At 60.9% G+C, this 111,901-nt stretch carries 107 protein-coding genes, 4 pseudogenes and 1 riboswitch; of the genes and pseudogenes, 56 read left to right on the top strand and 55 right to left on the bottom strand.

Going from position 1 to position 111,901, the window contains the following annotated elements; all coding sequences use genetic code 11:
* The first annotated feature begins 6 nt into the window (after positions 1–6).
* From mdtD to yccS, 4 genes are all read left to right on the top strand, one after another.
* Positions 7–1,434 (top strand): multidrug transporter subunit MdtD, encoded by a 1,428-nt coding sequence (gene mdtD, locus QF043_RS00555; protein WP_056857756.1) that lies wholly within the window; start codon positions 7–9, stop codon positions 1,432–1,434.
* Between the two features lie 130 nt (positions 1,435–1,564).
* Positions 1,565–2,902, top strand: coding sequence for an ATP-dependent RNA helicase DbpA (gene dbpA, locus QF043_RS00550; RefSeq protein ID WP_232626477.1), 1,338 nt, complete (start codon positions 1,565–1,567; stop codon positions 2,900–2,902).
* A 147-nt stretch (positions 2,903–3,049) separates the two neighbouring features.
* The gene (locus QF043_RS00545; RefSeq protein ID WP_307417180.1) at positions 3,050–4,228 is read left to right on the top strand and encodes an NAD(P)/FAD-dependent oxidoreductase; all 1,179 of its coding nucleotides are present in this window, start codon (positions 3,050–3,052) and stop codon (positions 4,226–4,228) included.
* Positions 4,229–4,500: 272 nt separating this feature from the next.
* Entirely contained in the window at positions 4,501–6,684 is a 2,184-nt protein-coding gene (yccS, locus tag QF043_RS00540; RefSeq protein ID WP_307417178.1) for a YccS family putative transporter, read from the top strand.
* Between the two features lie 94 nt (positions 6,685–6,778).
* Here the strand turns inward: yccS and QF043_RS00535 are convergent, their stop codons facing one another.
* Positions 6,779–7,516, bottom strand: a complete 738-nt coding sequence (locus QF043_RS00535; RefSeq protein ID WP_307417177.1) for an ABC transporter substrate-binding protein — start codon at positions 7,514–7,516, stop codon at positions 6,779–6,781.
* 202 nt (positions 7,517–7,718) lie between these two features.
* Between QF043_RS00535 and QF043_RS00530 the strand changes: the two genes are divergently transcribed.
* On the top strand, positions 7,719–8,171 hold the full coding sequence (locus QF043_RS00530; RefSeq protein WP_307417176.1) for a GNAT family N-acetyltransferase: 453 nt from the start codon (positions 7,719–7,721) through the stop codon (positions 8,169–8,171).
* 102 nt (positions 8,172–8,273) lie between these two features.
* On the opposite strand, the gene QF043_RS00525 is transcribed toward QF043_RS00530, so the two are convergent.
* Genes QF043_RS00525 through QF043_RS00515 form a run of 3 tightly spaced genes read right to left on the bottom strand, consistent with a single transcriptional unit; the run spans position 8,274 to position 11,239 of the window.
* Positions 8,274–8,570, bottom strand: coding sequence for a winged helix-turn-helix domain-containing protein (locus tag QF043_RS00525; RefSeq protein ID WP_307417175.1), 297 nt, complete (start codon positions 8,568–8,570; stop codon positions 8,274–8,276).
* A gap of 19 nt (positions 8,571–8,589) precedes the next feature.
* Positions 8,590–9,090 carry a M48 family metallopeptidase gene (locus tag QF043_RS00520; protein ID WP_307417174.1) on the bottom strand — a complete coding sequence of 167 codons (501 nt, stop codon included), beginning with the start codon at positions 9,088–9,090 and terminating at the stop codon, positions 8,590–8,592.
* Between the two features lie 43 nt (positions 9,091–9,133).
* Positions 9,134–11,239: a bifunctional diguanylate cyclase/phosphodiesterase gene (locus QF043_RS00515; protein ID WP_307417173.1), complete on the bottom strand. Its 2,106-nt coding sequence runs from the start codon at positions 11,237–11,239 to the stop codon at positions 9,134–9,136.
* 310 nt (positions 11,240–11,549) lie between these two features.
* Between QF043_RS00515 and QF043_RS00510 the strand changes: the two genes are divergently transcribed.
* Positions 11,550–12,215 (top strand): polysaccharide lyase family 7 protein, encoded by a 666-nt coding sequence (locus QF043_RS00510; RefSeq protein WP_099488490.1) that lies wholly within the window; start codon positions 11,550–11,552, stop codon positions 12,213–12,215.
* A gap of 43 nt (positions 12,216–12,258) precedes the next feature.
* On the opposite strand, the gene QF043_RS00505 is transcribed toward QF043_RS00510, so the two are convergent.
* Positions 12,259–12,654: a hypothetical protein gene (locus tag QF043_RS00505; RefSeq protein WP_307417172.1), complete on the bottom strand. Its 396-nt coding sequence runs from the start codon at positions 12,652–12,654 to the stop codon at positions 12,259–12,261.
* A gap of 651 nt (positions 12,655–13,305) precedes the next feature.
* On the opposite strand from QF043_RS00505, the gene QF043_RS00500 reads away from it, so the two are divergent.
* From QF043_RS00500 to QF043_RS00485, 4 genes are all read left to right on the top strand, one after another.
* The gene (locus QF043_RS00500) at positions 13,306–13,593 is read left to right on the top strand and encodes a fructose-bisphosphate aldolase (RefSeq protein ID WP_307417171.1); all 288 of its coding nucleotides are present in this window, start codon (positions 13,306–13,308) and stop codon (positions 13,591–13,593) included.
* Between the two features lie 256 nt (positions 13,594–13,849).
* Complete coding sequence (locus QF043_RS00495; RefSeq protein ID WP_307417170.1) at positions 13,850–14,722, top strand: hypothetical protein; 873 nt, start codon at positions 13,850–13,852, stop codon at positions 14,720–14,722.
* A gap of 83 nt (positions 14,723–14,805) precedes the next feature.
* Positions 14,806–15,642: a hypothetical protein gene (locus QF043_RS00490; protein WP_307417168.1), complete on the top strand. Its 837-nt coding sequence runs from the start codon at positions 14,806–14,808 to the stop codon at positions 15,640–15,642.
* A 302-nt stretch (positions 15,643–15,944) separates the two neighbouring features.
* On the top strand, positions 15,945–16,244 hold the full coding sequence (locus QF043_RS00485) for a hypothetical protein (protein ID WP_307417167.1): 300 nt from the start codon (positions 15,945–15,947) through the stop codon (positions 16,242–16,244).
* 137 nt (positions 16,245–16,381) lie between these two features.
* Here the strand turns inward: QF043_RS00485 and fba are convergent, their stop codons facing one another.
* From fba to tkt, 6 genes are all read right to left on the bottom strand, one after another.
* Entirely contained in the window at positions 16,382–17,446 is a 1,065-nt protein-coding gene (gene fba / locus QF043_RS00480; RefSeq protein WP_003177554.1) for a class II fructose-bisphosphate aldolase, read from the bottom strand.
* 292 nt (positions 17,447–17,738) lie between these two features.
* Entirely contained in the window at positions 17,739–18,074 is a 336-nt protein-coding gene (locus QF043_RS00475; RefSeq protein ID WP_305456302.1) for an MliC family protein, read from the bottom strand.
* A 62-nt stretch (positions 18,075–18,136) separates the two neighbouring features.
* Positions 18,137–18,364, bottom strand: coding sequence for a hypothetical protein (locus QF043_RS00470; RefSeq protein WP_307417166.1), 228 nt, complete (start codon positions 18,362–18,364; stop codon positions 18,137–18,139).
* A gap of 29 nt (positions 18,365–18,393) precedes the next feature.
* A complete protein-coding gene (locus tag QF043_RS00465; protein ID WP_307417165.1) occupies positions 18,394–19,557 on the bottom strand; it encodes a phosphoglycerate kinase in 1,164 nt (387 codons plus the stop codon).
* Positions 19,558–19,574: 17 nt separating this feature from the next.
* Positions 19,575–20,630, bottom strand: a complete 1,056-nt coding sequence (gene epd / locus QF043_RS00460; protein WP_307417164.1) for an erythrose-4-phosphate dehydrogenase — start codon at positions 20,628–20,630, stop codon at positions 19,575–19,577.
* 167 nt (positions 20,631–20,797) lie between these two features.
* A complete protein-coding gene (gene tkt, locus QF043_RS00455) occupies positions 20,798–22,795 on the bottom strand; it encodes a transketolase (RefSeq protein WP_065929476.1) in 1,998 nt (665 codons plus the stop codon).
* A 259-nt stretch (positions 22,796–23,054) separates the two neighbouring features.
* Between tkt and QF043_RS00450 the strand changes: the two genes are divergently transcribed.
* The 4 genes from QF043_RS00450 to QF043_RS00435 all read left to right on the top strand — a co-directional run bounded on the left by QF043_RS00450 (position 23,055) and on the right by QF043_RS00435 (position 27,727).
* Complete coding sequence (locus tag QF043_RS00450; RefSeq protein ID WP_307417163.1) at positions 23,055–24,050, top strand: metalloregulator ArsR/SmtB family transcription factor; 996 nt, start codon at positions 23,055–23,057, stop codon at positions 24,048–24,050.
* 19 nt (positions 24,051–24,069) lie between these two features.
* Positions 24,070–25,260: a methionine adenosyltransferase gene (gene metK, locus QF043_RS00445; RefSeq protein WP_056857738.1), complete on the top strand. Its 1,191-nt coding sequence runs from the start codon at positions 24,070–24,072 to the stop codon at positions 25,258–25,260.
* Positions 25,261–25,601: 341 nt separating this feature from the next.
* On the top strand, positions 25,602–27,263 hold the full coding sequence (gene ligB, locus QF043_RS00440) for an NAD-dependent DNA ligase LigB (RefSeq protein WP_307417162.1): 1,662 nt from the start codon (positions 25,602–25,604) through the stop codon (positions 27,261–27,263).
* 68 nt (positions 27,264–27,331) lie between these two features.
* Positions 27,332–27,727 (top strand): DUF1090 domain-containing protein, encoded by a 396-nt coding sequence (locus QF043_RS00435; RefSeq protein WP_307417161.1) that lies wholly within the window; start codon positions 27,332–27,334, stop codon positions 27,725–27,727.
* 6 nt (positions 27,728–27,733) lie between these two features.
* Here the strand turns inward: QF043_RS00435 and QF043_RS00430 are convergent, their stop codons facing one another.
* Positions 27,734–28,183, bottom strand: a complete 450-nt coding sequence (locus QF043_RS00430; RefSeq protein ID WP_307417160.1) for a cytochrome c — start codon at positions 28,181–28,183, stop codon at positions 27,734–27,736.
* Positions 28,184–28,312: 129 nt separating this feature from the next.
* Here QF043_RS00430 and QF043_RS00425 point away from each other — a divergent pair, with 129 nt between their 5' ends.
* On the top strand, positions 28,313–29,500 hold the full coding sequence (locus QF043_RS00425; protein ID WP_307417159.1) for a murein transglycosylase A: 1,188 nt from the start codon (positions 28,313–28,315) through the stop codon (positions 29,498–29,500).
* A gap of 139 nt (positions 29,501–29,639) precedes the next feature.
* Here QF043_RS00425 and QF043_RS00420 read toward each other — a convergent pair whose 3' ends face one another.
* Positions 29,640–30,026 carry an MAPEG family protein gene (locus tag QF043_RS00420; RefSeq protein ID WP_307417158.1) on the bottom strand — a complete coding sequence of 129 codons (387 nt, stop codon included), beginning with the start codon at positions 30,024–30,026 and terminating at the stop codon, positions 29,640–29,642.
* Between the two features lie 192 nt (positions 30,027–30,218).
* Here QF043_RS00420 and QF043_RS00415 point away from each other — a divergent pair, with 192 nt between their 5' ends.
* The gene (locus tag QF043_RS00415; protein WP_056857732.1) at positions 30,219–31,478 is read left to right on the top strand and encodes a sodium:proton antiporter; all 1,260 of its coding nucleotides are present in this window, start codon (positions 30,219–30,221) and stop codon (positions 31,476–31,478) included.
* Here the strand turns inward: QF043_RS00415 and QF043_RS00410 are convergent.
* Complete coding sequence (locus tag QF043_RS00410; protein WP_307417157.1) at positions 31,472–32,359, bottom strand: formate/nitrite transporter family protein; 888 nt, start codon at positions 32,357–32,359, stop codon at positions 31,472–31,474. The genes QF043_RS00415 and QF043_RS00410 overlap by 7 nt on opposite strands.
* Positions 32,360–32,445: 86 nt before the next feature.
* Positions 32,446–32,838, bottom strand: coding sequence for an acyl-CoA thioesterase (locus tag QF043_RS00405; protein ID WP_016977737.1), 393 nt, complete (start codon positions 32,836–32,838; stop codon positions 32,446–32,448).
* Positions 32,839–33,036: 198 nt separating this feature from the next.
* Positions 33,037–33,142: riboswitch (S-adenosyl-L-homocysteine riboswitch) on the top strand.
* Between the two features lie 21 nt (positions 33,143–33,163).
* On the opposite strand from QF043_RS00405, the gene ahcY reads away from it, so the two are divergent.
* From ahcY to QF043_RS00385, 4 genes are all read left to right on the top strand, one after another.
* Positions 33,164–34,573, top strand: a complete 1,410-nt coding sequence (gene ahcY / locus QF043_RS00400; protein ID WP_056857730.1) for an adenosylhomocysteinase — start codon at positions 33,164–33,166, stop codon at positions 34,571–34,573.
* Between the two features lie 131 nt (positions 34,574–34,704).
* On the top strand, positions 34,705–35,550 hold the full coding sequence (gene metF / locus QF043_RS00395) for a methylenetetrahydrofolate reductase [NAD(P)H] (RefSeq protein WP_307417156.1): 846 nt from the start codon (positions 34,705–34,707) through the stop codon (positions 35,548–35,550).
* A 129-nt stretch (positions 35,551–35,679) separates the two neighbouring features.
* On the top strand, positions 35,680–36,471 hold the full coding sequence (locus QF043_RS00390; RefSeq protein ID WP_307417155.1) for an ABC transporter substrate-binding protein: 792 nt from the start codon (positions 35,680–35,682) through the stop codon (positions 36,469–36,471).
* Between the two features lie 222 nt (positions 36,472–36,693).
* Positions 36,694–38,586: a DEAD/DEAH box helicase gene (locus tag QF043_RS00385; RefSeq protein WP_307417154.1), complete on the top strand. Its 1,893-nt coding sequence runs from the start codon at positions 36,694–36,696 to the stop codon at positions 38,584–38,586.
* A 61-nt stretch (positions 38,587–38,647) separates the two neighbouring features.
* Here QF043_RS00385 and QF043_RS00380 read toward each other — a convergent pair whose 3' ends face one another.
* A complete protein-coding gene (locus QF043_RS00380) occupies positions 38,648–39,022 on the bottom strand; it encodes a nuclear transport factor 2 family protein (RefSeq protein WP_056857726.1) in 375 nt (124 codons plus the stop codon).
* 127 nt (positions 39,023–39,149) lie between these two features.
* Here QF043_RS00380 and QF043_RS00375 point away from each other — a divergent pair, with 127 nt between their 5' ends.
* A complete protein-coding gene (locus QF043_RS00375; protein ID WP_056857725.1) occupies positions 39,150–40,034 on the top strand; it encodes a LysR substrate-binding domain-containing protein in 885 nt (294 codons plus the stop codon).
* A gap of 61 nt (positions 40,035–40,095) precedes the next feature.
* On the opposite strand, the gene QF043_RS00370 is transcribed toward QF043_RS00375, so the two are convergent.
* The gene (locus tag QF043_RS00370) at positions 40,096–40,692 is read right to left on the bottom strand and encodes a YceI family protein (RefSeq protein WP_307417153.1); all 597 of its coding nucleotides are present in this window, start codon (positions 40,690–40,692) and stop codon (positions 40,096–40,098) included.
* A gap of 32 nt (positions 40,693–40,724) precedes the next feature.
* Positions 40,725–41,276, bottom strand: coding sequence for a cytochrome b (locus QF043_RS00365; RefSeq protein ID WP_305456324.1), 552 nt, complete (start codon positions 41,274–41,276; stop codon positions 40,725–40,727).
* Between the two features lie 273 nt (positions 41,277–41,549).
* Between QF043_RS00365 and QF043_RS00360 the strand changes: the two genes are divergently transcribed.
* Together QF043_RS00360 and QF043_RS00355 are read left to right on the top strand one after the other, a co-directional pair.
* Positions 41,550–42,956, top strand: coding sequence for an adenosylmethionine--8-amino-7-oxononanoate transaminase (locus QF043_RS00360; protein WP_307417152.1), 1,407 nt, complete (start codon positions 41,550–41,552; stop codon positions 42,954–42,956).
* Positions 42,957–43,047: 91 nt separating this feature from the next.
* Positions 43,048–43,767 carry a 16S rRNA (uracil(1498)-N(3))-methyltransferase gene (locus QF043_RS00355; RefSeq protein WP_307417151.1) on the top strand — a complete coding sequence of 240 codons (720 nt, stop codon included), beginning with the start codon at positions 43,048–43,050 and terminating at the stop codon, positions 43,765–43,767.
* Positions 43,768–43,885: 118 nt separating this feature from the next.
* On the opposite strand, the gene QF043_RS00350 is transcribed toward QF043_RS00355, so the two are convergent.
* Genes QF043_RS00350 through QF043_RS00340 form a run of 3 tightly spaced genes read right to left on the bottom strand, consistent with a single transcriptional unit; the run spans position 43,886 to position 46,415 of the window.
* Positions 43,886–44,788, bottom strand: a complete 903-nt coding sequence (locus tag QF043_RS00350) for a transporter substrate-binding domain-containing protein (RefSeq protein ID WP_307417150.1) — start codon at positions 44,786–44,788, stop codon at positions 43,886–43,888.
* 24 nt (positions 44,789–44,812) lie between these two features.
* Complete coding sequence (locus QF043_RS00345; RefSeq protein ID WP_307417148.1) at positions 44,813–45,163, bottom strand: RidA family protein; 351 nt, start codon at positions 45,161–45,163, stop codon at positions 44,813–44,815.
* 10 nt (positions 45,164–45,173) lie between these two features.
* Complete coding sequence (locus QF043_RS00340; protein ID WP_307417147.1) at positions 45,174–46,415, bottom strand: D-amino acid dehydrogenase; 1,242 nt, start codon at positions 46,413–46,415, stop codon at positions 45,174–45,176.
* A gap of 108 nt (positions 46,416–46,523) precedes the next feature.
* On the opposite strand from QF043_RS00340, the gene QF043_RS00335 reads away from it, so the two are divergent.
* Positions 46,524–47,426 carry a LysR family transcriptional regulator gene (locus tag QF043_RS00335; RefSeq protein ID WP_307417146.1) on the top strand — a complete coding sequence of 301 codons (903 nt, stop codon included), beginning with the start codon at positions 46,524–46,526 and terminating at the stop codon, positions 47,424–47,426.
* A 124-nt stretch (positions 47,427–47,550) separates the two neighbouring features.
* Here QF043_RS00335 and QF043_RS00330 read toward each other — a convergent pair whose 3' ends face one another.
* Entirely contained in the window at positions 47,551–48,168 is a 618-nt protein-coding gene (locus QF043_RS00330) for a hemolysin III family protein (RefSeq protein ID WP_307417145.1), read from the bottom strand.
* 393 nt (positions 48,169–48,561) lie between these two features.
* On the opposite strand from QF043_RS00330, the gene QF043_RS00325 reads away from it, so the two are divergent.
* Entirely contained in the window at positions 48,562–49,476 is a 915-nt protein-coding gene (locus QF043_RS00325) for a LysR substrate-binding domain-containing protein (protein ID WP_017139426.1), read from the top strand.
* A gap of 102 nt (positions 49,477–49,578) precedes the next feature.
* Here the strand turns inward: QF043_RS00325 and madM are convergent, their stop codons facing one another.
* The 12 genes and pseudogenes from madM to QF043_RS00265 form a co-directional block, all read right to left on the bottom strand.
* Positions 49,579–50,343, bottom strand: a complete 765-nt coding sequence (madM, locus tag QF043_RS00320; RefSeq protein WP_307417144.1) for a malonate transporter subunit MadM — start codon at positions 50,341–50,343, stop codon at positions 49,579–49,581.
* A 1-nt stretch (position 50,344) separates the two neighbouring features.
* Positions 50,345–50,749 (bottom strand): malonate transporter subunit MadL, encoded by a 405-nt coding sequence (madL, locus tag QF043_RS00315; protein WP_024077881.1) that lies wholly within the window; start codon positions 50,747–50,749, stop codon positions 50,345–50,347.
* 67 nt (positions 50,750–50,816) lie between these two features.
* Positions 50,817–51,716 (bottom strand): malonate decarboxylase subunit epsilon, encoded by a 900-nt coding sequence (gene mdcH / locus QF043_RS00310; RefSeq protein ID WP_307417143.1) that lies wholly within the window; start codon positions 51,714–51,716, stop codon positions 50,817–50,819.
* Positions 51,713–52,309: a malonate decarboxylase holo-ACP synthase gene (locus QF043_RS00305; RefSeq protein WP_307417142.1), complete on the bottom strand. Its 597-nt coding sequence runs from the start codon at positions 52,307–52,309 to the stop codon at positions 51,713–51,715. The genes mdcH and QF043_RS00305 overlap by 4 nt, the downstream gene beginning before the upstream one ends.
* Entirely contained in the window at positions 52,303–53,073 is a 771-nt protein-coding gene (gene mdcE, locus QF043_RS00300) for a biotin-independent malonate decarboxylase subunit gamma (protein ID WP_307417141.1), read from the bottom strand. Before mdcE ends, QF043_RS00305 begins: the two co-directional genes overlap by 7 nt.
* A complete protein-coding gene (locus tag QF043_RS00295) occupies positions 53,070–53,912 on the bottom strand; it encodes a biotin-independent malonate decarboxylase subunit beta (RefSeq protein ID WP_307417140.1) in 843 nt (280 codons plus the stop codon). The genes mdcE and QF043_RS00295 overlap by 4 nt, the downstream gene beginning before the upstream one ends.
* Positions 53,905–54,204: a malonate decarboxylase subunit delta gene (locus QF043_RS00290; protein ID WP_056857713.1), complete on the bottom strand. Its 300-nt coding sequence runs from the start codon at positions 54,202–54,204 to the stop codon at positions 53,905–53,907. Before QF043_RS00290 ends, QF043_RS00295 begins: the two co-directional genes overlap by 8 nt.
* Entirely contained in the window at positions 54,204–55,037 is an 834-nt protein-coding gene (locus QF043_RS00285) for a triphosphoribosyl-dephospho-CoA synthase (protein ID WP_307417139.1), read from the bottom strand. The genes QF043_RS00290 and QF043_RS00285 overlap by 1 nt, the downstream gene beginning before the upstream one ends.
* Positions 55,038–56,708: a malonate decarboxylase subunit alpha gene (mdcA, locus tag QF043_RS00280; protein ID WP_307417138.1), complete on the bottom strand. Its 1,671-nt coding sequence runs from the start codon at positions 56,706–56,708 to the stop codon at positions 55,038–55,040.
* 260 nt (positions 56,709–56,968) lie between these two features.
* Positions 56,969–57,404: pseudogene (locus QF043_RS00275) on the bottom strand (hypothetical protein).
* Positions 57,367–57,996 (bottom strand): nucleotidyltransferase domain-containing protein, encoded by a 630-nt coding sequence (locus QF043_RS00270; protein WP_307417137.1) that lies wholly within the window; start codon positions 57,994–57,996, stop codon positions 57,367–57,369. Before QF043_RS00270 ends, QF043_RS00275 begins: the two are co-directional and overlap by 38 nt.
* A gap of 239 nt (positions 57,997–58,235) precedes the next feature.
* Entirely contained in the window at positions 58,236–58,466 is a 231-nt protein-coding gene (locus tag QF043_RS00265; RefSeq protein WP_307417136.1) for a DUF6124 family protein, read from the bottom strand.
* A gap of 600 nt (positions 58,467–59,066) precedes the next feature.
* On the opposite strand from QF043_RS00265, the gene QF043_RS00260 reads away from it, so the two are divergent.
* Positions 59,067–59,354 (top strand): HigA family addiction module antitoxin, encoded by a 288-nt coding sequence (locus tag QF043_RS00260; RefSeq protein WP_020301914.1) that lies wholly within the window; start codon positions 59,067–59,069, stop codon positions 59,352–59,354.
* Positions 59,355–59,489: 135 nt separating this feature from the next.
* Here QF043_RS00260 and QF043_RS00255 read toward each other — a convergent pair whose 3' ends face one another.
* The 6 genes from QF043_RS00255 to pilG all read right to left on the bottom strand — a co-directional run bounded on the left by QF043_RS00255 (position 59,490) and on the right by pilG (position 69,271).
* Positions 59,490–59,945, bottom strand: a complete 456-nt coding sequence (locus QF043_RS00255) for a chemotaxis protein CheW (RefSeq protein ID WP_307417135.1) — start codon at positions 59,943–59,945, stop codon at positions 59,490–59,492.
* Positions 59,938–65,775: an Hpt domain-containing protein gene (locus tag QF043_RS00250; protein WP_307417134.1), complete on the bottom strand. Its 5,838-nt coding sequence runs from the start codon at positions 65,773–65,775 to the stop codon at positions 59,938–59,940. Before QF043_RS00250 ends, QF043_RS00255 begins: the two co-directional genes overlap by 8 nt.
* 91 nt (positions 65,776–65,866) lie before the next feature.
* Positions 65,867–67,918 (bottom strand): methyl-accepting chemotaxis protein, encoded by a 2,052-nt coding sequence (locus QF043_RS00245; RefSeq protein ID WP_017139440.1) that lies wholly within the window; start codon positions 67,916–67,918, stop codon positions 65,867–65,869.
* Positions 67,915–68,439 carry a chemotaxis protein CheW gene (locus tag QF043_RS00240; protein ID WP_307417133.1) on the bottom strand — a complete coding sequence of 175 codons (525 nt, stop codon included), beginning with the start codon at positions 68,437–68,439 and terminating at the stop codon, positions 67,915–67,917. The genes QF043_RS00245 and QF043_RS00240 overlap by 4 nt, the downstream gene beginning before the upstream one ends.
* A gap of 12 nt (positions 68,440–68,451) precedes the next feature.
* Positions 68,452–68,817: a twitching motility response regulator PilH gene (pilH, locus tag QF043_RS00235; protein WP_017139442.1), complete on the bottom strand. Its 366-nt coding sequence runs from the start codon at positions 68,815–68,817 to the stop codon at positions 68,452–68,454.
* Positions 68,818–68,863: 46 nt separating this feature from the next.
* A complete protein-coding gene (gene pilG / locus QF043_RS00230) occupies positions 68,864–69,271 on the bottom strand; it encodes a twitching motility response regulator PilG (RefSeq protein WP_010564379.1) in 408 nt (135 codons plus the stop codon).
* A 239-nt stretch (positions 69,272–69,510) separates the two neighbouring features.
* Between pilG and gshB the strand changes: the two genes are divergently transcribed.
* From gshB to QF043_RS00195, 7 genes and pseudogenes are all read left to right on the top strand, one after another.
* The gene (gene gshB, locus QF043_RS00225) at positions 69,511–70,464 is read left to right on the top strand and encodes a glutathione synthase (RefSeq protein WP_056857702.1); all 954 of its coding nucleotides are present in this window, start codon (positions 69,511–69,513) and stop codon (positions 70,462–70,464) included.
* Positions 70,465–70,541: 77 nt separating this feature from the next.
* Positions 70,542–71,447, top strand: coding sequence for an energy transducer TonB (locus QF043_RS00220; RefSeq protein ID WP_307417132.1), 906 nt, complete (start codon positions 70,542–70,544; stop codon positions 71,445–71,447).
* Between the two features lie 213 nt (positions 71,448–71,660).
* Entirely contained in the window at positions 71,661–72,230 is a 570-nt protein-coding gene (locus QF043_RS00215; protein ID WP_017139445.1) for a YqgE/AlgH family protein, read from the top strand.
* Entirely contained in the window at positions 72,230–72,667 is a 438-nt protein-coding gene (ruvX, locus tag QF043_RS00210; RefSeq protein WP_003213744.1) for a Holliday junction resolvase RuvX, read from the top strand. The genes QF043_RS00215 and ruvX overlap by 1 nt, the downstream gene beginning before the upstream one ends.
* 82 nt (positions 72,668–72,749) lie before the next feature.
* Entirely contained in the window at positions 72,750–73,256 is a 507-nt protein-coding gene (pyrR, locus tag QF043_RS00205) for a bifunctional pyr operon transcriptional regulator/uracil phosphoribosyltransferase PyrR (RefSeq protein WP_056857700.1), read from the top strand.
* A gap of 24 nt (positions 73,257–73,280) precedes the next feature.
* Positions 73,281–74,286: pseudogene (locus QF043_RS00200) on the top strand (aspartate carbamoyltransferase catalytic subunit).
* Positions 74,283–75,554 (top strand): dihydroorotase, encoded by a 1,272-nt coding sequence (locus tag QF043_RS00195; protein ID WP_138813466.1) that lies wholly within the window; start codon positions 74,283–74,285, stop codon positions 75,552–75,554. The pseudogene QF043_RS00200 and the gene QF043_RS00195 overlap by 4 nt, the downstream one beginning before the upstream one ends.
* A 140-nt stretch (positions 75,555–75,694) precedes the next feature.
* On the opposite strand, the gene QF043_RS00190 is transcribed toward QF043_RS00195, so the two are convergent.
* Positions 75,695–76,123: a TM2 domain-containing protein gene (locus QF043_RS00190; protein WP_176991626.1), complete on the bottom strand. Its 429-nt coding sequence runs from the start codon at positions 76,121–76,123 to the stop codon at positions 75,695–75,697.
* 249 nt (positions 76,124–76,372) lie between these two features.
* Between QF043_RS00190 and QF043_RS00185 the strand changes: the two genes are divergently transcribed.
* The gene (locus QF043_RS00185; RefSeq protein ID WP_017139450.1) at positions 76,373–77,008 is read left to right on the top strand and encodes a C40 family peptidase; all 636 of its coding nucleotides are present in this window, start codon (positions 76,373–76,375) and stop codon (positions 77,006–77,008) included.
* Between the two features lie 184 nt (positions 77,009–77,192).
* Here the strand turns inward: QF043_RS00185 and QF043_RS00180 are convergent, their stop codons facing one another.
* Positions 77,193–78,233: a type IV pilus twitching motility protein PilT gene (locus tag QF043_RS00180; protein WP_307417130.1), complete on the bottom strand. Its 1,041-nt coding sequence runs from the start codon at positions 78,231–78,233 to the stop codon at positions 77,193–77,195.
* A 57-nt stretch (positions 78,234–78,290) separates the two neighbouring features.
* Here QF043_RS00180 and QF043_RS00175 point away from each other — a divergent pair, with 57 nt between their 5' ends.
* The 9 genes from QF043_RS00175 to QF043_RS00135 all read left to right on the top strand — a co-directional run bounded on the left by QF043_RS00175 (position 78,291) and on the right by QF043_RS00135 (position 84,993).
* Complete coding sequence (locus QF043_RS00175) at positions 78,291–78,977, top strand: YggS family pyridoxal phosphate-dependent enzyme (RefSeq protein ID WP_307417129.1); 687 nt, start codon at positions 78,291–78,293, stop codon at positions 78,975–78,977.
* Between the two features lie 33 nt (positions 78,978–79,010).
* Positions 79,011–79,829 carry a pyrroline-5-carboxylate reductase gene (gene proC / locus QF043_RS00170; protein ID WP_307417128.1) on the top strand — a complete coding sequence of 273 codons (819 nt, stop codon included), beginning with the start codon at positions 79,011–79,013 and terminating at the stop codon, positions 79,827–79,829.
* 25 nt (positions 79,830–79,854) lie between these two features.
* Positions 79,855–80,442, top strand: a complete 588-nt coding sequence (locus QF043_RS00165; protein ID WP_017139454.1) for a YggT family protein — start codon at positions 79,855–79,857, stop codon at positions 80,440–80,442.
* 193 nt (positions 80,443–80,635) lie between these two features.
* On the top strand, positions 80,636–81,775 hold the full coding sequence (locus QF043_RS00160; protein WP_307417127.1) for a homoserine O-acetyltransferase: 1,140 nt from the start codon (positions 80,636–80,638) through the stop codon (positions 81,773–81,775).
* 7 nt (positions 81,776–81,782) lie between these two features.
* On the top strand, positions 81,783–82,403 hold the full coding sequence (gene metW / locus QF043_RS00155) for a methionine biosynthesis protein MetW (protein WP_016972957.1): 621 nt from the start codon (positions 81,783–81,785) through the stop codon (positions 82,401–82,403).
* A gap of 21 nt (positions 82,404–82,424) precedes the next feature.
* The gene (locus QF043_RS00150) at positions 82,425–82,862 is read left to right on the top strand and encodes a DUF4426 domain-containing protein (protein ID WP_307417126.1); all 438 of its coding nucleotides are present in this window, start codon (positions 82,425–82,427) and stop codon (positions 82,860–82,862) included.
* Entirely contained in the window at positions 82,859–83,452 is a 594-nt protein-coding gene (gene rdgB, locus QF043_RS00145) for an RdgB/HAM1 family non-canonical purine NTP pyrophosphatase (protein WP_071490376.1), read from the top strand. Before QF043_RS00150 ends, rdgB begins: the two co-directional genes overlap by 4 nt.
* Complete coding sequence (gene hemW, locus QF043_RS00140) at positions 83,449–84,651, top strand: radical SAM family heme chaperone HemW (RefSeq protein WP_307417125.1); 1,203 nt, start codon at positions 83,449–83,451, stop codon at positions 84,649–84,651. Before rdgB ends, hemW begins: the two co-directional genes overlap by 4 nt.
* Before the next feature lie 18 nt (positions 84,652–84,669).
* Positions 84,670–84,993 carry a DUF3392 domain-containing protein gene (locus QF043_RS00135; protein WP_056857690.1) on the top strand — a complete coding sequence of 108 codons (324 nt, stop codon included), beginning with the start codon at positions 84,670–84,672 and terminating at the stop codon, positions 84,991–84,993.
* 143 nt (positions 84,994–85,136) lie between these two features.
* Here the strand turns inward: QF043_RS00135 and trmB are convergent, their stop codons facing one another.
* The 4 genes from trmB to QF043_RS00115 form a co-directional block, all read right to left on the bottom strand.
* Entirely contained in the window at positions 85,137–85,862 is a 726-nt protein-coding gene (gene trmB, locus QF043_RS00130; RefSeq protein ID WP_056857689.1) for a tRNA (guanosine(46)-N7)-methyltransferase TrmB, read from the bottom strand.
* 9 nt (positions 85,863–85,871) lie between these two features.
* Positions 85,872–86,666 carry a thiazole synthase gene (locus QF043_RS00125; RefSeq protein WP_105521099.1) on the bottom strand — a complete coding sequence of 265 codons (795 nt, stop codon included), beginning with the start codon at positions 86,664–86,666 and terminating at the stop codon, positions 85,872–85,874.
* A 65-nt stretch (positions 86,667–86,731) separates the two neighbouring features.
* On the bottom strand, positions 86,732–86,932 hold the full coding sequence (gene thiS, locus QF043_RS00120) for a sulfur carrier protein ThiS (RefSeq protein WP_307417124.1): 201 nt from the start codon (positions 86,930–86,932) through the stop codon (positions 86,732–86,734).
* A 71-nt stretch (positions 86,933–87,003) separates the two neighbouring features.
* Positions 87,004–87,381 carry a DUF423 domain-containing protein gene (locus QF043_RS00115; protein ID WP_056857688.1) on the bottom strand — a complete coding sequence of 126 codons (378 nt, stop codon included), beginning with the start codon at positions 87,379–87,381 and terminating at the stop codon, positions 87,004–87,006.
* A 74-nt stretch (positions 87,382–87,455) separates the two neighbouring features.
* On the opposite strand from QF043_RS00115, the gene mtgA reads away from it, so the two are divergent.
* On the top strand, positions 87,456–88,178 hold the full coding sequence (mtgA, locus tag QF043_RS00110; protein WP_307417123.1) for a monofunctional biosynthetic peptidoglycan transglycosylase: 723 nt from the start codon (positions 87,456–87,458) through the stop codon (positions 88,176–88,178).
* A gap of 137 nt (positions 88,179–88,315) precedes the next feature.
* On the opposite strand, the gene rpoH is transcribed toward mtgA, so the two are convergent.
* The 4 genes and pseudogenes from rpoH to ftsY all read right to left on the bottom strand — a co-directional run bounded on the left by rpoH (position 88,316) and on the right by ftsY (position 92,389).
* Positions 88,316–89,170, bottom strand: coding sequence for an RNA polymerase sigma factor RpoH (rpoH, locus tag QF043_RS00105; protein ID WP_017139465.1), 855 nt, complete (start codon positions 89,168–89,170; stop codon positions 88,316–88,318).
* 129 nt (positions 89,171–89,299) lie between these two features.
* Positions 89,300–90,323: pseudogene (gene ftsX / locus QF043_RS00100) on the bottom strand (permease-like cell division protein FtsX).
* On the bottom strand, positions 90,320–90,991 hold the full coding sequence (gene ftsE / locus QF043_RS00095; protein WP_003213784.1) for a cell division ATP-binding protein FtsE: 672 nt from the start codon (positions 90,989–90,991) through the stop codon (positions 90,320–90,322). The pseudogene ftsX and the gene ftsE overlap by 4 nt, the downstream one beginning before the upstream one ends.
* Positions 90,988–92,389: pseudogene (gene ftsY, locus QF043_RS00090) on the bottom strand (signal recognition particle-docking protein FtsY). Before ftsY ends, ftsE begins: the two are co-directional and overlap by 4 nt.
* 339 nt (positions 92,390–92,728) lie before the next feature.
* Here ftsY and QF043_RS00085 point away from each other — a divergent pair.
* From QF043_RS00085 to QF043_RS00070, 4 genes are all read left to right on the top strand, one after another.
* Complete coding sequence (locus tag QF043_RS00085) at positions 92,729–94,084, top strand: pitrilysin family protein (protein WP_065912227.1); 1,356 nt, start codon at positions 92,729–92,731, stop codon at positions 94,082–94,084.
* Positions 94,077–95,567 (top strand): pitrilysin family protein, encoded by a 1,491-nt coding sequence (locus QF043_RS00080; RefSeq protein WP_307417122.1) that lies wholly within the window; start codon positions 94,077–94,079, stop codon positions 95,565–95,567. Before QF043_RS00085 ends, QF043_RS00080 begins: the two co-directional genes overlap by 8 nt.
* On the top strand, positions 95,567–96,184 hold the full coding sequence (gene rsmD / locus QF043_RS00075; protein WP_138813451.1) for a 16S rRNA (guanine(966)-N(2))-methyltransferase RsmD: 618 nt from the start codon (positions 95,567–95,569) through the stop codon (positions 96,182–96,184). The genes QF043_RS00080 and rsmD overlap by 1 nt, the downstream gene beginning before the upstream one ends.
* A 170-nt stretch (positions 96,185–96,354) precedes the next feature.
* A complete protein-coding gene (locus QF043_RS00070) occupies positions 96,355–97,350 on the top strand; it encodes a hydrolase (RefSeq protein ID WP_307417120.1) in 996 nt (331 codons plus the stop codon).
* A gap of 136 nt (positions 97,351–97,486) precedes the next feature.
* Here QF043_RS00070 and QF043_RS00065 read toward each other — a convergent pair whose 3' ends face one another.
* Both QF043_RS00065 and QF043_RS00060 read right to left on the bottom strand, forming a co-directional pair.
* Positions 97,487–98,341, bottom strand: coding sequence for a sulfurtransferase (locus QF043_RS00065; RefSeq protein ID WP_307417119.1), 855 nt, complete (start codon positions 98,339–98,341; stop codon positions 97,487–97,489).
* A 33-nt stretch (positions 98,342–98,374) separates the two neighbouring features.
* Positions 98,375–99,046: a TetR/AcrR family transcriptional regulator gene (locus QF043_RS00060; RefSeq protein WP_025859550.1), complete on the bottom strand. Its 672-nt coding sequence runs from the start codon at positions 99,044–99,046 to the stop codon at positions 98,375–98,377.
* A 146-nt stretch (positions 99,047–99,192) separates the two neighbouring features.
* Between QF043_RS00060 and QF043_RS00055 the strand changes: the two genes are divergently transcribed.
* The 5 genes from QF043_RS00055 to QF043_RS00035 all read left to right on the top strand — a co-directional run bounded on the left by QF043_RS00055 (position 99,193) and on the right by QF043_RS00035 (position 103,999).
* The gene (locus QF043_RS00055; RefSeq protein WP_307417118.1) at positions 99,193–100,620 is read left to right on the top strand and encodes a coniferyl aldehyde dehydrogenase; all 1,428 of its coding nucleotides are present in this window, start codon (positions 99,193–99,195) and stop codon (positions 100,618–100,620) included.
* 28 nt (positions 100,621–100,648) lie between these two features.
* Entirely contained in the window at positions 100,649–101,194 is a 546-nt protein-coding gene (locus QF043_RS00050; protein WP_307417117.1) for a twin-arginine translocation pathway signal protein, read from the top strand.
* 148 nt (positions 101,195–101,342) lie between these two features.
* Positions 101,343–102,938, top strand: coding sequence for a GMC family oxidoreductase (locus QF043_RS00045; RefSeq protein WP_307417116.1), 1,596 nt, complete (start codon positions 101,343–101,345; stop codon positions 102,936–102,938).
* 103 nt (positions 102,939–103,041) lie between these two features.
* Positions 103,042–103,521: a pantetheine-phosphate adenylyltransferase gene (coaD, locus tag QF043_RS00040; protein ID WP_003195136.1), complete on the top strand. Its 480-nt coding sequence runs from the start codon at positions 103,042–103,044 to the stop codon at positions 103,519–103,521.
* Between the two features lie 226 nt (positions 103,522–103,747).
* Positions 103,748–103,999, top strand: coding sequence for a YfhL family 4Fe-4S dicluster ferredoxin (locus QF043_RS00035; RefSeq protein ID WP_038444187.1), 252 nt, complete (start codon positions 103,748–103,750; stop codon positions 103,997–103,999).
* Positions 104,000–104,122: 123 nt separating this feature from the next.
* Here QF043_RS00035 and mutM read toward each other — a convergent pair whose 3' ends face one another.
* Both mutM and QF043_RS00025 read right to left on the bottom strand, forming a co-directional pair.
* Positions 104,123–104,935, bottom strand: a complete 813-nt coding sequence (mutM, locus tag QF043_RS00030; protein WP_017139476.1) for a bifunctional DNA-formamidopyrimidine glycosylase/DNA-(apurinic or apyrimidinic site) lyase — start codon at positions 104,933–104,935, stop codon at positions 104,123–104,125.
* Positions 104,936–104,956: 21 nt separating this feature from the next.
* Positions 104,957–105,769: an HDOD domain-containing protein gene (locus tag QF043_RS00025; RefSeq protein ID WP_307421285.1), complete on the bottom strand. Its 813-nt coding sequence runs from the start codon at positions 105,767–105,769 to the stop codon at positions 104,957–104,959.
* Between the two features lie 278 nt (positions 105,770–106,047).
* Here QF043_RS00025 and QF043_RS00020 point away from each other — a divergent pair, with 278 nt between their 5' ends.
* The 3 genes from QF043_RS00020 to ilvD all read left to right on the top strand — a co-directional run bounded on the left by QF043_RS00020 (position 106,048) and on the right by ilvD (position 110,781).
* Positions 106,048–107,244, top strand: a complete 1,197-nt coding sequence (locus QF043_RS00020; RefSeq protein WP_003213799.1) for a class I SAM-dependent rRNA methyltransferase — start codon at positions 106,048–106,050, stop codon at positions 107,242–107,244.
* A gap of 203 nt (positions 107,245–107,447) precedes the next feature.
* Positions 107,448–108,608 carry an MFS transporter gene (locus tag QF043_RS00015; protein WP_307417114.1) on the top strand — a complete coding sequence of 387 codons (1,161 nt, stop codon included), beginning with the start codon at positions 107,448–107,450 and terminating at the stop codon, positions 108,606–108,608.
* A 331-nt stretch (positions 108,609–108,939) separates the two neighbouring features.
* The gene (ilvD, locus tag QF043_RS00010; protein WP_099488424.1) at positions 108,940–110,781 is read left to right on the top strand and encodes a dihydroxy-acid dehydratase; all 1,842 of its coding nucleotides are present in this window, start codon (positions 108,940–108,942) and stop codon (positions 110,779–110,781) included.
* 111 nt (positions 110,782–110,892) lie between these two features.
* Here ilvD and QF043_RS00005 read toward each other — a convergent pair.
* Positions 110,893–111,901: TonB-dependent siderophore receptor (locus QF043_RS00005; protein WP_307417112.1), on the bottom strand; the 1,009-nt coding region annotated here is incomplete at its 5' end.

Here is a 111,901-nt window from a genome sequence, read left to right as displayed (position 1 = left end):
GTTCATATGCCGAATCGCGCCCCTCTCGATGCCAAGACCGCCCGCTGGCTACCCTGGGTGGTAGCGATTGCCTTCTTCATGCAGTCGCTGGACGGGACGATTCTCAACACTGCCCTGCCGGCCATGGCGCGGGACTTGGCGGAAAACCCGCTGCGCATGCAAGGGGTGGTGATCGCCTACATGCTCACCGTCGCCTTGCTGATTCCGGCATCGGGTTGGGTGGCCGACCGCTTCGGCACCAAAAAAATCTTCTTCGGCGCGATCATGCTGTTCAGCATCGGCTCCTTGCTGTGCGCCTTGTCGAGCAGCTTGACCATGCTGGTCGGCGCGCGGGTCATCCAGGGCTTGGGCGGTGCGCTGATGCTGCCGGTCGGGCGGCTGGTGGTCTTGCGCGCCTATCCGCGTTCCGAACTCGTACGCATCATGGGTTTCATCACCATACCCGGCCTGCTCGGCCCCCTGCTCGGCCCGACCATGGGCGGCTGGATGGTGCAATACCTGACCTGGCACTGGATCTTCCTGATCAACCTGCCCGTGGGCATGGTCGGCTGCTACGCCGTGTGGAAACTCATCCCCGACTTGCGCGGCAGCGAACGCACGCGCTTTGACAGTGTGGGGTTTGTGCTGTTTGGCGCGGCGATGGTGCTGATCACCATCGCCATGGAAGGCCTGGGCGAACTGCACCTGCCGCACCTGCGGGTGATGTTGCTGCTGTTCGGCGGGCTCGCCTGCCTGGCCGCGTACTGGCTGCGTGCCGGGCATATCGACAACCCACTGTTCTCGCCGGTGCTGTTCAAGACCCGCACCTTTGCCGTGGGCATCCTCGGCAACCTGTTCGCCCGGCTGGGCAGCGGCGCACTGCCGTTTCTGGTGCCGTTGCTGCTGCAGGTGGCACTGGGTTATTCGCCCTCCGAAGCCGGGATGAGCATGCTGCCCCTGGCAGCGGCGGCAATGTTTGCCAAGTCCATCGCCCGGCCACTGATCGAGCGGCTGGGCTATCGCATTGTGCTCACCGGCAACACCCTCGCGCTGGGCATCATGCTAGCCAGCATGGGCCTGGTCAGCGAACACACACCCTACCCGCTGCTGCTGTGCATGCTGGCGGTGCTGGGTGCGATCAACTCGCTGCAATTTACCGCGATGAACACCGTCACCCTGATCGACCTCGACGACGCCCAGGCCAGCAGCGGCAACAGTTTGCTCTCGGTGGTGGCGCAATTGTCCTTGAGCCTGGGCGTGGCGTGTGCCGGTGCCTTGCTCGGCGGCTTTACTGGCGAAGCGGGCAATGACGGCGTGGAAAGCGTGCTGGGTGCGTTCCAACTGACCTTCCTTACCGTCGGCATCATGGCCATGCTGGCAGCGGCGATCTTCCTGCAACTGTCGCCAAAAGACGGCAAACGGGTGGTCAGCCGCGAGCACGACCTTGAGCATTAACAGGCTTCTCGTCTAGAACTTGCGGGGAAAATCCCACAGGGCTGGTACACTGCGCGACATTTTGTTTTGCAGAGCCAGTCCCGTGACTACCATCGCCACCGCTTTTAATACTTTGCCCCTGTCCGCCGCCATGCTGGCTAACCTCGACTCGCTGGGTTACGTCGAGATGACGCAGATCCAGGCGCAAAGCTTGCCGGTGATCCTCAAGGGGCTGGACCTGATCGCCCAAGCCAAGACCGGCAGCGGCAAGACCGCTGCCTTCGGCATCGGCCTGTTGAACCCGATCAACCCGCGTTACTTCGGCTGCCAGGCGCTGGTGATGTGCCCGACGCGTGAGCTGGCCGACCAGGTCGCCAAGGAAATCCGTCGCCTGGCGCGTGCCGAAGACAACATCAAGGTACTGACCCTGTGCGGCGGCGTGTCCCTCGGCCCGCAGATCGCCTCGCTGGAACACGGCGCCCACGTCATCGTCGGCACACCGGGCCGTATCCAGCAGCACCTGCGCAAAGGTTCGCTGGTGCTGGACGGCCTGAACACGCTGATCCTCGACGAAGCCGACCGCATGCTCGACATGGGCTTCTACGACGCCATCGAAGACATCATCAGCAAGACCCCCCCACGCCGCCAGACCCTGCTGTTCTCGGCCACCTACCCGGTGAGCATCAAGCAGCTGGCCTCCAAGTTCATGCGTGCGCCGCAGCAAGTGAAAGCCGAAGCCTTCCACTCCGACGACCAGATCGAGCAGCGTTTCTACGAGATCTCGCCGGAAGAGCGCATGGACGCGGTGACCAAGGTACTGGCGCACTTCCGCCCGGCGTCTTGCGTGGCGTTCTGCTTTACCAAGCAGCAAGTGCAGGAAACGGTGGATCACCTGACGGCCAAGGGCATTTCTGCCGTCGGCCTGCATGGCGACCTGGAACAGCGCGACCGTGACCAGGTACTGGCGATGTTCGCCAACCGCAGCACTTCGGTGCTGGTGGCAACCGACGTCGCCGCCCGTGGCCTGGACATTGACTCGCTGGACATGGTGATCAACGTCGAACTGGCCCGTGACTCGGAAATCCACATCCACCGCGTAGGCCGTACCGGTCGCGCCGGTGAGACGGGCATTGCCATCAGCCTGGTGGCGCCGTCCGAAGCGCACCGCGCCCAAGCCATCGAGCAACTGCAAAAGTCGCCGCTGAACTGGGACCAACTGGACAACCTCAAGCCGCAAAGCGGCGGCCCGTTGCTGCCACAGATGAGCACGCTGTGCATCGCCGCCGGCCGTAAAGACAAGGTTCGCCCAGGCGACATCCTTGGCGCACTGACCGGTGACGCCGGGATTCCGGGGGCCCAGGTCGGCAAGATCGCGATCTTTGATTTCCAGGCGTTCGTGGCCGTTGAGCGCGGGATCGCCAAGCAGGCGTTGCAGCGTTTGAATGACGGCAAGATCAAAGGCCGCTCGTTGCGCGTGCGGATCTTGTAACAACACGCATATTTACTGTGGAAACCGAATCAATGTGGGAGCTGGCTTGCCTGCGATGGCTGTAGTGAATTCACCACCGCTATCGCAGGCAAGCCAGCTCCCACATTTGACTGTATTCCACTTCAGAATTTGTAAGAGGACACCGTTTTGCGCTCGACCGAAGTTGTGATCATTGGCGCCGGCGCCGCAGGCTTGATGTGCGCACTGACCGCCGCCGGGCGTGGGCGCAAGGTGATGCTGATCGACCACGCCAACAAGGCCGGCAAAAAGATCCTGATGTCCGGCGGTGGCCGCTGCAATTTCACCAACATGTACACCGAGCCGGCCAACTTCCTCTCGCACAACGCGCACTTCTGCAAGTCGGCCCTGGCCCGCTACACCCAGTGGGATTTCATCGGGCTGGTGGCCAAGCACGGCGTGCCGTACCACGAGAAAAAACTCGGCCAGCTGTTTTGCGATAACAAGTCCAGCGACATCCTCGGCCTGCTGCTCGATGAATGCATCCAGACCGGCGTGAGCCTGCACCTGGACACCTCCATCGAGGAAATCGCCAAAGTCGACGGCGGCTATCAGTTGCAAACCACCTTGGGCGAACTGCGCTGCGAATCCCTGGTGATCGCCACGGGCGGTCTGTCGATCCCGACCCTGGGCGCCACCGGTTTTGGTTACCAGGTGGCCAAGCAGTTTGGCCACGAACTGCTGCCGACCCGCGCAGGTTTGGTGCCGTTTACCATCACCGACCAGCTCAAGGAACTGTGTGGCGAGCTGTCCGGCACATCCGTGGATTGCCTGGTGAGCTGCAACGACCAGAGCTTTCGCGAGAACATCCTGTTTACTCACCGTGGCCTCAGTGGCCCGGCGATTCTGCAGATTTCGTCGTACTGGGAAACCGGCGACACGGTGGAAATCAACCTGCTGCCCGATCACGACGCGCACACCTGGCTGCAACAGCAACAGGTCGAGCACCCCAACAGCGAGCTGAAAACCCTGCTGGGTGAGATCTTCACCAAGAAGATGGCCAACCTGTTGGCGCAAGTCTGGTTTGTGTCCAAGCCGATGAAGCAATACACCCACGCCGAAGTGGCCGACATTGCGCAAAAGCTGTCGAGCTGGCAGTTGGTGCCGGCGGGCACCGAAGGCTATCGCACGGCCGAGGTGACGCTGGGTGGCGTGGACACGCGGGAAGTGTCGTCCAAGACCATGGAATCGCTGAAAAGCCCGGGGCTGTACTTTATTGGTGAAGTGTTGGATGTGACCGGTCACCTGGGCGGGTTTAATTTCCAGTGGGCCTGGGCGTCGGGCTATGCTGCCGCGCAATACGCCTGACACAACGCGGTAAAAAATGTGGGAGCGGGCTTGTTGTGGCGAGCGAGCTTGCTCGCGCTGGAGTGCGGAGCGCTCCCAAGTTTTTGGGGCCGCTATGCAGCCCAGCGGGAGCAAGCTCCCTCGCCACACCAAGCCCGCTCCCACATTGATCGCATTCCACATTTAGATGCAGGCTCTGGAATAAATTTCGCTGTTACATGTGATCGCCACGCTTGCCGTGGCGTCATTACTGGCTCAATTTAGCGGCATCGTCCCGGAAGACTCCAGACTTCATGTCATCGACCTCGTTCAAGCAGTCCATGCGGCGCCTGTGGGCGCTGGATAAATTCAGTTACAGCGTTCGGGTATTCATCGCCCTCACCGGCAGCATGGCGCTGTGCTGGTATCAGAACGAAATGACATTGCTGATCCCGCTGTTCCTGGGGATTATCGCCAGCGCCCTGGCCGAGACCGATGACAGCTGGCAAGGCCGCCTGAATGCACTGGCCGTGACGCTGGTGTGTTTCAGCGTCGCCGCGCTGTCGGTTGAGCTGCTGTTTCCCTACCCCTGGATCTTCGCCATCGCCCTGGCCCTGGCCAGCTTCTGCCTGACCATGCTCGGCGCGTTGGGCGAACGTTATGGCGCGATTGCTTCAGCGACGTTGATTCTGTCGGTGTACACCATGATCGGCGTGGACCAGCGCGGTGGCGCCGTCACCGACTTCTGGCATGAGCCGTTACTGCTGGTGGCCGGTGCCGCGTGGTATGGCGTGCTGTCGGTGCTGTGGCAGGTGCTGTTTTCCAACCAGCCGGTGCAGCAAAGCCTGGCGCGGTTGTTTCGCGAGCTGGGGCGTTACCTCAAGCTCAAATCATCGCTGTTCGAGCCTGTCCGCCAACTGGATGTGGAAGCGCGCCGCCTGGAACTGGCCCAGCAAAACGGCCGGGTGGTGGCGGCGCTGAATGCCGCCAAAGAAATCATCCTGCACCGCGTAGGCAATGGCCGCCCCGGCTCGAAAGTCAGCCGTTACCTGAAGCTGTACTTTCTGGCCCAGGATATCCACGAACGCGCCAGCTCGTCCCACTACCCTTACAACGCCCTGGCCGAAGCCTTCTTCCACAGCGACGTGCTGTTCCGCTGCCAGCGCCTGTTGCGCCAGCAAGGCAAGGCCTGCCAGGCCCTGGCCGAATCGATCCAGCTGCGCCAGCCGTTCATTTATGACGACAGCTTTGCTGAAGCCCTGGGCGACCTGAACGCCTCCCTGGAGCACTTGCGCATCCAGAGCAACCCAGCCTGGCGCGGCCTGTTGCGCTCGTTGCGGGCGTTGGCCGCCAACCTGTCCACCCTTGACCGCCTGCTCGGCGATGCCAGCAACCCCGACTCCCTGGCCGACGCCACCGACAGCAGCCTGCTGGACCGTGCCCCGCGCAACCTCAAGGAAATGTGGACGCGCCTGCGTACGCAACTGACGCCGACGTCGCTGCTGTTCCGTCACGCCCTGCGCCTGCCGCTGGCACTGAGTATCGGCTATTGGATGGTGCACCTCATCCACCCCTCCCAGGGTTACTGGATCATCCTCACCACCCTGTTTGTGTGCCAGCCCAACTACGGCGCCACGCGGCGCAAGCTGGGCCAGCGGATCATCGGCACCGCCATCGGCCTGACCGTGGCCTGGGCGCTGTTCGACCTGTTCCCAAGCCCGCTGGTGCAGTCGATGTTCGCCATCGCCGCAGGCCTGGTGTTCTTTATCAACCGCACCACCCGCTACACCCTGGCCACGGCGGCGATCACCCTGATGGTGCTGTTCTGCTTCAATCAGGTGGGCGACGGTTACGGGCTGTTCCTGCCACGCCTGTTCGATACCTTGCTGGGCAGTTTGATTGCCGGCCTGGCGGTGTTCCTGTTCCTGCCGGACTGGCAAGGCCGGCGCCTGAACAAGGTGCTGGCCAACACCCTGACCTGCAACAGCATTTACCTGCGCCAGATCATGCAGCAATACGCCGCCGGCAAGCGCGACGACCTGGCCTACCGGCTGGCGCGGCGCAATGCGCATAACGCCGATGCGGCGCTGTCCACCACGCTGGCGAATATGCTCATGGAACCTGGGCATTTCCGTAAGGAGGCCGATGTGGGTTTCCGCTTTCTGGTGTTGTCGCACACCTTGCTCAGCTACCTTTCCGGGCTGGGGGCGCATCGGGAGACTCAATTACCGGCCGACGTGCGTGAACATCTGATCGACGGCGCCGGGAACAGCCTGGCGGCGAGTATCGACGAAATCGCCACGGGGCTGGCCAACAAGCAGCCGATCGCGATTCAGAGTGATGCCGAAGAAGCATTGGCGGCGGATCTGGAGCAGATGCCCGATGAGATTGATGAGGGGCAGCGGTTGGTGCAGACGCAACTGGCGTTGATTTGCCGGCAGTTGGGGCCGTTGCGCACATTGGCGGCACATCTGATCAAAGACACCAGCGCGGCGTAGACCGCCATCGCAGGCAAGCCAGCTCCCACATTTGACTGTGTTCACAAATCAAAATGTGGGAGCTGGCTTGCCTGCGATCGGGCCCACCAAAACACTACATCCCATGCGCCTTCATCAACCTTGCATAACTGCCATCTGCCTTCATCCGCGCAATCTCCCGATCAAAGCCGGCCACGATCTGCTCATGCTCCGGGTTCTTCAGGCTCACCAGAATATGCAGGCTGTTCTCGCTCAGCGGCTTGGGTAAAAACTCCACCGCATTGCGCACCCGGGGCGACTCCCGCGCCAGGTGATAACGGGCTACAAACTCATCTTCCAGCGTCAGCTTGACGCGTTTGGCCGCCAGCATACGCACCGCCATGGCGAAGTTATGCACCGGCACTTTCTGCAACTGCGCATCCTGGTCGAACGCCGCCGAGTAGGCGTAGCCGCGCACCACGGCGATGGGATCGTCGTGCAGTTGCTCCAGGTTCTGATAGTCGATGGGGTCGTCGCGGCGCTTGATAAACCGCACGCGATTCATCAGGTATTCGCCGGAAAACTGGCCCAGCTTGGTGCGGGCATCGTCGTACCAGGCGTTGATCAACACGTCATAACGGCCATCGCCCACCCCCATCAACGCCCGCGCCCAGGGCACCTGCTCAAAATCACTGGCATACCCTGCGCGCGCCAGCGCCGTACTGACAATGTCAGTGGCCAGGCCGCCGTTAATCAAGGTCGAATCGGTAAACGGTGGCCATACATCCGCTACCAGGCGCAAGCGCTGCGCCACCGCGGGCTGGGCCAGTAGCAACACTCCAATCAAAGCAACGGCACGAGAAAATCGCGGCATGCTCATAGTCCTTGGCGGGCAGGCAGGCAGTGGCCTGATAACAGTAGCTCATCAATGAGCCCGTATTGCAGATTACACAAAGAAGCCAGCAGCGATAGAACTGAATGATGGCAAATTGACGCCATTCACAAAAATGCTCGCTTTAGACAGGGCGGCCGGTGGCGCTTACTATCGGCAACAAACATTAATAAGGGAAAATGCCATGACGGTTGAATGGGTCTGCAAACATCACGAAGACCTCGGCAAAGAGCAGCTGTACGCCATTATGCGTCTGCGCAATGAGGTGTTCGTCGTCGAGCAAAAATGCCTGTATCAAGACCTCGACGGGCAGGACCTCGCCAGTGATACCCACCACTTGATGGCCTGGCAAGATGACGTGCTGGTGGCTTACCTGCGCCTGCTGGACCCGCAATCACAGGGCGGTGATGTGGTGATTGGCCGGGTGATCGTGGCACCGGTGGCACGCGGTACCGGGCTGGGGCACCAGATGATGGAAGAAGCGCTCAAGCGCATTGAAGACATCTGGCCGCAGACGCCGATCTATCTGTCAGCCCAGGCGCATTTGCAGGGGTATTACGGGCGGTATGGGTTTGAGGTGGCGGGTGAGGAATACCTGGAGGATGACATTCCCCATATTGGTATGCGGCGCCAGTAAGGACGCCATCGCAGGCAAGCCAGCTCCCACCCTTTGAATTGCGAATACTTCAAGTGTGGGAGCTGGCTTGCCTGCGATGAGGCCAGACCTGCCAGTACCCTGTCAGGGATAGCCCAACACCTGCTTGACCGCGGCAAGGTTCGCCTCGATCCAGCGCCGATCAATCGCGCCCCAGCTGCGAATCCGATAACACCCGGCATGATTGCGCGCCCCCTCCTCCTGCTCGAACTCGCACACAATATCCAGATCAGCCAACGCCGCAATCGTGTCCTGCGCCGTGCGCCGTGGCATGCCGGTGGCGTCGGTCAGTGCCGGCACGCTGCTGGCCTGGCCGCTGTCGATCAGGTAGGCCACATACAGGCGGCGGTAGAAACTGCTTTTGGTCTTGCTCACATCCATGCTCGAACGCCTTGTGAAGTTAGGGCTTGCCCTGCAAGTCGCGATACGTGAGGTACACCCGCAGGTCGAATTCCACCTGATGGTAGCCCGGCATCATGTACTCACAGAGTTTATAGAACGCCTTGTTATGGTCCGATTCCTTGAAGTGCGCCAGCTCGTGCACCACGATCATGCGCAGAAACTCCGGCGCGGCGTCCTTGAACAGCGCGGCAATGCGGATCTCTTTCTTGGCTTTGAGGTTGCCGCCCTGCACCCGTGAAATCGTGGTGTGCAGCCCCAGAGCGCGGTGGGTGAGGTCCAGGCGGTTGTCGAACAGCACTTTGTCGATGGCCGGCGCGTTGCGCAGGTGTTCCTGCTTCAACGCCAGGGCATAGCTGTATAGCGCCTTGTCGCTCTGCACGCCGTGGCGCTCGGGGTAGCGTTGCTCCAGGTAGGCGCCCAACTGGTCCTTGGCGATCAATTGGCGCACTTGCTCTTGAAGCGCTGCGGGGTAGGCCTGGAGGTATTTCAGCGCGGTCATGGGGTTCTGCAACAGGGTTCGAATGGCCGCCAGTGTAGCGAATTCACAGCAGACGAGGGTGGGACCAGGCAGCCATTTCCTCGGCCACCAACGGCTGCGCCGCCCACGGCCCCTGGATAAACATGCAGCCATTGGCCTTGAGCCACGTTGACTGCTCGAGGGTTTCTACACCCTCGGCGATCACCAACACATCAAAATGCGCGCACAACTGGATGATACTGCGCGCCATCGCCGCGTCCCGTACCGAGCCCGGCAGGCGCGCCACCAGTTGCGGGTCGAGCTTGAGCGTGTCGAACGCCAGGTCCCGCAGGTGGGCCAGGGAGCATTGGCCCAGGCCGAAATCATCCAGGGCAATGCGCACGCCGATCTGGCGCAGTAACTTGAGCTGCTTATGGGTCTCTTCAAGGTTACTCATCAGGCTGTCTTCACTGATTTCCACCTCCAGCTGGCGCCCCTGCAACCCATGTCGCTCAAGGACCTGCTGCAGTTGGCTGGCGAGGTTGGGCATGTTGAACTGGCTGGCACTCAAGCTCACGCTCAGCACCAGCGCTTCATCGAAGGTGGCTTGCCAGGCCTGGCGTTGGGCAGCGACTTGCTGGTAGATCCAGGCGCTCAACTGGCTGATCAGCCGCGCCTCTTCAAGCAGGGGCAAGAACAAGCCCGGCGGCACATCGCCGACGCTGGGGTGCTGCCAGCGCAACAGCGCCTCGACACCGCGCAAGCGCCCGTCTTCCAGCGACACCTGGGGCTGGTAGACCAGGGTGAAATCCTTGTTTTGAATCGCGGTGCGCACACTGTCTTCCAGCATCAGCCGCGAACGGGCGCGGCCGTTCATTTCCTGATCGTAATAGCGATATTGCTGACGCCCCGCGCGCTTGGCTTCGTACATGGCGATATCCGCCGCACGCAACAAGCCGCTCAGGTCGGCGCCACAGTCCGGGAACGTGGCGATGCCGATGCTGACGCCGAGCATCACCTCCAAACCGTCCACTTGCTGGCACACAGACACCCTTTCGATCAGTTTTTCCGCAATCTTGGCGGCCTGTTCCGGGAACTCCAGCTCCAGCAACGCGGTGAACTCATCCCCGCCCATGCGCCCAAGAATGTCGTAGGAGCGCAGACACGCCTGCATCTGCTCCGAGACCCAGCGCAGCACACGGTCGCCCGCGTCGTGGCCCAACGAGTCATTGACCCGCTTGAAACCGTCCAGGTCCAGGTAAAGCAACACCAGTGACTGTTCGTTACGCTCGCTGCGCAACAAGAGGTTCTCCACCGCCTGGTGAAAGCCACGCCGGTTCAACAGCCCCGTCAACGGGTCGGTCACGGCCTGGAACTCCAACTGCTGATGCAGATGGCGTACCTCGGACATATCCAGCACGGTCACCACCATGGCCTTCTGCTCGGCGGGCAGCGGTGCACAGGACAACGCCACGGGCACCTGCTGACCACGCCCGGTGCGCAAGATTGCGTCATGCTGGCGCCACGTTTCACCCCGCCGGTACGCCTCGTACATCGGGAAACTCAACCACGCGGGCACATGGGGCTTTTGCAGGAAGCTCAAAAAGCTTTCGCCCTGCAACTCGGCCATGGTGGCGTTCAGCAAGCGTGAAATGGCCGGGTTGGCGTACTCGATCACACTGCCCTCGCCCACCACCAGCAGGCCTTCGGCGGCGTTGTCGAGCACCGAGGCGTTAAAGGCACGCGCCAGCTCCAGGTCATGGCTCAGCCGCTGCAGGGCCCGGCGGTTGCGTTGGTGTTCCAGCAGGGCCTGGACCTTGGGCTTGAGGATATGGGGGTCAAAAGGTTTGAACAGATAGTCGATCGCACCGCTGGCGTAGCCTTCCTGCACGGCATCGGACGATTGGGCGTGGGCCGTCAGAAAGATAATGGGCGTCATGCGCGTACGCTGGCTGCCGCGCATCAGGCGTGCGACTTCAAAGCCGTCCATGCCGGGCATGCGCACATCCAGCAACACCAGGTCGACCTCGTGGGCGAGCAGCAATTCCAGGGCTTCCAGCCCGGAGGCGGCCGTGATCACATGCCAGTCTTCACGCTGCAAAAGCGCACGCATGCTGATGAGGTTCTCGGGGTAGTCATCAACTACCAGAAGAACCGAACTGCCATCGCCGGGGTGTGGAGCGCAATCCATGCTACGTCTCTTCCTTGAGGGGCTGCACCGGTCACTTCTGCTACAAAAACCGGACAAACACAGAGGGCTCACTCTAGCCCCGCTTTAAAAAAAGCAGAAGTGACGTGGGTGCCATCATTGCGCCAAAGCTCAGGAAGCCGACTAACGGTCAAGCCCTACAGCCCACGGTCTGTGGGAAACATGGCTTTTTGGCATTTAGCTGACGCCAATAATTTGCCAGCTATTAATTAACAATTTGGTTACTACCGCTTATAAAGAACCTGCGCAGCCCTCGGGCTAAAGCCTTCATTCTCTGTAAAAGGCCAACACCATGATCGACCTTTCCACCTGGAACCTGAGCATCCCGGTCGGCTCCCCGCCCACGACCATCGACACCCCCAAGCTGCTGAGCGGCTTCAAAGACCAGTACTTCCAGGCCGAAGGCAGCAACGTACAATTCTGGACACCCGTGACCGGCACCCGCACCGAAAACGCTATCTACCCACGCAGCGAGTTGCGCGAAACCTACGCCGATGGGCGCCTGCGCAACTGGACTTACAACGAGGCCAACAACTTCCTGCGCGCCACCGTTACGGTGAACCAAGTGCCCTCCAGCGGCAAAGTGGTCATCGGCCAGATCCACGCGTATGACAGCCAGAAACCGCTGATCAAGCTGGAGTATCAATTCAAGGAAAAAACCCAGACCGGCAACATCGTCGCCAAGGTGCGCATGCGCCCGGATGATGGTGAGGGGCGCGTGATCACCGTCGCCAGTAATGTGCCATTGGAGAAGAGCTTCACCTATGTGATCAACCTCAATAAGGCCGGCTTGCTCAGCGTATCTGCCGCAGACGGCCAATGGAACGAGCGCATTGGCGCCGCGTGGGGTGCCAAACCGCTGTACTTCAAGGCCGGCGTGTATGTGCAGGACAACAGCGGCGACAGCAAGGAAGGCGCGCGGGTAACGTTTGCCAAGCTGGATATTGATCACGAGTAGAGCGTGACAGAAGCCCCGTTAATCACGGGGCTTCTGAGTGGGGTTATTCAACGCACATCAGCATAAAGCCCATCGATGAATCACCGGCGGGTTTGTTATCGCCGACTTTGAGTGTCAATACGTTAATGTAATTGATCGCTGGCACACTGCCCAACTTGGCATGGCCATAGAAGATATGTTCGTTGGAGCTCACATCGGTGACCGAGACCGTGCAGAAACGGGGAGGTGCTTTAAATACGCCCGGTATGAACCTGACCTTATAGATTGAAAAATAATCAGGCTGCGCGGTCAACTTAACCTCTTTGAGCCACTCAGGCGATTGTGCAGTAACTTGCCCCTTTTCGTTAACAGATGCAGTGAATATTCGGCCCTCGGCGTAGGCAAAAGATCCTGCTCCCAACAATGCCATGATAACGCCGGTGGTTTTAATAAAGCCCATTATCCATTCTCCTTTATTGAATACATTTAAAGATCAACCTTAAATGATCAGAGACTGATAAAAGCGCACTTTGAGTGGCGTACACCTAAAACAGAAAACCTATAAAGACACCGGGAATTCTACTGACGGGTTTCAGGATACTTCCGATTGCAAAGCACTTTTGAGTCGATGATATTCGTAGGCAAACTCCGACAGATACAAAGACTATTCCTTGATTGCCCCGACCTCTTAAACACACCACCGAACCCTGTGGGAGCCAGGCTTGCCCGCGATGGCGGTGTGTCAGGCACTGCTGATGTTGGCTGATACACCGCCATCGCGGGCAAGCCCGGCTCCCACATTGGTTATGCTTCGGCTGCAGGTGACGTGCTCGTCCTACACGACCGTTGCGGGCAGACAGATCGCCGCTTATAGTTCGCCCCGTCGCTGAGAACAGCGATAGGGTTTCGCAGCCCTACCGAGTTAATACCGCACCCGTCACAAACGGCCCCGGCGCTCCGCCGACGGCCGTCCTTGTTATGGCGGCTGTGCGTGGGAGACCTTCGGGTCTGCCGGGTCTTAACTCCTCGGTCTGCGAACCCGCGTACAGCTGCCACCCAATTTGTTTCGCAGCAAACGGTGGTCATTCTTTTCTTGAGTTAAGGATTTACCATGACCGACCCATTACCACCCCGCCGCTTCTACCCCTGCACCGAGTCCGCCACCGACTCACCCGTGCTCTTGATCGACAGCACCGCCCCTCTGCCCGACCTCCACGCCTGCCTGCGCGAACGCCTCAACGCCGCCCTCGAACACCTCAACCTGATGGCCTGCTCCAGCCTCCCGGACTTCGCCGAGCGCGACCTGAATAACGTGGCCAATACCGCACGTATTCTGGTGCAGGACGTGAGCGACGTGTTCCGCGTCATTGAGCATCGAGGCTTCGATACCGCCGCCTGATCAAATCCCGGCCATAAAAAAGCCCGCGACGCTGCGGGCTTTTTTATGTCTCGCCTATGACAAATTGCTCGCGTCCGAACAAATGGAAATGTAATTAATAGACCTGCCACTCATAAGAAATTCGTATATCAACAATAGCCAAACACACTAAAAAACTGTCATTTTTCACAGGTGCATCGGCTACAAAAAACAATCAATGTCCCAACATCCTGAATAAAACGTCGTGACCTACTGAAGCTTAAAAAGGACTTTCATCATGCCCAGCCCTCTCGCCCCCACCATTACTGCCGCTAAAGACTCCGCGGGAAATAATCTCCCCAACAGTAAGGGCACCGTTACAGACGGCAGCATTACTCTCAGCGGCTTAGGCTTTCCAGGGATAACACTCAATATCAGCGTCACAACGGGCGGCACTGCGCAGACGCCTTCAACTGCCAGCGTCCTGGTAGGCGCCAATGCGACATGGACAGCCACTCTGACAGGTTTACCAGCCGGCATGACGGTCGTCGCATTTACCGAAGACCCCACAAACTCAGTCACCGCACCGCCGCCAGGAACAGTCTCATGGAGCTTTACAGTCACACGACCTGCACAATCGGCCGTGTTAGAAAACTTTGAAGGTTGGAACGGCATTTTTTTTGAAAATCATTCGAGAACGTGTACTGACCGTGATATCGGCATTCATTACCAAGGCGCCAACAAAGGCCGTTTTATGCCTTCAAGAATGGTGTGGGGCTACAGCATGCCCGCTGGCCAAGTTATCCAAAACGGCGTAGGAGAGCCAAAGGGAAATGTTTTTTGCATGAGCCACTACCCCGAGACGCCCATGGGCGGCGAGGCCATTCTAACCCTCTATTTACGTGACCCTAACAGCAACACCACTACGCCACTTTCCAACGCCACTTTTAAATATACATCGAGCGTCGATTGCACCGTGTATGCGAAAGATAACAACTCCAAGATACTGGATCAAAAAACGCTGCCCATTACCCATACATCGCCTGTTCCTGTCACGTTGACCGCACCTGGCATAGCCATAATAGAAATACATTCGGCACCCGTTAATGCTGCCACTACACTGGGGTGGTCTGCAATGATTGGAGAGGTCGAGTTAACTCCAGGGCCATAAAAACGCCCATCATAAATCAAGCTCGCCGCTTGCAACTATCCTTCGCTAGATACGGTTTTACTCATCCAATAAGGACCCGTATTATGCCCAGTTCTATCCCGCCAAAAATCACAACCATCAAAGATAGCGCGGGGAACAATATTCCAAAAAATGGAATTGTCGCAGGTGGCAGCACTGACTTAACTGGCACGGGTTTTCCCGGCGTCACACTCACTATCAGCGTAATGACTAACGGTGTCGTTCAGGTGCCCACAACGCCCACTGTACTCATAGACTCCGGAGGAAAATGGGCCACAACTTTAATTGGCTTGCCCGCAGGCACGACGGTTGTCACCTTTACCGAATCAGTCAACGATCCTGCCGTCACCCCACCGCCAGGAGCGACCTCATGGAATTTCAAAGTAGTGCCAGGGATAAAAGAACACTTTGGAGACCTTATTGGGCAAACGTTCGAGATGCACTGGCGACATATAACCAACAACAACATTCATATTTATTACAACAGTGCCAACACAGGAAGCATTAGAGCGGCCAGGGAGTTTTGGACGCCGACATCAGCGCAGTTCAAAGGAAAACTCGACGGCAACGTATTGTGTGTGGATTACCACCCCACGGCTGTCAGCCACGCTGATTCTCTGATTACGTTTACGCTAGCCAAATCGAAAGATGACAATACGGCCATCCCCTTTTCAAAGGTCAGCTTCTACTATCTCAGCCAGTTTCCTTGCACCGTTACCACCAAAGACCTCAACAACCGCTCACTGGAAGAAAAAACACTTAGTGTCAGCCCAGCAATTCCTTTGCCTGCTTCTTTCTCATCACCTAACTCGTTCTCGATTACTGTATGCATTCCCGCTTCCCAGAAAACCTACTCACCTAGCTGGTCGTTTATTGTTGGAAACCTGGAAATCACTCCTTAATTACAGATTGCACTTTACCATTTTCAATAAACCCAGCCCTTTTATCTCTTTGTCTCCCAACCACTACCACTGTGCCGCTACACCCCATGCACCGAAGCCGGCCTGCCGGACTTCGCCGAGTGCGGTATGAATAGTGTGGCGATACCGTGCGAATCCTCAACTGGCCTTATGTCATTTTCGCCGAATAATTAGTTCTAAATCCTCCCAATAACTGTCAATTGCCACAGGTTCCCTGAAGTGCAGCGCGCGTTATTTTGAGTTTTTATTACTCTTGCAGTCACCACCATACGAGTAACGAAGCCATGACAATGCCTAACCCAATGGGTAACTATATCGGAGGAAGCACCACGGGGCTCAAACAACTTACTATTACCACAGCTAACAGCAGCAGTGGAGCTATAACGGCTGACTTTCATGACGGCAAAGATGCTTATTCGCTGACAGGAACATATAAATTCGCCAACGCTGAAAAAGGCGGACCTGCGAGCTTCACCTTGGATGGCGCACCCGGAGCAAAGATAGCCTATAGGTTTTCACTGATTTCAAATGTAGTAACCGAGAGCACACCCTTTCCAAAAACTTACCGGAAATTTTTGGGTTAATAACTCTGCCGGGGCTATCGAGCTCACAAAATCCAACTAAGCTCTGGGCTTTTTAAACAATCGAAACCTACCTGCAGATCACTATGAAAAAACCCGCGTGGCAGCGGGTTTTTTCAATATAAGTAACATCCTAACGCTTAGTTCACCTTGGCGTTCAACTCACCTTTCAGGTAACGCTGGTACATCGCTTCCAACGAGATCGGTTTGATCTTCGAAGCATTACCGGCAGTACCAAAGGCTTCGTAGCGAGCGATACACACATCACGCATGGCCGTCACGGTGGCGCCGAAGAATTTACGTGGGTCAAATTCGCTCGGGTTGGTGGCCATCAGGCGACGCATTGCGCCGGTGGACGCCAAACGCAGGTCGGTGTCGATGTTGACCTTGCGCACGCCGTACTTGATGCCTTCGACGATTTCTTCAACCGGCACGCCGTAGGTTTCTTTGATGTCGCCGCCGTACTGGTTGATGATCGCCAGCCACTCTTGCGGGACCGAGGAAGAACCGTGCATCACCAGGTGGGTGTTAGGGATGCGCTTGTGGATTTCCTTGATGCGGTCGATGGCCAGCACGTCGCCGGTAGGTGGCTTGGTGAACTTGTAGGCGCCGTGGCTGGTGCCGATGGCGATGGCCAGGGCGTCAACTTGGGTCTTTTTCACGAAGTCAGCGGCTTCTTCCGGGTCGGTCAGCATCTGGCTGTGATCCAGCACGCCTTCGGCGCCGATGCCGTCTTCTTCGCCGGCCATACCGGTTTCCAGCGAACCCAGGCAGCCCAGCTCGCCTTCAACCGACACACCACAGGCGTGAGCCATGGCCACGGTTTGTTGGGTAACGCGTACGTTGTACTCGTAGTCGGTCGGGGTCTTGCCGTCTTCGCCCAGGGAGCCGTCCATCATTACCGAACTGAAGCCCAGTTGAATGGAGCGCTGGCACACGTCAGGGCTGGTGCCGTGGTCCTGGTGCATGCACACCGGGATGTGCGGGAATTCTTCGATCGCAGCGAGGATCAGGTGACGCAGGAACGGGGCGCCAGCGTATTTGCGCGCACCGGCCGAAGCCTGGACGATCACGGGGGAGTCGGTCTTGTCAGCGGCTTCCATGATGGCGCGCATCTGCTCAAGGTTGTTGACGTTAAAGGCTGGGACGCCGTAGCCGAACTCGGCTGCGTGGTCCAGCATTTGACGCATGCTGATAAGTGCCATTGTGTTGTCTCTCCCGGTCGAGGGTCGTTAATCGTGCAAGCCTGCCGTAGCAGCGGCTGCTATTCAAGTTATTGCAGATCAAGGGGTTAAGCTTGAGCTGCTGAATCGTTATTGCAGTGTCCGGTTTACACATAAGTGCCTTTGGAACCGGATCAATGTGGGAGCTGGCTTGATGTGGCGAGGGAGCTTGCTCCCGCTGGGCTGCGCAGCGGCCCCAAGTTTTCAGGAGCGCTTCGCACTCCAGCGGGAGCAAGCTCCCTCGCCACACAATCTGCTCTCCCATTCGATCTTCTTACTGGGCCTTACAGCCGCGCCCAATCAAATCATCGGTGGCAACCCAGTAAACCAGGCCTTCCTCACCTTTTGTGTGAAACGCCAGTTGGCCGTCGCTGTACAGCACGCCCGAGGCGGCAACCTCTTGTTTAAGGCGATAAACCTGGTCCGCACCGCCGAGGCGTACATCCACTTCGGAACGGGCCGGGTTGGCAAAGCGCCAGTTGACCTCGGCCTTGCTGTCGCAGGTCCAGGTGGTCCATTTGTCTGCCGGCTCAGCCGCCTTGTTGAACATGTTCATGCTGCTGCAACCGGCCAACAAGGCCAGGGCTGCCAGGGCGATAACGCCTTTCATTGCCACTCCTCGAACGACGGCCCCAAGGGCCGCCACTGCTGTCGGTTAGTTGATCAGACCCGTCATGGGCAACCCTGTTCCTGACCGTTGGGCGCGGCGTCGTATTGTTCCAGCCGTTCATTGCCGATGCGCTTGTTGATCACCGGCATGGTTTCGGCTTGCCAGTCGGCCTGGTAGCAGCTTTTTTTCGGCGCAGCCCCAGGCTTTTCGGCCTCGGGCGCAGCGCTTGGCGTGCTGCCGCAGCCGGCCAACAGGCCCGCTGCGATCACCAGTGCCAACGACTTGATCATGGGAATGCTCCTTTTCCGGATCACGAACCTTAACCTTTGGCTCGGGTTTCCAGCACTTCAACAGCCGGCAACACTTTGCCTTCGACGAATTCGAGGAATGCGCCGCCACCGGTAGAAATGTAGGAGATCTGGTCAGCAACGCCATATTTATCGATGGCGGCCAGGGTGTCACCACCGCCGGCGATGGAGAATGCCGAGCTTTCGGCAATCGCCTTGGCCAGCACCTTGGTGCCGTTGCCGAACTGGTCGAACTCGAACACGCCGACCGGGCCGTTCCACAGAATGGTCTGGGAGGCTTTCAGCAGTTGCGCGAAGTTAGCCGCCGTTTGTGGGCCGATATCCAGGATCATGTCGTCAGCCGCCACGTCAGCAATCAGCTTGACGGTGGCTTCGGCGCTTTCCGCGAATTCCTTGGCCACCACCACGTCCACCGGCAGCGGCACGCTGACTTTGGCGGCGATGGCGCGGGCGGTGTCGAGCAGGTCTGGCTCGTACAGCGATTTGCCCACCGGGTGCCCGGCTGCGGCCAGGAAGGTGTTGGCGATGCCGCCGCCGACGATCAGCTGATTGCAGATGGTGCTCAGGCTGTTGAGCACGTCCAGCTTGGTCGACACTTTGGAGCCGGCCACGATGGCAGCCATCGGCTGTGCCGGAGCACCCAGCGCCTTGCCCAATGCATCCAGCTCAGCAGCCAGCAATGGGCCAGCCGCGGCAACTTTAGCGAACTTGGCCACGCCGTGGGTCGAGCCTTCGGCGCGGTGCGCGGTGCCGAAAGCGTCCATCACGAACACGTCGCACAGGGCCGCGTATTGCTGGGCCAGCTCGTCGCTGTTCTTTTTCTCGCCTTTGTTAAAGCGCACGTTTTCGAACAGCACGATGTCGCCAGGCTTGAGGTCAACGCCACCCAGGTAGTCGGCTACCAGCGGCACGTCGCGGCCCAGGGCGTTGCTCAGGTAGTCGGCCACAGGCTTGAGGCTGTTTTCGGCGCTGAACTCACCTTCGGTCGGGCGACCCAGGTGGGAGCAGACCATCACGGCCGCGCCTTTTTCCAGGGCCAGCTTGATGGTCGGCAGCGAGGCCAGGATTCGCGCATCGCTGGTGACAACACCGTCCTTGACTGGGACGTTGAGGTCTTCGCGAATCAGTACGCGCTTACCTTGCAGATCGAGGTCGGTCATCTTCAACACGGTCATGGGTCGCAGTTCCTGAATTACTGTTGAGGTTGTTTAGTGGCGATGTGCAGATAGTGCCCTGCAACATCCAGCATGCGGTTGGCAAAGCCCCATTCGTTGTCGAACCACGCCAGGATGTTCACAAGCCTGGGGCCGGAAACGCGGGTCTGGCTGGCATCGACAATCGCCGAATGCGGGTCATGGTTGAAATCACAACTGGCGTGCGGCAATTCGGTGTAGGCCAACAGGCCTTTGAGCGGGCCGCTGGTGGCGGCGTCGCGCAAGATCCGGTTGACCTCCGTCGCGTCAGTGTCGCTGACGGTTTGCATGGTGATGTCCAGGCAAGACACGTTCACCGTCGGCACCCGTACGGCTTTGGCCTGGATTCGCCCGGCAAGTTCCGGCAACAGTCGCTCGATGCCACGGGCCAGGCCGGTAGACACCGGAATCACTGACTGGAACGCCGAGCGTGTGCGACGCAGGTCTTCATGATGATAGGCGTCGATCACCGGCTGGTCGTTCATCGCCGAGTGAATGGTGGTGATCGACACGTAATCCAGGCCAATCGCCTGATCCAGCAGGCGCAACAGCGGCACGCTGCAGTTGGTGGTGCAGGAGGCGTTGGACACCAGCAGCTCATCGCCGGTCAGGCAATCCTGGTTGATGCCGTAGACGATGGTGGCGTCGACATCCGCCTCGCTGGCCATCGGCTGGGAAAACAGCACACGCGGTGCGCCGGCATCGAGAAAACGCTGGCCGTCGGCACGGGTGTGATAGACACCGGAACATTCGAGCACCAGGTCAACACCCAGTGCTTTCCAGTCGATGCCTTCGGGGGTGGCACTGCGCAAGACCTGCACGCAGGTGCCATTAATATGCAGACAATCGCCCTCAACCCGCACTTCGCCGGGGAAGCGGCCGTGGGTGGAGTCAAAGCGTGTCAGGTATTCGATGCTGGCCATGTCGGCCAAATCGTTGATCGCCACAATTTCAAACCCGGCCGCCGCCCCTCGCTCGAACAGAGCACGCAAGACGCAACGACCAATGCGGCCGTAGCCGTTGAGTGCAACTTTGTAGGGACGCGGTTGAGGCATGGGGTTCTCGATTACCATTGGGTAATGGGGTGGCTGTTAGACCGCTTTCGCGAGCAAGCCCGCTCCCACACTTGAATGGGTTCACAATTGCAACTGTGTGAACCCGGTCAAATGTGGGAGCGGGCTTGCTCGCGAAGAGGCCGGCACAGCCACCTCAATCTACAGCCTTAGTCTTCCAGCAGCTCTTCAGCCTGACCCAGGATGTTTTCCAGGGTGAAGCCGAACTCTTCGAACAAGGCTGGCGCCGGCGCCGACTCACCGTAGGTGGTCATGCCGATCACGCGGCCTTCCAGGCCCACGTACTTGTACCAGTAGTCGGCGTGAGCCGCTTCGATGGCGATACGTGCGCTGACCTGCAACGGCAGAACCGATTGCTTGTAGTCCGCGTCCTGGGCTTCGAACAGGCTGGTGCACGGCATGGACACCACGCGAACGTTGCGGCCCTGGGCGGTCAGCTTGTCGTAGGCTTGAACAGTCAGGCCGACTTCGGAACCGGTGGAGATCAGGATCAGTTCCGGCTCGCCGATGCAGTCTTTGAGCACATAACCGCCACGGCTGATGTTGGCGATCTGCGCGTCGGTACGCACTTGGTGTTGCAGGTTCTGACGCGAGAAGATCAGCGCCGAAGGGCCGTCCTTGCGCTCGATCGCGTGCTTCCAGGCCACCGCGGATTCCACCGCGTCGGCTGGGCGCCAGCAATCCAGGTTCGGCGTGGTACGCAGGCTGGTCAGTTGCTCGACCGGCTGGTGCGTCGGGCCGTCTTCGCCCAGGCCGATGGAGTCGTGGGTGTACACATGGATCACACGCTTCTTCATCAGCGCGGCCATACGTACGGCGTTACGCGCGTATTCCATGAACATCAGGAAGGTCGCGCCGTAAGGCACCAGACCACCGTGCAGGGACACGCCGTTCATGATGGCGCTCATGCCGAACTCGCGCACGCCGTAGTACATGTAGTTGCCGCTGGCGTCTTCGGCCGAAACACCTTTGCAACCTTTCCACAGGGTCAGGTTGGAACCGGCCAGGTCAGCCGAACCGCCGAGGATCTCAGGCAGCAATGGGCCAAAGGCGTTCAGGGTGTTCTGGCTGGCTTTACGGCTGGCGATGGTTTCGCCCTTGGCCGCGACTTCGGCGATGTAGGCCGAGGCTTTTTCCGAGAAGTCGGCAGGCAGGTCACCGGCCAGGCGGCGTACCAGTTCGTTGGCCAATTCCGGGAATTCGGCGGAGTAGGCAGCAAAACGCTGGTCCCACTCGGCTTCGGCAGCCAGGCCTTTTTCCTTGGCGCTCCACTCGGCGTAGATGTCAGCCGGGATTTCGAACGGGCCGTGGTTCCACTTCAGCGCTTCGCGAGCCAAGGCGATTTCCGCGTCACCCAATGGGGCACCGTGGCAGTCTTCTTTACCTTGCTTGTTCGGCGAGCCGAAACCGATGATGGTCTTGCAGCAGATCAGGGTCGGCTGCTCGCTCTTGCGGGCGGTGTCGATGGCGGTCTTGATCTCTTCCGGATCGTGGCCGTCAACGTTGCGGATCACTTGCCAGTTGTAGGCTTCGAAACGCTTTGGCGTGTCGTCGGTGAACCAGCCTTCGACTTCGCCGTCGATGGAGATGCCGTTGTCATCGTAGAAGGCAATCAGCTTGCCCAGGCCCAGGGTGCCGGCCAGGGACGCGACTTCGTGGGAAATGCCTTCCATCATGCAGCCATCACCCAGGAACACATAGGTGTGGTGGTCGACGATGTCGTGGCCAGGGCGGTTGAACTGCGCGCCCAATACTTTTTCAGCCAGAGCGAAGCCCACGGCGTTGGCCAGGCCCTGACCCAGCGGGCCGGTGGTGGTTTCGACGCCCGGGGTGTAACCGAATTCCGGGTGGCCCGGCGTGCGGCTGTGCAGCTGGCGGAAGCTCTTGAGGTCATCGATGGTGACGTCGTAGCCGGTCAGGTGCAGCAGCGAATAGATCAGCATCGAGCCATGGCCGTTGGACAATACGAAGCGGTCACGGTCGGCAAACGACGGGTTGCTCGGGTTGTGTTTCAGGTAGTCACGCCAAAGTACCTCGGCGATATCCGCCATGCCCATCGGGGCACCGGGATGGCCGCTGTTGGCTTTTTGCACGGCATCCATGCTGAGGGCACGAATGGCGTTGGCACGCTCACGACGGCTGGGCATCGCTGATCTCCTGGGGTTTGAGTAGAAGAAACGGAAAAAAGGACCGGCATTTTCCCTCAGCCACCGCCTGCGGGCAATGACAGATAGTCACTTGAAGGTGTTTTTCCTGCGGTTTGCCCGGCATTGGCTTGCAGAAACAGCCCACCGCTTCGTCTAAAGGTTATAGCGGCTGCTTATAACTACCGATTATCGACCAATATCAAAACTTTTTGATATTGGCCTTGCGAGGATTTCCACCCGTCACTAGACTGCTGGCCTTATGAACCTACCCGTGCCTTCCTTGCGTCCCGACGACAGCGATGAGCTGGCTGCCTTATGCAAGGCCGCCGGTGATCCGTTGCGCCTGAACGTGTTGCGTGCACTGGCCAACGACTCTTTTGGCGTGCTGGAACTGGCGCAGATCTTTGCCATCGGCCAATCCGGCATGAGCCACCACCTCAAGGTGCTGGCCCAGGCCGAGCTGGTCGCCACGCGCCGCGAAGGCAATGCGATTTTTTATCGCCGCGCCCTGCCCCACACCGAGTTGCTCGGCGGCAAGTTGCACGCCGCCCTGCTCGACGAGGTAGACAGTTTGGGCCTGCCCAGCGACGTGCAGGCGCGCATCAGCCAGGTCCACGGGCAACGCGCCGCCGCCAGCCAGGACTTTTTCTCACGGGTAGCCGAGAAGTTTCGCGCTCAACAGGACCTGATCGCCGGTTTGCCCCAATACCGCGAAAGCGTACTGGCGCTGTTGGACAAGCTGAGCTTCAGTGAGGAGGCGACGGCGCTGGAAGTTGGCCCCGGCGACGGTGGCTTCTTGCCGGAACTGGCACGGCGCTTCAAGCAGGTGACGGCGCTGGACAACAGCCCGGCAATGCTTGAGCTGGCGCGCCAGCTGTGCGAGCGCGAAGCGCTGCGCAACGTCAGCCTGCAGCTGGCCGACGCGTTGAATGACACCAGCCTGCGGGCCGATTGCGTGGTGCTGAACATGGTCTTGCACCATTTCGCGGCCCCCGCCGAAGCCCTCAAGCAGATGGCGAATTTGCTGCAACCGGGCGGCAGCCTGCTGGTCACAGATTTATGCAGCCACAACCAGAATTGGGCCAAGGAGGCCTGCGGTGATCTCTGGTTGGGTTTTGAACAGGACGATCTGGCCCGTTGGGCCACCGCTGCGGGACTCGTTCCCGGGGAAAGCCTCTATGTAGGTTTACGTAATGGTTTCCAGATCCAGGTCCGCCACTTTCAGCGACCGACTGGCGACACTCACCATCGGTAAATATCAGGAAAACATCGAGATGAGCGAATACTCCCTTTTCACCTCCGAGTCCGTGTCTGAAGGGCATCCGGACAAAATCGCCGACCAGATTTCTGACGCGGTGCTGGACGCTATCATTGCTGAAGACAAGTTCGCCCGTGTGGCGTGCGAGACTCTGGTGAAAACGGGCGTGGCGATCATCGCCGGTGAAGTCACCACCACGGCTTGGGTCGACCTGGAGCAGATCGTTCGTGACGTGATCACCGACATTGGCTACAACAGCTCCGACGTCGGCTTCGACGGCGCGACTTGCGGCGTGATGAACATCATCGGCAAGCAGTCCCCAGACATCAACCAGGGCGTGGACCGCGCCAAGCCAGAAGATCAGGGCGCCGGCGACCAGGGCCTGATGTTCGGCTACGCCAGCAACGAAACCGACGTGCTGATGCCCGCTCCGATCACCTTCTCGCACCAGTTGGTACAGCGCCAGGCCGAAGCACGTAAATCCGGCGTGCTGCCGTGGCTGCGCCCGGACGCCAAGTCCCAGGTGACCTGCCGTTACGAAGGCGGCAAAGTGGTGGGTATCGACGCTGTTGTACTGTCGACCCAGCACAACCCGGACGTGTCCTACGCCGACCTGCGTGAAGGCGTGATGGAGCTGATCGTCAAGCACGTGCTGCCTGCCGAGCTGCTGACCAAAGACACCCAGTTCCACATCAACCCGACTGGCCAGTTCATCATCGGTGGCCCGGTGGGCGACTGTGGCCTGACCGGTCGCAAGATCATCGTCGACAGCTACGGCGGCATGGCCCGTCACGGCGGTGGCGCGTTCTCGGGTAAAGACCCATCCAAGGTTGACCGCTCGGCGGCCTACGCCGGTCGTTACGTGGCCAAGAACATCGTCGCGGCCGGACTGGCCGAGCGTTGCGAGATTCAGGTTTCCTACGCGATCGGTGTGGCCCAGCCTACGTCGATCTCGCTGAATACCTTCGGCACCGGCAAGATCAGCGATGACAAGATCGTCAAGCTGGTGCGTGAGATCTTCGACCTGCGCCCGTACGCCATCACCACCATGCTCGACCTGCTGCACCCGATGTACCAGGACACCGCAGCCTACGGCCACTTCGGCCGTACCCCTGCGCAGAAGACTGTCGGCGACGACACCTTCACCACCTTCACCTGGGAAAAAACCGACCGCGCCAACGACTTGCGCACGGCCGCCGGCCTGTAAGCACGCGTTGCACCAAAAGCCCCGCCGGGTTCGCCCGGCGGGGCTTTTTATGGCCTGCGCAATGACCTTGGCATGTTGACCCGCTGAGCATCCAGGCCCTTGAAAGCGGCACAGGCGCAGCTCAACAAAGGCTGTAACAAACTCGCGGAGCCCCCGGCCAAGGTCGATGCCAAGCAGCAAACACGGGAAGCCACGATGGAAAATTACCAAGCGGTGAAAGCATTGGGCGGCCTGTTCAGGTAACTGGAAACACCCGGTAAAAAGCCCCGCCCTGCCGGGGCTTTTTTGTGGCCGCCGGGATCACTTAGGCTGGGCGTCCCTTCCGAGCACGGATGCTCATCATGCGTTTACTGATTGCCCTTGTACTCAGCGCCCTGGCGTTTCTGGCCTGGGCCGAAGACTGCCCCGAAGAGGCGCGCTCACAGGTCGGCACCCTGGCTGAACAGATCAAGCTCTGGGATGACAGTTACCACCGGCTCGGTCAGTCTCCGGTCAGCGACGAGCTGTACGACCAGGCCCGCCAGCGCCTGGAGCGCTGGCGGGCGTGTTTTGCGCCAACGCAGTCGACGGCGGACAACCCGCTGGCAGGTGCACGCGGCACACGGCCGCATCCAGTCGCTCATACCGGCCTGGAAAAGCTGGTGGATGAAGAGGCCGTGAGTGAGTGGCTCAAGACACGCCAGGACGTCTGGGTGCAACCCAAGGTCGACGGCGTTGCGGTGACGCTGGTGTATCGCAAAGGCCGCCTGAGCCAGCTCATCAGCCGTGGCGACGGGCTGCTCGGTCAGGATTGGACCGCCGCCGCACGCAAGATCCAGGGCATTGTCCAGCAACTGCCCGAGCCCATCGACCTGGTGCTGCAAGGCGAACTCTATTGGCGCCTTGACGATCATGTGCAGTCCGAACACGGCGGGCTCGGCGCCCGCAGCAAAGTGGCCGGGCTGATGAATCGCCGACAGTTAAGTGAGGCCGAGGCTTCCAGGATCGGGCTATTCGTCTGGGCCTGGCCCGAAGGCCCGGCAGACTTCAGCACGCGGCTGGCCACCCTGGCGCGCTGGGGCTTCACCGATAGCCGTCGCTACAGCCACCCCGTGCAAAACCTCACTGAGGCCGCACATTGGCGCAGCTACTGGTACAACCATCCGCTGCCCTTTGCCAGCGATGGCGTGGTGTTGCACCAGGCCCTGCACGCACCCGCCAAGCGCTGGCAGGTCAGCGCGCCGTATTGGGCGGTCGCGTGGAAGTACCCGATAACCAGGGCTTTGGCGCTGGTGCGCAAGGTGCAGTTCAAGATCGGCCGCACGGGGCGTATCACGCCCATTCTGGAACTGGAGGCGGTGCGACTGGACGACCGGCAAATCCGCCGCGTCAGCGTTGGCTCCTTGAAGCACTGGCATGCGCTGGACATCCGCCCCGGCGATCAAGTCTCCATCAGCCTTGCCGGCCAAGTGATTCCGCGGTTGGAGCAGGTGATCCTGCGCAACGAGACCAGGGTGGCGGTGCAGGTGCCCGATGCGCGCGACTTCCACGCGTTGAGTTGCTGGCAACTGGATCCCGGTTGCGAGGAGCAATTACTCGCGCGCCTGACCTGGCTGAGCAGCAATCAGGGCCTGGCTTTGCCCTATATGGGCCGGGAAACCTGGAACGCATTGATTCAGGCCGGTCTAATCGCAGGCATTCTCGATTGGTTAACCCTGGATGCGGCAGAGCTTGCTAACATTGACGGCTTCGGTGATCGCCGCCGTGCCCGGGTGCTCGACAGCCTGCAAAGCGCGCGGCAACGGCCCTTTGCACAATGGCTAAAAGCCCTGGGCGTACCGCCTTCGGCGCGCAGCGATCTGGAGGGCGGCTGGCAGGCCCTGGCCGCCAAAGATACGCAAGCCTGGCTGGCCACCGACGGCATTGGCCCGGGCCGCGCGGCGCAACTGAGCGCTTTTTTTCGCGACCCACACGTACAAGCGTTAGCTGAAACATTACGCGTGGCAGGGATTGACGGGTTTTAAGCCCAGCCCAGCCACTTTTAACCCGGCAGAATTCACCCTGCCATCCAATTGCGACCTTGGAGCCCCACATGAAATTTCTAGCCCCACTTGCCTTGTTGACCACCGTAACCTTGGCGAGCATGCCGCTGCTGGCCGCCGAAGAAGTGCCGGAACTGACCGGCTGCGCCGCCAAGCGCCAGGCCATCAGCGCACAAATCGAACAAGCCAAGGCCCATGGCAACAGCGCACAACAGGCCGGTTTGGAAAAAGCCCTGAGCGAAGTCACCGCCCACTGCACCGATGCGTCCCTGCGCAAAGAACGCGAAAACAAGGTGCTCGACGCCAAGCACGAAGTCAGCCGCCGTCAGGCCGACCTCGACAAGGCGATGAAAAAAGGCGATGCCGACAAGATCAACAAACACAAAGACAAGCTGGCTGAGTCACGCAAAGAACTGCAAGAGGCCGTCGACGAACTCGACGAGTAAAACCGGTCAGTGGTCGCGAAACTGTTTATGGCAAGCCGTGCAAGCATCTTCGACTTTCTGCACCGCAGGCCCCAGGTTGCTGGCCTTGTAGGGCTGCACCTGGCTCGCGATCACCAATTCACCGGTGGCCGCTTCAAGGTTTCGGGCCAGCGCCTGAAAGCGTGCCTGCTGTTGCCACACAGTGTCCTTGGCGCTGGTGTGATCTTCCTCACGCACGCTCGGGAAATGCTTCCACGGTTCGTGGGACAACGCATCGAGCTTGACCGCGCCTTCGGCGAACTTCGCGCCGTCGAAAGGGATACGCCCACGCAGCATGCCGCCCAGGTCTTCGCCGGTCTTGAGCATCTGCTTGAAGATGGCTTTGCGTTGGCCCAGCGGCGAATTCGGGTCGACAGCGCCGCAGGCGGACAAGGTCAGGCAGGCCAGCAATACCACGGTCAGTTTTTTAAAAGTCATGATGGCTTCAGGGTCACGGGAAACGGCGGCCAGTATCCTCGCCCCGCCCGCAAAGACCAATAGCCCTATTAATAATAAGGGTTGCCCAAATGCGCTGCGGCGCAGGCAACCGCTTCAGGAATTACGTGTATGAATGTCATCTTGAAACGCTGGAGCCGCCGAATGGTGTGGGCTCTGCCGATGGTTGCGCTGCTGGCCGGTTGTGATGGTGGCAAAGACGCCGGCAAAAAAGATGAAGCGGCCAAGCCCCACGCCGTTGCCACTTATGTCAGTGCACCGTGGGAAGCGCTGCCGGCGGTGTCCGACAGCGACCTGCTGGCCGGGTTTGAATCCTGGCGCAGTGCCTGCCAGCGCCTCAAGGCTGATCCGGTATGGGGCGCGACCTGTGCCGCCGCCGCCACCGTACCGGGCGATGCCGTGGCCGTGCGCGGTTTTCTCAAGGAGCGCCTGGATGTGTTCGGCCTGCGCTCGGCCGACAACACACCCAATGGCCTGATCACCGGCTACTACGAGCCGGTCTACCCCGGCAGCCTGACCGAAACCGCCACTGCCCATGTGCCGGTGTACGGCGTGCCGGATGACTTGATCATCGTCAACCTGGAAAGCATCTACCCGGAACTCAAGGGCAAGCGCCTGCGCGGCCGCCTCGAGGGCCGCGTGCTCAAGCCGTATGACGATGCCAGCACCATCAACGGCCAGGGCTCCACCGCCAAACCGATTGCCTGGCTGACCAACCCGATGGACCTGCAGTTCCTGCAGATCCAGGGCTCGGGGCGTATTCAACTGGCCGGCGGGCGCCAACTGCGCGTCGGTTATGGTGACCAGAATGGCTACCCGTACCGCCCGATCGGCCGCTGGCTGGTGGAGCAAGGGGAGCTGAAAAAAGAGGACGTGACCATGGGCGCCATCAGCGCCTGGGCCAAGGCCAACCCGCAGCGTATTCCACAATTGTTGGCGAGCAACCCCAGCTACGTGTTTTTCAGCGCCCGCCCGGACAGCAACGAAGGTCCGCGTGGTTCACTGAATGTGCCGCTGACGGCGGGTTACAGCGTGGCGGTGGACCGCAAGGTAATTCCGCTGGGCAGCCTGTTGTGGCTGTCGACCACTAAGCCTGACGGTTCACCGATTGCACGACCCGTGGCAGCCCAAGACACGGGCGGCGCGATCACCGGCGAAGTGCGCGCAGACTTGTTCTGGGGCACCGGTGACGCGGCGGGTGAGCTGGCGGGGAATATGAAGCAGCAGGGGCAGATCTGGATGCTGTGGCCCAAGGGCGCGACGTTGCCCCACGTGCCGGATGCGCCTGCTGGTTCTTGAATAACGCAGAAGATCAAATGTGGGAGCTGGCTTGTGTGGGAGCTGGCTTGCCTGCGATAGCATCACCGCGGTGTAACTGACATACCGAGGTGCCTGAATCGCAGGCAAGCCAGCTCCCACAGGGGATTACGTCAAACCTCTAGATCGAGACAAAAAAGAAACTCGCAATCAACGCCATCCCTACCGCCCACACCAGCGAACGCAGCATCGCCCAGTCGGCCAGGTAGCAAATGATGTACAGCAGCCGACTGGTGATAAACAGCACCGCCAGCACATTGATGGTCACCAGCGACGCCGTACCGGCCAGGTGCGCGATGATCACCGCCGCGGCAAACGCAGGCGTCACTTCAAAGCTGTTGAGTTGGGCGTTGTGGGCGCGCTTGGCAAGGCCTTCGAGGGTGTCCAGGAAGGCGCGCGGGTCGTGGTTATGCCGCGGGCCGAACTTGCCGCCGCTGAACTTGGCCACCCCCGTGCACAGGTAAGGCAGGAATATTGCGATCAACACACACCAGAAAGCGGCCGTCATAATGGATTCCTTTTTTTGTTTTAAATAGAAATTAGAGTTTTAGCACTATCACTGCAAAACCGCACTCACCGGCTATGAACCGAAGCACGCCGAAAGGTTCTATCGCGCTTTTAGCCGGCGCCTTGAAACATCCCGCCGCTGTTGCGGTCCATCCCAGCAATAACGACCTTCCCTCACTTCCAAGGACCTCGGATGCTTGAACTTGTCGCCGCCTTTATTTGCCTCACCACGCTGCTCACCTATGTGAACTACCGGTTTATCGGGCTGCCGCCCACCATCGGCGTGATGGTCACGGCCCTGCTGTTTTCCCTGATTCTGCAAGGCTTGAGCCTTATCGGCTACCCAGGATTGGAAGAGCGTATCCAGCAGTTGATCGGCCAGATCGACTTCGGCGACTTGCTGATGAACTGGATGCTGTCGTTCCTGCTGTTCGCCGGCGCCTTGCACGTCAACCTCAACGACCTGCGCAGCTATCGCTGGCCCATCGGCCTGCTGGCGACCTTCGGCGTATTGATCGCCACCGTGGTCATCGGCAGCCTGGCGTATTACATCTTTGCCCTGTTCGGCTGGCACGTCAGCTTCCTCTACTGCCTGCTGTTCGGCGCGCTGATCTCACCTACCGACCCGATTGCGGTGCTGGGCGTACTGCGAACCGCCAACGCATCGAAGCCGCTTAAAACCACCATCGTCGGTGAATCGCTGTTCAACGACGGCACGGCGGTGGTGGTGTTTACCGTACTGCTGGGCATCGCACAGTTGGGCGAAACACCGACCGTCGGCGCCACGGCCATGCTGTTTGCCCATGAAGCGATCGGTGGCGTGGTGTTCGGCGGGCTGATCGGCTACCTGGTGTACCTGATGATCAAGAGCATCGAGCAGCACCAGATCGAAGTGATGCTGACCCTGGCGCTGGTGATCGGCGGTTCGGCAATGGCGACCGAGCTGCACGTCTCGGCGCCGATTGCGATGGTGGTGGCCGGGCTGATCATCGGCAACCTGGGCCGCAAGCTGGCGATGAACGACATGACCCGCCGCTACCTCGACGGTTTCTGGGAATTGCTCGATGACATGCTCAACGCCCTGCTGTTTGCCCTGATCGGCATGGAGCTGCTGCTGTTGCCGTTCAACTGGCTGCACGTACTGGCCGCCAGCTTGCTGGCCGTGGCGATCCTGGCCTCACGCCTGCTGACCGTGGCCCCGGCGATCCTGTTGCTGCGCCGCTGGCGCACGGTGCCACGCGGCACTATCCGCATTCTCACCTGGGGTGGTTTGCGCGGTGGCGTCTCGGTCGCACTGGCGCTGGCCCTGCCGCTTGGCCCGGAACGCGACTTGCTGCTGAGCATCACCTACATCGTGGTGCTGTCGTCGATCCTGTTGCAGGGCTTGAGCATCGGCAAGCTGGTCAAGCACGTGACCAAGGGGGAGCCCCAGGCCACGCCTGAGGCTCACTGATCCTTTTTGATCTGCTGCGGATGTCTGGGGTCCGCAGCAGCCTTGCCCGGCAAGCTGCTCTCACTGCGAATCTGCGCATGGCTGATCAACGCAAAGATAAAACTGCCGCCGATGATATTGCCCGCCAGGGTCGGCCCGGCGAACACCAGCCAGAAATCCTTCCACGGCAGCTCGCCGGCAAACACCAGGTACGACACTTCCGCCGAGCCGACGACGATGTGGGTGAAGTCGCCCAGCGCCATGAGGTAGGTGATCAGGATAATGATGAACATTTTCGCGCTTTCCATGGACGGGATCATCCACACCATGGTGGCGATCATCCAGCCGGAAATAATGCCCTTGGCGAACATCTGGCCGGAGTCGTTTTCCATGACCTTGCGGCCGATTTCCAGGAAGGCCATGTCGGTCTTGGTGTCGAAGATCGGCAGGTGCAGCATCACGTAGGCCACCAGCAAGGTGCCACACAGGTTGCCCACCAGCACCACCGTCCACAACCGCAACAGGCGGCCGGCATTGGCCAGCGTCGGCTTGCTCATCACCGGCAGCACGGCGGTCAGGGTGTTTTCGGTGAACAGTTGCTGGCGCGCGAGGATGACCGCAAGAAAGCCCGCACAATAACCAAAGCTGGCGATCACCTTGAAACCTTCGCCATCCGGCAAGCGCGAGTTGAGCAACCCCATGCCCATCAGCGACAGGCCCATGGTCAGGCCGGCCGCCAATGCCGACCACCACAACGCAGCAACATTGCGCTCCAGTTCCTGGTCGCCCTGGGTGCGGATGATTTCGTGCAGAACCGCCGCGCGGGGCGGTTGGTTCTTGTCGACGTCCTGTTGCTCTTCCTGCGACAAGTTGGGGGTTTTGCCGTCTGTTTGCGTGGCCATGGTGGTACCTGAACAAGGGGATGCTGTTCAGGTACGACCTGTCTTCATTCGCGAGCGTTCAATGCCCGCTGACGCAGGCCGTGCAGTTACTCATCCTGAAACTGGTCTTTCACATATTTGATTTCAGTACGCCCGTGCGGTGCCGGCAAACCGTCTTCGCCCAAGTTGACGAAGACCATTTTCTCCACAGTGAGGATGCTCTTGCGGGTGATCTTGTTGCGCACTTCACAGGTCAGGGTGATCGAGGTGCGGCCGAACTCGGTGGCGGTGATGCCCAATTCGATGATGTCGCCCTGACGCGAGGCGCTGACGAAGTTGATTTCGGAGATGTACTTGGTCACCACGCGCTGGTTGCCCAATTGAACAATCGCGTAGATGGCCGCTTCTTCGTCGATCCAGCGCAGCAGGCTGCCGCCGAAGAGGGTGCCGTTGGGGTTGAGGTCTTCGGGTTTTACCCATTTGCGGGTGTGGAAGTTCATGGTCACTCCAAAGCGTCTTGCGAAATGATGGGCAACATCATGGCAGAGCCCGCGCCCAAGCTCTATGCGCCATTGCCTATCACGCCCATGCACGATCTGCATGTGGCCGACAGAAAGGCTTGGGAAGTGCCGCGCACACGGCTATAATCGCCACCGCTTCAAAACGGTCATCTTCGATTGATACCGTTCTCCCGCCACCTGTCCGAGGGGCGCTGCAGCAGGTTCAACCTGTCAGGCTCGGATGGGGCGTTGTCCGGCCTGGTTAGCCAGCTGGATACTAAACGCACAACGGCGCCCATTCGCACACTACGAATGGAGGCTCTTCATGAGCGCTGTAATCACGCCTGCAGGTTTTACCGACTACAAAGTCGCCGACATGTCCCTTGCTGCCTGGGGCCGTCGCGAAACCTTTATCGCCGAATCCGAAATGCCAGCCCTGATGGGTCTGCGCCGCAAGTACGCTGCTGAGCAGCCGCTCAAAGGCGCGAAGATCCTCGGCTGCATCCACATGACCATTCAGACTGCCGTGCTGATCGAAACCCTGGTTGCCCTGGGTGCCGAAGTACGCTGGTCGTCCTGCAACATTTTCTCGACTCAAGACCAGGCCGCTGCTGCTATCGCGGCTGCCGGCATCGCGGTTTACGCCTGGAAAGGCGAAACCGAAGAAGAGTACGAGTGGTGCCTGGAGCAAACCATCCTCAAAGATGGCAAGCCATGGGACGCTAACATGATCCTCGACGACGGCGGCGACCTGACCGAGCTGCTGCACAAGAAATACCCGCAGATTCTTGACCGTGTTCACGGTGTGACCGAAGAAACCACCACCGGCGTGCACCGCCTGCTGGACATGCTGGCCAAGGGCGAGCTGAAAATCCCGGCCATCAACGTCAACGACTCGGTGACCAAGAGCAAGAACGACAACAAGTACGGCTGCCGTCACAGCCTCAACGATGCAATCAAGCGCGGCACCGACCACCTGCTGTCGGGCAAACAAGCCCTGGTGATCGGCTACGGCGACGTGGGCAAGGGTTCGTCCCAGTCCCTGCGTCAGGAAGGCATGATCGTTAAAGTCTCCGAAGTTGACCCGATCTGCGCCATGCAAGCCTGCATGGACGGCTTCGAAGTGGTTTCGCCGTTCATCAACGGCCAGAACGACGGCACCGAAGCGAGCATCGACAAAGCCCTGCTGGGCAAGATCGACCTGATCGTGACCACCACCGGTAACGTGAATGTTTGCGACGCAAACATGCTCAAAGCCCTGAAGAAGCGCGCCGTGGTCTGCAACATCGGGCACTTCGACAATGAAATCGACACCGCTTTCATGCGCAAGAACTGGGCATGGGAAGAAGTGAAGCCGCAGGTACACAAGGTTCACCGTACCGGCGCTGGCGATTTCGACCCGCAGAACGACGACTACCTGATCCTGCTGGCTGAAGGCCGCCTGGTTAACCTGGGCAACGCCACCGGCCACCCAAGCCGCATCATGGACGGCTCGTTCGCCAACCAGGTCCTGGCGCAGATCTTCCTGTTCGGCCAGAAGTACGCCGACCTGTCGCCAGCCCAGAAAGCCGAGCGCCTGACCGTGGAAGTATTGCCGAAGAAACTCGACGAAGAAGTGGCCCTGGAAATGGTCCGCGGCTTCGGCGGCGTGGTGACTCAACTGACCAAGACCCAGGCCGACTACATCGGCGTGACCGTTGAAGGTCCGTTCAAGCCGCACGCTTACCGTTACTGATATGCCTGCTGCCTGCTCTCTCTGCGAGAGCGGGCTTTTGTGGGAGCGGCGGTGCGACGATTCGACTTGCTCGCTCCCACATTAAATCGGTGCATGACTTGCGGTTTTATGAGTTTCCAAGGGTATTAACCATGTCCCAAGACCGTCGCTACAGCTTCGAGTTCTTCCCGACCAAGACCGATGCTGGGCATGAAAAACTGATGGCGACTGCCAAGCAGTTGGCCAGCTTCAACCCCGACTTCTTCTCCTGCACCTACGGCGCCGGCGGCTCGACCCGTGACCGCACGATCAACACCGTGCTGCAGCTCGAAAGCGAAGTCAAAGTTCCCGCCGCTCCGCACTTGTCGTGCGTGGGCGACAGCAAGGCCGACCTGCGCAGCCTGCTGACCCAATACAAACAAGCCGGCATCAAGCGCATCGTCGCCCTGCGTGGCGACCTGCCATCCGGCATGGGCATGGCCAGCGGTGAGCTGCGCTACGCCAATGACCTGGTGAGCTTCATCCGTGAAGAAAGCGGCGATCACTTCCATATCGAAGTGGCGGCTTACCCGGAGATGCACCCACAGGCGCGTAATTTCGAAGACGATCTGCAGAATTTCGTGCGCAAGGCCAATGCCGGTGCCGACAGTGCGATCACCCAGTACTTCTTCAACGCCGACAGCTACTTCTACTTTATCGAGCGTGTACGGGCCATGGGTGTGAATATCCCTATCGTGCCGGGCATCATGCCGATCACCAACTACAGCAAGCTGGCGCGTTTCTCCGACGCCTGCGGTGCTGAAATCCCCCGCTGGGTGCGCAAGCAACTGGAAGCTTATGGCGATGACGTCAAGAGCATCCAGGCGTTCGGCGAGCAGGTGATCACGCAGATGTGTGAACAATTGCTGCAAGGTGGCGCACCAGGGTTGCACTTCTACACCCTGAACCAGACTGAACCCAGCCTGGCCATCTGGAATAACCTCAAGCTGCCACGCTAAGGCTTGTTTGGTAATGCCAAGGCCCTCGTTTATACGAGGGCCTTTTGCTTTTAATGCGCCACATCAAGTTGCCCGCGAATGCGTGTGCCAGAGCTTCTCTTTAGGGCTGGGGCATCGTAACCTCAGGGTATGCCCGTCATTCTCAAGCTGTTGACCACTGTGCTTTTTACTTGCCTGAGCTTCACCGCTTACGGCGAGAAATTGCGCATTGTCACCGAGCCTTGGGCGCCTTATGTATACGAAGAGAACGGCAGCATGCGCGGCCTGGATTACGAAACCACGATGATCGTGTTCCAGCGCCTGGGGGTGGATGTAGAGTGGCAATTCCTGCCCTGGAAACGCTGCCTGGCCATGCTGGATCAAGGCCACGCCGATGGCGCGCTGGATATTTTCCACAGCCATGAGCGCGACGCCTTGCTGCTTTACCCCAGCGAACCGTTGTCGGCTGTCGAGTTCGTGCTGTTCTATGCCAACGACCGCCCTCATCCGGCCCAGACCCTGAATGAACTGCGCGGGCTGACGGTCGGCACGTCGCCGGGCTATCTGTATGGCGAGGCCTTCAGCGAATCCAGCCTGTTCGACCGCGAGCCGGCGCCCAGCCATGAGGCCAACTTCGGCAAACTGTCGCTGGGCCGCATTGACCTGGTGATTACCGACCGTCGCGTCGGCCAGCATGTGATCAAGGCCATGGGCCTGGAAGGCAAAGTCAGCCAGGCGCCGCTGGTGGTCAGCCGCCAACCGCAATTTCTGGCCGTGCGCCGGGGCGCGGGCATGGACCTGCTGGTGCAGCGCTTTGCCGCCGAGCTCAAGCGCTTCAAGCAAGAACCTGCCTACGCGGCCTTAAGCGCCAAATATGGGGGAATCCAAGCAATAACGGCCTCCGAACACACCGTTGAGCAGCAGGAAAGCGGCGCGCCGTGATTGCTCTGTTATACTCCGGCCTTTCCGCCAGGCTCACGCCCGGCCGCTGAGGTCTTGAAAAAGGCACCTAACCCAGCTACTGCGCAGCTTTGCAGCCCGCGCGAGCCGGTGGAGTGCCCGCCAGACGCAGCAGGACCGGACGGGGTTGCGCTCCCCTAAGCGCCATTCACGCCTGGCAAGATTATCCCTTTGGGCCAAGCCCTAACTAAAACAGGATTACTCATGTCCTTTGCTTCCCTCGGTCTCTCCGAGGCTTTAGTCCGCGCCATCGAGGCAGCGGGCTATACCGAGCCTACTCCGGTGCAACAGCGGGCCATTCCCGCCGTGTTGCAAGGTCGCGACCTGATGGTTGCGGCGCAGACAGGTACTGGTAAAACCGGTGGTTTCGCCCTCCCGATTCTGGAGCGGTTGTTCCCCAACGGTCACCCGGACAAATCCCAGCGTCACGGCCCGCGCCAACCGCGCGTACTGGTCCTGACCCCAACCCGCGAACTCGCAGCCCAGGTGCACGACAGCTTCAAGCTGTACGCCCGCGACTTGAAGTTCGTCAGCGCCTGCATCTTCGGCGGCGTCGGCATGAACCCACAGGTTCAGGCCATGTCCCGTGGTGTTGACGTGCTGGTCGCCTGCCCGGGTCGTTTGCTCGACCTGTGCGGCCAAGGCAGCGTCGACTTGTCCCACGTGGAAATCCTCGTGCTGGACGAAGCCGACCGCATGCTCGACATGGGCTTTGTCCATGACGTGAAAAAGGTCCTCGCCCGCCTGCCGGCCAAACGTCAGAACCTGCTGTTCTCGGCAACGTTCTCCCAGGACATCACTGCCCTTGCCGGCAAGCTGCTGCACAACCCGGAACGCATCGAAGTCACGCCGCCGAACACCACGGTCGAGCGTATCGAGCAACGCGTGTTCCGTCTGGCCGCCAGCCACAAGCGCTCGCTGCTCGCGCACCTGATCACCCACGGCGCGTGGGAACAGGTACTGGTGTTTACCCGCACCAAGCACGGCGCCAACCGTCTGGCCGAATACCTGGACAAGCACGGCCTCACCGCCGTCGCCATCCACGGTAACAAGAGCCAGAACGCGCGCACCAAAGCCCTGGCCGACTTCAAGGCCGGCACCGTACGCATCCTGGTCGCCACCGATATCGCCGCACGCGGCCTGGATATCGACCAATTGCCACACGTGGTCAACTTCGAGCTGCCGAACGTCGATGAAGATTACGTGCACCGTATCGGCCGTACCGGCCGTGCCGGTCGTTCGGGCGAGGCCATTTCCCTGGTCGCTCCGGACGAAGAAAAACTGCTGAAAAGCATCGAGCGCATGACCAAGCAGAAAATCGCCGACGGCGACCTGATGGGCTTCGACTCCAGCGCCGTGGAGGCCGAAAAGCCTGAAGCGCGCGAGCGTCCGGACGTGCGTAACCCACGCAACCCACGCGGTCCGAAGGGCGATGGCCCGAACGGCGGCGGTGGTGGCGGTGGCCGTCGCGACAAGGGCAAAGACAAAGGCGGCAAGGAAAAAGCGCCCACCAACGGCCGTGGCGAACGCCCAGCCCGTGAGCAGAAGCCCCGTGAAGGCACCCCGGCCCGCGAACAGCGCCAGCCGAGCCAGCCGCCACGCGCCGCCGCCGACCGCGCTCCGGACGAGTTCCTCGACGACGACGTGGATAACTTCGGTAACCGCGTTGACTACGTGCCCCAGGCCAAGCCGGCCCAAGGCCGTGGCCGCCGCCCAGGTGCCCCGGCACAAGGTGCGGGCACGGGCACGGGCGCTCCACGTGGCGGCCAGCCACAGGGCGGTCGTCAAAATGGCCCACGCAACAGCAGCGGCGGTACCACCGGTACCCCACCTGCCAAGCGCAACGGCCCGCGTAATGGCGCGCCACGTGACGGCCAAGCCCGTCGCGAAGACTCGCGCAGCAACAACCGCCGCCCGGCCCGTGACGACCAGCCACGCTTGTCGGAACCCGCCGTGCAGAACCCGCGCGGTGGCCCGGCGCCGAAAATCATCCACAAGGAGTCGAAAGCGGATCGCTTCCCGACACCTGAGCAGCTGGATCAACTGCCAGGCCGCCCTCGTGGTGAAAAACCTGCGTTGCTGACCCGCAACCGCTGAGTTTTCGACGCTAACAAAAACGCCCCGATTAATCGGGGCGTTTTTGCATCCAGGCAGAAGCTTATTGATCAGCCACTTCACCGGCCTTATGAAAAAGTTTGGCGAAGATCATCCAGCGACCGTCAACTTTCATCAGGTTCAAATAATCAACCATCACGTTATTGAACAAGCGCAAACGCACTTTGACGATGGCCATTTCCGGCGACATCACGTCGATCATCAACACCTCGTCAAGCTGCGGAAAACCGCCTTCCTGCGGCGACTTTCGGCCTTGAACCATAGTCCGGTATTCATCGAACGGCCGCACGACCACGGTCGAGTTCTGTGCGCTGTATAACACGCAGCCACGATGAAAGACTTGATCAAACGTATTCAAGTCCTGAGTTTGTAACACACTAAAGTAATCATTCAGAAACGCTTGGATCTCATCAATCATGGCGCACAACTCCCGACAGTTTCAGCACGGTGCTATTTGAACAAATAACTTGCCGCCATTATCGGTAGCCCGCTCATTTCACGTATAGCGGCTATTATTAGGCTTTTCTGTGAAAGGAATTCACACATTGAAACTGCCACCACTCGCCGCGCTGCGGGCCTTCGAGGCCTTGGCCCGATTAGGCAAGGTGAACCTGGCCGCCCTCGAACTGCACGTGACCCACAGTGCCGTCAGCCATCAGATTCGCGCCCTTGAAGATTACCTGGGCCTCGCGTTGGTCATGCGCAACAAGCGCACCCTGATGCTGACAGATGAAGGCCGCGTGTATGCCTACCAGATCAGGCAGGGGCTGGGCGAGATCGCCGGGATCACCGAGAAACTGATGGCTAAAACCCGGCACCCACAGCTGACCGCTTCGGTGCTGCCTTCCTACGCCATGCATTGGTTGTTGCCGCGCCTGCATGATTTCAGGGCGGCTCACCCCGAGCTGCACTTGCGGCTGGAGTCGAGCATGGAGTTCGCCAGCTTCGAGCAAGGCCCGCTCGATTGCGCGATTCGCTTCGGCCATGGCCAGTGGCCGGATGTGCATTGCGAAACGTTGATGGGCGACTCATTGCTGGTGGTCGCCGCGCGCGACTTCAACCACGGCGTGCTGCCGGACACGGCGCAAGCTGTCCTTGAGCAGCCATTGCTGCATGCCAGTGAGAGCTGGCCGATCTGGCTGGGCGCTGCCGGTATCGAAGGGCAACGTCCGCAAGCGCCACTGGAGTTCACCGATTCCACATTGATGCTCGAAGCCGTACGGCTCGGGCACGGCGTCGCATTGACCCGCCGCTCCATTGCCCATGCGCTGATTCAACGCGGGGAACTGGTCCGGCTCACCGACATTGAACCGGCGCACACTTCACGCTACTACCTGGTCTGGCCCGCCGGCAGCAAGCCTTCGGCGCAACTGACGTTGCTGCATAACTGGCTCAAGGACCAAGTGAAGACGTATCAAGAAAGCCTTTAAACACGGCACAGCAAAACGCCGACCCTGAGGTCGGCGATTGGCGTTTGAAGCAGCGAAATAATTACTTCGCTTTCACACCTTCAAAAGTCACGTACAGCTCAACAGTGTTGGACGCTGGGCCCAGGTCCATCTGCTTGCCGAAGTCCTGACGGTTGAAGCTGGTGGTGCCTTCAAAGCCGGCACGGTAGCCGCCCCACGGATCCTTGCCTTCGCCCAGGAACGTGGCCTTGACCACGATCGGCTTGGTCACGCCGTGAAAGGTCAGGTCGCCGGTCACATCGGCAGTGACTTGGCCTGCAGCATTTTTACCGGTGGTTTTGACACTGGTGGAGACGAACTTGGCATCGGCAAACTTGGCAACGTCCAGGAAGTCTTTGCTGGCGATGTGCTTGTCACGTTCGGCGTGGTTGGTGAATACGCTGGCGGTACGGACGTTGAACTCGATTTTGCTGTCTTCAGGCTTGGCGGCGTCAAAGCTGAACTTGCCGTCCAGGTCCTTGAACGTACCGGTGATGAAGCTGTAGCCCAGGTGGCTGATCTTGAAGTCGACGAAGGCGTGCTGGCCTTCCTTGTCGACAACATAGTCAGCGGCCATCGCCGAACCTGCGGACAGCAGAGCAGTACCGATTGCCAGAGCGGCGAGAGTCTTTTTCAACATGCTTTCTATTCCTTGTGAGTCGAGGTTGAACATCAGGCTTTGCGTCCCAGCATTCGCGTCAGGGTCGCATCACGATCGATAAAGTGGTGTTTAAACGCAGCCACGCCATGCAAACCGGCGAAGACCACCAACACCCAGGCCAGGTACAGGTGCACCAAGCCGGCGTTATCTGCCTGGTCCGGTAGCCCGGAAACCACGGCAGGAATCTCAAACAGGCCAAACACCGGGATACCGACACCGTCTGCGGTGGAAATCAGGTAACCGGCGATCATCACGGCAAACAGCCCGAGATACAGGAACGCGTGGCCAAACGCAGCGCCCATACGCGTCATTCGGCTGTAGCTGGCCAACGGTGGCGGCGGCGGGCTGACAATGCGCCAGACGATACGCACCAGCATGATGGCGAACAGCGTAATGCCAATGCTCTTGTGCAGGTCGGGCGCGTCTTTGCGCCAGGCACTGTAGTAGTCGAGGCCGACCATCCACAGGCCCAGCGCGAACAGACCGAACACCACCAGGGCTACGCCCCAGTGCAAAACAATGCTGACCCAACCATAACGGGCCGATGAATTACGTAGCTGCATGTCCCAAATCCCGTAAGAACTGTGCCCAAGACTAGCGATTTACCTATCGAATTAAAGCGGAAAATTTCGCTTTGAAATATCGAGAAATACGATCAAGAGAGTATGCACAGTACGTTAACAATGGATTAAGGACTATTCCCAAGAAACGTGACAGATCGTCCTGCCTTTACTGCCAATTCATCCGTAATGGGTTGTGACGCCGCCTGGCATTGCATAGGCTTGCGCGATTGTTTCGCCTGCGCCGGGCGCAGGGCCGCTTCGAGGAGATAACCGATGGGCTTGAATAACCAGTGGATGCAACGCGACCTCGCGGTGCTGTGGCATCCCTGCACCCAGATGAAAGACCACCAGCAACTGCCGCTGATCCCGATCAAGCGCGGCGAAGGCGTATGGCTGGAAGACTTCGAAGGCAAGCGCTACCTCGATGCCGTCAGTTCCTGGTGGGTGAATGTGTTCGGCCACGCCAACCCGCGCATCAACCAGCGCATCAAGGACCAGGTGGATCAGCTGGAGCACGTCATCCTCGCCGGTTTCAGCCACCAGCCGGTGATCGAGTTGTCGGAGCGCCTGGTGGCGATGACGCCCGAGGGCCTGACGCGCTGCTTCTACGCCGACAACGGCTCGTCGTGCATCGAAGTCGCGCTGAAGATGAGCTTTCACTACTGGCTCAACCGTGGCCTGCCGAACAAGAAGCGCTTCGTCACCCTGACCAACAGCTACCACGGCGAAACCATCGCCGCGATGTCGGTGGGTGATGTGCCGTTGTTTACCGAGACCTATAAAGCCCTGCTGCTGGACACCATCAAGGTGCCGAGCCCGGATTGCTACCTGCGCCCCGAGGGCATGAGCTGGGAAGAGCATTCGCGCACGATGTTCCTGGCCATGGAACAGACCCTGGCCGAGCACCACGCCAGCGTCGCCGCCGTGATCGTCGAGCCGCTGATCCAGGGCGCCGGCGGCATGCGCATGTACCACCCGGTGTACCTCAAGCTGCTGCGCGAAGCCTGCGACAAATATGGCGTGCACCTGATCCACGACGAGATCGCCGTGGGCTTCGGCCGCACCGGCAGCATGTTCGCCTGTGAGCAAGCCGGTATCCGCCCGGACTTTTTGTGCCTGTCCAAAGCCCTCACCGGTGGTTACTTGCCATTGGCGGCGGTTGTCACCACCGACGATGTGTACGACGCGTTCTACGACGACTACCCGACGCTGCGCGCCTTCCTGCATTCCCACAGCTACACCGGCAACCCGCTGGCGTGCGCGGCAGCCTTGGCGACCCTGGATATTTTCGAAGAAGACAACGTCATCGAAAACAACAAGGCCCTGGCCCAGCGCATGGCCACCGCCACCGCGCACCTGGTGGACCACCCGCACGTGTCGGAAGTACGCCAGACCGGCATGGTGCTGGCCATCGAGATGGTCCAGGACAAAGCCACCAAAACCGCCTACCCGTGGCAGGAACGCCGTGGTTTGAAGGTGTTCGAGCATGCGCTGGAACGCGGCGCCCTGCTGCGGCCGTTGGGCAGCGTGGTGTATTTCCTGCCGCCGTATGTGATTACGCCGGAGCAGATCGACTTCCTGGCAGACGTCGCCAGCGAAGGGATTGATATCGCCACCAACAGCAACGTCAGTGTTGCCGTGCCGAAGGACTTCCACCCAGGCTTTCGCGATCCGGGTTAATTGAGTTCACTCAACTGATCGGGTGCCGGGCCTACCGCTATCGCGGGCAAGCCCGGCGCCCACAGGTTTTGTATTTTTTCAGAGAACAGAAATGAGACTGTCCCGTTTTTTCACCGACACCCCGCTCAGCATCGGCGAGCATGAATTGCCCGAAGCCCAGGCGCACTACATCAGCCGCGTATTGCGCATGGGCGAAGGCGATGCCGTGCAATTGTTCGACGGCTCAGGCCAGGAGTTTCTCGGCACTTTGCTGGAAGTCGGTAAAAAACGCGTCACCGTGCAACTCACGGAACGCTTTGCGGGCCAGGCCGAATCACCGCTGCACATCCACCTCGGCCAAGGCCTGTCCCGGGGCGAGCGCATGGATTGGGCGATTCAGAAAGCCACCGAATTGGGTGTGAATGCAATCACGCCGATCTTCAGCGACCGCTGCGAAGTACGCCTGAAGGATGAACGCGCCGACAAACGTCTGTTGCACTGGCGCCAGGTGGCGATCAGCGCCTGCGAGCAATGCGGGCGTTCGACGGTGCCGGCGATTCACCCGCCGCTGTTACTGGCCGACTGGTTGAAGCAAGCCGAGGCGGATTTGAAGCTGGTGCTGCACCCGGTGGCCGAGCCGATGGTCAGCCACGCCAAGCCATCGAGCCTGGCGTTCCTGATCGGGCCTGAAGGTGGGTTGACCGACGCTGAAGTACACGCTGCCCAAAACGCCGGCTTCCACGCCGCCCGCCTCGGCCCGCGGGTGCTGCGCACCGAAACCGCGCCGGTCGTCGCATTGAGCGTGGCCCAGCAACTCTGGGGCGACTTCTAACCCGCGCTGCAAACCACAATCAAAACTGTGGGAGCTGGCTTGCCTGCGATAGCGTCGGCACATTCAACACCGCTATCGCAGGCAAGCCAGCTCCCACACTAATCGGGTTAACACTTCGCTATTCCACCGGATCACTCACCGGCTTGGCAATAATCGCCTTCAACTCGCGGGTCATCGGGAACTCCAGGTTCAGGCCCTTGGGCGGAATCGGCTGTTCAAACCAGCGCTGATAAATCCCGTTGATCTCCCCGGAGCGGTACAGGTCGGCGAGCGTTTCGTTGACCACGGCAAGAAATTGCGGGTCGTCCTTGCGCACCATGCAGCTGTAGATCTCCCGCGACTGCTCCTTGCCCACCACCACCCAGTGGTGCGGGTCACGGGCTTTGGCACGCTCGCCGTAGAGCAGCGCATCATCCATGTAGAACGCCACTGCGCGGCCGGTCTCGAGCATTTTGAACGCTTCGCCATGGTCCTTGGCGCTGATCACAAACATATTGGCCTTGTGGTCGGCGTTATAGCTCTTGAGAAAACGCTCATTGGTGGTGCCGGCCGTGGTCACCACGTTCTTGCCCGTGAGGTCTTCAAAACCCTGGATGCCGCTGTCCTTGGCGGTCAGCAGTTGGCCCTTCACATAGATAAACCCGTAGGAAAACGCCACCTGCTTCTGCCGCTCGGCGGTCACACCGGTGGAACCGCATTCCAGGTCGACGGTGCCGTTCTGCACCAGCGGAATACGGGTCTGAGAGGTCACCAGGTTGTACTTCACATTCAGCTTGGCCACCCCGACTTTCTGCTGGATGCGCTCAACGATCTTGTTCGCCAACTCCACCGAATAGCCCATGGGCGTACCGCTGCCATCGCCCACATAGGAAAACGGCACCGAGGCATCGCGATAACCCAAGGTGATCGACTTGGCATTCGCGATCTTGCTCAAGGTGCCGTCCAGCGGGGCTTGATTGGCCTGAACCTGTGCGCCAAACAACAGCCCCAGGGTGCAGCCGGTCAACAGGATTTTTTTCATTGTTATTCTCCGTTGGTCTTTTGGTCATTTACGTACAGCAATCACGCTGATTTCTACCAGCACCGTCGGGCGCGCCAGTTCGGCCTGCAAGGTGGTGCGTGTCGGCGCCATGCCCGGCGACAACCACGCGGACCACACTTCATTCATGGGTGCAAACCCGCTGCCGATGTTTTTGAGGTAAATCGTGGCGTTGAGCACGTGATCCTTGTCGCTGCCGGCTTGCGCCAGCAGTGCGTCGATTTTGGCCAGTACTTCGCGGGTTTGCGTGGCCACATCCTGGCCGTCGCCCGGCACCTGGCCCGAGAGGAACACCAAGTCCTTGAAGGTGACGGCGCCAGAGAGGCGCTCGTTGCTGCTGATTCGAGTGATGGTCATGGCTGTATCCTTAAGCGGCGCGGGGCGTGAGGCCCTGCATATCGATGGAAGGCGCGTGCTCGCTGATCAGTTCGGCCAGCAATTGGCCGCTGCCGCAGGCCAGGGTAAAACCCAGGGCGCCGTGGCCCAGGTTCAACCACAGGTTGCGATAGGCACTGGCGCCGATCAGCGGCACGCCGGTGGGCGTCGCCGGGCGCATGCCGGCCCATTCCACGGCGTGGGCGTAATCGCCGGCCGTTGGGAGTGTCTCCATGGCCTGGCGTTTCATCAGCGCCAGGCGCTTGGGCTCAAGGCCTGCATCAAAGCCGACGATATCCACCATGGCCGCGACCCGCAGTTGCTCGCCGATGCGCGCATACACGATCTTGCGGTCATAGTCGGTGACACTCACGTTCGGCGCCTGGTGATGCGCGCCAATCGGCACGTTCAGGCTGTAGCCCTTGAGCGGATACAGTGGCAATGACAACCCAGGCAAACCCAACTGCGCGCTGCGATGCCCGGCCGCCAGCACCAGTTGATCCACCGCCATCACCTCGTCACCCAACTCGATGGCCTGCACCGCGCCGTCGGCGTGGCGTATGCGAGTAACCTTGCGGCCCAGCAAAAACCTGCAGCGCCCCGAGGCTTCGAGCCGGGCCGCCAGCCGTTGGCAGAAGGCGTGACAGTCAGCCACCTCCTCGTTCGGCGTGTAGATGCCACCGAGGAAATCAGCGCCCATTAACGCTGGCTCCAAGTGCGCACAATCGGCCGCGGATATCACCTGTTGCTGCACGCTATGGGTGACCTTGCTGCGCGCATGCTCAAAGGACGCGGCGTTACGAAACGTCACCAGTTTGCCGTTGCGGCGCCAATCGAAGCCCTCCAGACGATCGCCTTCGCGCCATTGCTCCAGCGTGGCCTGGCTCAAGGACGCCAGGCGCAGCAGGTGCGCAGCATTGCGTTTGTTCACCGAGCCACGGCAGGCGCCGATAAAGGCTGCCATCCAGCGCCATTGCTGCGGGTCGAGGCGTGGGCGCAGCTTCAGCGGCGAATCACCGCGCAACAACCAGCCGATGGCTTGCAGCGGCACACCTTTGTCGGCCAACGGCGCGACATAACGGTAGGAGAGCTGCCCGCCGTTGGCGAAACTGGTCTCGCTGCCCAGGCTGTCCCGCGCTTCGATCACTGTCACTTCATGGCCTGCACGCACCAGGGCGTAGGCACTCGCCAAGCCGATAACGCCACCACCGATGATGCAAACCCGCTTGGCCATTGCTGCCACCCGCTGTTGAATTGACTGGCCCCAAGCCTAGAGCCAGGTGACAGGCCGCCGACAATGAATAAAGATGGGTCACCTATAAACAAAGGTTATGGACTTGCCATGCGCCTGCGTCATATCGAAATCTTCCAGGCGATCCGCCAGACCGGCTCCGTCAGCGCCGCCGCGCAGCTGTTGCACGTTTCGCAACCGGCGGTGACCAAGGTGCTGCAGCACGCCGAGTTGCAGTTGGGCTTTCCGCTGTTTTTACGGGTGCGCGGCAAACTGCAGCCCACACCGGAAGCGCTGGCGCTGGAAAGCGAAGTCGAGAAAGTCACCGAAAGCCTGCAAGGCGTGCGCCGCCTGGCCAAGAGCCTGCGCCGCAAGCCGGGCCAAAGTGTGCGTATTGGTGCGATTCCAGCCCTGGCCCTGTCGTTGCTGCCGCCGGCCATTCTGGAATGGAAGCGCGACTACCCGGACATGGTCTGTGAACTGTCCAGCGACCATAGCCGCGAGCTGGTGCAGAAGCTGTTGATGCGTGAGATTGACCTGGCCCTGACGCTGAACTTCTCCGGCCATCCGGGGCTGACCACGCAGGTGCTGGCCAACGGCGTGTTGGTGGCGTTGGCGTCCAAGGGCTATTGGTCGGATGCGCAGTTGAGCAAGCCCCTGCCCTTGGCTGACCTGGCGGGTGCGCCACTGGTTGGCCTGTCCAGTGCCGACCCGTTGGCCGCCAAGCTCGACAGCTACCTTGAAAACGTCGACCCACCGCCACGGGTGAGCATTGCCGTACAGACCTATTCCCTGGCCCGGGCGATGGTGGAGTCAGGTGCCGGGTTGACGGTGATCGACCCGTTTACCGCCCTCGGCGCGTCGACCGCGACCACCTGCATTCGCCCGCTGACGCCGCCATTGCCGATCACCCTGTACGCCCTGACCCGCGCTGATGAGCCGCCGCCGCATATGTTGGCGAACTTGCTGCAGATCTTCGGCAAGCGCGCCCGCGAATTGCTGGAACGCCTCTAAGGACACCACCTATCCAATGTGGGAGCTGGCTTGCCTGCGATAGCGTCGGCACATTCAACATCGCTATCGCAGGCAAGCCAGCTCCCACACAAGCCAGCTCCCAAAAAAAGCCAGCGTCCACAGGTCACAGCACGTAATGCATGATCGCCACAAAGTGCAGCAAACTGCCGCCGATCACAAACAAATGCCAGATCCCATGGGAATGGCGCAGGCGATCCTCGAGGGCGAAAAAGATGATGCCGACGGTGTACAACATCCCGCCCGACGCCAGCCAGATAAACCCCGCCGTGCCCAGCGCAGCAATCAATGGCTTGACCGCCACCAACACAATCCAGCCCATCACCGCATAGATCACAATCGACAGAATCCGCGCCTCAGACCTTGGCTTGATCTCCTGCAAAATGCCGATCACCGCCAGCCCCCACACAATCCCGAACAGCGTCCAACCCCACGGCCCGCGCAGCGTCACCAGGCAAAAGGGGGTGTAGCTGCCGGCAATCAGCAGGTAGATCGAAAAGTGATCAACCTTCTGCATGATCTCTTTTCGCCGCCCCTGCACGCTGTGGTACACGGTGGACGCGCTGTACAGCACCAGCAGGGTAAAACCATAAATCGCCACACTGACGATCTTCCAGGGGCTGCCGTCCAGGCTCGCCACCACCAACATCCACACTGCGCCGACAAAAGCGGCAACCGCCCCGGCCAAGTGGCTCCAGGCGTTGAATCGTTCCCCGTGATACATGTGTCACTCACCTCGAATAACCGTTACCACATGGTTGTGCCAGGACCATTCTGACGCTACCGGCACTGTTGCAGGTAACACGCATTTCTTCATTTGCCCAACGACCCCGTGCCGATGGAACACTTACTGAGTCCTGTGGGAGCTGGCTTGCCTGCGATAGCGGTGTGTCAGCCCATCATTCAATAACTGACAGACCTCATCGCAGGCAAGCCAGCTCCCACATACGCCAATCTCCATGGCCTGGCATGGCGTGCCGGGTGCGGTTGTGACCGTGCGCGGGCTGTACCTGTTCCCTTCGGTACACCCGCCTGGTGCTGGGCCTGTGCAGCGCATGGCTGGGAGTGAAAGGGTTTTAGGGGCACAATCGATGGCATTCGAACCCGAGCCACGGCCATGCTGATCGACGAAGAATTCACCCTCAAGAAGCTGGAAATCTTCCTGGCGTTCATGCGCACCGGCAACCTTGCCCGCGCCGCTGCCGAGTTGCAAACCAGCAACGTCAGCGTGCACCGTGCTATTCACTCGCTGGAAAATGCGCTGCGCTGCCCGTTGTTCAAACACGAAGGGCGCAACCTCACCCCGCTGGAAAGCGCCTACGTGCTGGAAGAACGCGCCCAAAAGCTGGTGGCCGACGTGGTCGACAGCGTGCGCCTGACCCGCGAAGCCGCCGGGTTTTCCGCCGAGCGTTTCAAACTGGGCTCACTGTATTCGCTGACGGTCAAAACTGTGCCGCAACTGATCATGGGCCTGAAAATCAGGCGCAGCGAACTCAATATCGACCTGATTCTGGGCTCCAACTTCGACCTGCTCTACAAGCTCAAGAACATGGAGGTGGACGCGATCCTGATCTCCCTCGACGACCACGCCAACGACCCCGACTGCGAACAGATCGCGCTGTTTTCCGACGACATCTTCCTCGCCACACCGGCCGATTCACCCTTCGACCGCGAGCAGCAGATCGACCTGGCGGATGTGCGCGATGCGACCTTCATTACCCTCACCCAAGGCTTCGCCACCCATCAAGACGGCAACCGGGTGTTCAAGCAGGCGGGGTTCGAGCCGAAGGTGGCGATGCAGGTGAACGACATTTTCACGCTGTTGAGCATGGTCAGTTCAGGTGTGGGTTATGCGTTGCTGCCAGGGCGGATTGCAGCGGTGTATGAGAACCGTGTGAAGCTCATACCGCTGCAGCCGCGGTATCGGTTGCAGCAGCATATTGGCGTGGTGTTCTTGAAGGCCAAGGAGCGTGATCCGAACTTGCTGGCGTTGCTGGCGGAGTGTCGGATGTATGCCAATCGCCAAACCTGACACCGCCATCGCAGGCAAGCCAGCTCCCACACTGGAATGTATTCACACATCAAAATGTGGGAGCTGGCTTGCCTGCGATGAGGCCCTGATAGCCGACAATAATTAACCGACGATCCCACGCACAATGAAGTACAACAGCGAAGGCCCCAGCAAACACCCAAGCCCGGTATGAAACGTGGCCGTCAACGCGCCATAGGGCACCAACCGTCGATCCGTCGCCGCCAGCCCCGCCGTCACCCCGCTCACGGTGCCGGCCAACCCACCGAACACCATCGCCGAACGCGGGTTATCCAGGCCCATCCAGCGTGCCGCCACTGGCGTGCCGACCATCACCAGAATCGCTTTGATCAACCCGGTGGCAATCGACAACGCCATCACATCCGAGGTCGCGCCAATTGCCGCACCGGTCACCGGGCCGACGATGTAGGTCACAGCGCCCGCGCCGATGGTGGTCATGCTGACGGCATCGCGATAACCAAATGCCCAGGCCATGCTCGCGCCAACGATAAACGGCAGGATCGTGCCCAGCAGCAACGCGATCACACCAATCAACCCAGCCTTGCGCGCTTCAGTGGCTTGCACCTCAAACGCGGTGGCAACAATGGCGAAGTCGCGCAGCATCGCGCCGCCCATCAAGCCAATGCCGGAGAACAATGCCACGTCGGCCAAGCCCTTTTGCCCGCCCGTCAGCGTGCCGCCAACCCAGGCCAGCACCAGGCCGATCACAATGGCAATCGCCGAGCCGTGAATGCGCCCGAAGGTCAGGCGCTTGGACAGCACCACGGAAACCCACATCACCACGCCGACGAAGGCAAACGCGGTGACCAGGCCGTTATGTTCCAAGCCTTTTTCGATGAGGTCCCACATATCAGCGGCCTCCCACAGGAGCAATCAGCGGCTCTTCAGCAGGCAACGGCTCGCCTTTGTGAGTACGGCTGATCAGCGCGATGGTGCAGCCACACACCACCACCGAACCGATCGCCGCCAGCACCGCCACCGGGCCGCCGTGCAGGGCGGTGACCACGTTCTGTTGCGCCGCCATCGCCACTACCACTGGAATGTACATGGCGCCCCAGAAGCCCACGCCCATCTCGCAATCCTTGGTCATGCCGCCGCGTTTTTGCATCCACAGGCGCGCGCAAATCAGCAGGATCATGGCGATGCCCACCCCGCCCACGTTGGATTTGACGCCCAGCAACACGCCGAGCATGTCGCCCATGATCACGCCTGCAAGCGTGCAGATCGCCAGCAAAGCCACACCGTAGATAATCATTGTTGTAGTCCTCAAAGTGCTTCATCGAAATTGTTGTTTTTGTGCTTCGAAAGCCTTGGGTGGTGCTTTATCGGTGGCGGCGCTCCTCCTCTTGCAGCAGGGCCTGCAAGGTGTCCAGGCGTGCGCCTTCATAGGCGATTGCGCTGCCTTGCTCGAAAACACGCCGGGACAGGCCGGTGAGTACCGCGCCAGGCGGCAGTTCGATTTGCAGGCGCACACCGCGCTCGTAGGCGCTTTGCACGGTGCCGCGCCAGTCGACGACGCGGCACATGTTGAAGGCCAGGTCGTCACGCAGTTGCTCGGGGTTGTGGATAGGTCGCGCGCGGGTGCTGCTCAGGTAGGTGATGCATGGCGCCTTGAGCGTTACAAACGCCTGCGCCAATGCCTCGGCGGGTTCGTTCAGCAGCACGCAATGGGATGGCACGCTCACGGCCAGGCGTTTGGCCACGCCGTTGCCTTTGATGCGTTGCGCGACACGCTGCATGGCTTCGTCACTGCCGGCGATGACGGTCTGGTTGTCCGCGTTGATATTGGCCAGGTACACCGGGGTTTGTGGGCTGTGGATTTCGGCCAGCAGCGTTTCGACTGTGGATAACTGCGGGCCGATGATCGCAGTCATGCCGTAGCCGTGTGGATAAGCGTTTTGCATCAGTTCGCCGCGCAGGCTCACCAGCTTTACCGCATCGTCAAACGCCAGCGCACCGGCAATGACGGCTGCCGGGTAAGCGCCGATGGACAGGCCCGCCACGTAATCGGGCGTGTGTTGCAATTGGCGGGCATGAGCCACGCCGGTGATCAACAGGCAAAGTTGCACGGCACGCGTGCTGGCCAGAGCTTGGGCCGAATCGAGCAGGCTTGCGTCTTCGCCCAGTGCATCGCTGGCTTCTTCCAGGACGTGGGCAGGCACCGCTTGCAGCATGCCCGCGCGCTGGGCGCCCTGCCCTGGAAATACCAGAAGGCTGCTCATGCCACGGCCTGCCAGGGGTCGAGCACAAGGTGCGCGCCGTGGGTGGTTTTAAGCAGCACCCGGCGTGATTCACCTGCCCACTCGCGCAACGCGACAGCGCCGAACGGGGTTTGCAGTTGCAGGTCGACGGCGCATTCGGCCGCGTCCAACAACGCCAGCAGATTGCGTGCAGCGATGCGCTCAAGTGGCTCGGGTGTGCACAGCATCAAATCCAGATCACTCTTGCCATGCAATGCTTCAATGCCGCTGGCCAGCTCGAAACCTGCACTGCCGGTGACGCCCCAGTCTTGTTGCGCCAACACCGGGCGCAGTTGATCCAGTGCGCGCAGTGCCGGCAAATCCCGTGACGAGATCACACTGCGCAAGTCTTGCGGCGTCACCCGCTGCTGCACCGCGACGATCGGCATCACCGCCGCAAACCGCTGCTCACGCAAGCGCCCGCGCACACCGACAGCCACGTAACCCGGCTCGCCCAGGGCGCGACGCACCACCACCGGGTGACCGGCGCTGATCACGTCCCGCGCCCAGGCTGGCGCGTCAGCGGGCAGATGCGCCGGGGTCATGCCCCAGAGCAAGTCGTGGGCGTTCACCATTGCTCTCGCAGCAGTTGGCGCACGTGGCTTGAGGCAGCACGATTGCTCGCACCCAGGCGCCCTTTCAGATCCGCGCTGTGGATATCTTGAATGGCGTGCAACAGGCAATCGCTGACTTGCGCCACGTCGTCCGCCGTGGGCTGTTCAATCTGGCTGACCGACAGGGTTTTCCAGAGCAAACCGAGGCTGGCATAGCTGTCGATGTCATAGGCCATGGGCGGCACGCTGGCCGCCAAGGCTTCGAGTTCTTCCACACTGCGCAAGGTCACTCGCGCCGCCGAAGCCTTGCCCATGGCGTGCACCATCACGCCAGGGTCACGCAGGGCGATCATACGGTTGGCCTGATAACCGTGAGCGAGAAACGCACCGGACATGGCTTTGCCCACCAGCAGCGCAATCACCGGGTGCCCGGCCAAGCGAGCGCGGGCATAGCTGTCGGCGGCGGCGGCCAGTGCCTGATGGATGCCGAGGGCTTCTTCGCGACGGCCATAGGCTTGGCTCGGCACATCGACGATAGCGATGATCGGGCGTTTGTCGCCCTTCTCGATGGCTTCGTCGACAGCCTTGGCAAGGCCCCAGCCCTCGAGTAAACCGACTTCGCCGTTGCGCGCACGCCGGAAACGATTTTGCGCGTCGGTGACCACGGCAATAAAACGCACGGTCTGCTCACCCACTACGCCGTCTGCAACCTTCAAAGAGTCCGGCAACCCTTCGACAGGCGTTGCACCGGCGCTCAATGCGTGGAACCACTGCAAGCCTCTCATGGGCGATCTCCTTGATACAGGTCGCGCACCGTCGCGGGGTCTATTTGCGGCGTTGCGTCCAGCTCGGTAAGGCGCGCCAGGTAGAAGTCGACCTGACGGCTGCGCTGTTGCTCGGGCAAACCCTGTTGCAGCAAAACGCTGACGGTCTGTTGAATCTGCGCCACATCGTCCGCCACATAACGGTCGGCCAAGCCGCTGTTAAAACGCTGCTCGCCGCCGGTAAGGCTCCAGATAAACGGCCGGTCGCGGGAGTCGTACTCTTCCAGGCCCGCTTCCTGCTCGATCACTTGCGGGCCATTCAAGCCCAGGCGGGCTTCGCGGGTGACCACCAGATAACTGCACAACCCGGCGGCGATGGACATGCCACCAAAACAACCGACGCTGCCCGCCACCACGCCGATTACCGGCTGGTACTGGCGCAGGTCGACAATCGCCGCATGGATATCGGCAATCGCCGCCAGCCCAAGGTTGGCTTCCTGCAAGCGCACACCGCCGGTTTCCAGCAGCAGCACGGCACGGGTCGGAACACCGTTGCGGTTGTCTTCAGCCGCCAATTCGAGGGCACCGGCGATTTTCGCGCCGCCCACTTCACCAAGGCTACCGCCCTGGAAATTGCCTTCGATGGCAGCAATCACCACCGGCAACCCGGCGATGCTGCCCTTGGCGATCACCACGCCGTCATCCGCTTGCGGCACCACGCCTTGACGGCTGAGCCACGGCGACATGACGCGCTGGAACGGGTCGATCAGTTCGCGGTAAGTGCCGCTGTCCAGCAGCGCCTTGGCCCGCTGCCGGGCGCCGAGTTCGACGAAACTGTGCTTGTTGAGTAAATCAGTCATGGCCGATCTCCTCGAAACCCTGTTCCAGGCGCAAACGCACCACGCCGGGGGTGGCGCCGAAGTCGTGGATATCAATCTTCAAGGCCGGCGGCGTGTGTTCCTGGAAGATTCGTTCGAACAGGTGCTGCCAACGTTGCTCGGCGCCATTCACGGAGGTCTGTACTTGAATGGTCAGCGTGCCGGGCGTGCCCGGTTCCAGCAGCACTTCCAGGTCGCCGGAGCCGACGCAACCCACCAGCGCACGGCCTTTGGGCGGCTGCCCGGCGGGGAATTCAAAGGATAAGGTTTCCATCACAACGCTCCGTCGAGGCGGTCGATAAACAGGCAGGCGGCCAACAGGTCGGCGGCGCCGCCTGGCGAGGCATTCAGGGCCAGGAGTTGCTGGTCGAGTTCGTGCAGGTGGCGGCGCCCGGCGAGGCTCGCGCTGCCGCCAGCGTCCAGCACCGCCTGGGCGCCGCGCTGCATGGCGTACAGGCCTTCGGTGCCGGCGCGGTAGAGCACGCAGGTGTCGGCCAGGTCGGTCATGATCGCGAGCAAGGCATCCAGGCGCGCATTCTGTTCACCGGCGTTTTGCTGGCGGCTTTTGTGCAACTGCGGCAGGCCGCGTTGCACCACGGCAGGGAAGCCCAATTGCGCTTCTTCACGGGCGCCGCGTGCACCGTAGCGCTGCGCGACTTGCGCGCCATGGCTCAGCGGTTGCGGGGCGAAACGGTCGTTGAGCAAGGCCAGCTTGGCGGCGGTGAGCGTGACGGCGCGTGGTGCCAGGGCCGCTGCGGCAGTGAGCAAGCCGAGTGCCCAGATCGCGCCGCGATGGGTATTCACGCCATGGGTGGTAGCGAGCATGGCTTGCTCACCTTCTCGACCGATACGCCCGAGGGCTTCGCGCAAGGGCAAGCCGACTTCACCAAACTCAAGCGCCGCTTCGGCCATTTCCTTGAACATCGGCCACAACGACAGCGCCGAGGCGTGCATCAAGCCCAGGTGCAAATCGCGATGGGCACCATTGCCGCGACGGTCTACCAATGCGGGTTTGGGCGACAGGTCAGCCTCATCAATCAAGGCATCCACGGCCATATCCGCCAGGCGATCGGCTAGGCTCAGTTCATGCAGTTTGAGGGCGCGCATTTACCAGCTCCTGAACTTGGCGGGCGGGTTGTACAGGCCACCGGACCAGTCCACCAGGTCGGCCACGCTCTTGGCGGCGAGCAGCTCGCGGGTGGCGTCGGTGCGACGAATCCCCAAGTCTTCGGGCAAGGCAATCAAGCCTTCGCGGCGCATGCGCGCGGTGTCCTTGGGGTTGTGGCGCATACCGATGGCGGTGACGCCTGCAACGGCGGCGATCATCGCCTGGCGCTCCTCCAGCGAGCGCGCCTTGTACAGATAGGCGATGCCTTCTTCGGTAAGCAGGTGAGTAACGTCGTCGCCGTAGATCATGATCGGCGCGAGCGGCATGCCGCTTTTGCGCGCCACTTCCACGGCGTCGAGGGTTTCGACGAAGGTGGGTTTGCCGCCTTCCTGGAAGGTCTCGACCATTTGCACCACGAGCTTTTTGCCGCGTTCCAGTAAAGCCTCAGGCGCGTCATCGTGGCGCATATCGAGCCAGGCCGGCGTGCCGTGGCGGCGGCCGCGTGGGTCGTGGCCCATGTTCGGCGCGCCGCCGAAACCGGCAAGACGGCCGCGGGTCACGGTGCTGGAGTGGCCGTCGCCGTCCACTTGCAGGGTGGCGCCGATAAACAGGTCCACCGCGTATTGGCCGGCCAATTGGCAGAACATCCGGTTGGAACGCATCGAGCCATCGCGGCCGGTGAAGAACACATCCGGGCGGGCGGCGATGTAGTTTTCCATGCCCAGTTCGGTGCCAAAGCAATGCACGCTTTCCACCCAGCCGCTTTCAATCGCGGGAATCAGGGTGGGGTGCGGGTTGAGGGTCCAGTTGCGGCAGATCTTGCCCTTCAGGCCCAGGGATTCGCCGTAGGTCGGCAGGATCAACTCAATGGCGGCGGTGTTGAAACCGATGCCGTGGTTGAGCGACTGCACATTGTGTTTTTCGTAGATGCCACGGATCGCCATCATCGCCATCAGCACATGCACCGGCTTGATATGACGCGGGTCGCGGGTGAACAGCGGTTCGATGTAGAACGGCTTGTCGGCCACCACCACAAAATCCACCCAGCTCGCCGGGATGTCGACGCGGGGCAAGTCAGTGACGTCATCCACCAACTGGTTGACCTGCACAATGACGATGCCGTCGCTGAACGCCGCGGGCTCGATCAGCGCCGGCGTGTCTTCGGTGCTGGCGCCGGTGTAGATATTACCGGCGCGGTCGGCCATGAAACCGGCCGAAAGCACCACGTTGGGGATCAAGTCCACCACCAGCCGTGCGTAGAGTTCGATGTAGGTGTGGATCGCGCCGATTTCCAGCAGGCCGTCTTCGAGCAACTGGCTGATGCGCAGGGATTGGGTGCCGGCGAAGGAGAAATCCAGCTTGCGCGCGATACGCTTTTCAAACAGGTCCAGGTGCTCGGAACGGCCGACACTGGGCATGATCATGTGCAAATCGCGGAGCTTGGCCGGGTCGGCCTTGGCCAGTGAGCGCGAGAGAAAATCGGCCTGCTTCTGGTTGTTGCCTTCCAGCACCACACGATCGCCGGGCAGGATCAGCGCTTCCAGCGCTTCGACGATTTTGTCACTGGGCAACACCGCCCCGTCTGCGTATTTTTTAACCAGCCCGAGCCGCCGCTGCTTCTCGTCGCGCCGCCGCGTCCAGCGCGAATCGGGGGTGTTGGTTGTTGTCATGGTCGCTCCACGGGGTTTGCTGTCGTGGGCTGTACCTTAGGAGTGAAAGTGGGGGGCATCAATCAAGCCCGGCGGCGGATCGTTACGGTTGGAGTAACGGACCCTCAATAAACAATGAGTTAGCGCCGAATGAAGATGAAAATGTGGGAGCGGGCTTGCTCGCGAATGCAGGGTGTCAGGCGGTACACCTGTAACTGACCCACCGCATTCGCGAGCAAGCCCGCTCCCACATTTGTTCGGTGGTGTACAGGGGAATCGTGTCACTGCCACTGATGGCCAGCCAGCACGTCTTCCACTTTGCCCAGCAGCATCGTCGCGCCTTCCATCAACTGCCCAAGCAACGCCTCATCCTCATCCATATATCCTTCATATTCCGCCAGGTTGCGGCGCTCATGACACAGCGCCAATAACCTCACCCTGCACCTTGTTCGCGTCGACGGTGTGAATGAGGCATTGAAAGACCAAATAGCGTTTGTCGGAGCGATACCCGCACAGGCGCAGAGCTGTGAGCGCGATAGCGTGGGCGGCGTTGTACGCCAAGTCGAAACGACTGGCGAAGGCTAACTGCGGATTACCTGCATCCCTCAATCGATCCCGCGCCGAGCGCATCAGCCCATCACACTCTTTGCGATCCGGCGGCTCAGCCTTCAAGCCACCATTACGTTGCAGGTTTTCCAGGTTTGCCTTGCTGTCCATCCATGGACTCCTGAGGGTTGCCCCCCATCAGATTGATCTTGTCCTGCTGCACGACCCGCTGCACAAAACTGTTCCCGGCACTCCATTTGCTGGTCCAGTCTTCAGGGGTGTAAAGCGTCGGGTTGATGGTGCGGCCCAGCTGCTCTTCCAGCGGCATGAGCTGCTCCATGACTTCACTGTAGTTGAGGCTCTGGCCGATCAGCATAAGATCTATGTCACTGGATGAGTGCGCCTCGCCCTTGGCGATGGAGCCGTAGATAAAGGCCCAGGTTATCTGCTTGGCGAACGGTGCCAATGCATTGCGCAAGGGTTCGTCCAGGCTCAGGGTTTTGCGCACGATGGCCAACAACTCCGAGTAAATTGGGCATTGGGGGTTGGCTTGATAGTGGGTCTGATTGCCTTGGCGCGTCATGCTCAAAATGCCCGCCAGCTGCAAACGCTCCAGCTCGCGGGTGAGGCTGCCTTTGCCCACTTGAGCCGCGCGTGCGATTTCATTGGTGTAGAAACTTTGATCGGGCTTGCCGAAGAGCAGGCCCAGCACTTTTTGCTGGGTGTTGGTGAAGAGTGCAGTGCTGAGCGACAAGGTTTGCATGGCAGAGGCCAAAGAGTCCCAAAAAGGGAACGATAGGTCCCTTTTTGGGAACGATCAAGTCATCCACGACCTGCGGCTACTTTCAGGCTGCCGCACAGAGCCCCTGTGGGAGCTGGCTTGCCTGCGATGGCGGTGGTTCAGCTATGAAGTTGTGGGCTGACAGTCCGCTATCGCAGGCAAGCCAGCTCCCACATTTGCTCAGGGGTGCTTATTAGATAGCGGTCCCTTTTTGGGAACGCTTAGGCGGGGCTGACTTGTTCCAGTGCTCTGTCGACCAACAGCTGACTCAGCTCTGCCATTTGCTGGATCGCCAACATGCTCGCGCGCTGGGCGGGGTCCAGGTCGAAGGCAAGGTTGCAGGTCAGTACGTTGAGGGAGCACAGGGTTTCGCTGGCGTTGGCCAGTAGAGCTTCGGTGTTTTGGTGGGGGTTTACGGTGAAGAGGGGCGGATTAGGGGTATGTTTAACCATGATTTACAGCTCCGATATGTGATGGAGGCTGCCCTCTTCCGCTTGCACGCGAATAAGGTGGCAGCTGTGCGCAGGTGTGCAAGACCGGGCATATCGGACCCCGGCAGACCCCGAGGGATCTCCCGCGCACAGCCGCCATAACAAATACAGCGAGCATAAAAAACGCCCGTTGAATGGCTATGGGCGTTGGTGCGCCGATATGTAACCGGACTTGCACGTCCGTGTCACCGTTTTTCGATGACGGGACGAAGACTAGCCGCCATGACTACCCACAACAAGTTCATGCACAGCTCGAAATCTTGCAGGAAAATTCCGAAGGCTGGGCACAACGCTCACGGCAAAAACGCTTCCTGTGGCGAGCGGGCTTGCCCCGCGTTGGGCTGCGAAGCGGCCCCAGCAAGGTAAACGCGGTGTATCAGGCAAACCGAGTCGGCAGGTTTGGGGGCTGCTGCGCAGCCCAACGCGGGGCAAGCCCGCTCGCCACAGAGAATATTCCGACAAGGTTTTCAGGTTGTTGCTTGGAACCCGGCCCTCTAGTCTTTTTTTCCCCACCGAACATCACCACGGGCGAACATCATGAACCCGACCATCAAACCCAATATAGGTATGCACAACCCACCTCACCCAGGTGAAATCCTGCTTGAAGATGTGATCCCGGCCTTGGGCATTACCATCACCGAAATGGCACGACGCCTGGGCTTTGCCCGCGAGACATTTTCAAGGATCTTGCATGGGCATGCGCCTGTCAGCCCAGACCTTGCCGTGAGGTTGGAGCGGGCTGGTGTGAGTACCGCGCAGCTATGGTTGTCGATGCAAAGTGCCTACGATTTGTGGCAGGCCGAGCATCGGGAGCAGCCAGTGATTGAGCGGTTTGCGCGGATTGATTGAGGTCTTGAGCCGAACACATTCATTCTGGGAGCTGGCTTGCCTGCGATGGCGGCGGGCCTGCTGTTGATGCAGTGGCTGACAAGCCGCTATCGCAGGCAAGCCAGCTCCCACATTGGAACTTCACAAGGCTTGGTTTCAGGCCAGGCCGGACTCGACCAACAGCGCTTCAAGCCCCATCAAATCCGGCACCTTCGCCACATGCTCGCCCACTTGCACCGCCGCAAGTTCCAGCGGGCACAGTGGCACGTCTACGTAGCTCAGTTCGCTGTCGAGCTTGTACGAGCGCGGAATGCCCTGGATCACCAGCGCAATAAACTTCAACGTCGGCCGCCCGCCCAGCGCGTTCAGCACCACGATGCGCGAGCGCTCGGCGGTCAAGATCGCTTCGCCGCACACGGCTTCAAAGCTGATCAGGGGTATTTGCCGGTCACGCCAGGTCACTTGCCGCAGGTACCACGGCGGCGCATCGCTGGCCGGTTCGCCGCGCTGGAAGTCGATCAGCTCGGCCACGGCCACATTGGGCAACACCAGATGCCGGGCGGCCAGGGGCAACAACAAACCGGTGAGTTGGCTGGTGCGGTGGTCAAGCATGGGACTTGCTCCAGTAGGCGATGCTTTCCAGCAGCACCGACTCTTGGTACGGCTTGCCGAGGTAGTCGTTGACGCCGATGGCCATGGCGCGGTCGCGGTGTTTTTGGCCGGTGCGCGAGGTGATCATGATGATCGGCAGGCGCATCAGGCGCGGGTCGTTGCGCACCTGGATCGCTACTTCGAAGCCGTCCATGCGCGGCATTTCGATGTCGAGCAGCATCAGGTCCGGGGTGTGTTCTTCGAGCAAGGCGATAGCGTCGACGCCGTCTTTGGCGGTGAGCACGTTCATGCCGTTGCGTTCCAGCAGGCGGCTGGTGACTTTGCGCACGGTGACCGAATCGTCCACCACCAGCACCAGCAGCGGGCGCTTTTTCAGCGGGTCGTTGAGGATCAGCGGCGCGTCGATCGCCTGGGCCGGCAAGGCCGGTTGGCGTGCACGGATGTGCGCGAGCAGATCAATGATCAGCACCACGCGGCCATCACCCAGGATGGTCGCGCCGGACAAGCCCTGCACGCCCGCAAACTGCGGCCCCAGGCCCTTCACCACAATCTCCCGCGTACCGACCATGGCATCCACATGCACCGCCACGCGCCGTTCGTTGTATTGCACCAGCAGCATCGGCACCGGCTGGTATTGGCCGAGCAATTTCGGGCGGCTGACGGTATGCAGCAGGTCGCCAAGGTAGAACAATTCGTAACGCTGGCCGCCATATTCATAACGCGGCGGGTTTTGCTGATAGTGCCCGGCCAGCTCGTGGGGCAGCACACGCACCAGGCCTTCGATGGTGTTGAGCGGGATCGCATATTGATCGTCCGCGCACTGCACCATCAGCGCCCGGTTGACCGACACGGTAAACGGCAGGCGAATACGAAAGTGCACGCCCGCTCCGGGCGTGGAGTCAATCACCATCGAGCCGCCAAGCTGGCGCACTTCTTCGTGCACCACATCCATGCCCACGCCGCGCCCGGAAATCTGGGTGATTTTCTCCGCCGTCGAGAAGCCCGGTTGCAGGATGAACTGCAACACGTCACGGTCGCTGATCTCTTGATGGGGGCCGAGCAGGCCGCGCTTGATCGCCTTGCGCCGCACCGCGTCCAGCGGCACGCCGGCGCCGTCGTCGCGCATGTCGAACACGATATCGCCGCCTTCGTGGGTCAGGTCCAGGGTGATACGACCCTTTTCCGGTTTGCCCGCTAGCACCCGTGCTTCGCGGGACTCCAGGCCATGGTCGACGGCGTTGCGCAGCATGTGTTCCAGCGGCGCAGCCATACGCTCCAGCACGTTGCGGTCCATCTCGCCTTCGGCATTGCCGACCACGAACTCCACGTCCTTGCCCAATTCCTGCGCCACCTGCCGCACGATGCGCTTGAGGCGCGGCAGCATGCGTTCAAACGGCACCATGCGGGTGCGCATCAAACCCTCTTGCAGCTCGGTGTTGATACGCGCCTGTTGCTGCAACAGGTTGTGGGCATCCTGGTTGCGGCGGTCGAGGGTTTCCTTGAGGTCCAGCAGGTCGGAAGCGGACTCGGACAGCGCACGGGACAGTTGCTGCAACTGCGAATGGCGGTCCATTTCCAGCGGGTCGAATTCTTCATAACCCAAGCGCTCGGCCTCGGCCTGCTGACGGCTGAGGATACGGCCCTGGGTTTCGCTGTCGAGGCGGCGCAGTTGGTCGCGCATGCGCTCGATGGTGGTTTCGACCTCGTTGAGGGCCGTGCGCGCATCATTGACCTGCTGCTCGATGCGCCCCCGGAAGATCGAGGTTTCACCGGCCAGGTTGACCAGATCATCGAGCAAATCGGCGGAGATTTTCACCATGTCCGCAGCCGGGTCGACCGCCGCTTCGGCCTTACCGGCGGGCAGGGCAACCGGCGCCAGCGGCTCATCGCTCGGGTGCACCAGGCTCTTGATCCGCTCGATCAGCTTGTCCACCGAGCCCACCGGCAAACCGTCCGCCACGGCATCGATCATCTGCGCCAAGCGGTCGTGGCAACCTTGCAGCAGCGAAAACAGTTCCGGCGACGGCGCCAGCAAACCGGCCGACAACCCTTCGTAGAGAAACTCCAGCTCATGGGCCAGATCGCCAATCGGCCCGATTTCGACCATACGCGCGCCACCCTTGAGGGTGTGCAGGTCGCGCAGCAGGGTTTCCACTTCCTGGCGATTGTTCGGCTCGGCCTGCCAACGCACCAGCGCGCTGCCGGAGCTGTCGAGAATATCGGCGGCTTCTTCGAGGAAAATTTCCAGCAACTCGGGGTCGGCCGTCGCCACTTCGGGGGCTGCGACCGGGGCCGCGGGCGTGCTGCTGTGGCGCAACTCGCGCAGTTGCGCGATCAAGTCGCTGGAGTCGCTGAGGGGTTGTTGGTCTTGCAGTTGATCCAGCTGCAAGGCCAGCCGCTCGTGACTGGCCATCAACACGTGGGACAACTCGGTGGAGTAACTGTAACGGCGGTCCACCAAGCCTTCGTAGAGGCCTTCCAGCTCGTGGGCGAGGTCGCCAATCGGGCCGATTTCGGCCATGCGCGCGCCACCCTTGAGGGTGTGCAAGTCGCGCTGCAATGACGACAACGGCGCGGCGCTGTCGGGCTCCAGCAGCCAGCGCTTGAGCGACTGCCCGGCGCTGTCGAGGATGTCCACGGCTTCTTCGAGGAAGATCTCGACGATTTCATCGTCCATCGCCGTGTCCTGGCTCAACTGCGCCGTGGCCGCGCCCAGTTCAGCAATGCTGAGGGCACGGCTGCCGTCGCTTTTGATCAGGCCGGTGGCCGACGGGTCGAGGGCTCCATCGAGCAATTCGCGCAGGGCCTGCACCCGCGCCGGCGCCGGGCTGATTTCCTGCCCCGCCGCCAACTGGTCGAGCATGTTGATCAGCGCGTCATGGGCCTGTTCAGCTTCGTGGAAAAACCGCTCGCTGACCGCCAGGCTGCTCTCCTCCACCGCGCCGTAGAGGTCAAGCAAGGCTTCGCAGAGTTCGTCGATGCTGTGCAGGTCGGCGATATGCGCGCCCTCGCCCAAGGTGGTCAACTCGTCCAGCAGCGCGGTGAGTTCCTGACGTTCGCCGGGGTGCTGCTGCCAGCGGCGCAACAGGCTTTCGGCGTCGAGCAGGATGTCCATGCCTTGGGCCAGGAAGTTGGCGATCAACTGCGGGTCGCGCTTGATACGCAGGCCTGTGTTCGGCGCGTCGAGCAAGGCTTGCAGTTGTTGGTCGAGCAGGCGTTGGGTGCGGCTGATCAGGTCCGGCGCACCTTTGATCGGCACCAGCGGGTCGCTGTCCAGTTGACGCAGGCCGCGCTGGAACAAGCCTTCGGCTTCCAGCAGCAGTTCCACTTCGTCCAGGTCCAGCGGCAGACGGTGGGCCTTGTACTCACGGGTCAGGTGATCCAGCGGCCGCGCCAGTTCGGCAATCGGCAATACGCCGGCCATGTAGGCACTGCCTTTGAGGGTGTGCAGGGCGCGTTGCAGCTCATCGCTGACTTGCAGCGGCACATGCTCGGCGGCCTGTTGCAGGAAGTGGTTGATGCTCTCCAGGTGGCTCTGGGCTTCGTTGCGGAAGATCTCCAGCAGCATCGGGTCGTGGGGCTCGGCGGCTGTGGCAGTGCCACCGGTCGCCGTTGCAGTGCCACTGGCCAGGGCATGGGCACGGGCGGCCAGGGCGTCGACTTCATCGCGCTGGTGTTGGTCGTCGGTGGCGAAGTCGGCGATCAATTCGGGCAGCAGGGCCACCGCTTCATCCAGCACGTGTTGCACGTCGGGGTCGAGGGCCACGCTGCGTTCGAGCACGCGATTGAGCAGGTTTTCCACGGCCCAGGCCAGCTCGGCCAGCACCAGCGCGCGGACCATGCGGCCACTGCCTTTCAATGTATGGAAGGCCCGGCGCATTTCGCCCTGGGCGGTTTTGTCGGCGCTGTTGGGCAGGTGGCGGTGCAGCACGTCGAGGACTTCGTCGGTCTCTTCAAGGAAGACTTCGCGCAGCTCATCGTCGATAGGTTCTTCATCGGCCGGCGGCGGCAGCAAACTGCCGGGGCGATGCAGCGCCGGTGGGTTCAAGCGCGTGATCGGGCTGGCCAAGGCATCGAACTGGGACTGGCTCGGCGTGCTGTCGGCCGGCAATGCACCCTCTGGCGCAACCAGCGCCTGACGCCAGGGCTTCTCGGCGGGCAGGTAACCCAACGCGGCCAAGCCCTGGGTGGCCAGTTCCAGCACGCGTTCGCCCGCGGCGTCAGCGTCCTGGAGCATGCGTTCCAGGTAGTACTCAAGGCTGCTGATCACCTCGGCAAAATGCGCCAACTGCGCCTGGGTCGGCGGCGCGTCGTTGACCATCAACTGTTCGTCGACGTAATCGGTGCAACCCCGCATCAGGCTCGCTGCGCGTGGCAGTGGAATCATCGCCAAGGCGCCGCGCACCTGGCTGAGCAGCTCCGGCAGCGATTCCAGGCGTTGGCGGTCCCAGTCGGCTTCGATGCAGTCGATCACCAGTTCTTTGGCCTGGCGCAGGCATTGGCACGACTCGCGGATCACCAATTGATGAATCTGCGTCAGGTCGGTGGTGGGCAGGCGGCTTTCTTCGCGGCTTTCCGGTTCGACGGTGCCGACCATGCCGGCCAGTGTGGCCTCGACATAGAGCAAGGCGCCGGCGACGTCCATCAGTACGGCGTCATTGGGTTCGCGGTGACCTTGCACCAGGCTCAACACCACGGCGAGCTGGTCGATGATCACCTTGCGCGGCTGGCCGAAGCCCAGCACGGCCAAGGTATCAGCGATCTGCCGCAATGGCGCCAGCAGCGCATCCAGGTCGTCGGTGTGTTGGCGGTCGCTGCGCACGAACAAATCGAGGCGCTCCTTGACCCGCACCAGTTCCTCACACAATGCGCCAAGCACCGAGCCCATGGCATTGCGATCCGGCCCGGCCAGGCGCGCCCGTTCGGCGTCGACCACGGCACTGTCGGGCAAGGCCTCATCCAGGCCATAACGTTCCTTGAGGCTTTGCATGCGCGGCGTCGGCCGGGTGACCTTGGCCACATAAAACAGCAGGCTCTTGAGCAATTCGTCCGGCGCAGGCTGGTTGATGCCGCCAATGCCTTGGGCCAGCAGGCGCTTGAGTTGCTTGTCACTGGCCTTGAGCAGGCTGCGCAGCGCCGGGCTGTTGGCGATTACGCCAGTGAGCATGCCTTCGACCAGCGCCGAGGTGACTTGCCACAACGGCAACAGCGGCGCGCCCTGGCACAGCGCTTCGAGGCGCGCAAACACCCGCGCCATGTCTTCGAGGTTGCTCGGGCCATGGTCTTCGCGCAGCAGGCCGGCCAAGGCTTGTTGCAAAAGGTGGTGCCACTGGCGCAGTTGTTCGTGCAGTTCTGGCACTGCGCGCTGGGCCAGGGCTTCGTCGGGCAACGCTGCAACCGACAGCAGTTGCGGGCTGAACAGGCTGGTTTCCGACAACAGGCTTTCGCCGCGCGCGCTGCGCAGGTCGTTGAGCAGCGGCAACACCACCAGCGGCAGGTCGCGGCGGGCGCTGTGTACGCGGTCCAGATACAACGGCAATTGGCTGAGGGCTTGTTGCAGCAGGCGGATGCTTTCATCGCGCTGGCCGACGCGCTCGGCTTGCAGGGCCAGGGTGAGTTCTTCGATCTCTTCGGCGAGCAGGGCTGCGCCGTAAAACTCCACCATCTGCAGCGCGCCATGCACTTGGTGGATGGCGGCCAGGCACTCGGCGATGGCGTCGCTGTCGTGGGTTTCGACAAACGCATCCAGCGCCGAACGGGCCTGTTTCAGGGTTTCGGCAATGTCGCCCTTGACCCATTCGAGGGCCACGTAGTCGTGCCGATCAACCATAACTGCTCCGCTTAAAATTTATGAGTTGCTGGTGTTGCCAAAAAACAATGGAGCTCCCACATTTGGACTGTGGTGTTTTCCAGATAGCATTTCAATCATCGGCCTGTTTAGGCGGCGGCAGGGTGAAACCCGACACCGACCGGCGCAACTGGCTGGCCATTTTTGCCAGGTTGCCGATGCTTTCCGCCGTGGCCGTAGAACCCGACGACGTCTGCGTGGTGATCTGCTGAATCACATTCATCGTCAGTGAAATCTGCCCCGCCGATGAGGTCTGTTGCTGCGCCGCATTCGAGATGCTCTGAATCAACGCCGCCAGGGTTTTCGACACGCCTTCGATCTCTTCCAGCGCCACGCCCGCGTCCTGGGCCAGCCGCGCGCCGCGCACCACTTCGGTGGTGGTCTGCTCCATGGAGATAACCGCTTCGTTGGTGTCGGCCTGAATCGCCCGCACCAGGGTTTCGATTTGCCGGGTGGCGGCGGATGAGCGCTCGGCCAGCCGCTGTACTTCGTCGGCCACCACCGCAAAACCGCGCCCGGCGTCACCGGCCATGCTCGCCTGGATGGCGGCGTTGAGGGCGAGGATGTTGGTCTGGTCGGCAATGTCGTCGATCAGGCTGACGATGTCGCCAATCTCCTGGGAAGATTCGCCCAGGCGTTTGATACGTTTGGCGGTGTCCTGGATCTGTTCGCGAATGTTGTCCATGCCATGGATGGTGTTGTGCACCACCTCGTTGCCCTTGTTGGCGATTTCCACCGAGCGCTCCGCCACGGCCGAAGATTCGGCGGCGTTGGCCGACACTTGATCGATGGACTGCGCCATCTGGTTGATCGCCGTAGAGGCTTCGGCGATCTGCTGGGCTTGGTGCTCCGAAGCCTGGGCCAGGTGCATGGCGGTGGCTTGGGTGTCCTGCACCGCACCCGCCACTTGCCCGGCGGTGAGGTTGATGGTGGCGACCAGATCGCGCAGCTGGTCCACGGAGTAGTTGATGGAATCGGCGATGGTGCCGGTGAAGTCCTCGGTGACCGAGGCGGTCACGGTGAGGTCGCCGTCGGCCAGGTCTTCGATTTCATCGAGCAGGCGCATGATCGCGTTCTGATTGCGCTCGTTCTTCTCGGCGGTTTCATGCAGTTGGCGGTTGGTTTCGCGCACCATCACCAGGCCGATCAGAATAATCGAGGCCAGCGCCAGCAAACCCAGCACATAGCCGCCAATGGTGTCGAAACTGCGCCCGCTGGCAAGGTTTTCAAACCCGGTGGCCAAGTGCGAGGCTTCATCGAGCAGGGTTTGCGACAGGTTGAAGATATTGCTCGCCGAGGCCCGTACCTGGAACAGCTGCGGCGAGGTTTCGAGGATTTCATCCACGGAGCCGGAGACAAACTCGAACAGCTCCGAGATTTCCGCCAGCCGCGCGCGGGCGTCATGGTCTTCGACCTGGGTAATGCGCAAGCCCGGGTTGCCGTTGAGCATGCCGTTGAGCACCACACCGAAGCGGCTGGCATCGCGACCAAAGGCATCAGCGGCCTGCACGGCGGTTTCGTCGCCCGCGAGCACCGTGTTGACCGCGCCTAAAATGCGCTCGGCCAACAGCGACTGGCGTTGCGCCAACGCTACCTGACTGGCCGGTGCGCCACGTTGCAGCAGGATATCGACGACCTTTTCCGACTCCATCTGCAATTGCGGCACGGTTTCGGCGAGGGTCGCGGCCACTTGATGCAGGGACAGCACGGTTTGCTCGCTGGCGAGGATCGCGTCGGTGTTTTTCAGCAGCGCTTCCCAGTCGGTCTGCACCGCGCGCATTTCCGCCCGAACCGCACTGGGCGCGGCGGGCAGACCGGTTTCGGTATCACCTTTTTTCAGGTAGCCCCAGCGTTGGGCAAAGTCGTTGCGCGCATCGCCCAGCAATTTAAACGCGGCGGCCTTGCCGGCAGCGGCCTCGGTGGCGTTTTTGGCGATGCGTTGGGACAGCACACGCAGCTCACCGGCGTGGCCGATGTACTGCTTGTCATAGGTGGACTGGGTGTTGAGGTACGCGAAGTTGGCAAACAGCAGCATGATGAACACGATCAGTGCGATAAACAGCACGATGATCTGTGAGCGGCTGCGCGACGCGGCCTGGGGTTTGGGCGTGGTGACGGTGGTCATTCGGCAACATCCATAAAGCCCGGAGCCTGGGCCAGAGCGAAGGGGCTGAAGACTTGCCACAACTGATCGCTGTCGAACTCGCCCTGAATAAACGGCGCGGCTGGAGCAGTGCTCACCAGCAATGCGTCTTGTGCGAAATGCTGCATGCCTACCACCTCGTCTACCAGCAACCCGACAAACAGGTCGTTGTACTCGACCACCAGCACCCGCCGCTGCTTGCGTGCCTTGGACAGTTCCAGGCCAAGAAAACCGCCCAGGTCCATCACCGGCAGCAAACGCCCGCGCAGGTTGGCCACGCCCTTGACCCACGGCTTGACGCCGGGCATCAGCGTGCAACGCGGCTCATGCAGCACTTCGGCGACTTCGCCCATCGGCGCCACGTACCAGTGGGGCCCCAGGCGAAAGCCGATCCCGCTCCAGCGTTGCAGGCGGGCTTCCTGGGACGGCAGGTCGGCGGCCAGCAGGCGGCAGCGGCGGTCGATGTCCAGCAGCAGCTCGAAGGCGGTTTGCGACTCGGTCATGATCGCGAGCCTTTAGCCGGCCAGTACCTTGTTCAGGGTGGCGATCAGGGTGTCTTCGTCCACCGGCTTGGTCAGGTAATCCTTGGCACCCTGGCGTGCGCCCCAGATCTTGTCGGTTTCCTGATCCTTGGTGGTGATGATGATGATCGGAATGCCGTTGGTTTCCGGCTCCTTGGACAGCTGGCGGGTTGCCTGGAAGCCGTTGAGGCCCGGCATCACGATGTCCATCAGCACGGCGTCGGGTTTTTCCTGACGGGCCAGGGCCACGCCGTCCGCGCCGTTTTCGGCCTTGAGCACCACGTGGCCGTGCTTTTCGAGCATGCCGGTGAGTTTGTACATTTCAGTCGGCGAATCGTCGACGATCAGAACGCGTGCCATGGTTTTCCCCACTACATTGGTCGGCGCCGGCCCTTGTGAGGCGGCGTCAGTGTGCTTGTTCTACTGCGGCGAACCCAGGCACGTAAGCCTTGATTGCACCCAGCAGTTCTTCCTTGCTGAAAGGCTTGGTCAAAAACTGATCGACACCGACGATGCGCCCCTTGGCCTTGTCAAACAGGCCGTCTTTGGACGACAGCATGATCACCGGGATCGACTTGAACGCCGGGTTGTTCTTCACCAGGGCGCAGGTCTGGTAGCCATCCAGGCGCGGCATCATGATGTCGACAAAGATAATGTGCGGGTGATGATCAACAATCCGGGCCAGGGCATCGAAACCGTCGATGGCCGTGATCACATCGCAGCCCACGTTCTTCAACAGCGTCTCGGCCGTGCGGCGGATCGTTTTCGAATCGTCGATCACCATCACTCTCAAGGCGTTGGAATGCTGTTCCATATCTGCTCTACCATCGCCACAGCGAATCGGTTTTCGGTGTGTACTGCCTGATGTTGCACAGGATGAGCGCCGCAAGCCTTGGAATTCAAGGGCTGCTGCGCCGTGGCAGTCTTTTTAGCACAGTCTCCGGGCGCAATCTATCGAGCAACCGGCCAGGTGGTTTTTCCTTGACCCACAACAGCCGCAGCGCCACTCTGACGCCACTTTTATGCGCCCTAATTTGCTAGAGGAAATCCCCCATGAGCGTTCGCGTCGGCATTGTCATGGACCCTATCGCCAGCATTTCCTATAAAAAGGACAGCTCGCTGGCCATGCTCCTGGCCGCCCAGGCCCGCGGCTGGACCCTGTTCTATATGGAGCAGCGCGATCTTTACCAGGGCGACGGCGAAGCCCGCGCACGCATGCGCCCGCTGCAGGTGTTTGCCAACCCTGAGAAGTGGTTTGAGCTGTCGGACGAAATCGACAGCCCGCTGAGCGATCTGGACGTGATCCTGATGCGCAAGGACCCGCCGTTCGACATGGAGTTCGTCTACTCCACTTACCTGCTGGAACAGGCCGAGCGCGCCGGCGTGCTGATCGTCAACAAGCCGCAGAGCCTGCGCGACTGCAATGAAAAACTGTTCGCCACGCTGTTCCCGCAGTGCACGCCGCCGACCGTGGTCAGCCGCCGTGCCGACGTGCTGCGTGAATTCGCCGCCAAACACGGTGATGTGATCCTCAAGCCGCTGGATGGCATGGGTGGCACGTCGATCTTCCGTCATCGCGCCGGTGACCCGAACCTGTCGGTGATCCTCGAAACCCTGACCGCGCTGGGCACCCAGCAGATCATGGGCCAGGCTTATATCCCGGCGATCAAGGACGGCGACAAACGCATCCTGATGATCGACGGCGAGCCGGTGGATTACTGCCTGGCGCGTATTCCGGCGGCAGGCGAGACCCGTGGCAACCTGGCGGCCGGTGGTCGTGGTGAAGCACGCCCATTGTCGGACAAAGACCGTTGGATCGCCTCTCAGGTTGGCCCGACCCTGCGGGAAAAAGGCCTGCTGTTTGTAGGACTAGACGTAATTGGTGAGAACCTCACCGAAATCAACGTCACCAGCCCGACCTGTATTCGCGAGATCGACAACGCATTTGGCACGAATATCGGCGAAATGCTGATGGCAGCCATTGAGCGCAAGCTACAAGCCAAGTGACATAGAACAGCCGGACATCAACCAACATTGCGTTATCATGCGCCATCTGTGAAACGCGCGATGTTGGTTTTTTTGTCATGACACTCCCGTCCGATCTGCCCCCCGAACTCTCCCACAGCGGCGTGCGCCCGGCTGATCGGCTCGGATTTACCCTGTTCCTGGCCGCCCTGATCCACCTCGCCTTACTCCTTGGCCTGGGCTTCACCTACGTGGAGCCCAAGCAGATCAGCAAAACCCTGGAAATCACCCTCGCCACGTTCAAGAGCGAAAAGAAGCCCGAAAAGGCCGATTTTCTCGCCCAGGACAACCAGCAAGGCAGCGGCACCCTCGACAAGAAGGCCGTGCCCAAGACCACCGAAGTGGCGCCCTTCCAGGACAACAAGGTCAATAAAGTCACGCCGCCACCTGCCCCCAAGCCCGAGGTCAAGCAGGCCGCGCCCAAGGCCGCCGTGGCCACCGTCGCGCCGAAACCGCAAAAAGCTGCGACCCAGCGCGAGAAAGCCAAGACCGAGCCGACGCCTGAGCCGGTGAAGCCTGCGCCGACGTTCGACAGTTCGCAGCTCTCCGACCAAATCTCCAGCCTCGAAGCGGAGCTGGCCAATGAGCAACAGCTGTATGCCAAGCGCCCGCGCATCTACCGCCTGAATGCCGCGTCGACCATGCGCGACAAAGGCGCCTGGTATAAGGACGAGTGGCGCAAGAAAGTCGAGCGCATCGGCAACCTCAACTACCCGGATGAGGCGCGGCGTCAGCAAATCTATGGCAATTTGCGTCTTCTGGTGTCGATCAACCGCGACGGTTCGTTATATGAAGTGCAGGTGCTGGAGTCGTCCGGCCAGCCATTGCTGGACCAGGCCGCCCAGCGCATCGTGCGCCTGGCTGCGCCTTTCGCGCCGTTTACCGGTGATTTGAACGACATCGACCGCCTGGAAATCATCCGCACCTGGAAGTTTGCCAGGGGCGATCGGCTGTCCAGCAACTGAGGATCGTTCCCCCTGTGGCGAGGGAGCTTGCTCCCGCTGGGCCGCGCAGCGGCCCCTGCTCTTTGCTTTAAAAGCAGGGGACTGCTACGCAGTCCAACGGGAGCAAGCTCCCTCGCCACAGGTACGAAGTACATCCTTTAATGAAGGGTATTAAGGGGTGCCCCAGATAACTCCAGCTTGTCAGTTCGCCCCTCCAACGCCACACTAGTTAACATGAAAAATGTCAGCCCGACCTACCTCAAGCATCAATTCCTGATCGCCATGCCCCATATGGCCGACCCGAACTTTGCGCAGACCTTGACCTACATCGTCGAGCACACGGCCAATGGTGCCATGGGGTTGGTGGTCAACCGCCCGCAAGAGCTGAACCTGGCCGATATCCTTGAGCAATTGCGCCCCGAGATCGACCCACCGGCGCGTTGCCAGGGCGTGCCGATCTACATCGGCGGGCCGGTGCAGACCGATCGCGGCTTTGTGCTGCACCCCACCGGGCCGAAGTTTCAGGCCACGGTCGACCTTGAAGGCGTGTCACTGTCCACTTCTCAGGATGTGTTGTTCGCCATCGCCGACGGCGTTGGCCCTGAGCAAAGCGTGATCACCCTCGGCTACGCCGGTTGGGAAGCCGGGCAACTGGAAGCCGAACTGGCCAGCAATGCCTGGCTGACCTGCCCGTTTGACGCCGACATCCTGTTCAACACCGCCAGTGAGCTGCGCCTGGAAGCGGCTGCCGCCAAGCTGCGGGTCAACCTCAGCCTGTTGACCAGCCAGGCGGGGCACGCCTGATGGCTTTGCGCTTGATCCTCGGTTTTGACTACGGCACCAAACAGATCGGCGTAGCGGTCGGCCAGGTGATTACCGGCCAGGCCCGCGAGCTGTGTACCTTGAAAGCCCAGAACGGCGTGCCGGACTGGAACCAGGTCGAAGCCCTGATTAAAGAGTGGAAGCCTGATGCGGTCGTGGTCGGCCTGCCGTTGAACATGGACGGCACTCCCAGCGAGATGTGCCTGCGCGCGGAAAAATTCGCCCGCCGCCTCAATGGCCGCTACAACCTGCCCTTCTATACCCACGACGAACGCCTGACCACCTTTGAAGCCAAGGGTGAGCGCCGCGACCGTGGCGGGCAAAAAGGCAGCTACCGCGACAACCCGGTGGACGCCATTGCCGCCGCCCTGTTACTGCAGGGCTGGCTGGATGAAAACACCGCTTTATTTGAATCCTGACTGACGCGGCTTGCCGCGTCTTTTTACGTTTGAGCCCAGACCTTGTGCGCACCCCGCTGCGCAAGGCCTAGAAGGAGCCACCATGAGCCTGCCCAATCCCACCGAACTGATCAGCCAGATGGCAACGAGCCTCAGCGCCCATCTGCAACACCGTGCCATCAGCGAGCCGCGGTTTATTGGCATCCGCACCGGCGGTGTATGGGTGGCCCAGGCGCTGCTGGAAGAACTGGGCAGCGATTCGCCGCTGGGCACCCTGGATGTGTCCTTTTACCGCGACGACTTCAGCCAGAATGGCCTGCACCCGCAAGTACAGCCCTCGGCGCTGCCATTCGAGGTCGAAGGCCAGCATCTGGTGCTGATCGACGACGTGCTGATGAGCGGCCGCACCATCCGCGCCGCCCTCAACGAGCTGTTCGACTATGGCCGCCCCGCCAGCGTAACCCTGGTGTGCCTGTTGGACCTGGATGCTGGCGAATTGCCGATCAGCCCGGATGTGGTCGGCGCCACACTGTCCCTTGAAGCCCACCAGCGGGTAAAATTGTCCGGTCCCACGCCGCTCGAACTCGAACTGCAAGACCTTGCCCTTTAAACCGCCTTGTACAGAGTCCCCGCGATGACGCCTCTAGATGCCAAGCGCCCGCTGCAGCTCAATGCTCAGGGCCAGTTGCAACACTTCTTGTCCCTCGACGGTTTGCCCCGCGAGTTGCTCACCGAAATCCTCGACACTGCCGACTCGTTCCTCGAAGTCGGTGGCCGGGCGGTGAAGAAAGTCCCGCTGCTGCGCGGCAAAACCATCTGCAATGTGTTCTTCGAGAACTCCACGCGCACCCGCACCACCTTTGAACTGGCGGCCCAACGGCTGTCGGCCGACGTGATCACGTTGAACGTGTCTACCTCGTCGGCGAGCAAGGGCGAAACCCTGCTCGACACCCTGCGCAACCTGGAAGCCATGGCCGCCGACATGTTCGTGGTACGCCACGGCGACTCCGGCGCCGCACACTTTATTGCCGAGCATGTGTGCCCGCAGGTGGCAATCATCAACGGCGGCGACGGCCGTCACGCCCACCCGACCCAGGGCATGCTCGACATGCTCACCATTCGTCGGCACAAGGGCAGCTTTGAAAACCTCTCGGTGGCCATCGTCGGCGACATCCTGCACTCGCGGGTGGCGCGTTCGAACATGCTGGCCCTGAAAACCCTGGGTTGCCCGGATATCCGCGTGATCGCGCCGAAAAACCCTGCTGCCGATCGGCATCGAACAATACGGCGTGAAGGTCTACACCGACATGACCGAAGGCCTCAAGGGTGTGGACGTGGTGATCATGCTGCGCCTGCAGCGCGAGCGCATGTCCGGAGGCCTGTTGCCGAGCGAAGGCGAGTTCTACCGCCTGTTCGGCCTGACTACCGCGCGTTTGGCCGGCGCCAAGCCGGATGCCATCGTGATGCACCCAGGCCCGATCAACCGTGGTGTGGAGATTGAATCGGCGGTGGCCGATGGCCCGCAGTCAGTGATCCTCAACCAGGTGACTTATGGCATCGCCATCCGCATGGCCGTGCTGTCCATGGCCATGAGCGGGCAAACCGCGCAACGTCAATTCGAGCAGGAGAACGCCCAGTGAAGCTCAGCATTCTTGGCGCTCGCGTTATCGATCCGGCCAGTGGCCTGGATCAAGTCACCGATCTACACCTGGAAGCCGGCAAGCTCATCGCCATTGGCGCCGCGCCCGCAGGTTTCAGCGCCAGCCAGAGCATCGATGCCAAGGGCCTGGTGGCCGCACCTGGCCTGGTGGACCTGAACGTCGCCCTGCGCGAGCCGGGTTACAGCCGCAAAGGCAGCATCGCCAGCGAAACCCGCGCCGCCGCTGCCGGTGGCGTCACCAGCCTGTGCTGCCCGCCGCACACCAAGCCGATCCTGGACACTTCGGCGGTGACCGAGTTGATCCTTGACCGCGCCCGTGAAGCCGGTAATTGCAAAGTGTTCCCCATCGGCGCCCTGAGCAAAGGCCTGGAAGGCGAACAACTTGCCGAGCTGATCGCCCTGCGCGATGCCGGTTGCGTGGCGTTCGGCAACGGCCTGGAGAGTTTTCGCAGCACTCGCACGCTGTGCCGTGCGCTGGAATATGCGGCTACGTTCGATCTGACCGTGATCTTCCACTCCCAGGACCGCGACCTGGCCGAAGGTGGCCTGGCCCATGAAGGCGCCGTGGCCAGCTTCCTCGGCCTGCCGGGCATTCCGGAAACTGCCGAGACCGTAGCCCTGGCCCGTGACCTGCTGCTGGTGGAACAAAGCGGTGTACGCGCGCACTTCAGCCAACTCACCAGCGCACGCGGCGTGGCCTTGATCGCCCAGGCCCAGGCGCGCGGTCTGCCGGTAACGGCGGATGTGGCGTTGTATCAGTTGATTTTGACCGATGAGGCGTTGATCGACTTCTCCAGCCTGTATCACGTGCAGCCGCCGCTGCGCACCCTGGCCGACCGTGAAGGTTTGCGTGCGGCGGTGAAGTCGGGTGTGGTTTCGGCGATTTCCAGCCATCACCAGCCCCACGAACGGGATGCCAAGCTGGCACCGTTTGGCGCGACAGAGCCAGGCATCAGCAGCGTAGAGCTGTTGTTGCCACTGGCGATGACGCTGGTGGAAGACGGCTTGCTGGACTTGCCGACGCTGCTGGCGCGCCTGAGCGCTGGCCCGGCCGAGGCCCTACGCCTGCCGGCGGGCAAGTTGGCGGTGGGTTCGGCGGCGGATCTGGTGCTGTTTGACCCGGCCAGTTCCACGGTTGCCGGGGAACACTGGCTGTCCAAGGGCGAGAACTGCCCGTTCATCGGCCATAGCCTGCCGGCGACGGTGCGCTACACCTTGGTGGATGGGCGGATTACTTACCAGGCCTGACTCCAGTCTGGAGTGGCCAAAGTAAATGTGGGAGCGGGCTTGCTCGCGAATACGGTGTGTCAGCCGGCAAATATGCTGACTCCACCGCTTTCGCGAGCAAGCCCGCTCCCACATTGGGCTCTCTAATAGGCTTGAGAGACTTATCGGCCGTTGTTGCGCTCGGCATTGCGGATCGAAATCTGCGTATTCAACGTCCAGAAGTCATACAGCACCCCGATCAGGAACAAACCGCCGGTCAGCAGGTAGATCAGACCGGTGATCCATTTGCCCTGGTACATGCGGTGCAAGCCGAACACACCCAGGAATGCCAACAGAATCCAGGCCACGTTGTATTCGATCGGCCCGGCGGTGAAACGCAGGTCCGCTTCACGGTCCATGGCCGGGATCAGGAACAAGTCGATCAGCCAGCCGATGCCGAACAGGCCGAAGGTGAAAAACCAGATCGTCCCGGTCACGGGTTTGCCGTAATAGAAGCGATGCGCCCCGGTAAAACCAAAAATCCAAAGCAGGTAACCGATCACCTTGCTGTGGGTGTCTTGCTGCGTAACATCCTGTCGATAGGTGTTCATGGAGTACCTCTTTTGCCTCGATAGATAAATTTTTTCATTTTCTTTGTGACTTTTTTACGGGCGCCCGACGCACGGCAAATGGTATCTTCCCTCCCGCAAAGCCTTATGCCACCTGACCTCTGTAGGACAATTGCGGCAATTCGTCGCGTTTTTCCTGAGTTTGACCCCAGAGTTCAGTCGACAAACGGCCTGAGAACGACACAAAAAGCTGTTATAAAGTTGCGCGCAAACCTAAAAGAGCCACGCCTAATGCGACCATTTTTCAAGACATGGCTAACCATCTGCCTATTAATGCCACTGGCCGCCCACGCCACCAATCGTGAGCAACGTCTTCCTAACGTTAACGGTTTCACCCCTAAAGTTCACAGCACACCCAGCACTGCCAAGTCGGTAAAGCTGACCGTCAACCGCCCGACTCAAGTGAGCAAGGCCCACGGTAAAGCAATCCACACCCAACTGGCCGTCAACACCAAGCAAAGCAGCAATGTCCTCAGCCGCGCCGTTAACGTGCTCGGTACTCCTTATCGTTGGGGCGGCAGCAGCCCAAGTAAAGGGTTCGACTGCAGCGGTTTGGTGAAATATGCGTTTAATGATGTAAAAGCGGTGGATTTGCCCCGCACCTCCAACGCCATGGCTGCCGGCCACGGCTTGAAGGTTGATCGCAAGGACTTGAAACCGGGCGACCTGTTGTTCTTCAAACTGAAGAGCCGCCAGGTCAACCACGTTGCCATCTACCTGGGCAACGACCGCTTTATCCACGCACCGCGCCGTGGCAAGTCGGTGAGCATCGACACGCTGAAAAAGCCGTTCTGGGACAAGAACTACGTGATTGCCAAGCGTGTTCTGCCTAAAGAGCAGAATAACCTGCGAGTTGTTCAGCGCTGATCCCAGGCTGAATGCACTACAAAATGTGGGAGGGCTTGCTGTGGCGAGGGAGCTTGCTCCCGCTGGACCGGGCTGGCGCTCCAGTGCGAAGCGCTCCCAAAATCTTGGGGCCGCTGCGCAGCCCAGCGCGAGCAAGCTCCCTCGCCACTGCAAGCCCGCTCCCACATTTGTTTTGCGTCGATCTTCAGACCTCTATATCTCCAGGCACCCGCGCCTGCCCCCGCGCCTCCTCCCGGCTGATCAGCCCTTCGCTGACCAACGCCTTCAAGCTCATATCCAGGGTTTTCATCCCCAACGCCCCGCCGGTTTGAATCGCCGAGACCATCTGCGCCACCTTGTCTTCGCGGATCAGGTTACGGATGGCTGGCGTGCCCAGCATGATCTCGTGCGCCGCCACCCGGCCGCCGCCGAGCTTCTTGACCAGTACCTGGGACACCACCGCCTGCAATGACTCCGACAACATGGCGCGCACCATGGCTTTTTCCCCCGTCGGGAACACGTCCACCAGCCGATCCACGCTCTTTGCCGCTGAAGAGGTGTGCAGCGTGCCTAATACCAAGTGCCCGGTCTCTGCGGCCGTCAGCGCCAGGCGGATGGTTTCGAGGTCACGCAGCTCGCCCACCAGAATCACATCCGGGTCCTCACGCAGGGCCGAGCGCAGCGCCGCCGAAAAGCTATGGGTATCGCGGTGTACCTGGCGCTGGTTGATCAGGGCCATTTTCGGCCTGTGGATAAATTCGATCGGGTCTTCCAGCGTGAGGATGTGCTGGCGTCGGTGCTGGTTGAGGTGGTCGATCATCGCCGCCAGCGTCGTCGACTTGCCGGAGCCGGTCGCCCCGGTCACCAGCACCAGGCCGCGCGGCAGCTGCGCAATACGGCGGAATACCTCGCCTAACCCGAGGCTCTCCAGGCTTTGCACTTCGGTGGGGATGGTGCGAAACACCGCGCCCATGCCGCGATCCTGGCGGAACACATTCGCGCGAAACCGCGCCAGGCCCGGCAGCGCGAAGGCAAAATCCGTTTCAAGAGATGTTTCGAAATCCTTTTGTTGGTGCTGATTGAGCAAAGGGCTTAACAAGTCCGCAACTTGCGTAGGCGAAAGCGCCGGGCCATCCAATGGCCAGATTTCGCCATCGACACGCAGCATCGGCGCCAGGCCAGCCGACAAATGCAGGTCGGAGGCGCCACGGCGCACGCTGGCCGTCAGCAGTTCAGTGATATCCATAGGGCTTTCCATTTCCAGTAGAATGCCGCGGACTCCATATCCACGGGTGCATCTTGAATGTCGACGATAGCAGACAACATTGGCCAGGTTAGCCAGCGCATCCGCGCCGCGGCCCACGCCGTGCAACGTGACGAAAGCAGCATCCACCTGCTGGCCGTGAGCAAGACCAAACCTGCCCAGGCCGTGCGCGAAGCCTATGCCGCCGGCATGCGCGACTTTGGCGAGAACTACCTGCAGGAAGCCCTGGGCAAACAGGCTGAATTAACCGACCTGCCCTTGAGTTGGCACTTCATCGGCCCCATTCAATCGAACAAGACTCGTGCGATCGCCGAGTACTTCGCCTGGGTGCATTCCGTGGACCGCCTGAAAATCGCGCAACGCCTGTCTGAACAACGCCCGGCTGACCTGCCACCGCTGAATATCTGCATTCAGGTCAACGTGAGTGGCGAAGCCAGCAAGTCCGGCTGTACACCCGCCGACCTGCCGGCCCTGGCCGCTGCAATCAGCGCCCTGCCGCGTTTGAAGCTGCGTGGCTTGATGGCGATCCCCGAGCCGACTGAAGATCGCGCTGCACAAGATGCAGCCTTCGCAGCGGTCAGCGATCTGCAAGCCAGCCTGAACCTGCCGCTGGACACACTTTCCATGGGCATGAGCCACGACCTTGAGTCGGCTATCGCCCAAGGGGCCACGTGGGTGCGGATCGGTACCGCCCTGTTTGGCGCCCGCGACTACGGCCAGCCGTGAAATGGCTGACATCCATCTAAGTAAGGACCTGTCATGAGCAACACGCGTATTGCCTTTATCGGCGCCGGCAACATGGCGGCCAGCCTGATCGGCGGCCTGCGGGCCAAGGGCCTGCAAACCACGCAGATCCGCGCCAGCGACCCCGGCGCCGAGACCCGCGCCCGCGTCAGCGCCGAGCACGGTATCGAGACCTTTGCCGATAACGCCGAGGCCATCCAGGGCGTCGACGTGATCGTGCTGGCGGTAAAACCGCAAGCCATGAAGGCCGTGTGCGAAAGCCTGCGCCCGAGCCTGCAACCGCACCAACTGGTGGTGTCGATCGCCGCCGGTATCACTTGCGCGAGCATGAACACCTGGCTCGGTGCCCAGCCGATCGTGCGTTGCATGCCCAATACGCCGGCACTGCTGCGCAAGGGCGTGAGCGGTTTGTACGCCACCGCCGAGGTGACTGCCGAGCAGCGCGGCCAGGCTCAGGAACTGCTGTCTGCCGTGGGCCTGGCCGTGTGGCTGGAACAGGAGCAGCAATTGGACGCGGTCACCGCCGTGTCCGGTAGCGGCCCGGCTTACTTCTTCCTGCTGATCGAAGCCATGACGGCCGCCGGCGTGAAACTGGGCCTGTCACATGAAGTCGCCGAGCAACTGGCCGAGCAAACTGCTTTGGGCGCCGCGAACATGGCGGTAGAAAGCGATGTGGACGCCGCCGAGTTGCGCCGTCGCGTGACCTCGCCAGGCGGCACCACGCAGGCTGCCATCGAATCGTTCCAGGCCGGGGGCTTTGAAGCCCTGGTGGAAAAAGCACTGGGTGCTGCGGCACACCGTTCAGCCGAGATGGCTGAGCAACTGGGCAAATAGTCATCCCTTACCAAGGTAATCAAACATGCTCGGAATCAATGACGCTGCCATTTTCATCATCCAGACCCTGGGCAGCCTGTACCTGCTGATCGTGCTGATGCGTTTTATCCTGCAACTGGTGCGGGCGAACTTCTACAACCCGCTCTGCCAGTTCGTGGTCAAGGCTACCCAGCCGCTGCTCAAGCCGCTGCGCCGGGTGGTGCCGAGCATGTTCGGCCTGGACATGTCCTCGCTGGTGCTGGCGCTGCTCCTGCAAATCCTGTTGTTTGTGGTGATCCTGATGCTCAACGGCTACCAGGCGTTCACGGTGCTGCTGTTGCCATGGGGTTTGATCGGGATCTTCTCGCTATTTTTGAAGATCATTTTCTGGTCGATGATCATCAGCGTGATTCTGTCGTGGGTCGCACCTGGCAGCCGCAGCCCGGGCGCCGAGTTGGTGGCCCAGATCACCGAACCGGTGCTGGCGCCGTTCCGTCGCCTGATCCCGAACCTGGGCGGCCTGGATATTTCGCCGATCTTCGCGTTTATCGCGATCCAGCTGCTGCAAAGCTGGGTGATTCCGCGCCTGGCGTACTATGCGTTCATGCCTAAAGAACTGTTCGGCCTGATCTGATAGGTGGAAAAATTGTGGGAGCGGGCTTGCTCGCGAATGCGGTAGATCAGTCGATATTTTCGCTGACTGACATACCGCATTCGCGAGCAAGCCCGCTCCCACATTTTGTATCTGCGTACGGGTGCAGGCCTTTGCTTGCCGCTGGGGTCACCGCTCTTTAGACTTACGCCTCATTTAAACGAGAGCAGGGTCGATGCCAGCTGCCTTCCCCCCCGATTCTGTTGGACTGGTCGTGCCCCAAGTGGCGCACTTCAGCGAACCGCTGGCCCTGGCCTGCGGTCGTTCGCTGCCTGCCTACGACCTGATCTATGAAACCTATGGCCAACTGAACGCCACGGCGAGCAACGCCGTGCTGATCTGCCACGCCCTGTCCGGCCATCATCACGCCGCCGGCTTTCACAGTGCCGACGAGCGCAAGCCCGGCTGGTGGGACAGCTGCATCGGCCCCGGCAAGCCCATCGACACCAACAAGTTCTTTGTGGTCAGCCTGAACAACCTCGGCGGCTGCAACGGTTCCACCGGCCCCAGCAGCCTCAACCCGGAAACCGGCAAGCCGTTCGGCGCCGACTTCCCGGTGCTGACCGTGGAAGACTGGGTGCACAGCCAGGCGCGTCTTGCCGACTTGCTGGGCATCAACCAATGGGCCGCCGTGATCGGCGGCAGCCTGGGCGGCATGCAGGCGCTGCAATGGACCATCTCCTATCCGGATCGCGTGCGCCATTGCCTGGCCATCGCCTCGGCACCAAAACTGTCGGCGCAGAACATCGCTTTCAATGAAGTGGCACGCCAGGCCATCCTCACCGACCCCGAGTTCCACGGCGGTTCGTTCCAGGAAGCCGGTGTGATCCCCAAGCGCGGCTTGATGCTGGCGCGGATGGTCGGGCATATCACCTACCTGTCCGATGATTCCATGGGCGAGAAATTCGGCCGTGGGCTCAAGAGCGAAAAGCTCAACTACGACTTCCACAGCGTCGAGTTCCAGGTCGAAAGCTACCTGCGTTATCAGGGCGAGGAGTTCTCGGGGCGTTTCGACGCCAACACTTACCTGCTGATGACCAAGGCGCTGGACTACTTCGACCCGGCCGCCAACCACGACGACGACCTGGCGAAAACCTTCGAGCACGCTACGGCCAAGTTCTGCGTAATGTCGTTCACCACCGACTGGCGCTTCTCGCCAGCGCGCTCCCGTGAGTTGGTGGACGCCTTGATGGCCGCACGCAAAGACGTCTGCTACCTGGAGATCGATGCTCCGCAAGGCCATGACGCTTTCCTGATTCCGATCCCACGCTACCTGCAGGCCTTCAGTAACTACATGAACCGAATAGCACTGTGAGAACGCCATGAGAGCCGACCTGGAAATCATCCAAGACTGGATCCCCGCCGGCAGCCGCGTGCTCGACCTGGGCTGCGGCGATGGCGAACTGCTGAGCTGGCTGCGCGACAACAAGCAAGTCACCGGTTATGGCCTGGAAAACGACCCGGACAACATCGCCCAGTGCGTGGCCAAGGGCATCAACGTGATCGAGCAGGACCTGGACAAGGGCCTGGGCAACTTTGCCAGCAACAGTTTCGATATCGTGGTGATGACCCAGGCCCTGCAAGCGGTGCACTACCCGGACCGCATCCTCGACGAGATGCTGCGCGTGGGCCGCCAGTGCATCATCACTTTCCCCAACTTTGGGCATTGGCGCTGCCGCTGGTACTTGGCCACCAAGGGCCGAATGCCGGTCTCGGACTTCCTGCCGTACACCTGGTACAACACGCCGAACATTCACTTCTGCACCTTTGAAGACTTTGAAGCCCTGTGTGGCGAGCGTGAAGCCAAGGTGATCAACCGCCTTGCCGTCGATCAACAGCACCGCCACGGCTGGGCGAGTAAACTATGGCCCAACCTGTTGGGCGAAATTGGTATCTACCGGGTCAGCAGCCCTGGCCTGACCGACCACAAGATTGCCGTCTAATCATTATCAAGAGGCACGATCATGAGTCGTTTGGCTGTTTTTTTATTGACTGCATTGCTGGGCGCCAACGCTATGGCAGCAGACGCCGTCGACGGTAAACGCCAGAAAGAATTTGGCGATATCACTGTGCACTACAACACCTTTACTTCGAGTTTCCTGCAACCGGAAACCGCCCAGGCAGCCGGTATCGTGCGCAGCAACGAGAAGGGCCTGATCAATGTGTCGGTGATCAAGGGCGTGACGCCAGTGGCCGCGCAGGTGACCGGCACGATCAAGGACTTGAGCGGCAAGAGCGAAGTGCTGACGTTCAAGCAGATTACTGAAAAGGGCGGCATCTCGTACCTGGCGCCCTATTCGGTCACACAGCAGGAATACCGGACGTTTACCATCAACGTTGAAACCAGTGGCAAGGCCCACGGCTTCAGCTTCGTCCAAGAACTTTTTCCGGGCACCAAATGAACCTCACCCAACTCGTACTGGCCAGCCATAACGCCGGCAAACTCAAAGAACTCCAGGCCATGCTCGGCGACTCCGTGCAACTGCGCTCGATCGGCGAGTTCAGCCAGGTAGAGCCGGAAGAAACCGGCCTGTCGTTTGTCGAAAACGCCATCCTCAAGGCCCGCAATGCCGCACGCATCTCCGGCCTGCCGGCGCTGGCGGATGACTCGGGCCTGGCCGTGGATTTCCTCGGCGGCGCGCCGGGCATCTACTCGGCGCGGTATGCCGATGGCAAAGGCGACGCGGCCAACAACGCCAAGCTGCTGGACGCGCTCAAGGACGTGCCGGACGCCGAGCGCGGTGCACAGTTCGTCTGCGTGCTCGCGCTGGTTCGCCACGCTGATGACCCGTTACCGATTCTGTGCGAAGGCCTGTGGCACGGGCGCATCCTGCATGCCGCCAGTGGTGAGCATGGCTTTGGCTATGACCCGCTGTTCTGGGTGCCGGAGCGCAATGTCTCCAGCGCCGAACTGAGCCCGGCCGACAAGAACCAGATCAGCCACCGCGCCCGCGCAATGGATTTGCTGCGCCAACGCCTGAGCCTGAAATGACCCAAAACACCTCTGCGCAGCCGCTGATCCACGGCGGCGCGCAAACACCTCGGGCGGCCCTGCCGGTGCTGCCGCCTCTGGCGCTGTACATCCATATTCCGTGGTGCGTGCGCAAATGCCCGTATTGCGACTTCAACTCCCACACCGCGAGCAAAGTGCTGCCGGAAGAAGAGTATGTGGACGCACTGCTGGCCGACCTTGATCAAGACCTGCACGCAGTTTACGGCCGTGAACTGAGTTCGATCTTCTTCGGTGGCGGTACGCCTAGCCTGTTCAGCGCCGCCGCGCTGGGTCGCCTGCTCAAGGGCGTGCAAGCCCGTATTCCGTTTGCCGGCGATATCGAAATCACCCTGGAAGCCAACCCCGGCACCTTCGAACAAGAGAAGTTCGTGGCGTACCGCAAGCTGGGGATCAATCGCCTGTCCATCGGCATCCAGAGCTTCCAGCAGCAAAAGCTTGAGGCGTTGGGCCGCATCCATAATGGCGATGAAGCCGTGCGCGCCGCCGGCATGGCACGCCAGGCCGGGTTCGATAACTTCAACCTGGACTTGATGCACGGCTTGCCCGATCAGTCGCTGGACGATGCCCTGAGCGACTTGCGCCAGGCCATCGCACTGAAGCCCACGCACTTGTCGTGGTATCAGCTGACGCTGGAACCCAACACCGTGTTCTGGAACCAGCCGCCCGCGCTGCCGGAAGACGACACGCTATGGGACATTCAGGAAGCCGGCCAGGCGCTGCTGGCCGAACACGGTTACGCGCAATATGAAGTCTCGGCCTATGCCCAACCCGGCCGCCCGGCGCGACACAACCTGAACTACTGGAGCTTCGGCGACTTTATCGGCATCGGCGCCGGTGCCCACGGCAAGCTCAGCCACCCGGACGGGCGCATCGTGCGCACCTGGAAAACCCGGGCGCCCAAGGACTACCTCAACCCGGCCAAAAGCTTCCAGGCCGGCGCGAAAGAGCTGACCAACGAAGAGCTGCCGTTCGAGTTCCTGATGAACGCTTTGCGCCTCACCGCAGGCGTTGAATCCAGGCTATACGCCGAGCGCACCGGCCTCGACCTGGCCAGCCTCGACGAAGGCCGCCGGGAGGCAGAACAAAGTGGCTTAATGCAGGTCGAACCGTCACGCCTGGCGGCCACCGACCGTGGGCAACTGTTTCTCAATGACCTGTTGCAGAAGTTTTTGAGCTGATCGCTCTAAGGAAATCACATGGATTTGGTACTCGACCTGCTCGCCACCGTGTCCCGCTGGAGCCGTAGCAACCTGTCGGAAATCTCCCTGGCCCTTGTCGGCTGCCTACTGGTGCTGTTTGGCGCGGATATCAAAGGCTGGATCGAAGGCCGCTTGGGCAGCCTTGCCGGGGCCTTGCGCGTACCCTTGATGGCATTGGTGTGCATGATCGGCAGCGGCGCGGCGCTGCTGTATGCCACGCCATGGATTGTGCGGGGGCTGAGCCAGTTCAATAACTACAGCCTGGCGCCGGTGTTGGTGGTGGTGCTGGTGTTGATTGGCGTAGTAGCCGACCGCCGCTGATTCCAAAGCTCAACACAAAACAACTGTGGGAGCTGGCTTGCCTGCGATGCAGGCACCTCGGTGTATCTGTGATACTGAGGTGATGCTATCGCAGGCAAGCCAGCTCCCACAGTTGATTGCATTCCAAGCCGGCTATTGGCTCGTCAGTCGACCTTCTCGAACTTCAAATCCCAAACCCCATGCCCCAGTCGCTCGCCACGGCGTTCGAACTTGGTGATCGGGCGCTCGGCCGGGCGTGGTACGCATTTACCGTCTTCGGCCAGGTTGCGGTAGCCAGGCGCTACGTCCATCACTTCCAGCATGTATTCGGCGTACGGCTCCCAGTCGGTGGCCATGTGCAGAATGCCACCGACTTTCAGCTTGCTGCGCACCAGCTCCGCGAAGGAAGCCTGGACGATACGACGCTTGTGGTGACGGCTCTTGTGCCAAGGGTCCGGGAAGAACAGCATCAGGCGGTCGAGGCTGTTGTCGGCGATGCAGCGGTTGAGCACTTCGATCGCATCGCAGTCGTAGACACGCAGGTTGGTCAGGCCTTGGGTCAGCACGCCGTTAAGCAGCGCGCCGACACCTGGGCGGTGCACTTCCACACCGATGAAGTCCTGGTCCGGCGCGGCCGCGGCCATTTCCAGCAGGGAGTGACCCATACCGAAACCGATTTCCAGGGAGCGTGGGGCCGAGCGGCCGAACACCTGGTCGTAGTCCACCGGCGCGTCGGCCAATGGCAACACGAACAGCGGCGTACCTTGCTCCAGGCCCTTTTGCTGGCCTTCGGTCATGCGGCCGGCGCGCATCACAAAACTCTTGATGCGGCGGTGCTTGGACTCGTCGCCTTCTTCCACGGGGTTCGGCGTTTCGTTTGATTCAGTCATCAATGGCTCTTACTTGATCAGACCATCCAGCGGCGAGGAGGCGCTGGCGTACAGTTTTTTCGGCATGCGACCGGCGAGGTACGCCAGGCGGCCCGCGACGATTGCGTGTTGCATGGCTTGGGCCATCATGACCGGCTGCTGCGCATGGGCGATGGCCGAGTTCATCAGTACCGCGTCACACCCCAGCTCCATGGCGATGGTAGCGTCGGAGGCAGTGCCCACGCCCGCATCCACCAGCACCGGAATCTTGGCTTCTTCGAGGATGATTTGCAGGTTGTACGGGTTGCAGATGCCCAGGCCGGAACCGATAAGGCCGGCCAGCGGCATCACCGCGATGCAGCCGATTTCGGCCAATTGGCGTGCGATGATTGGGTCATCACTGGTGTAGACCATCACGTCGAAGCCTTCCTTGACCAGGGTTTCGGCGGCCTTGAGTGTTTCGATCACGTTGGGAAACAGGGTTTTCTGGTCGGCCAGCACTTCCAGTTTTACCAGGTTGTGGCCGTCGAGCAGCTCACGGGCCAGGCGACAGGTGCGCACGGCTTCGATGGCGTCGTAGCAACCGGCAGTGTTCGGCAGGAAGGTGTAGCGATCCGGCGACAACACTTCGAGCAGGTTCGGCTCGCCCTCGATTTGGCCGAGGTTGGTGCGGCGCACGGCAAACGTTACGATCTCGGCACCCGAGGCTTCGATGGCCAGGCGCGTTTCTTCCATGTCGCGGTACTTGCCGGTGCCGACCAGCAGGCGGGACTGGTAGGTACGACCGGCCAGGACGAAAGGCTTGTCGCTACGAACGATGCTCATGGGAAATCCTCGAATTGGGGTGAGGTTCTGCAGAATGCGGGTTGGCGCCCTAGAGCGCCGGGCGGTTAGCCGCCGCCGATGGCGTGGACCACTTCGACCTGATCACCTTCGGTGAGCGCGGTTTCGGCTTGCAGGCTACGCGGGACGATATCCAGGTTGAGCTCTACTGCGACACGGCGTCCGGTCAGGTCCAGACGGGTCAGCAGGGCCGCAACGGTTTCACCGTCGGGCAGTTCAAAGGATTCGCCGTTCAACTGAATGCGCATGCCACGGGCCGCCATCGTTTTTAGGGGCCAGCATTCTAGCCCGATCAGCGCGGCTGACCCAAGTCCCTTGGTCAGGCGACCTGTAGACGCCAGGCTGTCAAACCGAGGAAGAACCAGCCGAGCAGGAAGGCCAGCCCCCCAAACGGCGTGATGATGCCCAGCTTGCTGATGCCCGTCAGAGTCAGCGCATACAGACTGCCCGAGAACAGCAAAATGCCGACGGTAAAGGAGATGCCCGCCCAGCTGACCAGTCGGCCAGGAATATGCGCGGCCAGCAACGCCACGCCGAACAGCGCCAGGGCGTGCACCAACTGGTAGGTGACGCCCGTATGGAAGATCGCCAGGTACTCGGCGCTCAAGCGGTTTTTCAGGCCGTGGGCGGCAAAGGCGCCCAGGGCGACGCCGGTAAAGCCGAAAAAGGCAGCCAGCATCAGAAAGCTACGCAGCATGAGGAACTCCAGTCAGACTCGAGGGGCAGGGTCTGTATAATGGCCCGCTCAACGGGTTCGGCCAAGCCATCTCTATGCTGCGTCTCCTCTTCAAGCGCTTTCTTAATGTCATTAAATGGTTTGCCATCGGCAGTGTGCTGCTGGTGCTGCTGTTTCGTGTGGTGCCGCCGCCGTTCACCGCGTTGATGGTGGAGCGCAAAATCGAATCCTGGGTCGACGGCGAGCCGATTGATGTACAGCGCACCTGGGTGCCGTGGGATGAGATATCCGACGAACTGAAAGTGGCGGTAATGGCCGGTGAAGACCAGCGTTTCCCGCAGCACTGGGGTTTTGACTTCGGCGCGATCCAGGCGGCGCTGGCGCATAACGAGCGCGGCGGTTCGATTCGCGGCGCCAGTACCTTGAGCCAGCAAGTGTCGAAGAACCTGTTTTTGTGGACCGGCCGCAGTTATCTGCGCAAAGGCCTGGAAGCCTGGTTTACCGCGCTGACCGAGGTGCTGTGGCCCAAGCAGCGGATTCTTGAGGTGTACCTCAATAGCGTGGAGTGGGATGAAGGCGTATTTGGCGCAGAGGCGGCCGCGCGGCATCACTTTGGCGTGAGCGCCAAGGCGCTGTCCCGCCAGCAGGCCAGCTATCTGGCGGCGGTTTTGCCCAATCCACGGGTGTGGAGCGCCAGCCATCCGACGGCGTATGTGGCACGGCGGGCGGCGTGGATTCGGCAGCAGATGAGCCAGCTGGGCGGGGATGGTTACTTGGCGGAGTTGAATAACTCCCGCAAAGCCCCGTGGTCCGATTAACACAACACAAAAACAAATGTGGGAGCGGGCTTGCTCGCGAAAGCGCTGGTTCAGTCAATATCTACAGTGACTGACACTCCGCTTTCGCGAGCAAGCCCGCTCCCACATTCGACCGTGCTGTTTTCAATATCCACAGTTTAAGCGGCGATCGACAACTTCAGCTTGTTCATCGCGCTTTTCTCAAGCTGACGAATCCGCTCGGCCGACACGTTGTACTTCTGCGCCAGGTCGTGCAGCGTGGCTTTTTCTTCAGCCAACCAGCGCTGATAGAGGATGTCACGGCTGCGGTCGTCCAGCACTTCCAGCGCTTCGTGCAGGTTCTGGTTGGAGTTGTCGCTCCAGTCGGCGTCTTCCAGTTGACGCGCCGGGTCGTACCGGTGGTCTTCCAGGTAGTTGGCCGGCGATTGGAAGGCGCTGTCGTCGTCCGCTTCAGCGGCCGGGTCGAAGGCCATATCATGGCCGGTCAGGCGACTTTCCATCTCGCGCACTTCACGCGGTTCCACGCCGAGGCTTTCGGCCACACGGTGGACTTCCTCGTTGTTCAGCCACGCCAGGCGTTTTTTCTGGCTGCGCAGGTTAAAGAACAGTTTGCGCTGGGCCTTGGTGGTCGCGACTTTCACGATGCGCCAGTTGCGCAGGATGAACTCGTGGATTTCCGCCTTGATCCAGTGCACGGCAAACGACACCAGGCGCACGCCCATCTCAGGGTTGAAGCGCTTTACAGCCTTCATCAGGCCGACGTTGCCTTCCTGAATCAGGTCAGCCTGGGCCAGGCCGTAGCCGCTATAGCTACGGGCGATATGTACGACAAAACGCAGGTGGGCGAGCACCATCTGCCGAGCCGCCCCCAAATCCTGCTCATAGTAGAGACTCTCGGCCAGTTCACGCTCCTGCTCGGGCGTCAGCAATGGAATGCTGTTGACCGTGTGCACATAGGCCTCCAGGTTCGCACCTGGGACCAGAGCATAAGCAGGTTGCAAAGAAGTGGTCATACGAAAAAACCTCCGACTCACATAACTCGTGCAGTTCAGCACTGCGAAAATTGACCGGGAACCGTAGGACAAGTTCCCTAAACCACCAATACGGTCAATACAAACGAAACCACATTAATCTGACATTAACTACTTCGGTGCCAGCTCACGTAAATGACGAGCGACCGCAATCCAAGCACCGATATACCCCAACAAGACGGCGCCAAGCAAGAGACTCAGACCGTCGGCGACCCGGTACGCCGGCCAAGGCAAAATCGCTGCCGTACAAGCCGGCCAGCCCGACAACCGCGTCGTTCAGCCAGTTCAAGCCAAAAGCCAGCACGCCCCAGGACAAAATCCCGGCACCAAAGCCATAAAGCGCGCCCATGTACAGAAAGGGCCTACGCACATAGCTGTCTGTGCCGCCGACCAGTTTAATCACTTCTATCTCGGTGCGGCGGTTTTCAATATGAAGACGAATGGTATTACCTATCACCAAAAGTAATGCAGACACCAACAACACCGTCAGACCGAACACAAACCGGTCGCCCAGCTTGAGAATCGCCGCCAGGCGCTCCACCCAGACTAGATCAAGTTGTGCCTGTTGCACCTTGGGCATCTCTGCGAGTTTTTGTCGCAGGGCCTCAAGCGCCGGCTTGTCGACTTCGTTCGGCGTCACCAGCACCACGCCCGGCAGCGGGTTCTGCGGCAGCTCTTTGAGCGCCTCACCCAGGCCCGATTGCTGCTGGAACTCTTCAAGGGCCTGATCGCGGCTGATGTATTCGGCCTCCGCCACACCCGGCAGGTTCTTGATGTCGTCGCGCAGGCTCTCGCCCTCTTTGGCGCTGGTGTCGAGTTCCAGGTACAGCGAAATCTGCGCCGCGCGCTGCCAGGAACCGCCCAGGCGCTCCACATTATTAAGCAGCAGCGACAAACCCATCGGCAGGCTCAGTGCCACGGCCATTACCAGGCAGGTGAAAAAGCTGCCGATCGGCTGTTTGCCCAGGCGGCGCAGGCTGTCGAGCAAGCTGGCGCGATGGCTTTCGATCCAGGCGCGCAGCAGCGTGGCGAAATCCGGGCCATCATCTTCGTCGCGTTTTTTCTTCGGCGGTTGCGGGTCGGCGGCTTTTGGCGCCACACGCTCGGAAACCTTGGGGCTGCGAGTCGCACTCATACGCCAGCCTCCCCGTCGCCGATCAGGCGGCCGCGTTGCAAGGTCAGCATGCGGTGGCGCATGCGGGCGATCAGTGCCAGGTCATGACTGGCGATCAATACGCTGGTACCCAGGCGGTTGATGTCTTCGAACACGCCCATGATCTCAGCCGCCAGACGCGGGTCAAGGTTACCGGTAGGTTCGTCCGCCAGCAGCAAGGCCGGGCGGTGGACGATGGCGCGGGCGATGCCGACACGCTGTTGCTGGCCGGTGGACAGGTCGCCTGGGTACAGGTCGGTCTTGTCCGACAGCGCCACGCGCTCCAGGGCCGAATCCACGCGTTTGACGATTTCAGCCTTGGACAGGCCGAGAATCTGCAACGGCAAGGCAATGTTGTTGAACACCGTGCGATCGAACAGCAACTGGTGGTTCTGGAACACCACGCCGATCTGGCGGCGCAGGAACGGAATCTGCGCATTGCTGATGGTCGCCAGGTCCTGGCCGGCCAGCAGCAGCTTGCCGGTGGTCGGGCGCTCCATCGCCAGCAACAGCCGCAGCAGCGTACTTTTACCGGCGCCCGAGTGGCCGGTTACAAACAGAAACTCGCCACGCCGTACTCGAAAGCTCAGCTCATGCAAGCCCACATGCCCGTTGGCGTAGCGTTTACCGACCTGTTCGAATCGAATCATGAACGCTCCCGCTCGGCGAAAAGTGCCTGTACAAAGGGTTCGGCTTCAAAGGTGCGCAGGTCGTCGATACCTTCACCGACACCGATATAACGAATCGGCAACCCGAACTGTTTGGCCAGGGCGAAGATCACGCCGCCTTTGGCCGTGCCGTCGAGCTTAGTCAATGCCAGGCCGGTCAGTTGCACCGTCTGGTTGAATTGCTTGGCCTGGCTGATAGCGTTCTGGCCGGTACCGGCGTCGAGCACCAGCAGCACTTCGTGCGGGGCGTCGGGGTCGAGCTTGCCGATCACGCGGCGCACTTTCTTCAGCTCTTCCATCAAGTTGTCTTTGGTGTGCAGGCGACCGGCAGTATCAGCGATCAACACGTCGATGTTACGGGCCTTGGCAGCTTGTACGGCATCGAAGATCACCGAGGCGGAATCGGCGCCCGTGTGCTGGGCGATCACCGGTATCTTGTTGCGCTCACCCCAGACCTGCAGCTGCTCCACGGCAGCGGCGCGGAAGGTGTCGCCGGCGGCGAGCATGACTTTCTTGCCTTCGGACTGCAGCTTTTTGGCCAGCTTGCCGATGGTGGTGGTTTTGCCGGCGCCGTTGACGCCGACCACCAGAATCACGAACGGCTTGTTCGGCGTGATCACCAGCGGCGCTTCTACAGGTTTAAGCATCGCAGCCAGTTCGGCCTGCAGGGACTTGTAGAGCGCATCGGCGTCGGTCAGCTGCTTGCGCGCAACCTTCTGGGTCAGGCTCTGGATGATCACAGCAGTGGCTTCAACGCCCACGTCGGCGGTGAGCAGACGGGTTTCGATGTCTTCCAGCAATTCGTCATCGATGACCTTCTTGCCCAGGAACAGGCTGGCCATGCCTTCGCCGATGCTGGCGCTGGTTTTGCTCAGGCCTTGCTTGAGGCGGGGCGAAGAACCCGGTTTTGCTGGTTTCAGCAGGCGCCACAACAGGCTCCGGGGTGACCGGCGGCTCGATAATGGCGGGAGCGGCAACTACAACAGGCGCAAGCTCCGGCTCAACAATGACGGGCGCAGGCGCTTCGACTACCACTGCAACCGGCTCAACGACCACAGGAATCGGCGGCGTGACGTGCTCGGCCTGTACATCTTCAACCAGTGCCACAGGCTCTTCAGCCACCGGCAGTTCCAGCCACGGCGTGTGCTCGGGCTCAGGCGCAGGTTGCTCCTCGACCACCGGTTGCAACACCGGCTCGGCCATCGGCAACACCACCGGCGCGGGCGGCTCAGCGTCTATGACGGGTTCTGGAATCGGCTCAGGCTGAACCTGTGGCTGTTCGACGACGGTTTCCTGCGGCTTTTTGCGCAGCCATCCGAACAGGCCTTTTTTCTCGCCAGCCGCAGCTGGGCTCTTCTTGTCGTCGTTGGAACCAAACATGGAGGACGGCTATCTCAAAGTAGCGATGCGCCAGGGCGCCTCGGTAAATAAATTCGATGCAGAACAGACTGCGTTAACGCTCGCTTGTTCATGCGCAACATTTTGTAAGGCGTAAATTAAAGGCCTCAACAAATCGTTTCAATAATGGACTGAAGCGACAAAATCGGCGAAAAGCAGGAGATCGTCGGGGAAACCCAGCGCCAACTCCTACATTCCTACGACTGAAACCGGGACAAGATGACCGCCACAGTGGCCCTGTCCAAATCGGATCAGTATCCTAGCACCTCCTCGCCCGCCTAGGCTAAGACCAAGCGGGTAGCCCAACAGGTTAAAACACGAATGATTGCTCTAGCCCGCCGCGCCGCAGGCCTGCTGCTCAGCACAGTTTGTCTGCCTCTTTCAGCCTTGGCTGCCGACCCACAACCCACCCATGAATTCACCCTCGATAACGGCCTTAAAGTGGTCGTGCGCGAAGACCATCGTGCGCCGGTGGTGGTTTCCCAGGTCTGGTACAAGGTCGGCTCAAGCTACGAAACCCCGGGCCAGACCGGTTTGTCCCACGCCCTGGAACACATGATGTTCAAGGGCAGCGCCAAAGTCGGCCCCGGCGAAGCCTCGCTGATCCTGCGCGACCTGGGCGCCGAAGAAAACGCCTTCACCAGCGACGATTACACCGCGTACTACCAGGTACTGGCCCGTGACCGCCTGGGCGTCGCTTTCGAGTTGGAAGCCGACCGCATGGCAAGCCTGCGCCTGCCGGCCGATGAGTTCAGCCGCGAAATCGAGGTAATCAAGGAAGAACGCCGCCTGCGTACCGACGACAACCCGATGTCCAAGGCTTATGAACGTTTTAAGGCGATGGCCTACCCGGCCAGCGGTTACCACACGCCGACCATCGGCTGGATGGCTGACCTTGAGCGCATGAAGGTTGAAGAACTGCGCCACTGGTACCAGTCCTGGTATGTGCCGAACAACGCCACGCTGGTGGTGGTCGGCGATGTGACGCCGGACGAGGTCAAGAAACTCGCCCAGCGCTACTTCGGCCCGATCCCCAAGCGTGACGTGCCACCGGCCAAGATCCCACTGGAACTGGCCGAGCCTGGCGAGCGCTTGCTGACCCTGCACGTGCAGACCCAACTGCCGAGCGTGATCCTCGGTTTCAACGTGCCGGGCCTGGCGACTGCCGAAGACAAACGCTCGGTGCAAGCCCTGCGCCTGCTCTCTGCCCTGCTCGATGGCGGCTACAGCGCGCGTATCTCGGAACAACTGGAGCGCGGTGAAGAGCTGGTTTCCGGCGCCTCCACCAGTTACGACGCCTATACCCGTGGTGACAGCCTCTTCACATTGAGCGCCACACCGAACCAGCAGAAGAAAAAGACCATTGCCCAGGCCGAAGCCGGCTTGTGGCGCCTGCTGGATGAGTTGAAAGCCAAGCCGCCGACCACCGAAGAACTGGAGCGTATCCGCGCCCAAGTGATTGCCGGTGTGGTTTACCAACGTGATTCCATCACCAGCCAGGCCACGGCCATCGGCTCGCTGGAAACCGTCGGCCTGTCCTGGAAACTCATGGACACCGAGCTTGCCGACCTGCAAAGCGTGACCCCGGAAGATATCCAGAAAGCCGCACGTACTTATTTCACCCGCGAACGTTTGAGCGTCGCCCATGTTTTGCCCGAGGAGACCGCTCATGAGTAATCGCAAAAGCAGCCGCCTGATCTTCCCCGGCCTGGTCGTCGTCACCCTGATCGCCGCCAGCGCCGTGTACTTCCTGCGCCCGAGTGAATCCGTGGCCAGCCAGGCCCTGGACAAGGCGCAATCGGCCAACACACTGCAATCTTTGGCAGAACTGGACGGCAAGGCGCCGACCAACCGCAAGCTCGACGTGCAAACCTGGACCACCGCCGAAGGCGCCAAGGTGCTGTTCGTCGAGGCCCACGAACTGCCGATGTTCGACATGCGCATCCTGTTCGCCGCCGGCAGCAGCCAGGACGGCAACACGCCCGGCGTGGCGCTGCTGACCAACGCCATGCTCAACGAAGGCATACCGGGCAAGGATGTCAGCCAGATCGCCAGCGGCTTTGAAGGCCTGGGCGCCGACTTCGGCAACGGCGCTTTTCGCGACATGGCGTTGGTGTCCCTGCGCAGCCTGAGTGACAGCGGCAAGCGCGACGCGGCCCTGGCGCTGTTTGATCAGGTGATCGGCAAGCCGACTTTCCCGGCCGACTCCCTGGCGCGCATCAAGAACCAGATTCTTGCCGGTTTTGAATATCAGAAACAGAACCCCGGCAAACTGGCCAGCCTTGAGCTGTTCAAGCGTTTGTACGGCGACCACCCTTACGCGCACCCGAGCGAAGGCACGCCCGAGAGCATCCCGGCGATTACCCTGGCGCAGTTGCAGGCGTTCCACGCCAAGGCTTATGCGGCGGGCAATGCGGTGATTGCCGTGGTGGGCGATCTGACTCGCGCCGAGGCTGAAGCCATGACGGCCAAGGTCTCCGCATCGCTGCCCAAAGGCCCGGCCCTGGCCAAGATCGCCCAGCCGACCGAGCCGAAAGCTGGCCTGAGCCATATCGAGTTCCCGTCCAAGCAAACCCATTTGCTGTTCGCGCAACTGGGCATCGACCGCGCCGACCCGGACTACGCCGCTTTGTCCCTGGGCAACCAGATCCTCGGCGGCGGCGGTTTCGGCACCCGCTTGATGAGCGAAGTGCGTGAGAAACGCGGCCTGACCTACGGCGTTTACTCCGGTTTCTCGCCGATGCAGGTGCGTGGCCCGTTCATGATCAACCTGCAGACCCGCGCCGAAATGAGCGGCGGCACCCTGCGCCTGGTTGAAGACGTGCTGGCCGACTACCTCAAGACCGGCCCGACGCAAAAGGAACTGGACGACGCCAAGCGTGAGCTGGCCGGCAGCTTCCCGCTGTCCACCGCGAGCAACGCGGATATCGTCGGGCAACTGGGCGCCATGGGTTTCTATAACCTGCCGCTGAGCTATCTTGAGGATTTCATGAAACAATCCCAGGCCCTGACTGTAGAGCAGGTCAAGGCTGCAATGAATAAACACTTGAGCGCCGACAAGATGGTCATCGTGACCGCCGGCCCGACGATTGCGCAAAAGCCACTACCGCCCCCCACTGATAAACCCGCCGAGCAGCCGCTCGGGGTTCCGGAGCATTAATGGCCAGTTCATCTCGCCCGAAAAAACCTGTCCACAACGTGCATAACGGTGTGGGCCAACTGCGCATCATTGGCGGTGAATGGGGCAGCCGCAAGCTGAGTTTCCCCGACGTCGTGGGCCTGCGCCCAACGCCGGATCGCGTGCGTGAAACACTGTTCAACTGGCTCGCGCCGTATATCGGCGGCGCCAAGGTACTGGACCCGTTCGCCGGCAGTGGCGCGCTGTTCCTGGAAGCGCTGTCCCGTGGCGCGGCCCAGGGCCAGGCGCTGGATGCCAGCAATGTGGCGGTGTCCAGCCTCAAGGAACACTTGGGCACACTGCGCTGCACCACCGGCCAGGTGCAGACCGCGGATGCGCTGCGCTACCTGGAAACCCAGGCGGCCAGCGAATACGACGTGGTGTTCCTCGACCCGCCGTTCAACCAGAACCTGTTGCCGACGGTGTGTGCGTTGCTGGAAGAACGCCAGTGGCTGGCACCCGATGCGTGGATCTACACTGAAAGCGAGACCGCCCCGTCTACCCTCGGCCTGCCGGGCAGCTGGCGCCTGCACCGGGAGCAGAAGTCCGGTCGGGTGTATTACGCGTTGTGGCATCGGTTGGTCGAAACTACCGCCTGATCCGGTTTCATCTGTGGCGAGGGAGCTTGCTCCCGCTGGGCTGCGAAGCAGCCCCAAAACCTGCAATAGTGTTCTGACTGAATAAATGCAGTGTTCCTGATGGGGCTGCTACGCAGCCCAGCGCGAGCAAGCTCGCTCGCCACAGTGAGTTCGCTGCTACCGAGAGTTTCATGATCCCGTCTTCTGAACTGTTCAAACCCGCCTTCGGCCTCGGCAACCCTCACTTGCAAACCCTGTGGGGGCCACTGTGGCGCCCCACCACCCATATCGAACGCCAACGCGAACGCCTCTGGCTGGATGACGGCGACTTTCTCGACCTCGACTGGCACGGCCCACATGACGCGCAAGCGCCGTTGGTGCTGGTGCTGCACGGGCTGACCGGCTCGTCCAACTCGCCCTACGTGGCCGGGCTGCAAAAAGCCCTCGCCGCCCAAGGCTGGGCCAGCGCCGCCTTGAATTGGCGTGGGTGCTCGGGCGAGCCAAACCTGTTGGCACGCAGCTATCACTCCGGTGCCAGTGAAGACCTGGCAGCGGCAATTGCCCATCTGCGGGCCAAGCGCCCCTTGGCGCCGTTGTACGCGGTGGGTTATTCGTTGGGCGGTAATGTGCTGCTCAAGCACTTGGGCGAAACCGGTGAAACGTCCGGGCTGCAAGGCGCAGCGGCAGTGTCGGTGCCGTTTCGACTGGACCAGTGCGCCGATCGCATCGGGCTGGGTTTTTCGCGGGTGTATCAGAAGCATTTCATGCGCGAGATGTTGGCGTATATCCGCGTCAAGCAAAGCCGCTTTGTGCAGGATGGCAGGGCCGAAGGGCTGAAAACCCTGGAAGCCCTTGGCTCATTGGAGAAAATGCGCACGTTCTGGGACTTCGACGGCCGGGTGACCGCGCCGCTGCACGGGTTCCTCAGCGCCGAGGACTATTACCGCCGCGCCTCGAGCCGTTACTACCTGGGTGGAATCCGCACGCCAACCCTGATTATCCAGGCCGCCGACGACCCGTTTGTGTTCGCCCACAGTTTGCCGGAGGCCAGTGAACTGTCGGATTGCACCGAGTTTGAGTTGTTGGCCAAGGGTGGGCATGTGGGGTTTGTGGATGGCACGCTCAAGCGCCCCAGTTACTACCTGGAGCGCCGTATTCCGCAATGGTTACTGACACAACATGGTTAAAACTGTGGGAGCTGGCTTGCCTGCGATAGCGGTGTGTCAGCCAATAATTAGCTGACTGACACTCCCTCATCGCAGGCAAGCCAGCTCCCACACAAGCCAGCTCCCACAGTTTGATTGGGGTCACATGGCCGATAAATCAGTCGCCGGTTGCAATTTCCCGCGCTGGATCGGTAATCCACTCACTCCACGACCCCGCATACAACTTGCCCAACGGGTAACCCGCCAAACTCAAGGCAAACAAGTTGTGGCACGCCGTCACGCCCGAACCGCAATACGCCACCAGTTCATCCGGTGAGCGGCCCTGCAACTGCGCGGCGAAGCGCTGTTTAAGCTGATCGGCCGGCAGGAAGCGGCCGTCACTGCCCAGGTTTTCGTTGAACGCCGCACATTGCGCGCCGGGAATGTGCCCGGCAATCGGGTCAATCGGCTCCACTTCGCCGCGAAAACGCGCCTGGGCGCGGGCGTCGATCAAGGTCAGGCCCGGTTCGCCCAAGCGTTTTTGCAAATGCTCGGCATCCAGCAGCAGGCGGTTGTCCGGCTTACCGGCAAACGTTCCCGGCTCAACCACCGGCGCATCGAGGCTCAACGGGAAACCGGCGGCGTGCCAGGCCTTGAGGCCACCGTCCAGGATAAACACACCGTCGCGCTTACCCAGCCAGGCCAGCAACCACCAGGCGCGGGCGGCATAGGCGCCGGGGCCGTCGTCGTACAGGACGATGTCGGTGTTGGCATGGATGCCCCAGGCCCGCAGTTGCGCAACCAAAGTGTCCGCCGCCGGTAACGGGTGGCGACCGGTCACGCCTTTGGTCACCGGCCCACTGAGGTGGCGCTCCAGGTCGGCATATTGCGCGCCTTCGATATGCCCTTCGGCATAGCTGCACAGCCCGTAGTCCGGGTCTTCGAGGGCAAAACGACAATCCAGGATCACAAGCCCCGTGGCCTTCTGGCGTTCGGCCAATTGCTGGGGGCTGATCAGTTGGGCAAGCGGCATGACGGGCTCCTGTGAACAGATTCGGGATAGGTCCTACTTCACTTCTTCCAGTGCCTGGTTCAACGGCACGTAAAACTCTTTAAACAGCGCATCCACGGCCTCTTTCGCCTGCGGCGTGACAAACCCCGCCTCCAGCACCAGCACCTGATACACACCACGCTTGATCGCTTCGGCGCTCAAGTGTGCTGAGTTCTCATTGGTGGTGCACAGAAACCGCACCCACGAGGTGAGGATGATCCAGGCATTGAGGGTCAGGGCCTCGGTTTGCACCGGGTCCATATTGAGGATGCCGGCGTCGACAAACCCTTGGTAAATGGCCCCGCCCTGGATCAGGCAGCGCTGGGAAAACCGCCGGTAGCCGGTGGCCAGTTCCGGGTCGCTTTCCAGCAGGTGTTCGAGGTCCCGATGCAGGAAGCGATAACGCCACATGCCGGCCAGCACGGCCTGCAGGTAAAAGCGCTTGTCTTCGACGGTGACGGCGCGGCCCTGGGGCGGGCGCAGAAAACTGTCCACCAACGCTTCGTACTCACGAAACAGCACGGCGATGATCGCCTGCTTGTTGGGGAAGTGGTAGTACAGGTTGCCCGGGGAAATTTCCATATGGGCGGCGATATGGTTGGTACTGACGCTGCGCTCACCCTGCTGGTTAAAAAGCTCCAGGCTGGTTTGCACAATGCGCTCGCTGGTCTTTACTCGTGGTGCCATAGGGGATCAGCTTCTGAACACGGGATGGGGCATCTTACGGCCTATCCTTGTCAGGATAAATCCGCATGTTGCTGCAATGACATTTGACAATTTAGAGTAATGACTCTAAAAATCCAGGCAGACCTATAACAATCGGGAACTGCACCATGTCTGCCAACGTTGCCTACCTGCAAGATTCCCAGGCGCTGGATCATCTCCAGGACCTGTTCGACGCCCAACGTCACGCCTACGCGGCCAACCCGATGCCGCCCGCTGCGCAACGCCAGCAATGGCTAAAGGCCTTACGCGATGTGCTCAGCGACGAAAGACAGGCACTGATCAATGCCATCAGCCAGGACTTCAGCCACCGCAGCGCAGACGAAACGCTGTTCGCCGAATTGATGCCCAGCCTGCATGGCATTCACTACGCCAGCAAACACCTCAAAGGCTGGATGAAACCTTCCCGGCGCGCGGTAGGCATTGCCTTCCAACCGGCCTCAGCCAAAGTCATCTACCAGCCGCTGGGTGTGGTCGGGGTGATTGTGCCCTGGAACTACCCGTTGTACCTGGCCATTGGCCCGTTGGTCGGGGCTTTGGCGGCGGGAAACCGGGTCATGCTCAAACTCAGCGAATCCACGCCCGCCACGGGCGAACTGCTTAAGGCGCTGCTGGCGAAGATTTTCCCCGAGGACCTGGTGTGCGTGGTGCTGGGCGAAGCCGAAGTGGGCATGGCATTTTCCAAACTGCGCTTCGACCACCTGCTGTTCACTGGCGCCACCAGCATCGGCAAGCATGTGATGCGCGCTGCCGCCGAGCACCTGACACCGGTCACCCTGGAACTGGGCGGCAAGTCGCCGGCCATTGTTTCCGCCGATGTGCCACTCAAGGACGCCGCCGAGCGCATCGCCTTCGGCAAATGCCTGAATGCCGGGCAAACCTGTGTGGCACCCGACTACGTGCTGGTGCCGGAAGACCGCGTTGACGGTTTCGTCGAGGCCTACAGCAACGCCGTTCGCGGGTTTTATCCGACACTGGCCGACAACCCGGACTACACCGCCATCATCAATGAGCGGCAACAGGCCCGGCTCAATGCCTACGTCAAAGACGCCACTGACAAGGGCGCCACCCTGATTGCGCTGTATGACCAAGGCCAGGCACGGCGTATGGCCCATAGCGTGTTGCTGAATGTCAGCGACGAGATGACGGTGATGCAGGATGAAATCTTCGGCCCGCTGCTGCCTATCGTGCCTTATCGCGGTATCGACCAAGCGTTTGCCTACATCAACCAGCGCCCTCGCCCACTGGCCCTGTATTACTTCGGCTACAACAAGGGCGAACAGAACCGCGTGCTCCACGAAACCCATTCCGGCGGTGTTTGCCTCAACGACACGCTGCTGCATGTGGCCCAGGACGACATGCCCTTTGGCGGTATCGGCCCGTCGGGCATGGGCCATTACCACGGCCATGAAGGTTTCCTCACGTTCAGCAAGGCCAAGGGTGTGCTGGTCAAACAGCGCCTGAACGCGGCAAAACTGATCTACCCGCCTTACGGCAAAGCCATCCAGAAACTGATCCAGAAGCTGTTTATTCGCTGACTCCGCCACCCTCGGGATAACAATAAGAATGAACCCTAGCCTGACTGAACCACCTGCGCTGTCACGGCGCGGCGTCCTGAAAATCGGCCTGTGCGCCAGTGCGTTCCTGGCCACCGCCGGCTTGGGGGCCAGCCTCAGCGGCTGTTCCAGCAGTACCCCGGCCAGTGGCTTTGCCATGCTGCGCAGCAGTGATTTGCCGTTTTTGCGCGCAATCATCCCGGTGCTGCTCGAAGGCGCGGCCAGCGCCCAGGACGTGGTCGCCGGCATCGAAGACACCTTGAAAAAACTCGACTACAGCCTGCAAAACCTGTCGCCGGAGATGTTCAAGCTCACCCAGCAGCTGTTCGACGTGCTGAGCATGGGCATCACCCGTGGCCCGTTGACCGGCATCTGGGGCAGTTGGGAAAACGCCAGCAGCGATCAGATCCGCAACTTCCTGCACCGCTGGGAAAACAGCTACCTGAACCTGCTGCGCATGGGCCAGGGCTCGCTGCTCAAGCTGGTGATCATGGCCTGGTACTTCCGGCCGCAATCCTGGGCGCATTGCGGCTACCCCGGCCCACCCAGGATCTAGCGCTGACAGCCCAATCAAACATGTGGGAGCTGGCTTGCCTGCGATAGCGGTGGATCAGCGATGAATCTATCGGCAGGCAGACCGCTATCGCAGGCAAGCCAGCTCCCACACTGAATGCAACTTCGTATAAAAATAAGAGTGCACTTCTATGCCCGTACCCGATCTGTTCCGCGATGGCCTGGCCCGTGGCTGGAAAACCCACAATGGCGCCGCCCTCAGCAATGACCTGACCCTGGAAGCCGATGTGGCCATCATCGGCAGTGGCGCGGGTGGCGGCACCACCGCCGAGATCCTCAGTGCTGCGGGCTACAAAGTGCTGCTGATCGAAGAAGGCCCGCTCAAGACCAGCAGCGACTTCAAGCTGCTCGAAGACGAAGCCTACGCCAGCCTCTATCAGGAAGGCATCGGCCGCATGAGCAAGGACGGCGCGATTACTATCCTGCAGGGCCGTGCCGTCGGCGGCACCACGCTGATCAACTGGACCTCGAGCTTTCGCACGCCCGACGCCACCCTCGCCCACTGGGCCAGTGAATACGCGGTCAAAGGCCACAGCAGCGCCGAGATGGCGCCATGGTTCGAAAAGATGGAACAACGCCTGGGCATCGCCCCCTGGGCCATTCCACCGAATGCCAACAATGATGTGATCCGCAAAGGCTGCGAAAAGCTCGGCTATAGCTGGCACGTGATCCCACGCAACGTGCGAGGCTGCTTCAACCTGGGTTATTGCGGCATGGGGTGCCCGGTCAACGCCAAGCAATCGATGCTGGTGACCACCATTCCCTCCACGCTGGAAAAGGGCGGCGAACTGCTCTACCTGGCCCGCGCCGAGCACCTGAAATACAGCGGCGACACCATCAGTAGCCTCGAATGCGTGGCCATGGATGAGCGTTGCGTGGCGCCTACCGGGCGCAAAATCACGATCAAGGCCAAGCATTACGTGCTGGCGGGCGGCGGCATCAATAGCCCGGCGCTGTTGATGCGCTCGAGCGCGCCCGACCCGCATTCGCGGCTGGGCAAGCGTACCTTCCTGCATTTGGTGAATTTCTCCGCCGGGCAGTTCGACGAGGTGATCAACCCGTTCTATGGTGCGCCGCAGTCGATCTATTCCGACCACTTCCAGTGGCAGGACGGCACCACCGGCAAAATGTCCTACAAGCTGGAGGCGCCGCCGCTGCATCCTGGCCTGGCCAGCACCCTGTTCGGTGGCTACGGCACCGCAAACGCGCTGGACATGAGCCAGTTGCCCCACACCCACGCCATGCTCGCCCTGCTGCGCGACGGTTTTCACCCCGACAGCCCTGGTGGCACGGTGGAATTACGTGGCGACGGCACGCCGGTGCTCGACTATCAGGTCTCGGACTACGCCTGGGACGGCCTGCGCCGTGCGTTTCATACCATGGCCGAGATTCAGTTCGCGGCGGGCGCCAAGTCGGTCAAGCCTCTGCATCACGATGCACGCTACGTAAAGACCCTGGCCGAGGCACGCAGCCTGATCGATGGCCTGAGCCTGGAACTGCACCGCACCACGCTGGGCAGCGCCCATGTGATGGGCGGTTGCGCCATGGGCGAAGACCCGAAAAACGCGGTGGCCGACAGCCTCGGTCGCCATCATCAATTGCGTAACCTGTCGATCCACGACGGCTCGCTGTTCCCCACCAGCATTGGCGCCAACCCGCAATTATCGGTGTACGGGCTGACTGCGCAACTGGCGACGGCATTGGCCGAACGTCTGAAAACGGCATGAAAAAACCGGGTATTCACGGTATCTATCTACATAAGTCGACTTGGCCCACCGGGCATGCTGCGATACCATCCGGTTCCCCAACGGACTCCGCCAGGACGACGCGATGAACCGAGTGTTGTACCCAGGAACCTTCGACCCGATTACCAAAGGCCATGGCGATCTGGTCGAACGTGCGTCTCGCTTGTTCGACCATGTGATCATCGCGGTCGCGGCCAGCCCCAAGAAAAACCCGCTGTTTCCCCTGGAACAGCGCGTGGAGCTGGCGCAGGAGGTCACCAAGCACCTGCCCAACGTGGAAGTGGTGGGCTTTTCCACGTTGCTCGCGCACTTCGCCAAAGAGCAGAACGCCAATGTGTTCCTGCGTGGCCTGCGCGCGGTGTCGGATTTCGAATACGAATTCCAGCTGGCCAACATGAACCGCCAACTGGCGCCGGACGTGGAAAGCCTGTTCCTCACGCCGTCTGAGCGTTACTCGTTCATTTCCTCGACGTTGGTGCGTGAAATTGCCGCTTTGGGCGGAGATATCACCAAGTTTGTGCATCCCGCCGTGGCCGATGCGCTGACCCTGCGCTTCAAGAAGTAAGGCTCTTTGTGGCGAGGGAGCTTGCTCCCGCTGGACTGCGCAGCAGTCCCAAGGGTTTCGAGCAAAGCGGGGCCGCTGCGCACCCCAACGGGAGCAAGCTCCCTCGCCACAGAGGCAACGACCGACATTCGGGCTTGCCACACGCTCGCACTGCGGGCGCCAATGCGGCACAATTGCGCGCATTAGTTTTCAGATGCCCTGGCTGACAGCCCTGGCAGGAGTTTCCATGTCCTTGATCATCACCGACGATTGCATCAACTGCGACGTCTGCGAACCCGAGTGCCCGAACGCTGCGATTTCCCAGGGCGAAGAGATCTACGTGATCGACCCCAACCTGTGCACCCAGTGCGTCGGCCACTACGACGAACCTCAGTGCCAGCAAGTGTGCCCGGTGGATTGCATTCCGCTGGATGAGGCCCATCCGGAAACGCAAGAGCAGTTGATGGAGAAGTACCGGTTGATTACCGGCAAGGCCTGAAGTTATTTATTGCCTGTAAAGGCCTCATCGCAGGCAAGCCAGCTCCCACATTTAGAGCTGTGAATACATTCAAATGTGGGAGCTGGCTTGCCTGCGATAGCGATATCAGCCTTCACCCAGCAATCAGCTCTGGCACTTGGGGCAAAACACACTCGCCCGCTGCCCCAGCACCACATTGCGCAACTCGCTCCCACAGACCTTGCACGCCTCGCCGCCCCGGCCGTAGACGTACAGCTCCTGCTGGAAATACCCCGGTTGCCCGTCGCCGCCGATAAAGTCCCGCAACGTAGTGCCGCCCCGCTCGATGGCCGCTGCCAGCACGCGCTTGATCTCGATCGCCAGCTTCAAGTAGCGCCCGCGTGAGATACCGCCCGCAGCCCGACGCGGATCAATCCCCGCCGCAAACAACGCTTCCGTCGCGTAGATATTGCCCACGCCCACCACCACCGCGTTGTCCATGATGAACGGCTTCACCGCCATCGACTTGCCACGCGAGAGCTGAAACAGACGCTCGCCGTCAAACAGGTCGGTCAACGGCTCCGGCCCCAGGCGCAGCAGCAGTTCGTGGTTGTGCGGGTCCTGGCTCCAGAGCATCGCGCCGAAACGCCGAGGGTCGGTGTAGCGCAGCGCCAGGCCAGACTCCAGCTCGATATCCACGTGCTCATGCTTGAGCGCCGGCAAGCCTACTTCCACCAAGCGCAAATTGCCCGACATCCCCAAATGGCTGATCAAAGTGCCCACTTCAGCATTGATCAACAGGTACTTGGCCCGCCGCTCCACCAGCACGATGCGCTGCCCCGACAGGCGCACATCCAGGTCTTCCGGGATCGGCCAGCGCAGGCGCCGCTCACGCACCACCACACGGCTGACGCGTTGGCCTTCCAAATGCGGCGCAATCCCACGACGGGTCGTTTCGACTTCGGGTAACTCGGGCATGTGTACCTCTTGATTAAAGGGTCAGTGGGCGCCCAGTTCGCGAATGGACAGCTTCATGCTTTCAAAGTCGTAGTCCGACAGGCCCACGTAATCCAGCACCAGATGGCCGATGGCGTCCCACTCATGGTCCGTCGACTGGTTACCCAGCACGCGGCAGGACGAGCAGATGTGCTCGGCCATCTTGAGGATCGCCAGCAGGTTTTTAAGTTGCGGGTTGCGCGATGACTCATCGCTGAAAATCGCCAGGGCATTGTGGTGGTTGGCGATCGCGTCGGTCACATGCTCCGGCAGGCGCCAGGATTTGGCGGTGTAGTAACCCACTACGGCATGGTTGGTGTTGAACGCGTTGTTCTCGGTGTCGACCACCCGGCAATCCGGGCCGGCATTGGCGTAAGCCTGCTCCAGCACCGCCATGTAATTGGGGAAGCGCTTGAGCATCAGCGGCACGCCGCAATCGTGGAACAGGCCCAAGGCATAGGCCTCGTCGACTGTTTGTGAGCCGGTGCGCTTGGCCAGGGTCAGGCAGGTCATGGCCACGTCCTGGGCGGTGTCCCAGAAGCGGTTGAGGGTAACGATGGTGTCGTCGCTCATCTCGCCCTTGATCGACTGCGCGTTGATCAGGTTGATGACCGAGCGACTGCCCAGCAGGTTCACCGCGCGCTGGATCGAGGCGATCTTGTTGCTCAGGCCGTAATACGGCGAGTTGACGATCTTCAGCAGCGCGCCGGACAGGCCCGGGTCCTGGGAGATCAACCGCGCGATCACTTCCAGGTCCGGGTCGGGCATGTACTGCTCCATCTGCAAATCCACCATGATTTGCGGTTGAGGCGGCACGCTGATGCCTTGCAGGGCCTGTTGGATCTGCTCGGCGGAAAGCTCTGGGGACATAAATACACACTCTGGACTAGGCGTGAATTCTAACCTCTATGGGAACCTGACCGACACCTCAAAAACCGGATTGAAATGAGATCAAATGTGGGAGCTGGCTTGCCTGCGAAAGCATCACCACCGTACGTCAGATACACCGAGTCGTCGGCATCGCAGGCAAGCCAGCTCCCACATGAACATCTGCGCAACAGGTATACTCCCGCTCTTTTTTCCGGAGCGACGTCATGTCCCTGCCAAGCCTGCGTCTCAAAGCCAACGCCGATCGTCGTTTGCGCAACGGCCACCTGTGGGTCTACAGCAACGAAATCGACGTGGCCGCCACCCCACTTCACGGCTTCCAGGCAGGCGACCAGGCTATCCTGGAAGCGGCCGGCGGCAAGACGCTGGGCATCGTGGCCATGAGCCCGAACAACTTGATCTGCGCCCGTCTGCTGTCGCGCGACATCAAGTTGCCGCTGGATAAATCGCTGCTGGTGCACCGCATCAACGTCGCCCTGTCCCTGCGTGACCGCCTGTTCGACAAGCCGTTCTACCGCCTGGTCTACGGTGATTCCGACCTGTTGCCGGGCCTGGTGGTCGACCGTTTCGGCGACATCCTGGTGGTGCAGATCGCCTCGGCAACCATGGAAGCCCATAAGGAAGACGTGATCGCCGCGTTGACCCAAGTGCTCAAGCCAAGCGGCATCCTGTTCAAGAACGACTCCGCCGCGCGCGACGCCGAAGGCCTCAACCGCTACGTCGAAACCGTGTTCGGCCTGGTGCCGGAGTGGGTTGCGCTGGAAGAAAACGGCGTGAAATTCGAAGCCCCTGTGATCCAGGGCCAGAAAACCGGCTGGTTCTACGACCACCGCATGAACCGCGCCCGCCTGGCTCCGTATGCCAAAGGCAAACGCGTACTCGACCTGTACAGCTACATCGGCGGCTGGGGCGTGCAAGCTGCAGCGTTCGGTGCCAGTGAAGTGTTCTGCGTCGACGCCTCGGCCTTCGCCCTCGACGGCGTAGAGCGCAACGCTGCGCTGAACGGTGTTGCCGAGAAGATGACCTGCATCGAAGGCGACGTGTTCGAAGCCCTGAAGGAACTGAAAGCCAGCGAAGAACGCTTCGACGTGATCGTCGCCGACCCACCGGCCTTCATCAAACGCAAAAAAGACATGAAAAACGGCGAAGGCGCCTACCGCCGCCTGAACGAGCAAGCCATGCGCCTGCTCAGCAAGGACGGCATCCTGGTCAGCGCCTCTTGCTCGATGCACCTGCCGGAAGATGACCTGCAGAACATCCTGCTGACCAGCGCCCGCCACCTGGACCGCAATATCCAGATGCTCGAACGCGGCGGCCAGGGCCCGGACCATCCGGTGCACCCGGCGATTGCCGAGACGCGCTATATCAAGAGCATTACGTGCCGGTTGTTGCCTAATAGCTAAGTAACACGCAGATTAAATGTGGGAGCTGGCTTGCCTGCGATAGCGGTGGACCTGTTGATGAGTTTGTTGACTGACACTCAGCCATCGCGGGCAAGCCCGCTCCCACATTTTTCCGGCGCAAGCCGTACTTCAACGGTTTTGATTGAATTCCACATTTCGCAGACTAGTATCGGTTTCTGGAATTACTCCGGAAAACAAAAACAATGTCTGGGCCCTACCTCTCCCGCTTCATTCTCATCACCTGCATTTCCCTGATCAGCTTCTTCCCGATTAACATTCTGCTGCCCTCGTTTCCCGCGCTGGCTGCCAGGTTCGACACACCTACCGCAGAAATCGCACTGTCGATCAGTTTGTTCACGCTGGTGTTTTCAATTTCCCAATTGATTGCAGGCCCGCTGTCGGATAAATGGGGCCGCAAGGAAGTGCTGATCGGCTGCATTACGCTGTCGATCCTCGGCGCGATGGGTTGCGCGTTCGCGTCCGACTACCTGACCTTCCTGTTGTTTCGCTGCGTGCAGGCCATGGGCTGCGGCTTTTTCGTACTGGGCCATGCACTGGTCGAAGACCTGTTCGAAGAGCAGGACCGCGCCCGCGTACGCCTGTATTACATGACCCTGAGCGGTTCATTTGTGGCGCTCTCGCCGCTGATCGGCTCCTGGCTGCAAACCACCTTCGACTGGCAAGGCAGCTTCTACGGCTTTGCGGCGATGGCGCTGGGCATGTTGATCCATGCGTTGTGCATCTTGCCCTCCAGGTCCGCCGGCCCGTACCGCGCGCCGGTGTCGATCATTGGCACGCTGAAAGCCGTCGCCCGCAATAAAAACTTCCTGCGCTACTGGTGGATCGCCGCACTGGTGTTCGCCTGCTACTTCGCGCTGATCAGCGTGACGCCGTTGATTTTCATGGATGCGCTGAAACTCTCCGAATACCAGTACGCCCTGGTGTTGATGGTGTACGGCGTGGCCTATTTGCTCGGCGGCGTGGCGGCTTCGTATCTGCAAAAGCGCATTTCACTGTCCCGGCAGATCAACATCGGCCTCGGTTTATTGCTGGTCGCGGGGGCGTTGCTCCTGCTGATCATCTGCTTTGAAGCCATCACCACCATTACCTTGTTGATCCCGATGTTGATCAGCGCCCTGGCCGTGACGCTGGTTCGACCGGCTGCCATCTCGGCGGCAATGCTGTTGTTCTCAAGCAGCGCAGGCACGGCCGCATCGGCTGGCAACAGCATCATGTTCCTGACCGCCGCCGTCAGCAGCGCCGCACTCGCTCAAACCGGTACGCACTTGCTGACGACCATCGCCGCAAGCTTCATGGTTTTCAGCCTGTGGGGCTGGTGGGCGAATGCGCGAACCGGGCGTTAGCGCCCTCCACTGTGGCGAGCAAGCTTGCTTGCGCCGGGGTGCGAAGCGCCCCCAAACGTGCCCGAACCGGTTTGCCACTGAGCGGGAGTAAGCGCCCTCGCCACAGACGGTCATTCCCTCCAGCCACCAGCGGTGTAGAATCGGCCTATTCATCGCCAGTCATCCCCCGGCGGGTTTATGAGCTCAAGGCCCAAGCAAGCGGCGATCCCGCGACGCGAGTGGCAACTTTTGGACACCACGGCCATTTTTCGGGTGCTCCAGACGTCAATAGAAGCTCACTCCCCAGTAGTACCTGATTAGTAGTTACCTGATTAGCCGCCCGGAGTGCTCCATGCCAGATTACCGCTCGAAAACATCCACCCATGGCCGCAACATGGCCGGCGCCCGCGCACTGTGGCGTGCCACGGGGATGAAAGATGACGACTTCAAGAAGCCGATCATCGCGATTGCCAACTCGTTCACCCAGTTCGTACCGGGCCATGTCCACCTCAAGGACCTGGGCCAACTGGTCGCCCGCGAGATCGAACGCGCCGGTGGCGTCGCCAAGGAATTCAACACCATCGCCGTGGATGACGGCATCGCCATGGGCCATGACGGCATGCTGTATTCCCTGCCGAGCCGCGAGATCATCGCCGACTCCGTGGAATACATGGTCAACGCCCACTGCGCCGACGCCATCGTGTGCATTTCCAACTGCGACAAGATCACCCCTGGCATGTTGATGGCCGCCCTGCGCCTGAACATCCCGGTGATCTTCGTCTCCGGCGGCCCGATGGAAGCCGGCAAAACCAAGCTCGCTTCCCACGGCCTCGACCTGGTCGACGCCATGGTCATCGCCGCCGATTCCAGCGCTTCTGACGAGAAGGTCGCGGAATACGAGCGCAGCGCCTGCCCGACCTGCGGTTCGTGCTCCGGCATGTTCACCGCCAACTCGATGAACTGCCTGGTGGAAGCCCTGGGCCTGGCCTTGCCGGGCAACGGCTCCACGCTGGCCACCCACAGCGACCGCGAACAGCTGTTCCTGCAGGCCGGCCGCACCATCGTCGAGCTGTGCAAGCGTTACTACACCGAAAACGATGAGTCGGTGTTGCCGCGCAACATCGCCAACTTCAAGGCGTTCGAAAACGCCATGACCCTGGACATCGCCATGGGCGGTTCCACCAACACCATCCTGCACTTGCTGGCCGCGGCGCAAGAAGCCGAGATCGACTTCGACCTGCGCGACATCGACCGCCTGTCCCGCAACGTGCCGCAACTGTGCAAAGTCGCGCCGAATATCCAGAAGTACCACATGGAAGACGTGCACCGCGCCGGCGGGATCTTCTCGATCCTCGGCTCGCTGGCCCGTGGCGGTCTGTTGCACACCGACCTGCCGACCGTGCACAGCAAATCCCTGGCCGAAGGCATCGCCAAGTGGGACATCACCCAGACTGACGACGAAGCGGTGCATCACTTCTTCAAGGCCGGCCCGGCGGGCATTCCGACCCAGACCGCGTTCAGCCAGTCGACCCGTTGGGAAACCCTCGACGACGACCGTGAAAACGGCTGCATCCGCAGTGTCGAGCACGCCTACTCGCAAGAAGGCGGCCTGGCCGTGCTGTATGGCAACATTGCCCTCGACGGCTGTGTGGTGAAAACCGCCGGTGTGGATGAATCCATCCACGTGTTCGAAGGCCGCGCCAAGATCTACGAAAGCCAGGACAGCTCAGTGCGCGGCATCCTCGCCGACGAAGTGAAAGAAGGCGACATCGTGATCATCCGCTACGAAGGCCCGAAAGGCGGCCCGGGTATGCAGGAGATGCTCTACCCGACGTCCTACCTGAAATCCAAGGGCCTGGGCAAAGCCTGCGCCTTGCTGACCGACGGGCGTTTCTCTGGCGGTACTTCGGGCCTGTCCATCGGCCACGCCTCGCCGGAAGCTGCTGCCGGCGGCGCGATCGGTCTGGTACAGGATGGCGACAAGGTGCTGATCGACATTCCGAACCGCTCGATCAACCTGCTGATCAGCGACGAAGAATTGGCCGCGCGCCGCGTCGAGCAGGACAAGAAAGGCTGGAAGCCGGTGGAGAAGCGTCCGCGCAAAGTCACCACCGCGCTGAAAGCCTACGCCCTGTTGGCCACCAGTGCCGACAAGGGTGCTGTGCGTAACAAGGCGATGCTCGACGGCCTGTAAGCCACGCCCATAAAAATGCCCCGCCACGTGCGGGGCATTTTTTTGTCTGGCCAAAACCTTCAGGGCACTGCGGATCAAAAGTGGGGCTTGCTCGCGGCTATGCGTAATGGCTCAGAACTGTGGGGTGTAGGTCATGGTGAACATCACATTGCGTGGGTCGCCGTAGTAGTTGCTGCCCCAGTTCGCGTTGTAGGCCGGGATGTAATACTTTTTGTCGAACATATTGTTCAGGTTCGCCGCCACGGTGAATTCCTGATTGATCTTGTAGGCCACCCGCGAATCCCACAGGGCATTACCCGGCACACTGAAGGTGCGGTCGTAGGCTTCGGTGCTGCTTTGCGCGGTCACGCCGGCACCGACGCTGAACTGCTGCCAATCGCCCGGCAACTGGTAATCACCCCAGACCTTGAGCAAGTGCTTGGGTGTCCAGGTGCTGAAGATTTTGCCTTCGTAGGTGTTGTCCTTGAGGAACTTGGTGGTGTTGTAGGTGTAACTGGAGGCCAGTTGCAGGCCGGGCAGCACTTCGCCGCTCAACGTGGCTTCAAAGCCTTGACTACGGACTTCGCCCGAGGCGACCGAGCAATACCAGCCATTGCAATTCATCGGCCCTTGCAGGTCCTGCACGCCACGGTTTTTCTGGTCGTAACGGAAGATCGCAAACGAGGTGTTGAGGCGACCGCCGGCCAGTTCGCCCTTGATGCCCAGCTCGTAGTTTTTGCCTTCGATAGGCTTGAGTATGGACCCGGAGGTCGTCAGGTTGGTCTGCGGTTCAAATGCATCGGCATAACTGGCGTAGGCCGACCACTGCTCGTTTAACGCATAGACCAGGCCAGCATAGGGCGTGACCTTTCCGGACGTTTGCGTGCTGCTGGCCTCGGGGGCGTTGTACACACCGCCAACCCCATCCTGACCTACGTAGGAATAGTCATACCAACTGCTGCGGGCCCCGAGAATCAAGGTCAGCGGGTCCAGGACTTTCACACGCCACGTGCCGTAGATACCTTTCTGACGGATGTCATACCAGCTCTTTGACGCGCTGCCCTGTGCGAACAACTGGTTTTTGTCGCGCTGTGGGCGGTTGTGGTCAATGTTGAAGATATCCGCGCCGTTCGTTGCCGCC

This window comes from Pseudomonas sp. W3I7, from assembly GCF_030816095.1.
Taxonomy (GTDB): Bacteria; Pseudomonadota; Gammaproteobacteria; order Pseudomonadales; family Pseudomonadaceae; genus Aquipseudomonas; species Aquipseudomonas salomonii.
This window is presented reverse-complemented; position numbering and strand designations above follow the sequence as displayed.

What these genes read in the sequence shown, in the direction of transcription:
- QF043_RS00490 (WP_307417168.1), top strand. Translation starts at nt 14,806, where the DNA reads ATGCCCAGTTCTATCCCGCCAAAAATCACAACCATCAAAGATAGCGCG.
- proC (WP_307417128.1), top strand. Translation starts at nt 79,011, where the DNA reads ATGAGCAACACGCGTATTGCCTTTATCGGCGCCGGCAACATGGCGGCC.
- mdcE (WP_307417141.1), bottom strand. Translation starts at nt 53,073, where the DNA reads ATGAGAGGCTTGCAGTGGTTCCACGCATTGAGCGCCGGTGCAACGCCT.
- fba (WP_003177554.1), bottom strand. Translation starts at nt 17,446, where the DNA reads ATGGCACTTATCAGCATGCGTCAAATGCTGGACCACGCAGCCGAGTTC.
- QF043_RS00485 (WP_307417167.1), top strand. Translation starts at nt 15,945, where the DNA reads ATGACAATGCCTAACCCAATGGGTAACTATATCGGAGGAAGCACCACG.
- QF043_RS00125 (WP_105521099.1), bottom strand. Translation starts at nt 86,666, where the DNA reads ATGAGCATCGTTCGTAGCGACAAGCCTTTCGTCCTGGCCGGTCGTACC.
- QF043_RS00410 (WP_307417157.1), bottom strand. Translation starts at nt 32,359, where the DNA reads ATGGCCACGCAAACAGACGGCAAAACCCCCAACTTGTCGCAGGAAGAG.
- madM (WP_307417144.1), bottom strand. Translation starts at nt 50,343, where the DNA reads ATGTGGGACCTCATCGAAAAAGGCTTGGAACATAACGGCCTGGTCACC.
- QF043_RS00380 (WP_056857726.1), bottom strand. Translation starts at nt 39,022, where the DNA reads ATGATTGATGAGATCCAAGCGTTTCTGAATGATTACTTTAGTGTGTTA.
- mdcA (WP_307417138.1), bottom strand. Translation starts at nt 56,708, where the DNA reads ATGACAACAACCAACACCCCCGATTCGCGCTGGACGCGGCGGCGCGAC.
- QF043_RS00035 (WP_038444187.1), top strand. Translation starts at nt 103,748, where the DNA reads ATGTCCTTGATCATCACCGACGATTGCATCAACTGCGACGTCTGCGAA.
- QF043_RS00250 (WP_307417134.1), bottom strand. Translation starts at nt 65,775, where the DNA reads ATGGTTGATCGGCACGACTACGTGGCCCTCGAATGGGTCAAGGGCGAC.
- ftsE (WP_003213784.1), bottom strand. Translation starts at nt 90,991, where the DNA reads ATGATTCGATTCGAACAGGTCGGTAAACGCTACGCCAACGGGCATGTG.
- QF043_RS00215 (WP_017139445.1), top strand. Translation starts at nt 71,661, where the DNA reads ATGAAAAATGTCAGCCCGACCTACCTCAAGCATCAATTCCTGATCGCC.
- ilvD (WP_099488424.1), top strand. Translation starts at nt 108,940, where the DNA reads ATGCCAGATTACCGCTCGAAAACATCCACCCATGGCCGCAACATGGCC.
- QF043_RS00290 (WP_056857713.1), bottom strand. Translation starts at nt 54,204, where the DNA reads ATGGAAACCTTATCCTTTGAATTCCCCGCCGGGCAGCCGCCCAAAGGC.
- metK (WP_056857738.1), top strand. Translation starts at nt 24,070, where the DNA reads ATGAGCGAATACTCCCTTTTCACCTCCGAGTCCGTGTCTGAAGGGCAT.
- QF043_RS00055 (WP_307417118.1), top strand. Translation starts at nt 99,193, where the DNA reads ATGTCTGCCAACGTTGCCTACCTGCAAGATTCCCAGGCGCTGGATCAT.
- QF043_RS00500 (WP_307417171.1), top strand. Translation starts at nt 13,306, where the DNA reads ATGACCGACCCATTACCACCCCGCCGCTTCTACCCCTGCACCGAGTCC.
- QF043_RS00390 (WP_307417155.1), top strand. Translation starts at nt 35,680, where the DNA reads ATGCCCGTCATTCTCAAGCTGTTGACCACTGTGCTTTTTACTTGCCTG.
- QF043_RS00245 (WP_017139440.1), bottom strand. Translation starts at nt 67,918, where the DNA reads ATGACCACCGTCACCACGCCCAAACCCCAGGCCGCGTCGCGCAGCCGC.
- ruvX (WP_003213744.1), top strand. Translation starts at nt 72,230, where the DNA reads ATGGCTTTGCGCTTGATCCTCGGTTTTGACTACGGCACCAAACAGATC.
- yccS (WP_307417178.1), top strand. Translation starts at nt 4,501, where the DNA reads ATGTCATCGACCTCGTTCAAGCAGTCCATGCGGCGCCTGTGGGCGCTG.
- QF043_RS00220 (WP_307417132.1), top strand. Translation starts at nt 70,542, where the DNA reads ATGACACTCCCGTCCGATCTGCCCCCCGAACTCTCCCACAGCGGCGTG.
- QF043_RS00270 (WP_307417137.1), bottom strand. Translation starts at nt 57,996, where the DNA reads ATGCAAACCTTGTCGCTCAGCACTGCACTCTTCACCAACACCCAGCAA.
- pilH (WP_017139442.1), bottom strand. Translation starts at nt 68,817, where the DNA reads ATGGCACGCGTTCTGATCGTCGACGATTCGCCGACTGAAATGTACAAA.
- tkt (WP_065929476.1), bottom strand. Translation starts at nt 22,795, where the DNA reads ATGCCCAGCCGTCGTGAGCGTGCCAACGCCATTCGTGCCCTCAGCATG.
- trmB (WP_056857689.1), bottom strand. Translation starts at nt 85,862, where the DNA reads ATGACTGAATCAAACGAAACGCCGAACCCCGTGGAAGAAGGCGACGAG.
- mtgA (WP_307417123.1), top strand. Translation starts at nt 87,456, where the DNA reads ATGCTGCGTCTCCTCTTCAAGCGCTTTCTTAATGTCATTAAATGGTTT.
- dbpA (WP_232626477.1), top strand. Translation starts at nt 1,565, where the DNA reads ATGCTGGCTAACCTCGACTCGCTGGGTTACGTCGAGATGACGCAGATC.
- QF043_RS00180 (WP_307417130.1), bottom strand. Translation starts at nt 78,233, where the DNA reads ATGGATATCACTGAACTGCTGACGGCCAGCGTGCGCCGTGGCGCCTCC.
- hemW (WP_307417125.1), top strand. Translation starts at nt 83,449, where the DNA reads ATGACCCAAAACACCTCTGCGCAGCCGCTGATCCACGGCGGCGCGCAA.
- QF043_RS00365 (WP_305456324.1), bottom strand. Translation starts at nt 41,276, where the DNA reads ATGCAGCTACGTAATTCATCGGCCCGTTATGGTTGGGTCAGCATTGTT.
- QF043_RS00385 (WP_307417154.1), top strand. Translation starts at nt 36,694, where the DNA reads ATGTCCTTTGCTTCCCTCGGTCTCTCCGAGGCTTTAGTCCGCGCCATC.
- QF043_RS00525 (WP_307417175.1), bottom strand. Translation starts at nt 8,570, where the DNA reads ATGGATGTGAGCAAGACCAAAAGCAGTTTCTACCGCCGCCTGTATGTG.
- QF043_RS00190 (WP_176991626.1), bottom strand. Translation starts at nt 76,123, where the DNA reads ATGAACACCTATCGACAGGATGTTACGCAGCAAGACACCCACAGCAAG.
- QF043_RS00350 (WP_307417150.1), bottom strand. Translation starts at nt 44,788, where the DNA reads ATGAAAAAAATCCTGTTGACCGGCTGCACCCTGGGGCTGTTGTTTGGC.
- QF043_RS00355 (WP_307417151.1), top strand. Translation starts at nt 43,048, where the DNA reads ATGAGACTGTCCCGTTTTTTCACCGACACCCCGCTCAGCATCGGCGAG.
- QF043_RS00475 (WP_305456302.1), bottom strand. Translation starts at nt 18,074, where the DNA reads ATGAAAGGCGTTATCGCCCTGGCAGCCCTGGCCTTGTTGGCCGGTTGC.
- QF043_RS00065 (WP_307417119.1), bottom strand. Translation starts at nt 98,341, where the DNA reads ATGCCGCTTGCCCAACTGATCAGCCCCCAGCAATTGGCCGAACGCCAG.
- QF043_RS00070 (WP_307417120.1), top strand. Translation starts at nt 96,355, where the DNA reads ATGATCCCGTCTTCTGAACTGTTCAAACCCGCCTTCGGCCTCGGCAAC.
- QF043_RS00425 (WP_307417159.1), top strand. Translation starts at nt 28,313, where the DNA reads ATGAATGTCATCTTGAAACGCTGGAGCCGCCGAATGGTGTGGGCTCTG.
- QF043_RS00470 (WP_307417166.1), bottom strand. Translation starts at nt 18,364, where the DNA reads ATGATCAAGTCGTTGGCACTGGTGATCGCAGCGGGCCTGTTGGCCGGC.
- QF043_RS00295 (WP_307417140.1), bottom strand. Translation starts at nt 53,912, where the DNA reads ATGACTGATTTACTCAACAAGCACAGTTTCGTCGAACTCGGCGCCCGG.
- QF043_RS00150 (WP_307417126.1), top strand. Translation starts at nt 82,425, where the DNA reads ATGAGTCGTTTGGCTGTTTTTTTATTGACTGCATTGCTGGGCGCCAAC.
- QF043_RS00435 (WP_307417161.1), top strand. Translation starts at nt 27,332, where the DNA reads ATGAAATTTCTAGCCCCACTTGCCTTGTTGACCACCGTAACCTTGGCG.
- QF043_RS00510 (WP_099488490.1), top strand. Translation starts at nt 11,550, where the DNA reads ATGATCGACCTTTCCACCTGGAACCTGAGCATCCCGGTCGGCTCCCCG.
- QF043_RS00240 (WP_307417133.1), bottom strand. Translation starts at nt 68,439, where the DNA reads ATGACCGAGTCGCAAACCGCCTTCGAGCTGCTGCTGGACATCGACCGC.
- madL (WP_024077881.1), bottom strand. Translation starts at nt 50,749, where the DNA reads ATGATTATCTACGGTGTGGCTTTGCTGGCGATCTGCACGCTTGCAGGC.
- QF043_RS00430 (WP_307417160.1), bottom strand. Translation starts at nt 28,183, where the DNA reads ATGACTTTTAAAAAACTGACCGTGGTATTGCTGGCCTGCCTGACCTTG.
- QF043_RS00495 (WP_307417170.1), top strand. Translation starts at nt 13,850, where the DNA reads ATGCCCAGCCCTCTCGCCCCCACCATTACTGCCGCTAAAGACTCCGCG.
- mutM (WP_017139476.1), bottom strand. Translation starts at nt 104,935, where the DNA reads ATGCCCGAGTTACCCGAAGTCGAAACGACCCGTCGTGGGATTGCGCCG.
- mdtD (WP_056857756.1), top strand. Translation starts at nt 7, where the DNA reads ATGCCGAATCGCGCCCCTCTCGATGCCAAGACCGCCCGCTGGCTACCC.
- mdcH (WP_307417143.1), bottom strand. Translation starts at nt 51,716, where the DNA reads ATGAGCAGCCTTCTGGTATTTCCAGGGCAGGGCGCCCAGCGCGCGGGC.
- QF043_RS00015 (WP_307417114.1), top strand. Translation starts at nt 107,448, where the DNA reads ATGTCTGGGCCCTACCTCTCCCGCTTCATTCTCATCACCTGCATTTCC.
- QF043_RS00465 (WP_307417165.1), bottom strand. Translation starts at nt 19,557, where the DNA reads ATGACCGTGTTGAAGATGACCGACCTCGATCTGCAAGGTAAGCGCGTA.
- QF043_RS00505 (WP_307417172.1), bottom strand. Translation starts at nt 12,654, where the DNA reads ATGGGCTTTATTAAAACCACCGGCGTTATCATGGCATTGTTGGGAGCA.
- QF043_RS00045 (WP_307417116.1), top strand. Translation starts at nt 101,343, where the DNA reads ATGCCCGTACCCGATCTGTTCCGCGATGGCCTGGCCCGTGGCTGGAAA.
- QF043_RS00405 (WP_016977737.1), bottom strand. Translation starts at nt 32,838, where the DNA reads ATGAACTTCCACACCCGCAAATGGGTAAAACCCGAAGACCTCAACCCC.
- QF043_RS00160 (WP_307417127.1), top strand. Translation starts at nt 80,636, where the DNA reads ATGCCAGCTGCCTTCCCCCCCGATTCTGTTGGACTGGTCGTGCCCCAA.
- QF043_RS00520 (WP_307417174.1), bottom strand. Translation starts at nt 9,090, where the DNA reads ATGACCGCGCTGAAATACCTCCAGGCCTACCCCGCAGCGCTTCAAGAG.
- QF043_RS00080 (WP_307417122.1), top strand. Translation starts at nt 94,077, where the DNA reads ATGAGTAATCGCAAAAGCAGCCGCCTGATCTTCCCCGGCCTGGTCGTC.
- ligB (WP_307417162.1), top strand. Translation starts at nt 25,602, where the DNA reads ATGCGTTTACTGATTGCCCTTGTACTCAGCGCCCTGGCGTTTCTGGCC.
- QF043_RS00415 (WP_056857732.1), top strand. Translation starts at nt 30,219, where the DNA reads ATGCTTGAACTTGTCGCCGCCTTTATTTGCCTCACCACGCTGCTCACC.
- QF043_RS00515 (WP_307417173.1), bottom strand. Translation starts at nt 11,239, where the DNA reads ATGGATTGCGCTCCACACCCCGGCGATGGCAGTTCGGTTCTTCTGGTA.
- QF043_RS00420 (WP_307417158.1), bottom strand. Translation starts at nt 30,026, where the DNA reads ATGACGGCCGCTTTCTGGTGTGTGTTGATCGCAATATTCCTGCCTTAC.
- QF043_RS00285 (WP_307417139.1), bottom strand. Translation starts at nt 55,037, where the DNA reads ATGCGCGCCCTCAAACTGCATGAACTGAGCCTAGCCGATCGCCTGGCG.
- QF043_RS00060 (WP_025859550.1), bottom strand. Translation starts at nt 99,046, where the DNA reads ATGGCACCACGAGTAAAGACCAGCGAGCGCATTGTGCAAACCAGCCTG.
- QF043_RS00530 (WP_307417176.1), top strand. Translation starts at nt 7,719, where the DNA reads ATGACGGTTGAATGGGTCTGCAAACATCACGAAGACCTCGGCAAAGAG.
- QF043_RS00175 (WP_307417129.1), top strand. Translation starts at nt 78,291, where the DNA reads ATGTCGACGATAGCAGACAACATTGGCCAGGTTAGCCAGCGCATCCGC.
- pilG (WP_010564379.1), bottom strand. Translation starts at nt 69,271, where the DNA reads ATGGAACAGCATTCCAACGCCTTGAGAGTGATGGTGATCGACGATTCG.
- metW (WP_016972957.1), top strand. Translation starts at nt 81,783, where the DNA reads ATGAGAGCCGACCTGGAAATCATCCAAGACTGGATCCCCGCCGGCAGC.
- QF043_RS00340 (WP_307417147.1), bottom strand. Translation starts at nt 46,415, where the DNA reads ATGGCCAAGCGGGTTTGCATCATCGGTGGTGGCGTTATCGGCTTGGCG.
- QF043_RS00085 (WP_065912227.1), top strand. Translation starts at nt 92,729, where the DNA reads ATGATTGCTCTAGCCCGCCGCGCCGCAGGCCTGCTGCTCAGCACAGTT.
- rdgB (WP_071490376.1), top strand. Translation starts at nt 82,859, where the DNA reads ATGAACCTCACCCAACTCGTACTGGCCAGCCATAACGCCGGCAAACTC.
- QF043_RS00325 (WP_017139426.1), top strand. Translation starts at nt 48,562, where the DNA reads ATGCTGATCGACGAAGAATTCACCCTCAAGAAGCTGGAAATCTTCCTG.
- QF043_RS00535 (WP_307417177.1), bottom strand. Translation starts at nt 7,516, where the DNA reads ATGCCGCGATTTTCTCGTGCCGTTGCTTTGATTGGAGTGTTGCTACTG.
- epd (WP_307417164.1), bottom strand. Translation starts at nt 20,630, where the DNA reads ATGCCTCAACCGCGTCCCTACAAAGTTGCACTCAACGGCTACGGCCGC.
- QF043_RS00330 (WP_307417145.1), bottom strand. Translation starts at nt 48,168, where the DNA reads ATGTATCACGGGGAACGATTCAACGCCTGGAGCCACTTGGCCGGGGCG.
- rpoH (WP_017139465.1), bottom strand. Translation starts at nt 89,170, where the DNA reads ATGACCACTTCTTTGCAACCTGCTTATGCTCTGGTCCCAGGTGCGAAC.
- thiS (WP_307417124.1), bottom strand. Translation starts at nt 86,932, where the DNA reads ATGCGCATTCAGTTGAACGGCGAATCCTTTGAACTGCCCGACGGTGAA.
- QF043_RS00185 (WP_017139450.1), top strand. Translation starts at nt 76,373, where the DNA reads ATGCGACCATTTTTCAAGACATGGCTAACCATCTGCCTATTAATGCCA.
- QF043_RS00450 (WP_307417163.1), top strand. Translation starts at nt 23,055, where the DNA reads ATGAACCTACCCGTGCCTTCCTTGCGTCCCGACGACAGCGATGAGCTG.
- metF (WP_307417156.1), top strand. Translation starts at nt 34,705, where the DNA reads ATGTCCCAAGACCGTCGCTACAGCTTCGAGTTCTTCCCGACCAAGACC.
- coaD (WP_003195136.1), top strand. Translation starts at nt 103,042, where the DNA reads ATGAACCGAGTGTTGTACCCAGGAACCTTCGACCCGATTACCAAAGGC.
- QF043_RS00135 (WP_056857690.1), top strand. Translation starts at nt 84,670, where the DNA reads ATGGATTTGGTACTCGACCTGCTCGCCACCGTGTCCCGCTGGAGCCGT.
- QF043_RS00370 (WP_307417153.1), bottom strand. Translation starts at nt 40,692, where the DNA reads ATGTTGAAAAAGACTCTCGCCGCTCTGGCAATCGGTACTGCTCTGCTG.
- rsmD (WP_138813451.1), top strand. Translation starts at nt 95,567, where the DNA reads ATGGCCAGTTCATCTCGCCCGAAAAAACCTGTCCACAACGTGCATAAC.
- QF043_RS00265 (WP_307417136.1), bottom strand. Translation starts at nt 58,466, where the DNA reads ATGGTTAAACATACCCCTAATCCGCCCCTCTTCACCGTAAACCCCCAC.
- QF043_RS00305 (WP_307417142.1), bottom strand. Translation starts at nt 52,309, where the DNA reads ATGGTGAACGCCCACGACTTGCTCTGGGGCATGACCCCGGCGCATCTG.
- QF043_RS00165 (WP_017139454.1), top strand. Translation starts at nt 79,855, where the DNA reads ATGCTCGGAATCAATGACGCTGCCATTTTCATCATCCAGACCCTGGGC.
- pyrR (WP_056857700.1), top strand. Translation starts at nt 72,750, where the DNA reads ATGAGCCTGCCCAATCCCACCGAACTGATCAGCCAGATGGCAACGAGC.
- QF043_RS00115 (WP_056857688.1), bottom strand. Translation starts at nt 87,381, where the DNA reads ATGCTGCGTAGCTTTCTGATGCTGGCTGCCTTTTTCGGCTTTACCGGC.
- ahcY (WP_056857730.1), top strand. Translation starts at nt 33,164, where the DNA reads ATGAGCGCTGTAATCACGCCTGCAGGTTTTACCGACTACAAAGTCGCC.
- QF043_RS00335 (WP_307417146.1), top strand. Translation starts at nt 46,524, where the DNA reads ATGCGCCTGCGTCATATCGAAATCTTCCAGGCGATCCGCCAGACCGGC.
- QF043_RS00360 (WP_307417152.1), top strand. Translation starts at nt 41,550, where the DNA reads ATGGGCTTGAATAACCAGTGGATGCAACGCGACCTCGCGGTGCTGTGG.
- QF043_RS00255 (WP_307417135.1), bottom strand. Translation starts at nt 59,945, where the DNA reads ATGCTTGACCACCGCACCAGCCAACTCACCGGTTTGTTGTTGCCCCTG.
- QF043_RS00050 (WP_307417117.1), top strand. Translation starts at nt 100,649, where the DNA reads ATGAACCCTAGCCTGACTGAACCACCTGCGCTGTCACGGCGCGGCGTC.
- QF043_RS00345 (WP_307417148.1), bottom strand. Translation starts at nt 45,163, where the DNA reads ATGACCATCACTCGAATCAGCAGCAACGAGCGCCTCTCTGGCGCCGTC.
- gshB (WP_056857702.1), top strand. Translation starts at nt 69,511, where the DNA reads ATGAGCGTTCGCGTCGGCATTGTCATGGACCCTATCGCCAGCATTTCC.
- QF043_RS00020 (WP_003213799.1), top strand. Translation starts at nt 106,048, where the DNA reads ATGTCCCTGCCAAGCCTGCGTCTCAAAGCCAACGCCGATCGTCGTTTG.